We start from the raw sequence: 95,911 nt of genomic DNA on the forward strand, positions 1-95,911 counted from the left end.
CGGCACCGTGTTTTAAGCGAGCCGTCAATTTAATGAAAAGAGAAGGTTAAAAAATATGCGTAAATTAACTGCACTGTTCGTCGCTTCCACCCTGGCTCTGGGCGCCGCTAACCTGGCCCACGCTGCAGATGCGACTCCGGCTGCTGATGCAAAAACCGATGCGCCGATGATGCACCATAAAATGATGCGCGGCCCGATGCATGAGATGATGTTCAAAGACCTGAACCTGACCGATGCGCAGAAACAGCAAATCAAAGACATCATGAAAGAGCAGCGCGGCAAAATGCAGCGCCCGTCTGCTGACGAACGCCGGGCGATGCACGACCTGATTGCCAGCGACAGCTTCGACCAGGCTAAAGCTCAGGCGCAGGTAGATAAAATGGCAGAGCAGAACAAAACGCGCATGCTGGCGCATATGCAAACCCAGAACAAAATCTACAACATCCTGACCCCGGATCAGAAAAAACAGTTTAATGCGAATTTTGAGAAGCGTCTGACAGAACGTCCTACGCATGAAGGTAAAATGCCAGCTGCTCAGTAAGCCTGAGCAACTAAATTAAGACCGCCGGTCTTGTTCACAATAGCGATGTACGCTGTGAACAGGACCGGCGGTTTTCTCGTTTTATCGCCTTATTTCCCCGATGATACACCCTACCTTATCTGTAAGATGCCGCTTCAATGCCGGGCAGACCGGTAACACAAATCATTTTAAATACTCAATTTCAGCAACTTACAAAGATAATTGCAGCTGACTCCGCAGTTTTTGCCGTCCGACGCCTGGGGGAAGAAATTTGCTTTGCTTCCTGACAAAAAAGTCGCTAAATCATTGTCACAAAAATAGAACCAGGGCTACAGCAACCGTCTGCGGCTGCCGATAACACTGGAGCCTGACAAAGATCCGGCGAACAAAACAGAGAACAGATGAGCGGGCCGCTGAGAACGGAAATCACCGTCCGGCGTGCCGCTCAATTTAAAGAGCAATTGCCAGGGCGGGCGGATCTCGCGCGTCCTCAGGAGTGGTGATGGAATTCTTTGATATACGAAAGGTGCCGGTCAACCTTTGGCGTAACGGCGCCGGGGAAACTCGCGAAATATGCTGCTTTCCGCCCGCCACGCGCGACTTCAACTGGCGGGCCAGCATCGCCTCTTTGGCCCACAACGGCGAGTTTCCCGTCTTCCCGCAGGTCGACCGGGTGATGACGCTGCTGGAAGGCAGTGAGGTGGTGCTCGACGGGGGAAAAGCGTTTCGGCACACGCTCAAGCGCTACCAGCCGTTTACCTTTGCCGGCGAGCAGCCGGTAAAAGCGGAGCTGACTCGCGGAATGTCGATGGATTTTAACGTCATGACGCACCGTGACCGCTGCCGGGCGCAGGTGCGCGTGGCGGACAGAACCTTTACCACTTTTGGTACCCGAGGCGGGGTAGTGTATGTCCTGAGCGGCGAGTGGCAGCTGGAAGATAAACTGCTTTCACCCGACCAGGGCGCCTGGTGGCAGGAGGGCAGCCACACGCTGCGGTTGTTAAAAAATGAAGGCCAGCTGCTATTCAGCGAAATCACCTATTTGTAGCCGGATGCCCGGCCTCAGTACCGGGCAATAGTCTATCTTCTTGCTGATTATCACCAGAACGTGCTGCTCAGGCGCGGTTGCGCTATCCAACTCCCTTTCCCGTAAATGCTTCACAGCATCCCGTGCTGGATAAATTTCACAAGCGCGATCCTGCTCACCGTTCGATAAAAAAGTCCTATGACCCGCTGGCGGATTATTTGGTTTATTAGTTAAGTTGTATATACAAATATAGACAAAAATCCGATGCAAACAGGATGCCGACATGTCAACGCAAAAGAAGCTATGCAGTCTCACTCCAGGTTCCGTTTCACTGGCCACCCTGCGCGAAATTTATCACGGCAACGTGTTGCTGAGGCTCGATCCCGGCGCGGTCGCCGCCGTTGAGCGCGCGCTGGGTACCGTAGAGGCTATCGTTGCCCACGGTGACGTGGTCTATGGCATTAACACTGGTTTTGGCAAACTGGCGCAAACGACCATCGCCACCGATCACCTTGCCGAACTCCAGCGTAATCTGGTGCTTTCCCACAGCGTCGGGCTTGGTGAAGCTTTGCCTGATGACGTTGTTCGCCTGGTGATGGCCAGCAAAATTATTAGCCTGTCACGCGGGCATTCGGGCGTTCGCCTGCTGGTGATTGACAGCCTTATTGCGCTGTTCAACGCGGGCGTGATGCCGGTCATCCCGGAGAAAGGTTCCGTGGGCGCCTCCGGTGACCTGGCCCCGCTGGCGCATTTGTCGCTGATGCTGCTGGGCGAGGGGAACGTAAGGGTTAACGGCGAGCAGATCCCTGCCGTCGACGGGCTGAAGCTGGCGGGCGTTGAGCCGCTGGTGCTGGGGCCAAAAGAAGGCCTGGCGCTGCTGAACGGGACGCAGGTTTCTACGGCGCTTGCGCTGCGGGGCCTGTTTGAAGGCGAGAAGGTTTTTGCTGCCGGGCTGGTGGCGGGGGCGCTGTCGCTGGAGGCAATTAAAGGTTCCGTGAAGCCGTTTGATGCACGAATTCATCAGGCTCGCGGTCAGGCTGGACAAATTGATGTGGCGGCGGCGGTGACCGGGCTGCTTGCCGACAGTAAAATTGTAGATTCTCACGTCCACTGCGGGCGCGTTCAGGACCCATATTCTATCCGCTGCGTTCCCCAGGTGATGGGCGCCTGCCTCGACAACCTGCGCCATGCCGCGCGTGTCCTGCAGATAGAAGCCAACGCGGCTTCGGATAACCCGCTGGTATTCAGCGACACCGGAGAGGTGATTTCCGGCGGTAATTTCCACGCGGAGCCGGTCGCCTTTGCGGCCGATATCATCGCGCTGGCGGTGGCAGAAATTGGGGCTATTTCAGAGCGTCGCCTGGCGCTGCTGCTGGATACTGGGCTATCTGGCCTGCCGCCGTTCCTCGTGAAAGAGGGCGGAATTAACTCCGGCTTTATGATTGCCCAGGTCACGGCCGCGGCGCTGGCCTCAGAAAATAAGTCGCTCGCTCATCCGGGCAGCGTCGACAGTCTGCCAACGTCGGCTAATCAGGAAGATCACGTTTCCATGGCAACGTATGCGGCACGTCGGCTGGGCGAAATGTGCTTTAACACCGCTGCGGTGGTGGGTATAGAGGCGATGGCGGCAGCTCAGGGCATTGAATTCCACAGGCCGCTGCGCAGTTCCCCGCTGCTTGAAAAGGTCTTCGGGGATATTCGCGAGCGCGTCGCGTTCCTGGAAAAAGATCGCCTGCTGGCACCGGATATTGAGCAAATGCGCCTTTGGGGCTGCAGCGACGGCTGGCCGCAGGTTATCGTGAAGCTTCTGCCTTCTTCGGCGGCGTAAGCCTTTCTGACTCCTCTCTTCGAGGGGAGTCTATTCCAGCTCAATCACTTCATATTCCCCGCTCAGCATCAGCTTACAGAGAATTTTGTAGCCATCGTTATCAAAGCCGTCCGGCGGCTGGCGGCGCTGCCGGGCGTCCTCCAGCCGCGGCACGGATCCAAGATAAAACCAGTGATCGATCAGATGGTACTGGGTTATCTCCGGGCTGCGCTCCACGATGACAACCGCGTTTTTCCACGGCCAGCAAATCAGGCGTACTTGTTCGAGTGCGGCGACAAGGCGGGCGTGATGCTCGGCCTGCGTTTCTTTGCCGCAGCAGGCCCCGGCGCAGCGTTTTAGCGCCGAGCGAAAACAGGCCCGGCCCCTGCTCAGAGACTCCAGGCCCAGCAGGCCGTAGCAGAGCCGGTGTTCGTCTGCCAGCCCCTGCAGCGTTTGCAGCGCGGCCCGGCGATTGGCATACAGCCCGTAGAGACCGGGCTGGCTTGAGAAATCGACATCTTTGGCGTACACCACCTGCGGCGTTTCACCCTGCAGTAGCAGGGAACAAAGCTGGCGGTTGCGGCGCAGGCGCTTGTTGAACAGCGGCTGCTGCTCCTTGATCATTTGCGCCTCGAGCAGCAATGCACCAAGCTCTCCGGCTGTGCGGATAAACGTAATACGGCGGGACTGCCTTAGGAGCGCGGCTTCATCAGGCGTACGAAAATGGGACATGACGCGCGTGCGAATATTGACGCTTTTGCCGATATACAGCGGCATGACGTCGCTTTCACCGTGAAAAACGTAGACGCCAGACGCTTTGGGCAGCCCTTCGAGCCACGGTCGGAGATGTTCCGGATATTCATAGACTGCCGCAGCTTCAAACTCCAGCCGCGACGCGCCTGCACGCCTTACCACATTTGACTCCTTATTACTGTTTATTTGCACAGTATAGCAGCCGATAATATGGAGAGGAAATCGCCGTTAACCGTAGCGTCGGGTGGCAAGCCAGCAGAGCAGGGAGCCACCTACCACCATTAGCACGCCCTGCCAGAAAGCAAAGCCCGGATGCAGGCCCAGCCACAGCGTGGCGAGCAGGGCCGATAACACCGGCGTGAAGTACGAGGCCGTGGCGAGCAGCGTCATGTTTCCCCGCTGAATGCCAAAGTTCCACGCGGAATAGGCCACGGCGGTGGATATTCCCATAAACAACAGCTGCGCGGTGCCGGACAGGGTGAAGTGCATTTCTGGCTGCTGAACAAAGGCGAACTTTACCCACAGTACCAGCGCGGTGGCGCAGAAAAACAGGCTGACGCCGCTTTTGCCTTCGCTCCAGCGCCGCGTCAGGTTGCAGTAAAGCGCCCAGATAATGGCGGCAGCAAAGGCCAGACCGTAGGCCAGAGGGTTATCGAGAATGTTGTGCCACATTACGAGCGGGGACCAGTCGCCGTCACCTTTCATAACCTGAACAATCCCCGCAAGGGAAAGTGCGAGCCCCGGCCATAGCCACAGGTTGCTGCGCTGGCCGTTAATAAACAGGGCAAAAAAGACGGTCAGGCAGGGCCAGAGGTAGTTGATCATGCCCAGCTCAAGGGACTGGGCGCGGGTGTGTGCGAACCCGATTGAAAGCGCCAGGCTTATCTCGTAGCTGACAAAAAGCAGCCCGCCAGACCATAGATATCGGGGGGGAAGCTCGCGTATTTTTGGCAGGCCACGGGCGATGCAAAGGCATAGCGCGCTGACGGTGTAGAGCAGGGCCGCGCCGCCGATCGCGCCAAAATGCTCGCTGATGCTGCGCAGCAGGCCAACGGAAGTGCTCCAGAGCAGGATTGCGATAAGGCCGATAAGCGTGGCGCGCTGCGAAGAGGTGTCCATGTCAATCCTGTAAAAAGGGCGGCAAGCGCCGCCCTGAAGCATTGTTTATCTGAAGCTATTGACGACTATTTTTTCCAGAAATCATCAAACACGGTAATTGGCGGCCGGCGTTTGTGTTCCGTTTTCAGATACCAGCCTTCGATGATTTTCGCAGTGTCGGCCGGTAGCATTTTGCCTTCCAGATAGTCGTCGATTTGCGTATAGGTCACGCCCAGAGCAGCTTCGTCCGGCAGAGAAGGGCGATCGTCCTCGAGGTCGGCGGTCGGGGCCTTCAGGTACAAATGCTCCGGGCAACCCAGGGTTTTCAACAGCAGTTTCCCCTGGCGCTTATTGAGACGAAAAATTGGGTTAATGTCGGTGCCGCCATCGCCGTATTTGGTGAAGAAGCCGGTGACGGCTTCCGCCGCATGGTCGGTGCCAACCACCACGCCTTTGGTCATCCCGGCGATGCTGTACTGCGCCTTCATGCGCTCGCGGGCTTTTTCATTGCCGCGAACAAAATCGCTGAGTTCGATACCCGCTTCACGCAGAGCCTGCTCGCTGGCAAGTACGGCCCCCTTGATGTTCACCGTTAATACGCGGTCAGGCTGGATAAACGTGATGGCATCCTGGCAGTCCTGCTCGTCGGCCTGAACGCCAAACGGCAGGCGGACGGCGATGAACTGGTAGCTCTCATCGCCGCTTTCTGCACGCAGTTCGTTGATGGCTAGCTGGCAGAGTTTGCCCGTCAGGGTGGAGTCCTGGCCGCCGCTTATCCCCAGCACCAGAGATTTAATAAACGGGTAAGTTTTAAGGTACGCTTTGAGGAAATCAACGCTGACGCGGATCTCCTGGGCGGCATCAACCTGCGGCTTAACGCCCAGTGCCTGAATAATCTCTTGTTGCAGAGCCATTTAACCCCTCCAATAACCATCTGCCTGCCACGCGCAGGCCGCAAAATTTTACTGCCTTAAAACTTACCCTGTTGCGGTTAAAACGACAAGGCTCAAAGGGTTACCGGGCCGACGGGCGGCGACTTTTCCTGCAAACCAGCGATTAAACTTATGGATACTCATTTATTCCGAATTTTAAGACATTCAGGCTAACGAGTTGAAAAATGTTCTTTTATATTCCAGGCTTATCTAACACGCAGGATCAATACCATCATTGATGAGGACAATTATGAATAATAAATTTGCAGGATTTTTAGGCGCGGCAGCGGTCATGACTATGCTGGCAGGGTGTACGGCTTACGATCGTACCAAAGACCTGGTGACTGAACCGGTAGTGAAAGACGTGAAAAAAGGCATGACCCGTGCCCAGGTTCAGCAGATTGCCGGCAAACCTTCTTCTGAAGTAACCATGATCCACGCGAAGGGCACCTGCCAGACCTACATTCTTGGTCAGCGTAACGGCAAGGCTGAGACCTATTTCGTCGCGCTGGATGATGCGGGCCGCGTGATTAACTCCGGCTATCAAAGCTGTGCTGAATACGACACCGATCCGCAGGCTCCAAAAGCCTAAGGATCTGTACCAGAGCGCCCGGCTGCAGTTTTCTGTCGCCGGGCTTTTTTTTGCCCCGCTAAGGCTGGCCGATAAGGGGGCGACGAAAGCGGGTTAAATCCGTTATCATGGTGAAGTTGTTCACTAATCCAGTTTAAATCCCGTTGCCTATGAAACCACTACGTCAACCGAACACCCGACCTGTCATTACCTATAAGCCTCGCGTGGAGCCTGCGCCACCCGCGCATGCATGGCGCGTGGACGGGTTTAAAGATGTCTACCTGCTGCGCGGGCAGTATGTGGCATTTGTCTTGTTGGGCGATGCCTTCCGTCAGTCTCCGCCGTTTACCCTACCGGAGTCGGCGCAGCGTTGGGCCAGGCAGGTGCGTCAGGAAAACGAAGTATAAAAAAAGCCGCTAGTGATAGCGGCCTCTTTTTATTTCAGTTCGGATTAACGGTGGGCTAATTCCACTTCTTCTTCACTGTTCAGAATCTCTTTGTCGGTCTGCTTCATCAATTGGCTGGTGATGGTCCCGGCGGTCATTGAACCGCTGACGTTCAGCGCGGTACGACCCATATCAATCAGCGGCTCGACGGAAATCAGCAGCGCGACCAGCGTTACCGGCAGCCCCATGGCTGGCAGGACGATCAGCGCTGCGAAGGTTGCACCCCCGCCCACGCCCGCAACGCCTGCGGAGCTAACGGTCACAATACCCACCAGGGTTGCAATCCAGACCGGATCCAGCGGGTTGATACCCACGGTTGGTGCCACCATAACGGCCAGCATTGCCGGGTAAAGGCCCGCGCAGCCGTTCTGGCCGATGGTTGCGCCGAAGGACGCGGAGAAGCTGGCGATAGACTCAGGCACGCCAAGACGGCGGGTTTGCGCTTCGACGTTCAGCGGAATACTTGCTGCGCTGGAGCGGCTGGTAAACGCGAAGGTCAGTACCGGCCAGACTTTGCGGAAGTATTTCACCGGGCTAACGCCGTTGAACGCCAGCAGAATAGCGTGGACGCCAAACATAATCGCCAGGCCAAGGTAAGACGCCACCACGAAGCTGCCCAGCTTGATGATGTCCTGCAGGTTTGAGCCCGCAACCACTTTGGTCATCAGCGCCAGCACGCCGTATGGCGTCAGCTGCATAACCAGGCGAACCAGCTTCATCACCCAGCTTTGCAGGGTGTCAATGGCAACCAGAACACGCTCGCCTTTCGGCGCATCGTCTTTCAGCAGTTTCAGCGCCGCGACGCCCAGGAAGGCGGCGAAGATAACCACGCTGATGATAGACGTTGGGTTTGCCCCGGTCAGATCGGCGAACGGGTTCTTCGGTACGAAGGAGAGGATCAGCTGCGGTACGGTCAGGTCTGCGACTTTACCAATGTAGTTGGATTGAATCGCCGCCAGACGCGCATTTTCCGCATTGCCCTGAACCAGACCTTCTGCGGTCAGACCGAACAGGTTGGTGACCAGTACCCCGACCAGCGCGGCAATCAGCGTGGTGAACAGCAGCGTACCGATGGACAGAATGCTGATTTTCCCCAGCGAAGAGGCGTTGTGCAGTTTAGCCACGGCGCTCAGAATAGAGGCGAAGACCAGCGGCATAACGATCATTTGCAGCAGCTGTACATAGCCGTTGCCGACCACGTTAAACCACTGAATGGAATCTTTCAGCACCACGCTGTCGGAGCCATAAATTGTGTGCAGTACCAGACCGAAAATGACGCCCAGTACCAGACCTGCCAATACTTTTTTGGCGAGGCTCCATTGTTTATGGCGGGTTTGCGCCAGCAGCAATAGCAATACGACGAACACCACGATGTTCGCTACCAGTGGAAAATTCATCCCCATATCTCCTGATTTATTGTCATGCGGCAGCGCATGGGCCGCCGTTATGTTGCAAAGCGTAACAGATGGCGGGGATTCTTCTTATATACAAAAGGAATTGATTATTACTAAATAGGATTTTTCGGTGAATTAATGTCCGGATTGATGGGTAATAAAGCTATTAAAGGTGGTTTGCAGCGAATTTATCATCTGCGAAGACCAGCGCACTGCACCGTTTTCGGGCAGGCTTTGTGGCATCCAGACTGCCAGGCCGAACAGCGCCATGCATAAGGCTCGCTCAAGCTGATTGCCTTTTTGCGGCCGGACTACGGGGAAACGAAAGCGCCAGCGGCAGGGCCACAGCAGCGGAACGCCAGCGGGCGTCAGCATGTCGGCGAGAATGTGGCTCAGGTAGCCTAAAACCATGCCCTGCAGCGCATCGGCTGGGATAACCCAGCTTTCCGGCACTTTGAGATAAAACAGCGCCAGCCCGGCAAACACCGCAAACAGGCTGTGGGTGAACCCCCGGTGGCCGCACATTCGTGCCACGGGCTTTGAGATCCAGCTTAACCGCTGGCCCAGGAAGGATTTCGGGTGGTCAATGTCCGGCAGCAGGCAGGTCAGAATGGCAGACGGCACGATGTGCCACCAGTCACCCTGGGCAAGGACGGGCGTCAGCTCGGCGTTTTTGGCAAAAACTGCGCAGGCAATAGAAAAGAGCAGGTGGCCTTCCGCCGTCATGATACAACCCGAATGAAGAAACTGTCGATTCATCCAGTATAGGGTTTTTGTACAGTATTCGGAAGTGGTGACGGTGTAACATTTTGTCAGGGAGATGGGCGACATTAGCCGCCCGAGAGATTTAGCCTTTCAGGCCTGTCGCGGTGAGCTCAACCAAAGAAGGGAGCTTGACGTCCGCCAGGCACCAACGCGGGTCGGCAAAGTTTTCGTCGGCAGGCACGACGATAGAGCGCATGCGCGCGGCTTTGCTCGCGATCATGCCGTTGACCGAGTCTTCAAGCGTGACGCAACAAAGCGGATCGACACCCAGTTTTGCGGCAGCGTCCAGGTAAACTTGCGGATGGGGTTTGCTGTAGGGCAGATGTTCAGCGGAGGCGATAGCGTCGAAATACTGGCGTAAATCGAACATCTCAAGCACTTTTTCCAGCATGTGCAGCGGGGAGGCGGAGGCGAGGCCAACCTTAAGGCCCTGTTCTTTGCACAGTTTTACCGCTTCGACCACGCCCGGCAGCAGAGGGCGTTCTTCTTCAACCAGCGAAATTGCACGCTCGATAACGCGCGCGGTGACTTCCTCACGTGAGGGCCCGTTCCAGGGCTGACGTGAATACCACAGTTCGACCACCAGGTCGATGCGCAATCCCAGCGTGTCGGGCAGTTCGTTACGACGAGTAATGTCGACGCCGATGCTTTTCAGCACGTCCAGCTCCGCACGATCCCAAAGCGGCTCGGAATCAATCAGTAGTCCATCCATATCAAAAATTGCCGCAAGAATCTGGCGCGTTTCGGCCATAAAGTGACTCCTTTCTGTTCGTCTAAAAGAAATGTTTGTGTATCTTTAGCCGGAAACGGAGCCCGAAGCTACCGCTTTTGCAAAATTAGCCCGCAAAGCTCAGGCGAAATAGCGCCATACGGGGTAGACTTTGAGCGTATAACGTTACGTCCTAATAAAGGGGAGTGCATGACGTATCAACAAGCTGGACGCATTGCGATTTTAAAGCGCGTGGCGGGCTGGGTGATTTTTATCCCGGCGCTGCTGTCGACCGTGATTTCGGTCCTGAAGTTTATGTATCAGCACAGCGAAAAACAGCCGGGCATTGACGCCGTGATGATGGATTTTGCCCACGTGATGATCGAGATGATGCGGTTTAATACGCCGTTCCTGAATCTTTTCTGGTATAACTCGCCGCAGCCGGACTTTAACGGCCAGATAAACCTCTTCTTTTGGCTGATTTACGCGTTAATTTTCATCGGGCTGGCGCTGCAGGATTCAGGGGCTCGTATGAGTCGCCAGGCAAAATTCCTGCGTGAGGGCGTGCAGGATCAGCTGATCCTCGAACAGGCCAAAGGGCCGGATGGGCTCAGCAAAGCGCAGCTCGACGCGAAGGTGATTGTTCCCCACCACACCATCTTGCTGCAGATTTTCCCGCTCTATATCCTGCCGGTGATTATTATCGTGGTGGGCTACTTCTTCTTTAAGCTGCTCGGCTTTTTATAAGATAACGAGCCACTCCGGGTTGGAGTGGCTCACTCTCAGGCTGCTAACACGCGTTCCAGCGCTTTTTGCGCCGTGACCAGATGCTGCCCGCCAAACAGAATTGCCCGGTTAAGCAGGGTGTAAAGCTGGTAAATGGGCTGACGCTCGAGGAAACCCGAAGGCAGCGGCGAGACCGATTGATATCCGTCGTAGATTTGTGGCGGCTGGTCGCTGTGCAGCGGCAACATGGCCAGGTCACACTCGCGGTCGCCCCAATAACAGGCCGGATCGTAAATAAACGGTCCGTCAGGCCCCAGCGCACAATTACCTGACCACAGGTCACCGTGCAGCAGCGACGGCTGCGGCTGGTGCGAGGCCAGCGCCTGCTGAACGAAATCAACAATCAGATCGATATCGCCGTAGTCGATGCCTTTTTCTGCCGCCATTTCCAGCTGCCAGCCAATGCGCTGTTCGGCGAAGAAAGTTGACCAGCGGCGCTGCCAGGCGTTGGGCTGCGGGGTGGTGGAAAGGTCGTTGTCAAAGTCGAGACCAAACTGTGGCTGGTCGCTCCATTGATGAAGCCGGGCCAGCTGTTGGCCGAGAAGAAAAGCGTTATGGGCGTCCAGCGGCTTAGCCGGCAGGTATTCCAGCAGCAAAAAACTGTAATCCCTGTCGCTGCCCAGCCCCCAAACTTTGGGCACTCTGACCGTTTTACTGCGCGACAGCAGCTCCAGCTGGTCTGCTTCGGCGGTAAAGATGGGCAGCATTTCCCGCTCATCGCATTTGACGAAAATCTCATGACCGGCATAACGAATATGCCAGGCTGCATGAATTTCGCCGCCGGGTAGCTCAGTGCGTTGCTCGATTTCTGCGTCGCCCAACGGCTCGCTTAACAAATGACGGATGGCTTGCCACATGACTTTTCTCCCCAGGTTGGCTGGTAGACACTGCAATCAATAGCTTATCGCCGTTTGCCGGTCAAAAACACGCGCTGACGCACAACCCCGGCCGGTACTCAAAACCTTATGGCTTTTGTTTCTGCCAGACTTCCCAACGGCTGACTATGACGTCAGGTTCTGTTCCCAGCGCCACGTTGCCCAGTCCTTTGGCCAGCGTTTCCACCTCACGTTCATCCAGCGTACTGATTAGCCCAAAACTGCCTGGCCCAAGTTCGTGTATTTTCCCTTCGTCATCGGTGAGGGTAGGTGAGAAGCCGCCCAGGGTTAGCTGGTTGTTCAGCTCGTTGATGTCGGCAAGGCTCCGATCTTCAAATTGTACCGTTATCACATAGCGTTCAACATCGCTCATAGTCACCCCCTTGTTATCCTGAAGGTTTTAGCATAGTCCATGCTGCCGGAATGGCGATGTTTGCGCCCTGCGGCAGCCCGTTTATTGTGCAACGAAACGTTAGCCTTGCAGCCATGTATAGATCTTCTGCGTATTTTCAAGCGAGCAGAGACGGGTGCCTTTATTAAGCGTAGCCGCGCTGCCGGCGGCTACGCCATAGCGGACGATATCCAGCAGCGGTGCGCGTTCAGCCAGCTTCAGCGTCATGGCGCCGACCATGCTGTCTCCGGCACCAACGGTACTTTGGCTTTTTACCGGCGGGGGCACGACGTGCACGCACTCGTGGGCATCCACCGCCAGCGCCCCCTGTGGCCCGAGCGAAACAACAACGCGTTTTGCCTGGCCACTGTCGACAAGATGCTGAGCGGCGGCGCGAACGTCGTCAGGCTGCGTAAGCTCACGCTGGACTAATGCGCTGAGCTCTTTTTGATTGGGCTTCACCAGCTCAATATTGCCTAATTTCAGCGTGGCGGCCAGCGCTTCGCCCGAGCTGTCCACGATGCAGCGAATGCCTTTTTCCTGCGCGGCTTTGACCAGTTGGCAAAGCTTTTTAACGGCAACGCCCGGCGGCAAGCTTCCGCTGATGACCAGGATATCGCCTTTGGGAATGGCAAGGGCTTTTTGTTCGAGTTGCTCGAATTCTTCATCCGACAGCGCTGCGCCTGGCATCACAAACCGATACTGTTCGCCGGTAGATTCCGTGTGGACGTGTAGGTTCTGACGGGTCCAGTCTTTTGTCTCAGCGGTATCGACAGTTACCTGCTCTTCAATCAGCAGCGCGCGTAAATGTTGCCCTGTTGCGCCGCCGACCGGGAATATCGCCGTGGCGTGACCTCCCAGATGGGCTATAGCGCGGGCGACATTGATGCCGCCCCCACCGGGTTCAAATACGGGCGAGCTGCAGCGCAGTTTCCCTTCTGGATAAATTTGCTCCGTGACGGTGGCGCTGTCGAGGGAAGGGGCGAGGGTGAGTGTAAAGATAGCGGTCATGTCTCCTCCTTTTTTAGCTATTGTCCTAAAGCGTAGCACCGAAGCGGTGATTGAAATGTTAATTAAAATCATGATTTATCAAATGATTACCTTAAAACCACAATCTTCGTATCCTTATGAAAATAAAGATGTTTTAAGAGCGCTCTTATACAAAAAATGAAACAAGAATCCATTGCTATGTTATTGCGGAGTTTTTATAATTTGTAACCTTTCCGGGGCGATTTAGATTTGATCCCGAGGAAAGATTCCGGAACCTTGATGGTTTCTTTTTTGTGTTGTACGGATTAATAAATGAAGCTTTTAAAGACAGTGCCGGTTGCGGTTTTACTCACCGGTGGAGCGTTCTTTAGCCACTTCGCAGTGGCAGATGACTCAGTATTTACTGTCATGGATGACCCGACTACCGCGAAGAAACCCTTCGAAGGTAATCTGAATGCAGGCTATCTTGCGCAGGCAGGCAATACCAAAAGTTCCAACTTGACTGCTAACACCAATATGACCTGGTACAACACGGCTACCGCCTGGTCAATTTGGGGTAACGCCAGTAACACCTCTTCCAACGACGTGCGTTCTTCTGAGAAATACTCAGCGGGTGGGCGTGGTCGTTACAACATGACTGACTATGACTATCTCTTTGGTCAGGCAAGCTGGTTGACCGACCGATACAACGGCTATCATGCGCGCGATGTCTTCACCGCGGGTTATGGTCGTCAGTTGCTGAACGGCCCGGTTCACAGTCTGCGTGTGGAATTCGGTCCTGGTGTGCGTTATGACGAATTTGTCGATGGCGGGAATGAGACTCAGGCGCTGGGCTATGCGTCTGCGACTTATAACTGGCAGCTGACCGACAACGCCAAGTTTATTCAGGGCGTGTCCGTGCTGGGCAGTAACGACACCACGGTCAACTCCGAAACGGCGCTGGACGTGGCTATCAGTGAACACTTTGGCCTGAAAGTGGGCTATAACGTGACCTGGAACTCCGATCCGCCGTCTTCTGCACCAAACCATACCGACAGACGTACGCAAATTACGCTCGGGTATAAGATGTAAGACTAAGAAGCCGGATGATGTCCGGCTTTGTTTTTCCTCGCGTTCCCGATCTTCGTTTTTTCCTATCTTTTTGAGAACCAAAACCGCCTGGTAAAATGCATCGAGCCCTGAGAATAATCGTGCATGACTACCTATCGCGTACGAGTGGGGTTTCATAACCCTTCAGCCCTGACCTTCAGGCAGCTTGATGAAATTCTGGAGCCGCAGCGATTCTGGCGTACTGAATCCGGCGGCGGGACTTTTCGCTATTTCATGGAATACGAATATGAGTCGGAATTAAGAGACCTTTGTGCGGTGTGCGAGCTGGCTTACTCTCAGGCGTGTAGGGTGAAGAAATGCCCGCTGGTGCTGGTGGAAGAGAAGGACAAAGCGGCATAGCGCTTATTGAAAAGGGCAGGGATGGCCTTATTTATCAGGCGCAAACCTGGCAACAAGAGATGTATTCCCCTTTTCGTTAGTGTTACCATCATGCCCACAGGTGGAATGGCAGCGATGCCATTTTTCATTTGTGCATCCGACTGCGTACCAATTCGGCGATTGTTGGTCAAATGGTTACGCAACGACTTGTTCTAAAATCAATTTCTCTACTGTATGTGATCTTTCGTGTGGGTCACCACTGCAGATAAGGACTTAACATGCCTGTTATTACTCTTCCTGATGGCAGCCAACGCCATTACGACAAACCCGTTAGCCCGATGGATGTTGCGCTGGATATTGGTCCAGGTCTTGCCAAAGCGTGTATCGCTGGCCGCGTAGACGGTGAACTGGTTGATGCTTCCGATATTATCGAAAACGATGCGAAGCTTGCGATAATCACCGCCAAAGACGAAGCGGGTCTGGAAATTCTTCGCCACTCCTGTGCTCACCTGCTGGGTCATGCTATCAAGCAGCTGTGGCCCCACACCAAAATGGCGATTGGCCCGGTTATTGACAACGGTTTCTACTACGACGTCGACCTGGACCACACCCTGACGCAGGAAGATCTTGAGCTGCTCGAAAAGCGTATGCACGAGCTGGCTGAGAAAGATTACGACGTTATCAAGAAGAAGGTGAGCTGGCAGGAAGCGCGTGAGACTTTCGTCAACCGCGGTGAAAGCTATAAAGTCGCCATTCTTGACGAAAACATCAGCCATGATGACAAACCAGGTTTGTATCATCATGAAGAATACGTGGATATGTGCCGCGGGCCACACGTACCGAATATGCGTTTCTGCCATCACTTCAAGCTGCAGAAAACCTCCGGTGCTTACTGGCGCGGTGACAGCAGCAACAAAATGCTGCAGCGTATCTACGGCACCGCCTGGGCAGACAAAAAGCAGCTGAATGCTTATCTGCAGCGCCTGGAAGAAGCTTCCAAGCGTGACCACCGTAAAATCGGCAAGCAGCTTGACCTGTACCATATGCAGGAAGAAGCGCCGGGTATGGTGTTCTGGCACAACGACGGCTGGACAATCTTCCGCGAGCTGGAAGTGTTCGTGCGCTCCAAGCTGAAAGAGTACCAGTATCAGGAAGTGAAAGGTCCATTCATGATGGACCGCGTGCTGTGGGAAAAAACCGGGCACTGGGACAACTACAAAGATGCGATGTTCACCACTTCTTCCGAGAACCGTGAATACTGCATCAAGCCGATGAACTGCCCGGGTCACGTGCAGATCTTCAACCAGGGTCTGAAATCCTACCGCGACCTGCCGCTGCGCATGGCCGAATTCGGTAGCTGCCACCGTAACGAACCGTCGGGCGCGCTGCATGGCCTGATGCGTGTACGTGGCTTTACTCAGGACGATGCTCACGTCTTCTGTACCGAAGAGCAGGTTCGCGATGAAGTCGATAGCTGCATTCGTATGGTGTACGACATGTACAGCACCTTCGGTTTCGAAAAAATCGTGGTGAAGCTGTCTACCCGTCCGGAAAAGCGCATTGGTAGCGACGAAATGTGGGATCGCGCGGAAGCGGATCTGGCCGTTGCGCTGCAGGAAAACAACATCCCGTTTGACTATCAGCCGGGTGAGGGTGCATTCTACGGCCCTAAAATTGAGTTCACGCTGTATGACTGCCTGGATCGTGCGTGGCAGTGTGGTACCGTTCAGCTTGACTTCTCCCTGCCAACCCGCTTGAACGCCTCCTATATTGGCGAAAATAACGAGCGTTTGGTGCCGGTAATGATTCACCGCGCCATTTTAGGCTCAATGGAACGCTTTATCGGTATTCTGACCGAAGAGTTTGCTGGGTTCTTCCCAACATGGCTTGCTCCGGTACAGGCGGTGGTGATGAATATCACTGACGGCCAGGCAGAATACGTTAACGAATTGACTCGTAAACTTCAAAATGCGGGCATTCGCGTAAAAGCAGACTTGAGAAATGAGAAGATAGGCTTTAAAATCCGTGAACACACGTTACGTCGTGTCCCTTATATGCTGGTTTGTGGCGATAAAGAGGTCGAAGCAGGCAAAGTTGCCGTTCGTACCCGCCGCGGCAAAGACCTGGGGAGCATGGACGTCAACGAATTGATTGAAAAGCTGCAGCAAGAGATTCGCAGCCGCAATCTTCATCAACTGGAGGAATAAAGTATTAAAGGCGGAAAAAGAGTTCAACCGGCGCGTCCTAATCGCATTAACAGAGAGATTCGTGCCACTGAGGTTCGTCTGACCGGTATTGATGGCGAGCAGATTGGTATTGTCAGTCTGAATGAAGCTTTGGAAAAAGCCGAAGAGGCCGGGGTTGATTTAGTAGAAATCAGTCCAAACGCCGAACCGCCTGTTTGCCGCATCATGGACTACGGCAAGTTCCTCTACGAGAAAAGCAAATCTTCTAAGGAACAGAAGAAAAAGCAAAAAGTTATTCAGGTTAAGGAAATTAAATTCCGACCTGGCACCGATGATGGCGACTACCAGGTAAAACTCCGCAGCCTGGTTCGCTTTCTGGAAGAGGGAGATAAAGCTAAGATCACGCTGCGTTTCCGCGGTCGTGAGATGGCTCACCAACAGATTGGTATGGAAGTGCTTAACCGCGTCCGTGACGATCTGAGTGAACTGGCAGTGGTCGAATCCTTCCCTACGAAGATCGAAGGCCGCCAGATGATCATGGTGCTTGCTCCGAAGAAGAAACAGTAAGGCCATCAAGTAACATGCCGCGGGGCTTCGGCCTCGCGGATTTTGTTCGCCTACTGGTTCGTTTTATTAACAATGCGAAGTGGAAATTGAAATGCCAAAGATCAAAACAGTACGCGGCGCCGCTAAGCGCTTCAAAAAGACCGCCGGTGGCGGTTTTAAGCGCAAGCACGCTAACCTGCGTCACATTCTGACTAAAAAGTCTACCAAACGTAAACGTCATCTGCGTCCGAAAGGCATGGTCTCCAAAGGGGATCTGGGCCTGGTTGTCGCTTGTCTGCCGTACGCATAAGTAAACTTTTTTTAATTAATTCAGAATATAGAAACAGGAGAGCTAAATGGCTCGCGTAAAACGTGGTGTAATCGCACGTGCTCGTCACAAAAAAATCCTCAAACAAGCTAAAGGCTACTATGGTGCGCGTTCTCGCGTATACCGCGTTGCCTTCCAGGCTGTTATCAAAGCTGGTCAGTACGCTTACCGCGACCGTCGTCAACGTAAACGTCAGTTCCGCCAGCTGTGGATTGCACGTATCAACGCTGCAGCTCGTCAGAACGGTATCTCTTACAGCAAATTCATCAACGGCCTGAAAAAAGCCTCTGTTGAAATCGACCGTAAGATCCTGGCTGACATCGCCGTATTCGACAAAGTGGCATTCACTGCCCTGGTTGAAAAAGCGAAAGCAGCTCTGGCGTAAGCCAGTTATAAGAGGGAGCTTGCTCCCTCTTTTAATTTATCCCCGTCATACTTCATCTGTAGCTGCGTTAACTGCACTCACTGACCCCAGTCACTTACTTAAGTAAGCTCCCGGGGATAATCGAGCTTGTCGCCTTACTACAAATCGAATTATTGGGGCATAACAGAATCAATTTATTGACTTTTAACGCCGTAGCTCGTTCAATAGCCAATGCAAAACTCGTCAAAACAAGGTAACTGCAAGCATGAATGCTGCTATTTTCCGCTTCTTTTTTTACTTTAGCGCCTGACTCAGGGGGCTTTGCGCGTAAGAAAAGAAACGAAAAAAAGCGCCGAAAGCCTCCTGTCTGGAGGCTTTTTTTTTGCGTTTTGTTTTCGAATCAGACCAACTACCCCGGCAGTTATGCCGGCATAAGAGGAATACCATGCCACATCTCGCAGAGCTGGTTGCCAGTGCCAAAGCAGCCATAAACGATGCCCAGGATGTTGCCGCGTTAGATAATGTACGCGTCGAATATTTAGGGAAGAAGGGGCACCTGACCCTTCAGATGACCACCCTGCGTGAACTGCCTCCGGAAGAACGTCCGGCAGCGGGCGCGGTGATAAACGTTGCCAAAGAGCAGGTTCAGGAAGCCCTGAATGCCCGTAAAGCTGACCTGGAAAGCGCTGCGCTGAACGAGCGTCTGGCCGCGGAAACTATCGACGTTTCTCTGCCTGGTCGCCGTATCGAGAACGGTGGTTTGCACCCGGTGACCCGCACCATCGATCGTATTGAAAGCTTCTTTGGTGAACTGGGCTTTACCGTGGCGACCGGGCCTGAAATCGAAGATGACTATCATAACTTCGATGCACTGAACATTCCTGGTCACCACCCGGCGCGTGCCGATCACGACACCTTCTGGTTCGATGCAACCCGCCTGCTGCGTACCCAGACTTCCGGCGTGCAGATCCGCACCATGAAAGACAAACAGCCGCCAATTCGCATTATCGCCCCGGGCCGCGTCTATCGTAACGACTACGATCAGACCCACACCCCGATGTTCCACCAGATGGAAGGCCTGATCGTTGATACCAATATCAACTTCACCAACCTGAAGGGCACGCTGCACGATTTCCTGAATAACTTCTTCGAAGAAGACCTGCAGATTCGCTTCCGCCCGTCCTACTTCCCGTTCACCGAACCGTCTGCGGAAGTGGACGTGATGGGCAAAAACGGCAAGTGGCTGGAAGTGCTGGGCTGCGGCATGGTGCATCCGAACGTCCTGCGTAACGTCGGCATTGACCCGGAAGTTTATTCCGGCTTCGCCTTCGGCATGGGCATGGAGCGTCTGACCATGCTGCGCTACGGCGTGACCGATCTGCGTGCATTCTTCGAAAATGATTTACGTTTCCTCAAACAGTTCAAATAAAGGCGGGATATCCAATGAAATTCAGTGAACTCTGGTTACGCGAATGGGTAAACCCAGCCAACAGCAGTGACGAACTTTCCAGCCAGATAACTATGGCAGGGCTTGAAGTTGACGGCGTTGAGGCCGTGGCAGGTGCTTTCCACGGCGTCGTGGTCGGTGAAGTCGTCGAGTGCGGCCAGCACCCGAACGCCGACAAGCTGCGCGTAACAAAAGTTAACGTCGGCGGCGATCGTCTGCTGGACATCGTATGTGGCGCGCCAAACTGCCGTCAGGGCCTGAAAGTGGCCGTGGCTACCGTCGGTGCCGTTCTGCCGGGCGATTTCAAAATCAAGGCCGCTAAGCTGCGCGGTGAGCCGTCCGAAGGGATGCTGTGCTCCTTCTCCGAGCTGGGTATTTCCGATGATCATAACGGTATCATCGAGCTGCCAGCGGATGCGCCAGTCGGCACCGATATCCGCGAATACCTGAAGCTTGACGACAACACCATCGAAATCAGCGTCACGCCAAACCGTGCCGACTGCCTGGGTATTATCGGCGTAGCTCGCGACGTTGCGGTGGTAAATAAGCTGCCGCTGGCTGAGCCAGAAATTACCGCCGTTGCCGCAACTATCAATGACACGCTGCCCATTCGCGTAGACGCTCCAGAGGCATGTCCGCGCTACCTGGGCCGCGTTGTGAAAGGCATCAACGTTAAGGCGCCAACGCCGCTGTGGATGAAAGAGAAGCTGCGTCGCTGCGGCATCCGCTCCATCGATGCGGTTGTTGACGTCACCAACTACGTGCTGCTGGAGCTTGGCCAGCCGATGCACGCCTTCGACCTGAACCGTATTGAAGGTGGGATCGTGGTGCGTATGGCGGAAGAGGGCGAAACCCTGGTTCTGCTGGACGGCAACGAAGCTAAGCTGAACGCCGACACCCTGGTGATTGCCGATCACGGCAAAGCGCTGGCAATGGGCGGCATCTTCGGCGGCGAACATTCAGGCGTTAACGACGAAACTCAGAACGTCCTGCTGGAGTGTGCTTTCTTTAGCCCGCTGTCCATCACCGGTCGCGCGCGCCGTCACGGCCTGCATACTGACGCCTCTCATCGCTACGAGCGTGGCGTCGATCCTGCGCTGCAGTATAAAGCGATGGAACGTGCTACTCGCCTGCTGGTGGATATCTGCGGCGGCCAACCTGGCCCGGTTATCGACGTGACCAGCGAAGCGAATCTGCCGAAGCGCGCCACTATTACCCTTCGCCGCAGCAAGCTGGATCGCCTGATTGGTCACCATATCGAAGATGCACAGGTTAGCGACATTCTGCGCCGTCTGGGCTGTGAAGTGACCGAAGGCCAGGATCAATGGACTGCGGTTGCGCCAGGCTGGCGTTTCGATATGGAAATTGAAGAAGACCTGGTGGAAGAAGTGGCTCGCGTTTACGGCTACAACAGCATTCCAAACAGCCCGGTGCAGGCCGGCCTGGTGATGGGCACCCATCGCGAAGCCGACCTCTCCCTCAAGCGTGTGAAAACCATGCTGGTGGACAAAGGCTACCAGGAAGTTATCACCTACAGCTTCGTCGACCCGAAAATTCAGCAGCTTCTGCATCCGGGCGAAGAAAATCTGATTCTTCCTAATCCGATCTCTACCGACATGTCCGCCATGCGTCTGTCGCTGTGGAGTGGTCTGCTGACAACCGTGGTTTATAACCAGAACCGCCAGCAAAGCCGCGTGCGTATTTTCGAGTCTGGCCTGCGCTTTGTGCCTGATACTCAGGCAGACCTTGGCATCCGCCAGGATCTTATGCTGGCAGGTGCTATCTGCGGTAACCGCTACGAAGAGCACTGGGATCTGGCGCGTAACACCGTTGACTTCTATGATCTGAAAGGCGATCTGGAGTCCGTTCTGGCCCTGACCGGCAAACTTTCGGACATCGAATTCAGAGCGCAAGCAAATCCGGCCTTGCATCCAGGCCAAAGTGCTGCCATTTATTTAGCAGGTGAATGCATTGGTTTCATTGGTGTTGTTCACCCGGAGCTGGAGCGTAAACTGGATCTTAACGGCCGCACGGTGGTGTTCGAGGTGCTGTGGAGCAAGCTCGCAGACCGCGTGGTGCCTGAAGCTCAGGAGGTTTCTCGCTTCCCGGCAAACCGCCGAGATATCGCTGTTGTAGTGGCTGAAAACGTCCCGGCAGCAGATATTTTGGTCGAGTGTAAGAAAGTTGGCGCAAATCAGGTAGTTGGCGTAAACTTATTTGACGTGTACCGTGGCAAGGGCGTAGCCGATGGCTATAAGAGCCTGGCCATAAGCCTTATCCTTCAGGATACGGGCCGTACACTCGAAGAAGAGGAGATGGCCGCTACCGTTGCAAAATGTGTAGAGGCATTAAAAGAGCGATTCCAGGCATCATTGAGGGATTGAACGTATGGCGCTTACAAAAGCTGAAATGTCAGAATATCTGTTTGATAAGCTTGGGCTTAGCAAACGAGATGCCAAAGAGCTGGTAGAGCTGTTTTTCGAAGAGATCCGTCGCGCTCTGGAAAACGGTGAGCAGGTTAAACTCTCGGGCTTTGGTAATTTTGACTTACGCGATAAAAACCAACGTCCCGGGCGCAACCCGAAGACCGGTGAAGATATTCCCATCACGGCACGCCGTGTGGTGACCTTCCGACCTGGTCAGAAACTAAAGAGTCGGGTTGAAAGCGCGTCGCCAAAAGACGAGTAACCTGAGTTAACAAAAGGCCGCTAACGCGGCCTTTTTCTTTTTCTGTTCCGCCCCCCCGGACTCGCCGCTTGACAAAGTTTTTATCAAAATGGTTGTATTGTACAACTATGCGTCAACGGTAGCGTCCCATGCCAGACAACAATATCATCGAAGCGATACGAGCCTCTTCGCGGCAGGTTGTGCGCGAGCTTGGTTTCCTGAATTCAACCCTGGCCGCAACGAATTACTCCGCTTCGGCGGTGCATGCTTTACTGGAGATTGATACCCGTAAGGCGGTTACGGCGGCCGATCTGGTTCAGGTCCTTGGGCTAGAAAAATCGAGCGTTAGCCGCATGCTGGGCAAACTGCGCCAGGCAGGGGAGCTGTATGAAACAATTTCTGATGAAGATGCCAGAGCCCGGCAGCTTCAGCTCACGGAGCAGGGCACACAAACCGTCCGGGAGATTCACCGGTACGGGAGAATGCGCGTAGAGAAAGCGCTTGAGCATCTGAATCCCGGGCAGCAAAGGTCTGTGGCCGATGGCTTGCTTAACTATGCCCAGGCACTTAAAGCCTGTCGTGGTGAGCTTTCAGGCGATCGGACAGAAGAAAAGACGTTTGAAATCCTGACGGGCTATCGACCGGGCGTTATCGGCCGGGTAGCGGAAATGCACGCCAACTATTACTCGAAACACTATAACTTTGGCCATTTCTTCGAAGGTAAAGTCGCTTCAGAGCTGGCGGAGTTCAGCGGCCGTCTTGAGCAGCCATGCAATTGCCTCTGGGTTGTCTGTCGCAGGGGGAAAATCGTGGGTTCCGTATCCATTGACGGAGAGGATCTCGGCCACAACGAAGCCCATCTACGCTGGTTTATTCTGGATGACGACTGCCGCGGCAGCGGTATTGGAAGAACGCTGCTGAGCGAGGCTATGCGCTTTTGCGATGAGTATGGTTTCTCTGCCGTGCAGCTGTGGACCGTTAGCGGGCTGAATGCTGCCCGCCATCTTTATGAATCGATGGGGTTTGAGTTAACCCGGGAATGGCAGGGCGAGCAATGGGGAAGCTCAATGCTGGAGCAGCAGTTCACGCGAAAAACCCTCATTGCCAGATAACAGGGGAAAGGTCGCCTGTGCGACCTTTTTCTTTTCTTGTTCTCACCCGCAAACTCCCCGTAAAATCAGGCGCATAAATGTGTCAGGTGGAGCCTTTACGGAATGCTGAGTTTTGTAACCAGACAACGCCGGTTTGAGCGCCGCTGGCTGATAGCGCTGTCGTTTTCGGCGGTGGTTATGCTGGCGTTAAGCCTGTGTGCGGGCGACGTCTGGTTTTCGCCGCTCTCGTGGTGGAGCGATGAGGCGAGACTCTTCATCTGGCAAATCCGACTGCCGCGTACGCTTGCCGTGCTGCTGGTAGGAGCCGCTCTGGCGGTTACCGGCACCATTATGCAATCCCTGTTTGAAAACCCTCTGGCTGAACCCGGCCTGCTTGGCGTCTCCAACGGCGCGGGCGTGGCGCTGGTTATTGCCTTGTTGCTCGGGCAGGGCACGCTACCAGGCTGGGTGCTCGGGCTGTGCGCCATCCTCGGGGCCTTAGCGATCACTCTTATTCTGTTACGTTTTTCCCGTCGTCATCTTTCCACCAGTCGTCTATTACTTGCAGGAGTCGCGCTCGGTATTATCTGTAGCGCGCTGATGACCTGGGCGGTCTACTTCAGCTCAAGCCTGGATTTACGCCAGCTCATGTACTGGATGATGGGCGGGTTTGGCGGCGTGGACTGGCGGCAGGGCTGGCTGATGGTGACGCTGTTGCCGGTGGTGGTCTGGCTATGCCGTCAGCATGCCCCGCTTAACCTGATGGCGCTGGGCGAAAACTCTGCTCGTCAGCTGGGGCTGCCCGTCTGGCTTTGGCGCAACATTCTGGTTGTCGCCACCGGCTGGCTGGTAGGCGTCAGCGTGGCGCTTGCCGGCGCTATCGGATTTGTTGGCCTGGTTATCCCGCACATGCTGCGGCTCACAGGGTTAACCGATCATCGCGTTTTACTGCCGGCCAGTGCGCTGGCCGGGGCGGCAGTATTAACCGGGGCAGATGTTGTGGCGAGGCTCGCATTAAGCTCTGCCGAGCTGCCGATTGGCGTAGTGACCGCTACGCTCGGCGCGCCGGTGTTTATCTGGCTATTATTGAAAGCCGGACGTTAATTCGGCTCACTTAGGAAGGGGATGATATGCAAAGCAATGTTCTGAATACCGAAGTCACCACCATTGACGGGGAAAGCACCACGCTTGAAAACTGGCAGGGTAAAGTCCTGCTGATTGTTAACGTCGCTTCTAAATGCGGCCTCACGCCGCAGTACGAACAGCTCGAAAACCTGCAGAAAGACTTTGAGGCACAGGGCTTCAGCGTGCTGGGCTTCCCGTGCAACCAGTTCCTGGGCCAGGAGCCGGGCAGCAGTGAAGAGATTAAAACTTTCTGCAGCACCACCTACGGCGTCACTTTCCCGCTGTTCAGCAAAATCGACGTCAACGGTGAGCATCGTCATCCGTTTTATCAGAAGCTGATTGACGCTCGTCCAGCCGCCGTGGCGCCGGAAGGCAGCGGTTTTCTGGAGCGTATGAGCAGCAAAGGGCGCGGCCCGCTTTACCCTGACGATATCCTGTGGAACTTCGAGAAATTCCTGATTGGCCGTGATGGCAAAGTGATCCAGCGTTTCTCTCCGGATATGACCCCGGAAGATCCGGTTGTACTGGAAGCGATTAAACAGGCTTTGGCAAAATAACTTGTCCATTTTGCAACTTGCAGGCGTCACCGTCGCCGATCGGCTTGGGCCGATTAGCGCGGCGGTGGAACCGGGTGAGCTAATTCATCTTGTCGGGCCTAACGGCGCGGGTAAGAGCACGTTGCTCACCCGAATGGCAGGGTTAAGCTCAGGGCCGGGACGTCTTCTGCTTAACCAGCGGCCGGTTGAAGAATGGCTTCCCGCTGCGCTTTCCCGCCGCCGTGCGTGGCTCAGCCAGCAGCAGCTGCCTCCTTTCGCTATGCCCGTCTGGCATTATCTGCAGCTTCATCAGCCTTCGCCAGAGGCGGAGGCCGCGATGCTACGCCTGGCCGAATCGCTGTGGTTAACCGACAAGCTGACGCGCGCGGTCAATCAGCTTTCCGGCGGCGAATGGCAGCGGGTAAGGCTGGCCGCAGTACTGTTACAGGTTGATCCTTCGGTCAATACTGAAGGCCAGCTGTTGCTGCTCGACGAGCCGATGAACAGCCTCGACGTTGCCCAGCAGGCGGTGCTGGATCGCCTGCTGCTCTCATTTTGTGAAGCCGGTATAGCGGTGGTGATGAGCAGCCATGATTTGAACCATAGCCTGCGGCATGCGCACAAAGTGTGGCTATTGCGTGAGGGTAAAATGGTGGCTCAGGGGCATCGGGATGACGTGTTGACGCCGAAGAATCTGGCCGCTGCCTACCAGATGCCGTTTCGATTATTACGGATCGAAGGGCACAGTATGCTGATAAGCCCGCTATAACATCGCGGAAAGCTTGCAATAATTCCGGGCGACAGGCTAAATTACTGGAAACAGTAAGACCGGGAGTTGTCTGAAAATGCGTTTGTGGCTTATTGCAGTGGCATGCATAGTGTTGGTGGGGTGTAGTCATAATGCCCCTCATCCGAACGCCCGGCTTTCCGATTCCATCACCGTTATCGCTCAGCTAAACGATCAGCTGCGCAGCTGGCACGGAACGCCGTACACTTACGGCGGCATGAGCCGGCGCGGCGTGGACTGTTCCGGCTTTGTACTGATGACCTTCCGCGACAAATTTGAGCTGATGCTGCCGCGCATGACCAGCGAGCAGGCAGAAATCGGCACCAAAATCGATAAAGATGACCTGCTGCCGGGCGATCTGGTGTTCTTTAAAACCGGCTCGGGGGAAAGCGGCCTGCACGTTGGTATTTATGACACCGACAACACGTTTATTCACGCCTCCACCAGCCGGGGCGTAATGCGTTCCTCTCTGGATAACGTCTACTGGCGCAAAAAATTCTGGCAAGCCCGCCGTATATAGTCTTTTCTGACTTTATCTGAAGTGAAAAATCGTGACCGTTCCCGCAAATCTGCGGGCAACGTCAACGCGGTTTACAATATCAGGTAATATCGGGATGCATTGTGCTTTTCCCGTTAAGGATTGTTTCATGGTCACCCTCGAAGATGTTGCTGCCCACGCCGGCGTCTCCCGCGCCACCGTCTCACGCGTGGTTAACGGCGACACTAAGGTCAAAGCGCAAACCCGCATCAAGGTAGAAGCCGCGATTGCCGAACTGGGCTATTCCCCCAATCCCGCTGCCAGAGCGCTGGCATCCAGCCAGAGCCATTCGATTGGGCTGGTCACGACATCCTATACCGGGGGCTTCTTCGGCTCGCTGATGGATACGGTGCAAACCGAAGCTGAATCTAACGGAAAGCAGCTGCTGGTGACGCAGGGTCGGGGCGTAGAAGAGAACGAGCGCAATGCCATTCAGCGGCTCTATAACCTACGCTGCGACGGTCTGATCCTGCACGTGCGTGCGATAGCCGATGAGGCGCTAATTCAGCTGGCCGAACGCGGCAACAGGTTTATCATCCTCGACAGAGAGGTGCCTGCTTTAAACGCGCGCTGCGTGGTCTTCGATCACCGTCTTGCCAGCCACATGGCCACCCGCTATTTGCTGGATGCCGGCCATCTGGCGATAGCCTGCCTGCATGGTCCAACCCAGCGAACCTCCAGCCTTTTACGTCGTCAGGGTTTTCTTGATGCCATGGAGGAGAGGGATGTTACGCCGGTGGCGGTGGTAGAAGGCGAATACGATATGCCAAGCGGCTACCGGCAAACCGCGATGCTGTTAGAGAAGTACAAAATCAGCGCGCTGTACTGCTGCAATGAAGAAATGGCCGTCGGGGCAATGCTGGCCATTACCGAACGAGGTTTACGCATTCCTCTGGATATATCCCTTATTTGTTATGACAGTGGAGATCGGGCGGCGTTTGTACGCCCGGCGTTAACCAGCGTTTATTTTCCGATAGGGGATATGGCACGCTACGCAACGCGTAAATTACTTAATGAACATTGTGAGGATGAATCTTTTTTACCCTGCATCATTGCCCGGGACTCCGTGCGCAATTTGCGTTAAAAACTGGCTATGTACGGATATCCAGGATAAGCTCAAAGTTATTAAAAGATAAGCTTAAACGTTTCAGGGATGAGTGTGAAATTCACAGCGATAGCAGCTATCCGACTATTTTCGGATTGGCGCTGTATCTCTCTGCCGTCCAACCAGAAATCCGCAGGGCTGGCAAAATGATTGTTTCACTTGATAGTGTTTATTGTTCTCATCTCTATTATCGTCCGGCCGTACGGCCGGATGACAGTATTATGGGTGTCGAAATCGTCGCAAACTTCGTCGGGGCTGACGCGCCAGTACGTATTCCAACCGAGCTGTTAATCCCTCATCTTGCCCCTGAGCAGCACCTTGAGCTGTTCAGAGAAAAATTAACGGTAATAGAAGCACAGCAGGATTTCTTTATCACCCGGCAGCTTGTGGTCTGGATTCATATTAATGAAACTATTATTGATGCGTTAATTAATAACCAGAATTTATATATTCGCTTAAAGGCTTTGCCGTTTATTGAATTAACCCTCAGCGAAAGTTTTTTGGATTTAAATAGCGGTAAAACTAATTTAAGGCTGGCCTGGGCAGTGGAACGTTTTCCGCTGGTGCTGGCAGACTTTGGTGCCGGCCATGCCACGACCAAACCGGTGTTCGACGGCCTGTTCAGGCGCGTTATTATGGATCGTTTTTTTATTCAAAAACTGCTGTCGGGCCGCACCTTTACGCCTTTTATGCTGGCCATCATTGGGCAGGTTTCCCCGTTTTGTGAATCATTGCTGGTGGCCGGAATAGACTCCGCTAACGCGCGGCGTAAAGTACAGGCGCTGGGCTTTGCCGCGATGCAGGGCAAACTGTGGCCGCTTGTTCAGCCGGAATATCTGGCGTCACTTTTCCCACCTCATGAAGGTCTGATTCACTAAAGTCCCTGCTGCGTCACCGTGTTTAAAATCCATTACCGGGGCTACACTGTCGGGCGGAGGAACCATGACCAACACTTTAACTTTTCTGAATACCTGGCACGACGAGCTGCCGGGTTTCTACCGCGAATTAAACCCAACGCCGCTAAAAAATGCGCGGCTGCTTTATCACAGCCAGCCGCTGGCCGATGAGTTGGGTCTCGAACGGTCTCTTTTTGACGCACAGCATCAGGGTGTCTGGTGTGGCGAAACGCTACTGCCCGGCATGCAGCCGCTGGCCCAGGTCTACAGCGGGCACCAGTTCGGCGTCTGGGCCGGGCAACTGGGAGACGGTCGCGGTATTTTACTGGGTGAGCAACAGCTGGCCGACGGGCGCAAAGTTGACTGGCACCTGAAAGGTGCTGGCTTAACGCCTTACTCGCGGATGGGAGACGGCAGGGCGGTACTGCGCTCCACTATTCGAGAGTTTCTTGCCAGTGAAGCTATGCATGCCCTCGGGGTCCCAACTACGCGAGCCTTAACGATTGTCACCAGCGACACGCCCGTGCAGCGCGAAACGGTTGAGCAGGGGGCGATGCTGCTCCGGGTGTCTGAGAGCCACCTGCGTTTTGGTCACTTTGAGCACTTCTATTACCGCCGCGAGCCGGAGAAAGTGCAGCAGCTTGCCGATTACGCCATTCGCCACCACTGGCCGCATTTGCAGGGGCTTGAAGAACGCTATGAGCTGTGGTTCAGCGACGTCGTGACGCGCACCGCCGCGTTAATTGCCAGCTGGCAAACCGTGGGGTTTGCACACGGGGTGATGAACACGGATAACATGTCGATTCTTGGCCTGACCATGGACTACGGCCCGTATGGCTTCCTCGACGATTACCAGCCTGAGTTTATCTGCAACCATTCGGATTATCAGGGGCGATATGCTTTTGATAACCAACCTGCCGTAGGGCTGTGGAACCTGCAGCGGCTGGCGCAAACGCTGTCTCCGTTTATTACTGCCGATAAGCTGAACGCTATTCTGGATGGCTATCAGCCGGCCATTATGCGTGCCTTTGGCCAGCAGATGCGGGCCAAACTTGGGCTATGCACAGAGCAGTCGGCCGACAACCAAATCCTCAGCGAACTGTTTGCTTTGATGAGCAAAGAAGGGAGCGATTACACCCGCACCTTCCGCATGCTTAGCATGACGGAACAGCTCAGCGCCGCCTCGCCGCTGCGCGATGAGTTTATCGACCGGGCAAGTTTTGACGCGTGGTTTGGACGTTATCGCGAAAGGCTTCAGGTCGAGCAGGTGAGTGATGCAGAACGCCAGCAGAAAATGCAGGCGGTGAACCCGGCCCTGGTGTTGAGGAACTGGCTGGCGCAACGGGCAATCGAGGCGGCGGAGCAGGGCGATACTCGTGAACTGGCTAAGCTGCATCAGGCATTGCTCCAGCCGTTTACCGACCGTCAGGACGACATGACGCAGCGCCCGCCTGACTGGGGAAAACGGCTGGAAGTCAGCTGTTCCAGCTGATTACTGGCGCAGACCTACCTGAGGAACCGGGTGTTCCGGATGCCGGAATACCCGCAGGTCCGCCTGATACCAGCGCTGTAAAATTTGCTCGTCCAGCACTTCATCAGGCGTGCCGTCCGCGACCATCCTGCCCTTATGCAGCAGAACAATGCGATCGGCCCACAGCGCGGCCAGGTTTAAATCGTGCAGCACAACGCAAACCGACAGCGTGCCCATTTGGGCCAGACGTCGCAGCAGGCGCAGCACGTGCTGCTGGTGGTAGAGATCCAGCGCGGACGTTGGTTCATCCAGAAACAGCCAGCCGTGGGGCTGTCCGTCGCACCAGAGCTGTGCCAGCGCCCGGGCAAGCTGCACCCGCTGCTGTTCGCCGCCGGACAGGCGACAAAAATCTCTGCCGCTCAGGTCATCACAGCCGGTTAGCGCCATGACTTCCGCCACGACGCTGGCCGTTGACTCCTGCGGCCAGGGCGCCCGGCCCATGGCGATCACGTCTTCTACCGTCCAGCTAAACGCCATATTGCTTTGCTGGCGCATCACCGCCCGTTTGCGGGAAAGGGCGTCGTTGGACCACTGGTTTAAATCATGCCCCGCCAGGGCGACCCGCCCGCTGTCCGGTTGTTGAAACCCGGTTAACAGCCGCAACAGCGTGGATTTCCCCGCGCCGTTTGGGCCAATCAGTGCGACCACTTCGCCCGGCTTCAGGCTGACGTTAACGTCGTCAATGAGATAACGATGACCCATTTTCAGCGAAACATGATGCGTCTGCAGAATTTCGTCCATCACGCTCTCTCCTTGCTGCGGAAAATCATCGCCAGAAACCATGGCCCGCCAATCAGGCTGGTCAGCAGACCCACCGGCATTTCAGCGGGGGCGACAACCGTGCGCGCCAATGTATCGGCCACCAGCAAAAGCATCGCGCCTGCCAGCACCGAGCCAGGCACCAGCCAGCGATGATCGGACCCAAGCCACATGCGCACCAGGTGTGGTACCACCAGCCCGACAAAGCCGATAACGCCGCTGATCGCCACCGAGGCGGCAACCAACAGCGCGCTCAGGATCAGCAGATGGCGCTGGGTTGTTTTGACATCAACGCCAAGATAGTGCGCTTCTTCATCGCCAAGCTGGAGCAGGTTAAGGCGCTTAGACAGCAGCCAGATCCCTGCGGCTGCGGGCAGGATAAGAGAGGCGGTGGCGAGCAGCGTTGACCACTGTGCCTGGCCCAGGCTGCCCATACCCCAAAGCGAAAGCTGGCGGAGCTGGGTGTCGTTGCTGATCCACGACAATACGCCAACCGCCGCGCCGCACAGGGCGTTGATAGCGATACCCACCAGCAGCAGGCGAGACAAACTGTTGGCACCCTTACGGCTAAGCAGGAAAATCGCCAGCGTCACCGCCAGGCTGCCGACAAATGCAGCTAACATGGGAGCATAAAGTGCCAAAACCGCCGGCAGGGCCAGCGGCATCACGATAGACAGACCCACCGCCAGCGCGGCCCCGCTGCTGATCCCCAGTAAACCAGGGTCAGCCAGCGGGTTACGGAACAGCCCCTGCATCACGCAGCCGGACAGCGCCAGGGCGCCGCCAATCAGCGCCGCCAGCAGCACGCGAGGCAGGCGGATGTTGAGCCAGATATCGCGCAGCGTGTCGTCATGCGCCTGCCAAAGCACGGCAACCGACAGCCGCATGGCACCGAGATTCGCGGCAATAAGCGCCATTGCCAGCAGAACCAGCCCCATCAAACACAGGGCGTGGTGAGGCAAAGGGCGGCGTATCACGGTAATTGCTCCGCTTTCTTACGCAGGGCGAGGATCGTCTGCGGGGTATCAATGCCAAAGCCGAGCAGCGCCATGTCATCCACCACCATCAGCCGTTTGTTTTTTCCCGCAGGGGTCTGTGCAAGGCCCGGTAATGCCCAGACCTTGTCCTCGCCGCCGAGGGTTTTCACCCCGTCGGTGGTGACCAGAATCAGGTCAGGCTTGCTGGCGATGACGCCTTCCTGGGACAGCGGCTGATAGCGCTTAAAGCCCTGCATGGCGTTGTCCAGGCCCGCAGCGTGAATCGCGGCATCCGCAGCGGTTTCCTGTCCTGCCGCCATAGCGGTCATGCCGCCGTGGCTCATAATGAACAACACTTTTTTACCAAGCGGCTGGGCTGGGATCGCCGCCAACTGGTCGTGAAGCTCCTTACGCAGCTTGTCGCCTTCGGCGGTTTTACCCAGCGCGTTAGCCACGGCCGCCACTTTGGCGTCAATGCTGTCCAGGCTGTTTTCGGCCGGGACGGTAACAACCTTCACCTTGCTGGACTCAACCTGTTTCAACGCCATTGAGGGCTGTGCCTGCGCGCTGACGAGTACCAGCGTCGGGCGCATAGCCAGAATACCTTCGGCGTTAAGCTGGCGCAGGTAGCCGACATCCGGCAGCTTTTTCACGGCATCGGGATGAAGGCTCGTGCTATCACGAGCCACCACATCCTGACCCGCACCCAGAGCCCAGGCAATCTCGGTGACGTCGCCACCGATGGTTACCACGCGCTCGGCCGCACCTGCCATTAACGGCAGGGCGAGGATGGCGAGCAGCAGGCGTTTCATGCCGCTAACCCTTTGCCGATCAGCGCTTCAATCTGCGTGCGCCACTGCTCTTGCTCCGGCTGGCCTTCGGTACGCTGGCCGTACAGCTGTGCGATTTGCGTGCCGTCGGCGGCAAATAGCTCAAGGCTGGTAACGTGGCCGTCGGCGGTTGGTTTGCGGGTTACCCAGCTTTCGGCAATGGTGTCACCCATCAGGTGCAGGGTGAATTCCGGGTTGAAGACGTTGACCCAGTTCTCCATCGGCACCACCTTGCGAATTTCACCGGTGAAGATCTGCACGCAGCCACGGTTGCCGACGAAAATCATGATTTCGTTGCCGTCTTCTTTCGCCTGATTCAGCAAATGAGAGAGGGCTTCGTTATCCACGCGGCAGGCCAGGTCGTCTTTCACCAGGCGGAAAGCCTGCTGGCGCGTCAACTGGTGGCGTTTCAGCAGCTGGAAGAACTGGTGCACGTCGGTCATCGCGCGCCATTCGGCATCCACTTTGTCGGCTTCGACGGTTGGGGTCATCACCGCTTCTTCAACGGCTTTAATATCCAGAGCCGGGTTGTCGGTATGGATAAAGCGCGTCAGCACCTGGCTCCAGGCTTCAACATCCGTGTTGTCGGTGGTGTACACCTTCAGCAGCGCATCGCCCTGATGGTCGAAGAACTGGATGCTCTGGCGTTCACCGCGAGCCGTCTCTTCACGGACGTGGAACACGCTTGCCCACTGGTTCAGGAACAGGCGTAGATCCAGCGCACGCGGGTTCAGTACCAGCCCGGCGTGGCCGTTCAGGTGTTGGTTCTCGAAGCGGCCAACCTGCTCGTGAACCGCATATTCGTTACGGCAGATGCACTTCGTTTCCCCCACGGCTTCCAGCGCGGCGAAAATCTCTTTCACATCGCCGTTCAGGCGCCATGCGTCGTGCCCGACTCGGGCATGGGTCAGTTCCGCTTCGCTGATGTGCATCAGTTTGGCGATATCCCGGGCGTATTTCTTCGGGTGTTCTTGCTTAAGCTGGATCCAGCTGTCGTAACGCTGACTCATGAATAACTCCTTTACCATTGATAGCTCACGAAAATTTTACCGTTACGGCCATCCTGCGGGAGACCCTGCGGTGACCAGTACTCTTTATCGAAGGCGTTGCCAAACACCAGCGTGGTGGTTAAACCGCGCAGCTGCTGCTGCCCTTTATAGCTGACATAGAAATCGCTGACCGCGTAGCCCGGCTGCTGTGCATAGGAGCTGCTGATGTGGGTGGAACGCTCGGCGAAGGTGCCGACCCAGCCCACGGAGAAGCCGCTGTGCGCAACGGGGATGTCCAGGGTGGTAGTGACGGTGTCCGGGTTCAGGCTGGAAATGTACTCGCCGGTGTCTTCATCTTTACCGCGGGTGCGGTTATAGGCGGTATCCAGGCTGAACAGATCGGCGGTGTACTTCGCGGTCACGTCCCAGCCCCAGATTTTGGCTTTCGGTACGTTATAGGACATGGTGGTCGCTTTGGCGAAGTCCACGGTGGTGGAGATGTAATCTTTCGCTTTGGTGTCGAAGTAGCTGGCTTTGAACTCCAGGCCATCGTTGGCCATCGCCAGGTTGTCGAAGCGCAGACCGAAGCCGTATTCCTGAGTTTCGTTGGTTTCCGGACGCAGGTTCGGGTTTGGTACCCAGTAGTTGGTGTAGCGGGTGCCGATGGAGAAGTGCTTGGCGTCGTTATACATCTCGCCCATGGTCGGGGCACGGAACGCCTGCGCATAGGAACCAAACAGCATCAGCCAGTCGGTTGGGGTTACGGAAACTGCCCCACGGGATGACCATTTATCGGCGTCTACGTCTTTATAGCCCTGGCTGCTGCCGCTGTAGTTGTCGTAGCGCGTGCCGGCCAGAATAGAAATCGGCAGGTCGCGCAGGGTGATCTCATCCTGCAGCCAGCCTGAACCGAAGTTGATTTTCGCCTGCGGGAAACCGGTTGTCAGGCCGCCTGGAGCCTGTTCCTGACGGTAATATTCACCGCCGTAGGTCAGCAGGTTAGCCGCGAAGCTGTCGTTAAACAGGCGGCTGCGGTTTTCGAGCTTGCCGCCCTTCGTGGTCTGTTTGCGGAACTCGCCGCCCTGGTTAGGGGTTTCTGCGTTAATGCGTGCCTCTGACCAGTAGGCCGTCGCGGTGGCGTTCAGCCAGTCGTTATCCTGCGGGCCGAGATGGTACTTCAGCTGTGCATCGCGCTGGATGGTTGAGCGGTTGGTCATCGGGTTGCTGGAGGCGGTGGCATCCGGCGTCTGCGGATTCTTCGGTTCGCGCGCGCTGTTGTTGTAATAACGTAGGGAGCCGGACAGAGACTGAGCGGAATCGATATACCAGGTGCCTTTGGTCAGCAGGTTGCCAATGTTTTCGTCATTAGGTGCCGTTTCGCCATTGCTCTGACGCAGGTTACCGCGGTCGCGGCTGGACCAGGCGACAACGCCGTCCAGGTTGTCGGTGCGGCCAAAGGCGCTGGCGCCCATGCCGATGCTGTGGTCGCCGGTGCCGCCGGTGCCGAATACGCGGTAGCCGCTATTTTGGCCTGCAAATAACAGATCTGCCGCGTCTGCGGTTTCATAGGAGATGACGCCGCCCAGGGCGCCGCTGCCGTACAGCAGGGCTGCAGGGCCACGAACCACTTCAATGCGTTTAATCAGCGCGGGGTCGAGGAACGTGCTGTTCAGGTGGCCGGTGTCGGTGCCCTGGCGAATGCCGTCCACCAGGGTCAGCACGCCGCGGCGGTCGTAGCCGCGCATGTTGATGTCCTGGCCGTTGGTGCGCCCGGTGCCATCGATAGTTATCCCCGGCACTTTACGCAGCATGTCAGCGGCAGAGGTGGACGTCTGGCTCTCCGGCGAATTCGCGTCGATAACGCTGACCATCATCGGGGCTTCGAAGGTACTGCGCTGGTTACCGGTGGCAACCACGGTCATCTGCTCATCTTTAGCAAAGGCGGGCAGGGCAGTAAAAACGGCTAACGTGAGTACAGACAGACGAAAACCTGCTGTGTTGGTGCAAGGCATAGCGCAACTCTCCATAAGAATAACGAAAGCGCTGGCTGCCTGGGGATGACCTGGGTGGCTGGCTAATTTCCCCTTTTGGATTTGGGGAACGGTTTGTTTAATTTATTTGGTCAGGATGAGCTTCCCGGCCTGAGTCTGGCGTAACAGATACTGCTGCCCTTCGTGCACGATAACGACACGGCCATCGGCGCCGAGCAGCGTTTTGCTGTCAACCTGACGCGGTTCTGTCCCTGTCTGCGGGCGGGCGGGGGTGAATGGTTTGTCCATACGCTTCACTCTGTTTACAAATGACAATCAGTGTAACAATGAGAATCATTATCAGAAAAAGCAGGATCGGCGGCAAGCATTATTTGTAATAATTCTGTGAATCAGGGAATTTCTCTGCGGGCACGTTGTCGCGAAGCGTAATGCTATGATATCCGGCGGGTTATTGGGCTCCCCGCCGGAAGGTTGGGTCAGAAGCGTCTGTCGATTGCCTGGGCCAGCATGGCGACCAGAGTTTCCGTATCTTCCCAGTTAAGGCAAGGATCGGTGATCGACTGGCCGTAGGTCAGCGGCTGGCCGGCGACGATTTGCTGCGTCCCTTCTTGCAGGAAGCTTTCCGCCATGATCCCGGCGATCGCCCTGGAGCCGTTGCGAATTTGCGTGCAAACATCTTCGCAGACGTCTAACTGGCGGCGGTGCTGCTTCTGGCAGTTACCGTGGCTGAAATCAATCACCAGATGCTCCGGCAGGTCGAACGCGCTCAGCGTATCGCAGGCCGCGGCAATGTCTTCCGCGTGGTAATTCGGCTGTTTGCCGCCGCGCATAATAATGTGTCCATAAGGGTTGCCGCTGGTCTGGTAAATCGTCATCTGCCCTTTTTTATCCGGGGAGAGGAACATATGGCTGGCACGCGCGGCGCGAATGGCGTCTACCGCAATGCGGGTATTGCCGTCGGTGCCGTTCTTAAAGCCGACCGGGCAGGAGAGCGCGGACGCCATCTCACGGTGGATCTGGCTTTCGGTCGTGCGCGCGCCAATCGCACCCCAGCTAATCAGGTCGGCGATATACTGCCCGGTCACCATATCCAGGAATTCTGTCGCGGTGGGCACACCCAGCTCATTCACCTGCAGCAGCAGGCGACGAGCCTGTTCGATACCGTAATTAATGCGGTAGCTGCCGTTCAGGTCCGGATCGGAAATCAACCCTTTCCAGCCGACGACGGTGCGGGGTTTCTCGAAGTAGGTGCGCATCACGATCTCAAGGCGATCCTGATGTTTTTCTCGCAGCGTTTTGAGACGGCGAGCGTAGTCCATTGCCGCATCAAGGTCATGGATAGAGCATGGCCCGACGATAACCAGCAGGCGCTTATCTTCCCCGGTAAGGATCTTTTCTATCCTGCGGCGGGCGGTGGTTACGTGCTGCGCAACGTCAGCGGAAACCGGGAAACGCTCTGTCAGCTCGGCCGGGGTCACCAGGCTGTCGATGCGCGCGGTTCGCAATTCATCTGTTTTGTTCATTGGGTGTCTCAGAAATTTTGTCTTCTCTGCGGCAGATTTACCGGGAAGTGATGGGGATCACAATAAACCAAAGCTGACCGATTTCAACATTCTGCCCGCTTTGGCAAAGGGATTACCCCACCGCAGTCTGTACACCCTAGCATACACGATTGGTCTTTTGTACTAGTTTCTTAGTACATGCGGCGATTCAGTCCCATAATATCGAGAATTTTGGTCGCCATTTCTTCCACCGAATAGTTGGTACTGTTGAGGTAGCGAATCTGGTTTTTACGGAACAGCGCCTCGACTTCGGCGACCTCCAGACGGCACTGGCGCAGGGAAGCATAGCGGCTGTTTTCACGGCGCTCTTCGCGGATAGCGGCCAGTCGTTCGGGGTTGATAGTCAGGCCAAACAGCTTGTGCTGCAGCGGTTTAAGCACCGCGGGAAGCTGAATGTTGTCCATGTCATCGGCAATAAAAGGGTAGTTGGCGGCGCGAATGCCAAACTGCATGGCGAGATAGAGGCTGGTAGGGGTTTTTCCACAGCGGGACACGCCCAGCAGAATCACCTGAGCCTGATCGAGATTGCGCATCGAAATGCCGTCATCGTGCGCCAGCGTGTAGTCAATGGCGGCAATGCGCGCGTCATACTTCATCAGGTTGCCGGGGTTAAGGCCGTGAGTTCTGTGGGCAACGGGCGTCGGGTCGAGCTTCAGCTCCTGCTGCAGCGGGGCGACCAGGGTCTGCACGATGTCCTGACAGAAGCCTTCGCTCTGCATAATGATGTCGCGGATAGTGGGCATCACGATGGAATAAAACACCAGCGGGCGCACACCTGTCTGCTGGTAAATCGCGTCAATCTGCTCTTTGACCGCTTTTGCCCGACTTTCATTTTCAACAAACGGCAGGGTAATACTGTTGATAGATACCGGGAATTGTGACATCACCGCGTGGCCAAGTACCTCGGCGGTAATTGCCGTGCCATCGGAAATACAAAATACCTGACGATCGACTAAGTTATCCATTTTTATTCCTGAACGGGGAACCGGTTTACCCAAAGCATAAAGTAAAACAAGGCATTCCGAGTAGCGCTAATCTTAATTTAAAAAGTGAAATAGCGTTTTTAAATTTAATAAACCATCGGAAATATATTCAAATCAACACTATAACCATTGGTATTGTAAGGATTATATGATAATCAATGGTTTATGAAGTGAGCGGATCTATCCGAAAATGTCATATTTTATTTTGCTTGAACGATTCACCGGTTTCATTCTCCCCCCGGAATATGCAAAGCTAAATACGAAGTCTGGTGTTTCTTGTACCCATTCATTTAAAAAAGGATTGTTTCGATGTCCAATAACGGCTCGTCATCGCTGGTGCTTTGGTATAACCAACTCGGCATGAATGATGTAGACAGGGTCGGGGGCAAAAATGCCTCCCTGGGTGAAATGATTACCAATCTTTCGGGTATGGGCGTTTCCGTCCCGAACGGTTTTGCCACTACCGCCGAGGCGTTTAACCTTTTTCTCGACCAGAGCGGCGTGAACCAGCGTATTTATGAGCTGCTGGATAAAACCGACATTGACGACGTTAGCGAACTGGCGAAAGCCGGGGCGCAGATTCGCCAGTGGATTATTGACACGCCTTTCCAGCCCGAGCTGGAAGATGCTATCCGCGAAGCCTATCAAACGCTCTCTGCCGACGATGCCGAAGCCTCCTTTGCGGTGCGCTCTTCCGCCACTGCCGAAGACATGCCGGACGCTTCCTTTGCCGGGCAACAAGAAACCTTCCTCAACGTGCAGGGCTATGATGCCGTGCTGGTGGCGGTGAAACACGTTTTCGCCTCGCTGTTTAACGACCGTGCAATCTCCTACCGCGTGCATCAGGGCTATGACCACCGTGGCGTGGCGCTCTCCGCTGGCGTACAGCGCATGGTGCGCTCCGACCTGGCTTCTTCCGGGGTCATGTTCTCCATCGATACCGAATCTGGTTTCGATCAGGTGGTGTTTATCACCGCCGCGTGGGGTCTGGGTGAAATGGTAGTGCAGGGCGCAGTGAACCCGGATGAATTCTACGTGCACAAGCCAACGCTTGCAGCGGGTAATCCGGCTATCGTGCGTCGCACCATGGGCTCGAAAAAAATCCGTATGGTTTACGCCCCGACTCAGGAACACGGCAAGCAGGTGCGGATTGAAGACGTGCCGGAAGCCGACCGCGACCGTTTCTGTATTACCCAGGAAGAAATTCAGGAACTGGCTAAGCAGGCGGTACAAATCGAAAAACATTATGGCCGCCCGATGGACATCGAGTGGGCGAAAGACGGCCACACCGGCAAGCTGTTTATCGTTCAGGCTCGTCCGGAAACCGTGCGTTCTCAGGGCCAGGTCATGGAACGCTATCAGCTGCACGCCCAGGGGCAAATCGTGGCGGAAGGCCGCGCGATTGGTCACCGCATCGGCGCAGGCCCGGTAAAAGTTATTCACGACATCAGCGAAATGAACCGCATTCAGCCGGGGGACGTGCTGGTCACCGACATGACCGACCCTGACTGGGAGCCGATCATGAAAAAAGCGGCGGCAATTGTCACCAACCGCGGCGGGCGTACCTGCCACGCGGCAATCATCGCCCGTGAGCTTGGTATTCCTGCCGTTGTGGGCTGCGGCGACGCAACCGAGCGGATGAAAGACGGCCAGAACGTCACCGTATCCTGCGCCGAAGGCGACACCGGCTACGTTTACGCTGAAATCCTCGACTTCACCGTGAAAAGCTCTACGGTGGATGCGATGCCGGATCTGCCGCTGAAAATCATGATGAACGTCGGTAACCCGGACCGTGCTTTCGACTTCGCCTGCCTGCCGAACGAAGGCGTTGGCCTGGCGCGTCTGGAATTTATCATCAACCGCATGATTGGCGTGCACCCGCGCGCGCTGCTGGAGTTCGACCAGCAGGAGCCCGCTCTGCAGGCTGAAATCCGCACGATGATGAAAGGCTATGACGATCCGGTTGAGTTCTACGTTGGTCGCCTGACCGAGGGGATCGCGACCCTGGGCGCAGCGTTCTGGCCGAAGCGTGTGATCGTGCGTCTGTCCGACTTCAAATCTAACGAATACGCCAACCTCGTGGGCGGCGAGCGTTATGAGCCGGAAGAAGAGAACCCAATGCTGGGCTTCCGTGGTGCAGGTCGCTACGTGGCGGACAGCTTCCGTAACTGTTTCGCGCTGGAATGTGCGGCCATGAAGCGCGTGCGTAACGAAATGGGCCTGACCAACGTCGAAGTGATGGTGCCGTTTGTGCGTACCGTCGCCCAGGCGAAAGCGGTTGTTGAAGAGCTGGAGCGTCAGGGCCTGAAGCGCGGTGAGAACGGGCTGAAAATCATCATGATGTGTGAGATCCCGTCCAACGCCCTGCTGGCGGACGAATTCCTGCAATACTTCGACGGCTTCTCCATCGGCTCTAACGATATGACGCAGCTTGCGCTGGGCCTGGACCGCGACTCTGGCGTGGTTTCCGAGCTGTTTGACGAGCGTAACGATGCGGTGAAAGCGCTGCTGTCGATGGCCATCAAAGCGGCGAAGAAACAGGGTAAATACGTGGGGATCTGCGGTCAGGGGCCTTCCGATCACGAAGACTTCGCGGCCTGGCTGATGGAAGAGGGGATTGACAGCCTGTCCCTGAACCCGGACACCGTGGTGCAGACCTGGCTAAGCCTCGCCGAACTGAACAAGTAACGCTCCCCTCTCATTAAAAAGAAAGGGAACCGCTCCGGTGTCTTCCTGCCGTGCATTGGGAAGCTCACCGGGGCGGCTATTATCCCCGCTTAATCAAATCCTTCATGCCGGTAATAATGGCCTCGCACCACGCCGCATAATCATGCCCGCTCGACCAGGGATTAAAGCTCACCTCATAGCCTTTTTCACGCAGCACGACCTCAAGCTGCTGGGTGTTGCGGTAAATTCCCCCGTCCGCGCCTTTGCTTTCGAAGCGGCCTGCCTGTAGCCAGAAACGAACGGGTAAGCGCGGTGACGCCTGATACTGCCGGGTTAGCCAGCCCGGCATTTCACCCTCGGGCGCCCACCAGTAAGAGCCGGACAAGCTCAGCACGTTACCAAACGTCTCGGGATGACGCAGGGCAACCCAGGCAGAGGCAAGCCCGCCGTAGCTTGAACCCGCCACAATGGTTTTCCGCGCCGTAGTGGTGATGCCCTGGCGGTTAAGCCACGGCGTCAGCTCCTGGGCCATAAAATCGGCAAAGTCCGGATTGGGCGGCAGCTCTTTCTCACGGCGTTCGCCGTCCAGGCTGTCGATAAACACGGCGTTAACCGGCGGCAGGGCATGGCGGGCAATCAGGCCGTCCAGCACGTTGGCGAGATGATAACGATCCTGATACATGCGGCCGTCAAACAGCATCAGCGTCCAGCGTGCGGGCTGGCTGCCTCGCGGCCGGTAAACCGTCACTTCACGGCGGTTATTGAGCTTTTTGCTCTCAACCTGGTAACGAACCAGCGAGCCATGGCGGATGGGTTCCGAGGTAGCCTGCGGCGTAAAATAGCGGCGGGCGGTGAGGTCTAAAAGCGAGAAACGACTCCAGCGATCCCCCTGGCCCGACGGGCTGGATTGCGGATTAAGCGGGTCGGCCTGAGCCGTGACCAGAATTGCGCGGCGCTGCTCGCGAGCGGTGCCTTCGGTAAGCGGGACATCAGGCGCAAGCTTGTACTGCATCAGCGTATCAGCCGGCACTACATAGCTGCGATACCAGACATCGGACTGCCCCAGGCGAAACATCGGGTCGTGATCGCCTGCCGGAGAGCCGAGCACAAAAACGTTGCCCTGCGCGCCACGCCACAGGAAGGTAACGCGCTTGTTGTTGGCGTCTATCGTTTCGACCAGCGGCGTACCTTGCTCGCGTCTTTCCTGCCAGAACGTGTCCGTACCTGCGCCACGGCTCAGCGCCTGCTCAAGCGCCAGCAGCGCAGGGCTTTCCGGGGATTGCATTTCATTGCGTTTGAGCGGAACCGTCTCACGAATCTGCCAGCGGAACTGCCAGCGCTTACCGGGCTCGCCGCGAAGCACCAGCGTTGACGCCTGGCCGACGGGCAGGGCAAAAAGCGGGTTATGTTTACCGTCCACCGGCCCGTTTTCCACCAGCGCGCGCCAGAGCCTGCCTTTGCTGTCAATCAGGCTGGCGTCGGTCACGCCGCTCAGCCGGACGTTAGCGTAATTCTCCCGCAGGGCCGGAAGCCCAAAGCAGATTTCACCGCTGGCATCGAACTTTCCCTCCTGCTCTCCCTGGCTGCCGGTAAAGGTGCAGGTCGCGGCCACCGCCGACGCTGAACAAAGTCCCAACATTAATGCGCTCCACGCGGCTCTCATGGCGTCCATCATTCCTGATAAAAAAGTCCATACACGCTAATGCAAATGAGATTGATTTGCAATAACATTGCGAGTCGTTGCGTTTTACGACAAAACGTAACAGGAGAGAAAGGCGAAGCTATTTCACCTCATCACAGGGGACGTTACGGTAATGCATTTTAAAAACAATAAGGTGACCCACAGCCTTTGGCTGATGGGCTTCAGTACCATGGGGATGGTTGGCGGCGTTCAGGCGCAGGAACGGCAGGGCAGCGAGGAGACTCTCGTTGTGACCGGCTCGGTGAGCGAAGATCCTTCGGCGCCGCTGAAGGGGATGGTGGCGACTAAAACGCTTTCCGCGACGAAAACCGCGGCTGACCTGGTGAAAACGCCGCAGTCGGTGTCGGTTATCACCCGCGACCAGATGAACGCCCAGGATGTGACATCCGTATCGCAGGCCCTGCGCTATTCGGCGGGCGTTTTTACGGAGTATCGGGGAAGTTCGAACCGGAACGACGAGGTTTTTGTGCGTGGCTTCAGCTACGTGCCAAAATATCTCGACGGGCTGAGCTACGGCGCAACGGCTTCATCGCAGACCGGGACGTTTGACCCGTGGCTGCTTGAGCGCGTGGAGCTGGTGCGCGGCCCGGCGTCGGTGCTGTTTGGCCAGGTGAACCCCGGCGGGCTTATCAGTATGACCAGCAAGCGGCCGACAAGGGAAGCGATACATGAAGTGCAGTTTCGCTCAGGCAACCAGCATCTGGCCGAGGGGGCTTTTGATTTTGGCGGATCGCTAAGCGACGACGACCGTGTGCTTTACCGCTTAAACGGGATTGCACGAACGCAGCACAGCCAGGTGGCCGACTACAAAGAGCAGCGGATGGCGATTGCACCCGCGCTGACCTGGTATCCCAATGAGCAGACGCGTTTTACTTTGCTGACCAGCTACCAGAAAGATCCGAAGGCTGGCTATCGTAACTTCCTGCCTGCCGCAGGGCTGGTGACCGAAACGGCCGCAGGGTATATCCCGCGGGACTTTAACGTCAGCGATCCTAATTACGACCAGTCGTGGCGCGAGCAAACGATGGTTGGCTATGAGTTCGAGCATAGCTTCAACGACATCTTTACCTTCCGCCAGAATGCTCGCTACGCCAGCATCAAACAGAAGTATCGTTACCTCGTGTATTCCACCTCGAAGAGCGACACGTTACTTTCGCGCCGTGCGCAGCGAGAAACGCGTGATACCGATGAGTTTGGCGTAGATAACCAGCTCGAGGCGCAGTTCGATACAGGCACGTTAGGGCACACGCTGTTGGGCGGCCTGGATTACAAGTCCAACCACGACCGGCAGCAGCTTAGCCGAGGCATGGGAGCGAAATACGATATCTACTGGCCTCGTCCGGTATACGGCCTCAACGTTGATGAAAGCACTTTTAGCGCGGTCAGCGACGACCAACAAAATCTCGATCAAACCGGCGTTTATCTGCAGGATCAGCTGAGCTGGAACCGCTGGCAGCTGCTGCTGTCCGGGCGCTACGACTGGGCCGAGGTGCGAACGACGGACCGCCTTAAAGGCAAAAGCACGCAGCAGAATGACAGCAAGTTCACCTGGCGCACCGGCCTGCTTTATGCCTTTGATTTTGGCCTGTCGCCCTATATCAGCTACAGCACTTCCTTTGAACCCAACCTGCAGACTAACCGTGCGCCGGGTACCTCGCCGTTCGACCCAAGCCTGGGTAAGCAAACCGAAGTGGGCCTGAAATATCAGCCGCTGAAAGAGACGTTCATGACGCTGGCGCTGTTTGATCTTCGCCAGACAAACGTGGGGACGTACAACGGCGCGCTGGGTTGGTTCGAAAACGCCGGTGAGATCCGCTCCAAAGGGCTTGAAGCGGAGGTTCACTCCACGCTGTTTAACAGCCTCAACCTGATAGGCTCCTATACGTGGACGGATGCGGAAACCGCGAGCACTACCGTAGCCGGAACCGAAGGGAAAGTGCCGGCACGCATTCCAACGCATATGGCGTCTGCATGGGGCAGTTACACCATTCCTGATGGCGTGCTGAAAAACCTGACCGCCGGCGTCGGGGTTCGTTATATCGGTACCAGCTATGGCGATGCGAAAAATACGTTTAAAGTACCCGCCGTGGATTTGTATGACGCGATGCTGCGCTACGAGCTGGGCGAAGTGAGTCCTCAGCTGAAGGGCGCCGCCGTGCAGTTCAACGTCAACAACCTGGCGGACACAAAATATGTGGCTTCCTGCGCGTCTGATTCGGCGTGCTTCTACGGCATTGGCCGCACCCTGACCGCAACCGTCAGCTATCGCTGGTAAGGAGAATTTTTTTGCGCTATCTGCTTTTGGCGCTTATCGCACTCGCTGCCCCTTCGGGGGCGGCAGTCACGCAGGATAAGCCCTACACGCTGGCTAATACTCTGGTACATAGCCTGAATTCGCCGGAGAACGGCGAGTATAAAATCATGGTTTCCTGGCCTGAAGGTAAAGCGCCGCCAGAAGGTTGGCCGGTTATTTATCTGCTGGACGGCGAATCCGTCTTCCCCGGGGCGGTGTCGCTGATGCAGCGCCTGACCTGTGAGCGCTGTCCGCTCACGCCCGGCGTCGTGGTCGCTATTGACTACCCGGGCGACAGCCGCCGGGAGCGAGACTACCGGCCAACGGTAGATAAAGTCGCGCTGGAACCTAACCCGGCAGGCGGCACTTACCCGCCCGGTGCACCAGGCGAGGCGCAAAAGTTCTGGCGGTTTATTGACGCTGAGCTCCGGCCCTGGGTCGCACAGCACTGGAAAATCAACCCGCAGCGGCAGGCGCTTTTTGGTCACTCGTATGGCGGCCTGTTTACCACCTGGCTGTTTATGACCTCGCCGGACGCTTTCCAGCACTTTTACGCGTCAAGCCCTTCGGTATGGTGGAATGATCGTTATCTGCTGCGGATGGCACAAAACTGGCAACCGGATGAGGGGCATACTCAGCTCTCGATTTCGGTTGGGGGATATGAGCAGTCGCTGCAGCCGCGGGAAGCCAGGTTGCCGGAGGCGAAACGCGCCGGACTGTTAAAACATCGCGGGCAGAGGGCAATGGTCGACGGCAACCGAGATATGGCCAACGCGTTAATCGCTAAAGCGCCGCACCGGGTGGATTTTACGCTGGTAGAAGGGCAGAGCCACCTGACCGTTGCCCCGCTGGTTCTGCATGGTGTGCTTATTAATCACTTTGCGAAATCAGAATAAAAAAAAGCCCATCATCAAGATGGGCAAAGACTACACACAGCAATTCGTTGTTTCACTCAGGGGATTTCGATGCTTATAAATCAACGTGTTGATTCATAACCGTGAGTTAAATAGTAGGCATCTGGCTAAGTGGCGTCTCTCAGATTCGTCTCAATCGTTAACGAAAGGTAAAGAACTTACGTCAGAATAGCGGAGTGAAGGCGGTTCAATGGCTGGAATAACGAGGGAAAAACCCGTTAATGATTAGATTTATTAATCATTTGCGTTAAGTCACTGTGGCAGGTGTTAGTTCTCGCCTGGCCATATTATGCTGGCCGGATTAATCTCCGTTCACCTCAAGTACAGATTTATATGCAGCCACCGCACCGGTGAATGTCTCGGGAGAATCACCGTCATTCCCCCGAGACCCCGGACTCCCGGCCAAATAAATCGACCGCTAAAGCGGCAGACCTCCGTTTTATCTCCCAGTCCTGGGTCGGCTGAGATGCGTTCCCGACGCTCTCAGCCTCCGGCCGTTCCCGACGTCCGGACCCTGGCCAGTCGGAGAGAAAACCGAGGCGATTTAAGCCGGAACCGAGCCTCGCCTCTTATTTTTACCCTCTCCCTGGAAGGGAGATGGAATAAACAATGTTCCCCATCGTCTTTTTCCCCCTCTCCCCTTGGGAGAGGGCCGGGGTGAGGGTGGAATTGCTCTCCGGCCCTCATCGCCCCCGGACACGTTCACCGTTTTCTGATCGTGCAGGGAAAACGGCTCGCAAGGTGAACGGAAAATCTGGGGCTTGTAAATATCATTCCCAGAAAGTAGCAAAGGGAGCTTTGGCTAAGGAACACCACAAACTCCCCCACATCCTTTATTTCTTCACGTCCAGCGTTTCCTGCTCTTCTAACAGCTCCACCACCTCGTGCGGATCGTCCTGCGGGGCGGGAGCCTCATGCATCCAGACCGAAATCAGACGGTAAGAGACGGCCAGCAGCACCGGACCGATGAACAGGCCAATCATCCCGAACGCAATCAGCCCGCCGATAACGCCGGAAAGAATCAGGATCATCGGCAAATCTGCGCCCATGCGAATCAGCATCGGGCGAATCACGTTATCCATCGTCCCCACGACGCAGCTCCAGACCAGCAGCACCGTACCCCAGGTGGTATCGCCGCTCCAGTACAGCCAGATAATGGCGGGCACCAGAATCACCAGCGGGCCAAGCTGAATAAGGCAGCTAAGCACCATCAGCACCGTGAGCAGGGCTGCGTAAGGAATACCGGAGACGGCCAGGCCAATGCCGCCCAGCACGCCCTGAACCAGCGCGGTGACGACGACGCCGAGCGCGACGGCGCGGATAGCCTGGCCTGCCAGCAGCACGGCGGCATCACCTCGTTTGTCCGCTAAGCGGAAGGCGAAGTGGCGAATACCGTTCCCCAGCGTTTCACCCTTCGCGTAGAGCAGCACGCTGAACAGCAGCATCAGGCCGAGGTGCATCAGCAGGGTACCGATGTGCACGGCCTGGCCGAGGAACCAGCTGGTGGTCGAGCCGATATACGGCCGAACCTTTTCCATAATCGCGCTGCCGCCGCTGTTTACCAGCGTATTCCAGCCGCTGTAAAGCTTGTCGCCGATGAGGGGAATGCTGTGCAGCCACTCAAAGGTCGGCAGCTCCATATGTCCTTTCGTCGCCCAGTTAATGACCGGGCCGCTGTTGTCCACCAGGCTGTTCACCAGCATGGCAATCGGAATAACGAACAGCATCAGCAGGAGCAGCGTCATGACCAGCACCGCGAGCGAGCGTTTTCCCCACAGCAGGTTTTGCAGTTTGATGAGCAGCGGCCAGGTGGCGATCACGATAGTCCCGGCCCAGGCAAAGCCTAAAACAAAGGGACGTACGATCCACAGACAGGCGATAATCATCACCGAAATAAACAGCACGGACAGCAGGATCTGCAGCAGATCCTTTGGCTGACTGACTTTAACCATAGGAAGAATCACCTCAATAAAATGCACCCGCGCTAAATTCGCATGGCGATAATTTAATGATGATGTATTTCCCTGATTTTTGACAGGCGCAATTCGCTTCGCGTTATCTGAAATAACAGCCGCAAATCGTGGCGGAATATGATAAAAACAAGACAGACACGCAAACGATAACTCTTACACGCAACACAGGGTCTACCCGTCAATGATCCCACAAATTTCTCAGGCACCTGGCGTCGTTCAGCTGGTGCTCAGCTATTTAGCATCACTGGAGCAACAGGGCTTTACCGGCGACACCGCCACCAGCTACGCAGACCGCCTGACCATGGCGACCGACAACAGTATTTATCAGCTGCTGCCGGATGCGGTGGTTTTCCCCCGGTCAACCGCCGACGTGACGCTTATCACCCGAGTGGCATCCGAAGAGCGCTTTAAATCGCTGGTCTTTACCCCTCGCGGCGGCGGTACCGGCACCAACGGCCAGTCGCTGAACGGCGGTATAGTCGTGGACATGTCCCGCTACATGAATCGCATCATCGAAATCAATCCTGAACAGGGTTGGGTGCGGGTAGAAGCTGGCGTCATCAAAGATCGGCTCAACCAGTTCCTGAAGCCGCATGGTTATTTCTTTGCCCCTGAGCTTTCCACCAGTAACCGCGCTACGCTGGGCGGGATGATCAATACCGACGCCTCCGGGCAAGGGTCGCTGGTGTACGGCAAAACCTCAGACCACGTGCTGGGCGTGCGTGCCGTGTTGATGGACGGCGAAATTCTTGACACGCACCAGATGGCCACGCCGCTTGCCGAAGAGCTGGCCCGCGAAGAGACAACGAGCGGAAAAATCTACCGCACCGTGCTTGAGCGATGCCGCGAACGGCGCCAGCTGATAATCGATAAATTTCCCAGGCTGAACCGCTTCCTCACCGGCTACGACCTGCGGCACGTGTTTAATGACGATCTGAGTAAGTTCGATTTAACGCGTATCCTGACCGGCTCCGAGGGGACGCTGGCGTTTATCACCGAGGCGAAGCTGGATATTACCCGCCTGCCGAAAGTGCGCCGCCTGGTGAACGTCAAGTACGACTCTTTTGACTCAGCGCTGCGTAATGCGCCTTTCATGGTCGATGCCCGGGCGCTGTCGGTAGAAACCGTCGATTCCAAAGTGCTGAACCTGGCGCGGGAAGATATCGTCTGGCACTCGGTCAGCGAGTTGATTACCGACGTGCCGGATAAAGAGATGCTAGGCCTGAACATCGTCGAGTTTGCCGGCGATGACCAGCCGCTTATCGACGGCCAGGTGACCGAATTATGCGCTCGCCTTGATGCCCTGATAGCCGCAGGCGAAGGCGGGGTGATTGGCTGGCAGGTTTGCGATGAACTTGCTGGTATCGAAAAAATTTACGGCATGCGTAAAAAAGCCGTTGGTCTTTTGGGGAACGCAAAGGGGCAGGCAAAACCGATTCCGTTTGCCGAAGATACCTGCGTACCGCCGCAGCACCTCGCGGACTACATTGTTGAATTCCGTGCGCTGCTGGATAGCCATAACCTCAGCTATGGGATGTTTGGCCACGTTGATGCGGGCGTGCTTCACGTTCGCCCGGCGCTGGATATGTGTGACCCGCAGCAGGAAATGTTGATGAAAAGCATCTCCGACGACGTGGTGGCGCTGACGGCAAAATACGGCGGCCTGCTTTGGGGTGAACACGGCAAAGGGTTCCGTGCCGAATACAGCCCTGCTTTCTTCGGCGAAACGCTGTATGAAGAGCTGCGCCGCATTAAGGCCGCTTTCGATCCGGAAAACCGCCTCAACCCCGGCAAAATCTGCCCGCCGCTCGGCGTAGATGACCCGATGATGCAGGTTGATGCCGTAAAACGCGGGACGTTCGACCGGCAAATCCCCATCGCGGTTCGTACCTCATGGCGCGGCGCGATGGAGTGTAACGGCAACGGCCTGTGCTTTAACTTCGACGTGAAAAGCCCGATGTGCCCGTCGATGAAGATCTCAAGCAATCGCATTCACTCGCCGAAGGGGCGAGCCACGCTGACCCGCGAATGGCTGCGCCTGCTGGCCGAGCGCGGCGTAGACCCGCTGCAGCTTGAGAAACAGCTGCCGGAGGCACGCGCCAGCCTGCGTGGGCTGATTGAGCGTACCCGCAACTCGTGGCATGCCAGCAAGGGCGAGTACGATTTTTCGCATGAAGTGAAAGAGGCTATGTCCGGCTGCCTGGCCTGTAAAGCCTGCTCCACCCAGTGCCCGATCAAAATCGACGTGCCGGAATTCCGCTCTCGCTTCCTGCAGCTTTACCACACGCGTTATCTGCGCCCGCTGCGGGACCACGTGGTGGCCTCGGTTGAAAGCTATGCGCCGCTGATGGCGCGGGCGCCGAAAACCTTTAACTTCTTTATGAGCCAGCCGTGGGTGCAGAACCTGTCCCGCCGGCATATCGGCATGGTTGACCTGCCGATGCTGTCCACGCCGACGTTGCAGCAGCAAATGGTTGGCCACCGCTCCGCTAACACGACGCTGGAACAGCTGGAGCGCTATTCCGACGAGCAGCGGGCGAAAACGGTGCTGGTAGTGCAGGACCCGTTCACCAGCTATTACGATGCTCAGGTTGTGGCTGACTTTATCAAGCTTGCGGATAAGCTGGGCTATGAGCCCGTGGTGCTGCCTTTCTCGCCGAACGGCAAAGCGCAGCACATTAAAGGCTTCCTGCAGCGTTTTGCACGCACGGCGAGCAAAACCTCTGAATTTCTTAATCGCATTGCGAAGCTCGGCATGCCGATGATCGGCGTCGACCCGGCGCTGGTGCTGTGCTACCGCGATGAATATAAACAGACATTAGGTGAAGAACGCGGTGATTTTCAGGTTCAGCTGGTGCACGAGTGGCTCCAGGCCGTGCTGAAAGAACGGAAAGTACAGGACTCACCGGGCGAAGCCTGGTACCTGTTCGGCCACTGTACCGAAGTGACTGCTTTACCGACGGCCCCGAACCAGTGGGCCGGCATTTTTGCTCGTTTTGGCGCGAAACTCGAGAACGTCAGCGTTGGCTGTTGCGGCATGGCTGGCACTTACGGTCACGAGGTGAAGAATCTCGCCAATTCATTGGGCATCTATGAACTATCCTGGCACCAGGCGATGCAGCGCCTGCCGCGCAACCGCTGTCTGGCAACCGGCTACTCCTGCCGCAGCCAGGTCAAGCGCGTTGAGGGCAACGGCGTACGGCATCCATTACAGGCTCTTCTGGAGATTATCGGATGATTTGGCGACGTGAAGCCACGCTTGCCGCGCTCAATAAAATGGGCGTGAACAATATGGTCGGCCATGTAGGTATCGAATTTACGCGTTTTGATGACAACGAAATAGAGGCCACCATGCCGGTGGACGAGCGCACCCGGCAGCCGTTTGGCCTGCTGCACGGCGGTGCGTCGGTGGTGCTGGCGGAAACGCTGGGTTCGGTGGCAGGTTACCTGTGCACCGAAGGCGAACAGAAGGTGGTGGGCCTTGAGGTAAATGCCAACCACATCCGTTCAGCACGCGACGGCATTGTGCGCGGCGTTTGCCGGGCGGTACACGCCGGCCGTCGTCATCAGGTGTGGCAAATTGATATTTACGATCAGCAAGACCAGCTGTGTTGCACTTCTCGCCTGACGACGGCGGTGGTGTAAATCCATAGCTGAAATAAGCCCACGCCCGGCCATCAAGGGCGTGGGTTGTCCATTTGTAATTTCTTCATGTGATAATTTTCTTAAAAAACTATATATCCGCAGCTAATTTTGCTACAAAGCCCGCCGCAGGATGTTTATAAATTTAAGGACAAACTATGTGGATATTACTGGCTGCGGCCTTATTGGTTTTGCAATTTAATAAAAAGATTTCTCTCGGCTTATTATTGGCGACGGTGGTGTGGGGGGCCTTTGAGGGCGTACTCGACTGGCGGGCGCTTGTTTCACTCACGGCAATTGCGCTTCTTGCGCTGGCTTATCTGAAAGTAGAAAACAGAAAGCCGGTCAGATATATGCTTGAGTTTTTGCTGGTAGCCGCTGCCGTGGGGATGACAATCCATGCTGTTCCCGGTTTCCATAATCCAAAGGTGCTGGACTCGGTTATTGCCGGGCCGCAAAGCGCACCGTTCTCCATGTATTACAACTTCGATAAGGCACTGGTGCCCTTTATTCTGCTGGTGGTGATGAAATCGCTGTTTGTTAGCGAGCCCAAATATCGGCCTGCGAGGCCCGGTTGGATCCTGCTGGTTGCATTGATCCCCGGCTTGCTGTTGCTGGCGGTGGCGCTGGGTGGATTGAAGATTGAACCGCATTTCCCGCAGTGGCTATTGCCGTTCCTGTTCGCCAATATCTTCTTTGTTTCCCTGGCGGAAGAGGTATTATTCCGGGGTTATCTCCAGCAGCGTTTATCCGGTTTTATGCCTCCGGTTGCCGCACTGATTATTTCAGCCGCAATATTCGGCGGGCTCCATTTCGCCGGTGGGCCGCTGCTGATTATTTTTGCCGCGCTGGCGGGGCTTATTTACGGCCTGGCATGGATGTGGAGTGGGCGACTGTGGGTTGCCGTCGCGTTTCACGTCGGGTTAAATATTACCCATTTATTGCTGTTTACCTATCCGGTGCTGCGGCATACTGTGCATTAATTCGTCGCGGCAATGGCTGGCAAGTCTTCTTGCTTAATCATTGCCGCTATAACACTTATTTTATTGATATACATTTAAGTTAAACATCAACAACGTTGCTACTATCGCCAGCTTTTAAACGATAAGGAATTATAATGAAACGGTTGTTGTTTGTTTTTGCTGTTGTATTACTTGCTGGTTGCTCCGCTAAATACAGTACCAATAATGTTCAAAAGAGCACTGAGCTGTTAGTCAAGGATTTACCCGTCGCGGTAGCAAAACCTACTGATGGGATCTATGAAACCCACAGCTATGCAGGGTCTGGCGAAACCACCGCCACAGTCGTTAAAGCAGCAATTTTGCGCCACTCCGATAGCGTTAGCGTATATTCTGATTGTGAAGATCTGATGTGTTTAAAAGACAAGCATACGCTTAGCCGTGGTTACTATGTGGTTCCACAGATCCTTCATTGGGAAGACAGGGCTACCCAGTGGTCCGGTATTCCAGACAGAATCGAAATCAAAATTTCTGTTTATAATGCTGAGACCAATGCCAGAGTTGCCTCGACCATTATTAGTGGGAAAAGCAAGTGGGCCACATTTGGTGGCGATCACCCTCAGGATCTTTTACCTGTCCCAATTAATGCCTGGATTACAAGCCTGTATTAAATAACCATTGGAAAAATAATGAAGCTCCGTCTTGCGGAGCTATAACTGTTATTCGGTGCTATTCTGCTGGGGCTAAGCTCACCGCCTCAACAATCTGAATATCAACCACACGCTTCCTGCGACGGCGCACAATAAAGCGAGAGCAGGGAACAGTGGAATGCCCAATAGCGTTACCTTCAGGCCAAACAGCCACGGCGTCACCACTATCATCAGGGCGGCTAAAACAAGGGCGAGAGCCAGCGTGGATGCCGCACGTTCAAGCGACTTTCCCAGCTGATTGATATTCTCTACGTTGATATCCGCGTGTAATTTGCCGTGGCGCAGCCTCTGCATGACCAGACGCAAAGTTTGCGGGAGTGCATCTCCACCGTCGAGCAGGCGGTTGCCGAGCCTGAGCAGATGCCTGCGGCTTCCTGCGCGGGCATAGCGTTTCAATATCTCCTTTTTAATCACCGGACGAAGAATGCTGATGATATCGAACTGCGGATCCATTCTCAGCAGCACGCCGTCGGCGGTAATCAGCGCCTTAAAGAGCAAAACCAGATCGGGCGGTAAGGTCAGGCGGAATTCGCGGGCGGTGGAAAGCATATCCGTCAGCGCTTTCCCCAGCTGTAGCCTGAGATTGCCCTGTTTTTGCAGGAAATAACCGGCGGCAAGCTCCAGATCGGTGAGATTGAATGAGTCCTGGTCGCTCCAGACGATAAGCGCGTCGACAATACCGCCGGTGTCTCGCTCGCTAATGGCGTAAATCAGCGACAGCAGCTCATCGCGGCGCTCCTCGCTCAGGTTGCCGACCATCCCGAAGTCAATAAAACCAACCCGGTTACCCTTCAGCGCCATCACGTTACCCGGATGGGGGTCTGCATGGTAAATCCGTAGCTTAAAGAGCATATCGATAAATGCCTTCGCGCCAGTCTGTGCCAGAAGCTGGCCGTCAAACCCTGCAGCGGCAAGCTGGGCGCCGTCGACCGGAGCAATGCCCGGCAAAAATGCCTGCACCATTAACGTGGGGCTGCACCACTCCGGGTAGATCTTCGGAATCACGATATCGTCGGAACCGGCGAAGAATTGATAGAATTTTTCACCGTTGGCCGCTTCATGGCAAAAATCCAGCTCCTGATACAGCGCATTCTCCAGATAACGCACCAGCATCACAGGCTGAAAGCGGGCCAATGCCGGGCTCTGCTGCTCGAGGCTTTCGGCAAGATAACGCAGCAGCCGCAGGTCTGCTTTGAGGGTGGTTTCAATGCCGGGGCGTTGAATTTTAACAATCACCTCATCGCCCGTTCGCAGACGCGCTCTGTGGATTTGCGCCACTGAACCGCTGGCGAGCGGAGTTTCATCGAATGAGGCAAAAACGTCGGCAGGCGCAGCGCCAAGCGTCGCGATGACCTGAGGTTCAAGCTGTGACCACGGAAGTGGATTGGCGCTGGAATTCAGCTGGCTCAACGCTTCAGTCCATGCCGGATCCAGCAGATCGCTGCGTGTAGAAAGAATTTGCCCGAGCTTCACGAACGTCGGACCCAATTCTTCGAGCGCGGCGCAAAGGCGTTGCGGCATTGGCAATGCATCATGGGCATTGCTGCCGCGGATTTTGTTATGCAGCGAGGATAACCCCAGCAGTTTTACGATGTCCTGCAAGCCATAGCGGATAAGAACGCCGGTGATTTCCTGCAGCCTCACGCGATCGCGGGCGGTGACCATTATCATTTTCAGCATCTGGCTAAACTCCCTTTTTCCTTATCAGGAGGATAGCTGATAAATCGAGGTCGGGGATTTTGCCGCTGGCAGTCTGAAAATTACTGGTACTTTGTTGGTGCGATTCTCATTCAGTGCGTTTCCAATCACATAAATAGTTATTTTCGATACATCTTTTCCCTTGTCGGCTTCAGGCGCTTTTCTTCTTTGATATTTCCTTTTACACCAGTGGTTTAAACAGCTCTTTTCGCCATCTGCAAGAGTTTGCCGACGGTCTATCCTTAGTAAAGACGCGCAAAAAACCAGCGTTTCGCGAATACCCCTGTTTTCATAACGTTGTATTGATAATTGTTATCATTAACATAAGGGTATCGGCCTTCGGGCGCAGAGAATGATGAGGTGAAGAATGGATGTGCAAACCGGTTCCTTTGATCCCAACGATTTTGCCTGGCAGGGGCTGACCCTGACTCCGGCCGCCAGCGCGCATATTCGCGACCTGGCTGCAAAACAACCCGAGCTACAGGGCATACGCCTGAGCATCAAACAGACGGGCTGCGCAGGTTTTGGCTACGTACTGGACACGGTCACCGAGCCAAAGCCGGACGACCTGGTTTATGAGTTCGACGGCGCGCGCCTGTGGGTGCCGCTCTCCGCCATGCCTTTTATTGACGGCACCGAAGTGGATTACGTGCGCGAAGGCCTGAATCAGATCTTTAAATTTAATAACCCGAAAGCGCAGCACGAGTGCGGCTGCGGCGAAAGCTTTGGGGTATAGGCGGTACTATGTCTCGTAATACTGAAGCAACTGACGATGTCAAAACCTGGACCGGAAACCTCAATTATAAAGAGGGCTTTTTCACCCAGCTGCAAACCGAGCAGCTGGCGAAGGGCATAAACGAAGAGGTGGTTCGGGCAATTTCTGCCCGTCGTAACGAGCCGGACTGGATGCTGGAGTTTCGCCTGAACGCGTTCCATGCGTGGCTGAAAATGGAAGAGCCGCACTGGCTGAAGGCCAATTACGACAAGCTTAACTATCAGGATTACAGCTACTACTCCGCGCCGTCCTGCGGCAGCTGTGACGATACCTGTGCCTCGCAGCCTGGCGCGGTTCAGCAGCCGCCTAATGCCTTCCTGACTAACGAAGTGGAAGAGGCGTTTAAACAACTGGGCGTCCCGGTGCGGGAAGGCAGTGAAGTGGCCGTCGACGCCATTTTTGACTCCGTTTCCGTGGCGACGACCTACCGCGAAAAACTCTCCGGGCAGGGGATTATCTTCTGCTCCTTCGGCGAGGCCATTCACGATTACCCGGAGCTGGTGAAAAAATATCTGGGTACCGTGGTGCCGTCAAACGACAACTTCTTCGCCGCGCTTAACGCCGCAGTCGCTTCCGACGGCACCTTTATCTACATCCCGAAAGGCGTGCGCTGCCCGATGGAACTGTCCACCTACTTCCGCATTAACGCGGAAAAAACCGGCCAGTTCGAACGCACGATTTTAGTGGCAGATGAAGGCAGCTACGTGAGCTACATCGAAGGCTGTTCCGCGCCGGTTCGTGACAGCTATCAGCTGCACGCCGCGGTGGTGGAAGTCATTATTCACCGCGATGCCGAAGTGAAGTACTCCACGGTGCAAAACTGGTTCCCGGGCGATAACAACACCGGCGGCATCCTGAACTTCGTCACCAAGCGCGCCCTGTGCGAAGGTGAGAATAGCAAGATGTCCTGGACGCAGTCGGAAACCGGCTCCGCCATCACCTGGAAATACCCGAGCGTGATCCTGCGTGGCGACAACTCCATCGGCGAGTTCTTCTCCGTGGCGCTGACCTCCGGCCATCAGCAGGCGGATACCGGCACCAAAATGATCCACATCGGCAAGAACACCAAATCGACGATCATTTCGAAAGGGATCTCCGCCGGTCGTAGCCAGAACAGCTACCGTGGCCTGGTGAAAATTATGCCGACGGCCACCAACGCCCGTAACTTCACCCAGTGCGACTCAATGTTGATCGGGCCGGACAGCGGGGCGCATACCTTCCCGTACGTGGAGTGTCGGAACAACACGGCGCAGCTGGAGCACGAAGCTACCACGTCACGCATTGGTGAAGATCAGCTGTTCTACTGCCTGCAGCGCGGGATCAGCGAAGATGACGCCATCTCAATGATCGTCAACGGGTTCTGCAAAGACGTGTTCTCAGAGTTACCGCTCGAATTCGCGGTGGAAGCACAAAAATTATTAGCCATCAGCCTCGAACACAGCGTCGGTTAAGGATTAAGGGAAAACTATGTTAAGCATTAAAGATTTACAGGTCAGCGTTGAGGACAAAGAGATCCTGCGCGGCTTAAACCTCGAAGTGAAGCCGGGCGAAGTCCACGCCATCATGGGGCCGAACGGCTCCGGCAAAAGTACCCTGTCCGCCACGCTTGCCGGGCGTGAAGACTACGAGGTGACCGGCGGCTCGGTTCAGTTCAAGGGCAAAGATTTGCTGGAGCTGTCGCCGGAAGACCGTTCCGGTGAAGGCATCTTTATGGCCTTCCAGTATCCGGTGGAAATTCCCGGCGTCAGCAACCAGTTCTTCCTGCAAACCGCTCTGAATGCGGTGCGTGAATACCGTGGCCTGGAGTCGCTGGACCGCTTCGACTTCCAGGATTTGATGGAAGAGAAAATCAAGCTGCTGCAAATGCCGGAAGATTTGCTCACCCGCTCGGTGAACGTCGGCTTCTCCGGCGGGGAGAAGAAGCGTAACGATATTCTGCAGATGGCGGTGCTGGAGCCGGAGCTGTGCATTCTCGATGAAACCGACTCCGGGCTGGACATCGATGCCCTGAAGATTGTCGCCGAGGGCGTTAACTCGCTGCGCGACGGCAAACGCTCATTTATCGTGGTCACCCACTACCAGCGCATTCTGGACTACATCAAGCCTGACTTTGTTCACGTGCTGTATCAGGGGCGCATCGTTAAATCTGGCGATTTCAGCCTGGTGAAACAACTGGAGGAGCAGGGTTATGGCTGGCTTACCGAACAGCAGTAACGGCAACGCCCTCCAGCAGTGGCATCATCTGTTTGAGGCACAGGGGACCGGGCGCTCGCAGGTAGCCCAGCAGCATATGCAGCAGCTGCTGCGTCTGGGGCTGCCGACGCGCAAGCATGAAAACTGGAAATACACGCCGCTCGACGGCCTGCTGAACAACCAGTTTGTGCTCGCGCCACAGTCGCCATTGAGCGCGCAGCAGCGTGATGACCTGGCTTTGCCTGTAGATGCGCTGCGGCTGGTGTTTGTTGACGGGCATTTCAGCGCTGAGCTGAGCGATAACGCGGCAGACAGCGGCTTTGCGATTAGCATCGACGATGACAGGCAAACGCTGCCGGCGCCGGTACAGGGTGAAGTTTTCCTGCATCTTACGGAAAGCCTGGCGGAGACGGTGACGCATATCCGCGTGGCGCGTAACACCCAACCTGCTAAAACGCTGCTGCTGATGCACGTTACTCGCGGTAGCGCAGGGCAGGAGATGGCGACGGCGCATTATCGTCACCATCTGGTGCTTGAGCAGGGGGCTCAGGCCACGGTGATAGAGCACTTTGTCAGCCTTGACGATGCGGCACATTTTACCGGCTCGCGATTTACCGTCGAAGTGGCCGCCAACGCGCAGCTCAACCACTATAAGCTGGCGTTTGAAAATGCGGCCAGCTACCACTTTGCCCACAACGATCTGCTGATTGAGCAGGACTCGACGGTTCACAGTAACAGCTTCTTGTTGGGGGCGGCGGTACTGCGGCACAACACCAGCACGCAGCTTAACGGCGAGAACAACCAGCTGCACATCAACAGCCTTGCGCTGCCGGTGAATAACGAAGTGTGCGATACCCGAACCTGGCTTGAGCACAACAAGGGTTATTGCAACAGCCGTCAGCTGCATAAAACTATCGTGCGTGATAAAGGCCGCGCGGTGTTTAACGGCATGATCAAAGTGGCCCAGCACGCGATTAAAACCGACGGACAGATGACCAACAACAACCTGCTGCTTGGCCGTCTTGCGGAAGTGGACACCAAGCCGCAGCTGGAAATCTACGCCGATGACGTGAAGTGCAGCCACGGTGCGACCATTGGGCGTATTGACGACGAGCAGATGTTCTACCTGCGCTCGCGCGGTATTAGCGAACGGGCCGCGCAGCAGATGATTATCTTCGCCTTTGCCGCAGAGCTTACCGAAAGTATTCGCGACGAGGCCTTAAAACAGCAGGTGCTGGCGCGTATCGCCCGGCGCTTTGCAGGGGGCAAGGCATGAGTTTTTCAATTGAGCAGGTCAGGGCGGATTTCCCTATCCTGAGCCGCGAGGTCAACGGGCAGCCGCTGGCCTACCTCGACAGCGCTGCCAGCGCGCAGAAACCACAGGCGGTGATTGACGCCGAGCTTGAGTTTTACCGCAACGGCTACGCTGCGGTGCATCGCGGCATTCACACGCTGAGTGCAGAAGCTACCACGCTGATGGAAAACGTGCGTAGCCAGACGGCACGGTTCATCAACGCCGCTAAACCGGAAGAAATTGTCTTTGTCCGTGGCACCACAGAGGGGATAAACCTCGTGGCCAACAGCTGGGGCAACGCCAACGTGCAGGCCGGGGATAACATCATCATTAGCGCCATGGAGCATCACGCTAACATCGTGCCGTGGCAGATGCTGTGTGAACGTACCGGCGCGGATCTGCGTATTATCCCGCTGAACCAGGACGGTACGCTGCAGCTTGAGGTTTTCCCGACGCTTATCGACGAGCGCACAAAGTTATTGGCCATTACGCACGTTTCTAACGTGCTTGGCACCGAGAATCCGGTCAAAGAGATGATAGCCACGGCTCATCAGGCTGGCGTCAAAGTGCTGGTGGACGGCGCGCAGGCCGTAATGCACCACGTGACCGACGTGGCGGCGCTGGACTGTGATTTTTATCTCTTCTCCGGGCACAAAATTTATGGGCCGACCGGCATCGGCGTGCTCTATGTCAGGGAGAGCATTCTGCAGGATATGCCGCCGTGGGAAGGCGGGGGTTCGATGATTGCCACGGTCAGCCTGACCGAAGGCACAACCTACGCCGCAGCGCCGTGGCGCTTTGAAGCGGGTACGCCAAACACGGCCGGTATCATCGGGCTGGGTGCCGCGCTGAGCTACGTTGAGGGGCTCGGTATGGAGGCGATTGGCGAGTATGAGCGCTCGTTAATGCGCTACGCTCAAAACGCGCTCAAGGCCGTTCCTGACCTGGTCGTTTATGGCCCTGACGAACGCCGTGGCGTGCTCGCATTCAATCTCGGTAAACACCATGCCTATGACGTCGGCAGCTTTCTCGACAACTACGGCATTGCGGTGCGTACCGGTCACCATTGCGCGATGCCGCTGATGGCGTTTTACAACGTGCCTGCCATGTGCCGTGCCGCTTTTGCCATGTACAATACCGAGCAAGAAGTGGATCGCCTGGTCGCTGGCCTGCAGCGTATCCACAGCCTGTTAGGATAACGGAGACGGTCATGGCCACGCTGCCGGATAAAGAAAAACTGCTAAAAAACTTCAGCCGCTGTGCGAACTGGGAAGAGAAGTATCTCTACATTATTGAACTGGGTAGCCGCCTGCCGGAACTGGCGGTGGACCAGCACAAGCCGGAGAACATTATTCAGGGCTGCCAGAGTCAGGTGTGGATAGTCATGCACCAGCAGCCTGACGGGGTAATTACGCTGGAAGGTGACAGCGATGCCGCTATTGTTAAGGGGCTTATCGCTATCGTGTTTATTCTCTATCAGCAGATGACGCCGCAGGATATCGTGGCCTTTGACGTGCGACCGTGGTTTGAAAAAATGGCGCTCGCTCAGCACCTGACGCCGTCCCGCTCCCAGGGGCTGGAAGCGATGATTCGCTCAATTCGCAACAAAGCCTCCACTCTCAGCTAAGTTTAGCTAAACTTAATCATACCTATGGTCCTGTTTTGCGAGGTGGTTTTCCGCCTCGCTTGTTTTCAGCCTGCTGGCGCCCGCCAGCGCGACTACAGGAATAAAAAGTATGAAATACGCGTCTTTACTCACACTGGCCATCATCGGCGCGCTTAGCGCCATTCAACCCGCTTTAGCCCTTGATTATCCCTTACCGCCAGAAGGCAGCCGCCTGATTGGTCAAAACCAGACTTATACCGTCCAGGAAGGCGATCGTAACCTGCAGGCCATTGCCCGGCGTTTTGACACCGGCGCGATGCTGCTGCTTGAGGCGAATAACACCATCGCGCCGGTGCCCAGGTCCGGCACGGTGCTGACCATTCCCAGTCAGCTTCTGTTGCCCGATGTCCCGCGTGAAGGCATCGTGGTGAATCTGGCCGAACTGCGACTCTATTACTTCCCGCCGGGCCAGAATATCGTGCAGGTTTACCCGATTGGCATCGGCCTGCAGGGGCTGGAAACGCCGCTGATGACCACGAAAATCGGGCAAAAAATCCCTAATCCAACCTGGACCCCGACGGCGGGTATTCGCCAACGTTCGCTGGAGAGAGGGATCAAGCTGCCGCCTGTCGTGCCCGCGGGGCCAAATAACCCGCTGGGGCGTTTTGCCATGCGTCTGGCATATGGTAACGGGGAATATCTGATCCACGGCACCAGTGCCCCGGACAGCGTTGGGCTGCGCGTGAGTTCAGGGTGCATCAGGATGAACGCGCCTGATATTAAGGCGCTGTTCGAGCAGGCAAGAACGGGGACGCCGGTACGGGTGATTAACGATCCGGTTAAATTCTCCGTTGAGCCAAACGGCGTGCGCTATGTCGAAGTGCATCGGCCGCTTTCCCATGATGAGCAGCAGAATACCCAAACCATGCCTTACGTGCTGCCGGCTGGCTTTAGCGAATTCCGTGGCGGTGACGGCGTGGATAAACCTTTAGTGGAGAAGGCGCTGTACAGGCGTGCAGGCTATCCGGTGGTTGTGTCAGCCGGGCAAACGCCTGCGGCGGCGACAGCCGTGCAGTCGGCTAAGAATGGGGTGGTGAATGCGGAAGAGGCGACGAGCGCCACGCAGTAGCGATAAGCGGTAAAACGACAGGCAAAAAAAATGGCGCACATTGTGCGCCATTTTATACCAGTGACTCTTACTTACGGTAAGAGTGAGCCTGGTTGTCCAGACGCTGGTTAGCGCGAGCTGCGTCGTCTTTAGCAGCCTGAACGTCAGAACGCACTGCGTTCACGTCGTTGCTCAGCTGATCAACTTTAGCGTTCAGAGTCTGAACGTCAGAAGACAGTTGATCGATTTTAGCGTTAGAAGAACAACCTGCCAGCATAGTAGAAGCCAGGATTACCGCGCCCAGTACCAGTTTAGTACGATTCATTATTAATACCCTCTAGATTGAGTTAATCTCCATGTAGCGTTACAAGTATTACACAAACTTTTTTGTGATGAGAATAAATTTTTGTTGGGAATACCCTTAAATTTGATCGTTCGCTCAAAGAAGCACCGAACCGAGCCGGAAAGTTAAAAAAAACAGAGAAAACAGGGGAGTTTCATCGGATTCATCTTAATAAAAAGCAGGCTTAAATAGTAAAATTCGATTTGCTTTTTTATTAAGATCTGTTTGCTGCGGATATAAAAAAAGCGCCCGAAGGCGCTTTTTGGCAATTAAACTTGTTAACAAGTCAATTACAGAACATGTACCGACGCGGTGTTGGTGGTGCCGCTTGGGACCAGTGCGCCAGAAACCATCACCACGATGTCGCCTTTGCGAGCCAGGCCGCTTTCCAGCGCCACTTCTTTACCCATACGATAGAAGTCGTCGGTAGAGGCAATTTCTTTCACCATCTGCGTCACAACGCCTTTGCTCAGCACCAGCTGACGCGCGGTCACTTCGTTGGTGGTCAGCGCCAGGATGGTCGCGTTAGGGAAGTATTTACGCACGGCCTTCGCGGATTTACCGCCCTGGGTGGCAACCACGATCAGCGGCGCTTCCAGCTTCTCTGCGGTTTCAACAGCGCCACGGCAAACGGCTTCGGTGATGCGCAGTTTACGGCTGTCGTTGTTGTTGTCCAGACGGCTGCTCATCACGCGGTCGGTACGTTCGCAGATGGTTGCCATGATGGTCACAGCTTCCAGCGGGTATTTACCTTTTGCAGACTCACCGGACAGCATAACTGCGTCGGTGCCGTCGATGATGGCGTTAGCAACGTCACCGGCTTCCGCACGGGTAGGGCGTGGGTTTTTGATCATAGAGTCGAGCATCTGGGTCGCGGTGATAACCACTTTACGTGCACGAACACATTTCTCGATCATCATCTTCTGCGCGAAGATAACTTCTTCAACCGGGATTTCAACGCCCAAGTCGCCACGAGCAACCATGATGCCGTCAGACGCTTCGAGGATTTCGTCGAAGTTGTTCAGGCCTTCCTGGTTTTCAATTTTGGAGATGATCTGGATCTTCTCGCCGCCGTGAGCCTTCAGGTGCTCACGAATTTCAACCACGTCAGAACGCTTACGGATGAAGGAAGCAGCCACGAAGTCAACGCCCTGCTCGCAGCCGAAGATCAGGTCTTGTTTGTCTTTTTCAGCCAGCGCTGGCAGCGCGATGGACACGCCCGGCAGGTTAACGCCTTTGTTCTCGCCCAGGTCGCCGTTGTTCAGCACTTTACAGATAACTTTGTTACCTTCGATGGCGGTAACTTCCATGCCAATCAGGCCATCATCGACCAGTACGGTGTTGCCAACGGACAGATCGTTGGTGAAACCTTCGTAGGTTACCGCAACGATTTCGCTGTTACCGACTACGGATTTGTCGGTGGTGAAAGTAAAGGTTTGACCGGCTTTCAGCGCAACGTCGTTACCGCCTTCCAGCTTGATGGTACGGATTTCTGGGCCTTTGGTATCCAGCAGGATAGCGGCTTTTTTACCGGTTTTAGCGACTACATTGCGCAGGTTTTTGATGCGCTGACCGTGTTCTTCATAGTCACCGTGGGAGAAGTTCAGACGCATTACGTTCATGCCCGCGTCGAGCATTTTGGTCAGCATCTCTTCAGATTCGGTTTTTGGACCGATGGTGCAAACGATTTTAGTCTTTTTCATGACAGTCTTATCTATAAGTTGAGGAGGATTGTTAAAACTCGGTTCCGGAAGACAGGGCTGCCGGAGCTTAAAAGAATACTGTGGTGTTGAACGTGGCACCTGGTAAGGATAGGTGACAGAAATAAAGCGTGCAGAGGAAAGTGTGCTTGTGGTTCAGCCGGGGAAAGCGTCAGACAATGTTGTTGTATAAAAAAGGAGTCCAATGAGCTGAAACCATTCAAGTTAAGAACGCGCGTAGTATAGATAAAGTTGAGTGGAAAAGGAACCAAAACCGCTGATTCAGCGACGGAGTGCACAGTTTTACAGCGAGTTGTTATCGGGGCGTTGCAAGATGTTTGTGGGGTTTCGGAAGTAATGAAAAGAAAAAGAAATGGTGCGTTCAATTGGACTCGAACCAACGACCCCCACCATGTCAAGGTGGTGCTCTAACCAACTGAGCTATGAACGCACTGGGTATGACTGATAAAAAAGTAAGTCATTGAGTTTGTTACTTTTTTAACTTCCACAGCGGGAAGTGACATTATTATGACTGGCGATTTGGGCGTTGACAAGCCCTGTTTTTGCCGTCTGATGAATGTTTGAGCTTTTTAGTTATTGTTCTGGCTGGCTTTATTCGCGCCGCGGCCGCCAAAACGTGTATCAGGCAAACGCGGGGGACAATCTCATGAGGACCATTATGGGCGCCGCATTTTCTGTCTGTCAGCGTGTGGCTAAATTGACAGATGCTCCACCAGGCTGTCGATAAACAGCCTGACTTTGGCCGGCAGATGTTTTCGATTAGGGTACACCACGTTCATGCTCAGAGGCGCGCCGCCTGATTCAGGCAGCACAGGCACCAGCGTGCCCTCTGCGACATACCGGGCCACCAGAAAAGCAGGCAGAAAAGCGATGCCTAAGCCTGCAACAGCGGCGGCGCAAATAGCTTCTCCACTGTCGAAGCGGATCCTGCTGTGCCCTTCAACCACCACGTTTTCATTGCCGGCCGTGAACAGCGTCCAGTCTGCCGTTTGCGGGCTCAGGCCGTAAATCAGGCGCTGGTGCAGGCGAAGATCTTCCGGCACGCCCGGCACGCCAGAGTTGGCCAGATAGTCCGGAGAGGCAAAAAGATGAGGGCGAATGCGCTGCACGGTTCGTGCAATAAGCTGCGAATCTTTCGGCAAATTGCCCAGTCGTAGGCTGAGATCGAACCCCTCTGCGACGAGGTCCACCACGCGGTCGGTGAAGTTGACTTCAATATCCAGCCGGGGCCACGTCGCCAGGATGTGTTTCAGAAAGGGCAGTAGCACAACTTTGCCCCACGTTTCCGGGACGCTGAGCCGAAGCACTCCGCTGGGGCTGGAAAAATTCTGCCGGATGCTGGCTTCTGCTTCTTCAATATCCTGCAAAATCTGCGCACAGCGCTCATAAAAACCGTAGCCATCGCGGGTCAGAGCGACGCTTCGCGTTGTGCGGTTAAATAGTCGTGTTTCCAGCTGTGCTTCGAGGCGTGCAATCGCTTTACCCGCCGCGGAACGGGTTAATCCCAGCGCTTTTCCTCCGGCGACAAAGCTCCCGCTTTCCGCGATGGCCACGAAAACACGCAGGCTGCCGAGATCGAGTTCTGAATGGTTTTTAGCGCCTGAGCGGATCGGCATTGGTGAACCCTTTTCGTCAAATCATTGAGCATAATCTTTTTTGTTTAATCACAGTAGACAATGGAGAAATAAATGCTTCCTGATAACGCCCAGGCAACCCTTAAGGGCTGGATAAAAGCCGCCGGGCCGGTTGTGAAGAAGGTGTATGGCCAGTCTGATGCCGACTGGAAAGAGGTTCGGGCTGAGTATGTGAAACAGCTTGATAAATTGTTCCCTGCCGTGGAGGGTGCAACCTTTGCTCACGTCAGCCTGGGCGGCGTTGGGACAATGTTGGTCACGCCTGCGGAGGTCATTGATGGCCGGGTGATGCTTTACATTCATGGCGGTGGCTACGTTCACGGTGGGGTAGAAGCCTATCGGGGATTAACCGGACGTTATGCTTGCGGCCTGAAGGCTAAAGTGTTTGCGGTTGATTATCGTCAGGCGCCTGAGTTTCCTTTCCCGACGCCAATTGATGACGTATTTCAGGCCTACCGAACCTTGCTTGAGCAGGGTATAAATCCGCGCTCGCTGACTATCTCGGGGGATTCTGCCGGTGGCGCGATGGTTGTCACGCTGATGCGTAAAGTGCGCGATGCGGGCCTTGCATTACCCGCCGCCGCCGTGGCGATTTCGCCGTGGGCTAACTTAACGCATAGCGGCGCATCTGCAACGGTTCGGGATGGGCTGGATCCTTTATGCAGCGTAGCTTTCCTGAACCAACTGGCCCGAAGTTTTCTTGCCGGAGAGCTGCCCACACATCCGGACGCCTCTCCGGTTTTTGCCGATGTACAAGGACTTTCTCCCACGCTGATACAGGTTGGTGAAAACGAGGTGATGCTGAGCGACGCCATTCGCCTTGCGTCCCACATGAGCGAAAGCCGGGTTCGCACCACGCTGGAAGTTTGGCCGGAAATGTTTCACGTCTGGCATTTGTTTGCCGGGATATTGCCGGAGGCAGACCAGGCGCTGAGAAACGCGATAAGATTCCTGGAAGATGCGCTAAACCCGGGCAATATCGGGTGAGATAAAAATGATTCATCTGCGGGCGTGCGGATTGCGCGCCTTTGAATAAAGGGGAGAGAAAGTCGTGTCAGACAGAGAAATTATTATGCCACCGTCCATGCAAGTGCTTGCTGAGCGGGCGGGTTATGCGCCCGCGGTGGTGGTAGGCAACACGGTTTATTGCGCGGGTCAGGTGGGGCGCTCGCCTGATTTACAGGTAATCGCTGACCCAAGGGCGCAATTTATGGCCTGTTGGGAAAACCTGCGTCTGGTCCTGCAGGCAGCGGGCTGCAGCTTTGAGGATGTCGTGGAGATGACGACTTACCACGTAGACATGAAGGAACATATGGATGTTTTCCGGGAGGTGAAAGATGCCCTATTCCCGAGAGGGCACTGTGCCTGGACTTGCGTCGGGGTGTCCGAACTGGCTCGCCCGGGGCTGCTGGTAGAAGTGAAATGTATTGCTGTGAGAAGATTGGCGTAACATAAAAAAACCGGCTGAGTAAGCCGGTCTTTTTATCAGATTTTGCAGGCGTCGCCGCAGTCGTCATCGGCCACTACGGCCTGAGCTTTTTTGTCTGCGTCTTCCTGGCGCTCGGCGTTGCGCGCTTCGGCTTCATCTAATCCGGAAAAAACCAGATTATCGAGATCGATTTCCATAGGTCACCTGTCATGGTTTAGTGAATAACTCGCTTTATGATATGCAACCTTTCGGGCTTTCGCATCCCAAAACACCGCCGGACGCTCAAAACGCTAAAATTGAGGTTTTCATGCGCTACGGCTTGCGTGTAAAAATGAAATTTGGAGTTTATCAGGTTGAAGAAAAGCGAATACAGAAGGGAACTGCTTTAGCAAATATGGTGCGTCCGAGTGGACTCGAACCACCGACCCCCACCATGTCAAGGTGGTGCTCTAACCAACTGAGCTACGGACGCACTGAATATCTGAAAATGGTGCGTTCAATTGGACTCGAACCAACGACCCCCACCATGTCAAGGTGGTGCTCTAACCAACTGAGCTATGAACGCATTGTTGTCTTGGCGACAGCGGGGACGAATATTAGCGATACACCTCGGGGCTTGCAAGGGGAAACTCGCAATTTTATTCCAGATTTCACGCAATTGCCGAGCATCTGCGCAGAGTGTTGAGAAAGTAGCCGCTGACGCGGCTACATCTGTTTAATTAACGTGCAGCACGCTGCAGGATAGTGACGGAAGGCTGACGTTGCAGCCAGCGCATGCGCAGCATCATCAGAATAGCGGCGGAGGTCAGGCCGACAATAAAGCCAATCCAGAACCCTGCTGGCCCCATCGGTTCAACCACCCAGTCGGTAAGCGCCAGCACATAGCCGCTCGGCAGGCCGAGCACCCAATAGGCGATAAAGGTGATAAAGAAGATCGAACGCGTATCTTTATAGCCGCGCAGCACGCCGCTGCCGATAACCTGAATCGAGTCGGAGATTTGGTAAATCGCCGCCAGCAGCATCAGGTGCGCAGCCAGCGCCACAACCGCCGGGTTGTCGTTATAAAGCAGTGCGATGTGCTCGCGGAAGGTGACGGTAAACAGCGCCGTACACATCGCCAGGCAAATCGCCACGCCAACGCCGGTGCGTGCGGCGACCTGCGCGTCCAGGGTTGAGCCCTGGCCAAGGCGGAAGCCAACCCGGATGGTCACCGCTGCGCCTAATGAAAGCGGTAACACAAACATCAGCGAGCTAAAGTTAAGCGCAATCTGGTGGCCGGCAACGTCGGTAATGCCTAGCGGAGAAACAAGCAGGGCGACGACGGCGAACAGCGTCACTTCGAAGAATAACGCCAGTGCAATCGGCAGCCCAAGCTGGCTTAAACGTTTAAGCACCGCCCAGTCCGGTTTACTGAAATCGTCCGGGTTTTTAATGTCGCGCATCGAGCGGGCTTTCTTGATATAGGAAAGCATGCTGAAGAACATCACCCAGTAAACCGCCGCCGTTGCCACACCGCAGCCCACGCCGCCCAATTCCGGCATGCCGAAATGGCCGTAAATAAAGATATAGTTAACCGGAATGTTCACCAGCAGGCCAATAAAGCCCATCACCATGCCAGGCTTGGTTTTTGCCAGGCCTTCGCACTGGTTACGTCCTACCTGGAAGAACAGATAACCCGGTGCCCCCCAAAGCAGCGCGCGCAGGTAACGTACGGCTTTATCCGCCAGTTCCGGATCGATGTTGTGCATGGCATGAATGATATAGCCCGCGTTCCAGAGCACCACCATCACCAGTACGGAGACCATGCCGGCCAGCCAGAATCCCTGGCGAACCTGGTGCGCAATGCGCTCGCGTCGGCCCGAGCCGTTAAGTTGCGCCACGGTTGGCGTTAAGGCCAATAGCAGCCCGTGGCCAAAGAGAATTGCGGGCAGCCAGATAGAGGTGCCGATGGCAACGGCCGCCATGTCGGTAGCGCTGTAGCCACCGGCCATGACGGTATCGACGAATCCCATTGCGGTTTGAGCGACCTGCGCGATGATGACAGGTATCGCCAGGGCAAGGAGCTGGCGAGCTTCGGTGAGGTACTTCTGCATGTTTACACCTGATTATTTTTATATGTATTAGAGACTAAAAAAGCCGCCAAAACAGGCAGCAAGAAGATGAACAGGGGAGATAGCCAGTCTATTGTAGCGAGAGTTTATTTATACGCCAGTCAAAAATATAGCGTGAGCACGAGGAGCGCTGGCAAGCTTATTTTCCAACTGCTAAAGTGCGAAAATGTCTGTTAAAGGCGGTAGCGTTACCGCATGTGATTTACCAGGAGTTTTTAGATGTTTACAGGTATTGTGCAGGGCACGGCTACCCTGGTTTCCATCGATGAGAAACCGAATTTCCGCACCCACGTTATTGATATGCCAACTGAAATGCTGCCAGACCTTGAAACCGGTGCTTCGGTAGCGCACAACGGCTGCTGCCTGACGGTGACCGAAATTAACGGGAATCACGTCAGCTTTGACCTGATGAAAGAGACGCTGCGTATTACCAACCTCGGTGAGTTAAACGTGGGCGACAGCGTTAACGTAGAGCGTGCGGCCAAATTTAACGATGAAATCGGCGGCCATTTAATGTCGGGCCATATTATGACCACGGCAGAAATTTCTAAAATTCTGACCTCAGAAAATAACCGCCAAATCTGGTTTAAGATTCAGGATAAAGCCCTGATGAAATACATCCTTTATAAAGGATACGTGGGCATCGACGGTATTAGCCTGACGGTGGGCGAGGTGACCGCAACGCGTTTTTGTGTACACCTGATCCCAGAAACGCTGGAGCGTACTACTCTCGGCGCTAAAAAGCTGGGGCAACGCGTGAACATTGAAATCGACCCGCAGACCCAGGCGATTGTCGACACCGTTGAGCGCGTGTTGGCCAGCCGCGAGGCGGCGCTGGTGGCGGCAATTCCTGCCGGCGAATAAACGTTTCAAGCCATAACAAAACGGGGCCATTTGGCCCCGTTTTTGTTTGTTAGTCCTGCTCGTTAAACCCGTTTTCTGCGGCGGTTTTCATAAACCATTCGCCGCTTTTCTTGATGGTACGCTGCTGGGTATTGAGATCCAGCGAGACAAATCCATAGCGGTTTTTGTAGGCGTTGCACCAGGACCAGTTATCAATAAAGGTCCACATATGGTAGCCAAGACAGTTGCTGCCCTCGCTGATGCCTTTATGCAGCCACTTCAGATGGTCGCGGACGAAATCGATGCGGTAATCATCGTCTATCTGCCCGGCCTTGATAAAGCGCTGCTCGTTTTCCACGCCCATGCCATTTTCTGAAATATAGCAGGCCGGGTTGCCGTAGTTTTCGCGCAGATTGGTCAGGATATCGTAGATCCCACGCTCGTAAATCTCCCAGCCGCGATAAGGGTTCATTTTGCGCCCAGGCATCTCATAGGACTCAAAGAACCACTCCGGCATAAACGGACTCTCCGGGTTAACCAGCGTGTCGCGGCATTTAATGCGGCGCGGCTGGTAGTAGTTAATGCCGAGCAGGTCTACGACGCCTGCGGCAAGCAGGGCATTATCTTCCGGCTGGCAGGCCGGCAGCTTATTGTGCTCTTTCAGGAAGGCAATAAGCTCTGCTGGGTATTCGCCACGCAGCGCCGGGTCGAGGAAGCTGCGGTTGAACATCAGGTCAGCCAGGTTTGCCGCCTTCACGTCTGCAGGGTTCTGCGAGCGCGGGTAAGAAGGCGTTAAGTTAAGAATGATGCCAATCTGACCGTCGTCATTACGCGCGTGGTAAGCCTTAACCGCTTTCGCATGGGCAATCATGGTGTGGTAGGCCACGGTTACCGCGCGGTTGAAATCCACCACGTTAGGATAGTGGTAGTCATAGAGGTAGCCGCATTCAACCGGCACAACCGGCTCATTAAAGGTAAACCAGTGCTTCACTCGGTCGCCGAACAGTTCAAAGCAGGTATTGGCGTAGGCGGCATAAGCGTCAACCACTTCACGGCTTTCCCAGCCACCTTTTTCCTGCATCACCATTGGCATATCAAAATGGTACAGGTTAATAAACGGCTTAATGCCCTGGGCTAGCAGCTCGTCTATCACCTTATTGTAGAACTCCACCGCCAGCGGGTTGACTTCGCCGGTGCCGTCCGGGATCAGGCGAGCCCAGGAAATCGAGGTGCGGAAGGTATTATGGTTGAGCTTTTTCAGCAGGGCGATGTCCTGCTTCCAGCGCTGATAGAACGTGGAGGTATTTTGCGGCCCGACGCCGTGGTGGAAACGGTTCGGCTGCTCGGCGAACCATCGATCCCAGATGGTTTCAGACTTGCCAAAATTCAGCGCTTCACCTTCGGTTTGTGGGCCGGAAGCGGCGCTGCCCCACCAGAAATGCTCAGGAAATGCGTATTTCATCGTTATCCTCACGGTCAGGCCTGTCATCTCCGACAGGCAATCATTTATTCGGTCAATGTCGTGATTGTCTGTGATTGATGAAACCGGTTTCTATGGCAGGAAACGATATCTGTTAAGCAGATCAAGCCGCCACGCTCAGACAGGCCTAAACCTGTGAGGCTAATCACATTGGTGCGCAAGGAGAGACAATTGAAAATGAAAAAACCCGGCAAACGCCGGGCTGGTTTTAGCGAGGAACGCGCAGACCGTGCTCGATGCCGCGGCTGAAGACTACCTGCCAAAGTTGGATATCGCGTGCCCGGAAAGCACCGGCGCAGGCGTTCAGGTAGTAGCTAAACATCCTTTTAAAGCGTTCAGAGTAGTTATCGGCGATTTCCGGCCAGCTGGCGAGAAAACGTTCGTGCCAGGCCATCAGCGTTTTGTCATAGTCGGCGCCGAAGTTGTGCCAGTCTTCCATCACAAAATGCGGCTCGCTGGCGTCGGCAATCTGACGCACAGAAGGCAGGCAACCGTTAGGGAAAATGTACTTATTAATCCACGGATCGACGTTGTTGTCGGTCTTTTTAGAACCTATCGTGTGCAGCAGGAAAATACCGTCTGGTTTGAGATTGCGGTCGGCAACCTCAAAGTAGGTGGCATAATTTTTTGGCCCAACGTGCTCAAACATCCCGACGGAGACAATGCGGTCAAATTGCTCATTCAGGTCGCGGTAATCCTGCAGAAGGATGGTCACATCCAGGCCTTTGCAGCGCGCCTGCGCCATTTTTTGTTGTTCCGCAGAGATGGTGACGCCGAAGACTGAAACGTCGTAGTTTCGTGCGGCATACTCGGCAAGACCGCCCCAACCGCAGCCGATGTCCAGCAGCTTCATGCCGGGTTTAAGCTGAAGTTTTTCGCAGATCATTTTGAGCTTGGCGTCCTGCGCTTCGCTGAGATTGGTAGCTTCTTTCCAGTAGCCGCAGGAATACTGCATGTGCTTGTCGAGCATTCGGTTGAACAGGTCGTTGCCGAGATCGTAATGTTCTTTGCCGACTATCCAGGCGCGTTTCTTCGACTGCAGGTTAACCAGCCTTGCCGCCGCGATACGCAGGGTATCTTTGAAATGATGGGGCAGTTGATTTTCCAGCCCGGCGCGCAGGACTTTGGTGAAAAAGATATCCAGCCGTTCGCATTCCCACCAGCCGTCCATATAGCTTTCGCCAAGGCCGAGGGAACCTTCCTGCAGAACGCGTTTAAAAAAATCCGGGTTTTTAACCTGAATATCGAAAGGGTTTGAGCCGTTGAGCGTAATACCTGCCCGACTCAGCATTTCATTTGCGATACGATACCATTCGTTATCTCGTACGCTCACTTCTTCTATACACGATGAACTCATAGCTTCTCCATCACCTTGTTGTGATCAGAACCTTAAAACAGCGTAGACGCTATTCACGGCTTGTGAGAACTCTCACGGAAAAATCCGCGTGCCTGATATCCGACGTAGAACAGAGAAAGGAAGGATTCTCCCTTACTGAAAGGCCATCCATGGAAAAACGGAAGCGCTCCGGCTTCCGCAAAAATAAAATTGATAAGGCTTATAGCAGAACCGCCATTACTATAAGCCCGTTTTATTGAGGGTTCAACGGAATATTGTTAGCAAGCTAATCACACAATATTCACATTATCGCTGCTGTTACTGTGCGTTAGAAAACTCACGGCGAGTCTCGCTTTCAGCCTCACGACCGGCCGTTTTCTGCAGGGCATACCCCAGCGCGGCAAGCAGGATAGTCGCCAGCATCACGCTGGTGGTGGTGATAAGCGGGGTCGTCACCAGCCAGGAAACCATCAGGCTTGCGAGGAAGCAAAGCCCAAGCTGAAGGGTGTTTTGCAGCGCTGCTGCTTTCCCGGTTGCCTGCGGGAACGGCAGCAGCGCAGAGGCGACAACGATCGGGTAGATGGCACCGTTTGCCGCAGCCATGATGCAGAACGGGATCAGCAACAGCGTCAGGTCAGCATAGCCGCTGACCGCCACGCCCCACGTCGCCACAACGCTCAGGGCATAAAGCGCTAGCAGCCACGGCAGCAGTTGCTTGCCGTTCCATTTTTGCAGCGCGCTGCGGCAGCCATAGCCGCCCACCAGGAAAGCGACCGTCTGCGGCATATAGCTCAGGCCAATCGCTGCCGGGCCGTAGCCCATCTCATTCAGGATAAACGGCGAGCCGGTCAGCCAGGCGAAGAAGCTGGCGGAGCAGGCGGCGTAAATCAGCACGTTACCGCCGTAAATACGAGAGCGTAATAAAGAGAAGAAGCTGACCTTGTTGTCTGCGGTTTGCTCGTGGTGCTGAGTACGAGGCTTGAGGCGTAGCGTAGGGATCATCAGCAGCAAAGCGATGGCAAACAGTACGGCAAAAATGGCCTGCCATTCAAAATGGTTCAGCAGCCAGCTTCCCAGCAGCGGTGCCAGCGCCGGAGAAAGCCCTACCAGCGGCATAATCGTGGCAAAGATACGGCCTGCACGGTTGGCCGGGTAATAGTCGGTTACCAGCGCCTGCCAGCTGACCGCGGCGGAACAAACGCCCACGGCCTGGATAAAACGCAGGACCAGAAGCGACGTTGCATCCCGCACCCAAAGCATCCCGATGCAGCCGACGGCAAACATCGCCAGGCCAATCAGCAGCACGGGTTTACGCCCGAAACGATCGGAAAGCGGCCCCCAGACAAGCTGGGCAAAGGCAAAGCCCGCCAGGAACAGGCTCAGGCTGGCGCTCACCGCCGAGGCGTTAGTCCCCAGGTCTTGCTGAATGGCCGCAAAGGCGGGCAGGTACATGTCTGTGGCGAGAAAGCCGAGTACGCTCAGGCCAGCCAGCCAGATAAGAAATCCCTTTGATGGTTGCATATTTCACTCTTGATTTTGATAGCAGGTTAACGGGGCAGGAGTCTACGGAGTGCAAAACCGCTTGTGAAACGCTAATATTTGCGCGTTGCATTCAAATTTTTTGCAGGCAAAAAACATGTGGTCTGAATATTCTCTCGAAGTCGTGGATGCCGTAGCGCGCAACGGCAGTTTCAGCGGGGCAGCGCAGGAGTTGCATCGTGTGCCTTCTGCCATCAGCTATACCGTGCGCCAACTTGAAGAGTGGCTGGCCGTACCGCTGTTTGAACGACGTCATCGGGACGTTGAGCTGACCGCCGCTGGGGCTTTCTTTCTTAAAGAAGGGCGTTCTGTTATCAAAAAAATGATGGCAACGCGCCAGCAGTGCCAGCAGATAGCCAACGGCTGGCGCGGGCATCTCTCCATCGCGGTAGATAATATCGTGAAGCCGGAGCGTACTCGCCAACTGGTGCTCGATTTTTATCGCCATTTCCCGGACATCGAGCTGAGGGTGTTTCAGGAGGTTTTCAACGGCGTGTGGGATGCGCTGGCGGACGGGCGCGTTGAGGCGGCGATAGGCGCAACGCAGGCGATCCCCGTCGGAGGGCGCTACGCGTTTCGGGACATGGGCGCACTGAGCTGGCGCTGCGTGGTGGCGGCAGACCATCCGCTTGCGCAACACGAGGAGATCATCCTTGATGATGAAATTCGGCCCTGGCCGTCGCTGGTGCTGGAGGACACGTCCCGCTCGTTGCCCAAGCGCATTACCTGGCTTCTGGACAACCAGCGCCGCGTGGTGGTGCCGGACTGGGCGTCGGGCGCCGATTGCCTGACGGCAGGATTATGCATTGGCATGGTGCCCACGCACATTGCGAAACCGTGGCTCGAACGTGGCGACTGGAAAGAGTTGAGGCTGGAGAACCCGTTCCCGGATGCGGCCTGTTGCCTGACGTGGCGGCAGGATGACGCCTCGCCTGCGTTGAGCTGGCTGCTGGACTATTTAGGGGACAGTGAGACGATGAATCAGGAATGGCTCCAGGAGCCGGGGAACGAATCCCGGGCTCCTGAAGAGGCTTAGCGGCGGTAATCGCGGAACGGGCCGTCGGCCACCGAGCGGCGTTCGATGAGGCGCGGATGGACTTCTATGGTCTGCGACTCTTCCCGTTTGTTGATAATGCGGTCGAGCAGCATGTTAAAGGCCGTTTCACCGAGGCGTTCTTTTGGCTGATGGATTGTGGTCAGCGCCGGAGAGAAATAGCGGGCGTTGCGCACGTTATCGTAGCCGATAATCGAGATATCCTGCGGCACGCGCAGCCCCATCTCATCCGCTGCGCAAATCGCACCCATTGCCATAATATCGCCGCCGCAGAAGACCGCAGTAGGACGATGCGGTTGATTAAGCAGCTGCTGCATGGCGCGATAGCCAGATTCCGGCTCGAAGTCGCCCTGAACCACCCAATTTTCCGGCACTTTGATATTGGCTTCTTCAAGCGCTTTCAGGAAGCCAGCGTGACGACCACCGCCGGTGTTACGCTCCAGCTGGCCCGGGATCGCACCGATGTCGCGGTGTCCGCGCTCAATCAGGTAACGGCCTGCGAGATAACCGCCGTGGAAGGCGTTATCGACCACGGAGTCGGTAAAATCGGCGCGGGCTTCGCCCCAGTCCATCACCACCATAGGAATATGACGGTACTCTTCCAGCGTAGAGAGCAGGGTCTGTGGATATTCGGAGCACATGACCAGCAGGCCATCGACGCGTTTTTGCGCCATCATCGACAGGTAGGCTTGCTGCTTCTCAAAGTTGTTGTGCGCGTTGCCGAGGATCAGGGTGTAGCCTTTGGCGAAGCAGCTGTTCTCAACCGACTCGATAATTTCAGCAAAATAGGGCGCTTCGCTGGAGGTAGCGAGCAGGCCAATCGATTTGGTGTGGTTGACCTTCAGGCTGCGCGCCACGGCGCTCGGCGAATAGTGCAGCTCTTTGATAGCTGCCCAGACGGCGTTGCGCGTCTCTTCCGCCACAAAACGGGTCTTGTTAATGACATGTGACACAGTGGTAGTGGAAACGTTTGCGCGCTTCGCTACGTCCTTAATGGTTGCCATTAGATGTCACTCCAGACCATATCGTAAACTCCTGATAACTCATGTGTTAAACGTTTGCCTTCGCTAACTCCTGGGGCAACACGTTGGTTGCAGGCCTGTCGGGGATGCGACATACAGCGGGAGGAGGGCGTTGCCGGGCGATACGCGGTAAATTAGCGAAGGATTTTGGCTTATCCCGGGGCAAAGTGGAAGAGGGAAAACCGATATCTGTGCAAAACCAGCAGGATTTTTATCGTTAATTGTGGGAAAATCATCCCACTTACGCTTTGTAGGGAAATAAAAGGAGCTTACGATGAGTACCGATCTGAAGTTTTCCGTAGTGACTACGGTTATCGTACTGAGTCTGATTGTTGCCGGGGCGTTAACCGCCGTACTGCACTGATTTAATAAGGGCCGCAAAAAGCGGCCCTTAATACAGGTCAAACATCACTGAAAATCAGCCTGCCAGGTTTTGCGCAACAAAGTTCCAGTTAACCAGCGCCCAGAAGTGGTCCAGATAAACCGGGCGCGCGTTGCGGTAGTCGATGTAGTAAGCGTGTTCCCAGACGTCCACTGTCAACAGCGGTTTTGCCCCGGTTGTGAGCGGAGTTCCTGCGTTAGAAGTCGAGACGATAGCCAGGCTGCCGTCGCTGTTCTTCACAAGCCAGGTCCAGCCGGAGCCGAAGTTTTTGATGGCCGCTTCGGTGAACTGTTTTTTAAATGCTTCCACGCTGCCAAACGCGTTATTGATGGCGGCCAACACTTCTCCGCCAGGTTCTCCCCCGGCGTTTGGTGCCAGGCAGTGCCAGTAGAACGTATGGTTCCAGACCTGAGCGGCATTATTGAAAATACCGCCGTCAGACTCTTGCACGATCTCTTCCAGCGATTTCCCTTCAAACGGGCTGCCTTTGACGAGGTTGTTCAGGTTAGTGACGTAGGTCTGATGATGCTTGCCGTAATGGTACTCGAGGGTTTCGGCTGAGATATGCGGGGCCAGCGCATCTTTGGCATAGGGCAGGGCGGGTAGTTCGAACGACATTGCTTCACTCCTTGTTATTTTGCTTCACAATATAACTACATTTTGTGTGGATATAAGGTTAACAAATTACGGGAGTGCGAAAAAGCGAAATGAAACAGCCCGTTGTCGGGCTGTTAACGTTTTAATCAGTCTGATTGCCCCGAAAGGGAGCGGATAAGATTAACGAATGGTTTTTGGCGTCATGACCCGGCGGGCACCCACATAATGGCGCTGCCAGTAATCTTCGCTCAAAGAAGTAATTTGGATATCGCGGCCGCTGCGAGGAGACTGAATAAATTTACCGTTGCCGACGTAAACGCCAACGTGGTCAGCCGTGCCGCGGCCCTGAGTACGGAAGAAGACCAGGTCGCCGCTTTCCAGTTCGCCGCGGTCAACGGAAGAGGCATCACGCAGGTGATACATTTCGTTGGCGGTGCGTGGAATACGGATGTTCACCAAATCTTTATAAGCGTAATAAATTAGCCCGCTGCAGTCGAAGCCCGTGCGGGGAGAAGTGCCACCCCAGCGGTATGGTTTGCCAATTTGCCCCATCAGCTTGTTCATGGCCGTTTTTTGCGCTTTCTGCACTCTGACCTTATGCGCCTGAGCGATGGTCAGATTCTTTTCAGACTTCACCTTCACGCACTGCTTTTTATGCCCTTTACGATGGGTGCATTTTTCAGTGTAGGCAAGGGTGGCTGCGGCTGGCTGTACGGCTATTTTCTTAGAGGTTTTTTTGCTGCTGGTTTTAGCGAGGGTGGTGCTTTTGCCTGAGGCGCTGCGTTTTGCAACTTTGGCTTTTACCGGTGATGCGTCTTTTTTACCGGACTTCTTTGTGGAGGCTGTGCTGCTTTTTTGTTTTGCCTTTGTTTTCTCTTTGCCCTTGTTGCTTTTACCGGAAGTTGTTTTCGCCGTGTGGCTTTTCTGTGCAACAGGGTGGCGGACGTGCTCGGACGCCTGCGTCAAAGGTGTATAGGGCAAAGCAAATAGCAGAGCACATAGCGTGATAGAGATTTTATTTATCCGCGCCACTCGTCAATCCCCTGATAAATGAAGGCAAGATGCTAACCATCATGCCTGCGTATGATTTTTGCGAAACCCGACGATTCTAATGCATAAAAGCCGATAATGTTAATAGGCAAATACTATTTAACGGTCAAAAGTGGAAGCTATAGCTAGAAAATTAATCATTACCGGGCGTTATCGGCTGTTTTATTGATCGCGGATGAGGCAAATTGCTCATTTTCGAGCACCGTAAAAGTGTTATTCTTAAAGCATGTTTGCATGCCCCGGCAGTTCAGAAAAACCCTGCTAAAAATGGTGTTTTCTGGCCGGGGTGCAACTGGCTACAATGACAGGCTATTGCCGTATCAAGGTTTGAGGAAGCAAGACAATGAGCACTATTGAAAAAATTCAACGCCAGATCGCTGAGAACCCAATTCTTCTGTATATGAAAGGCTCCCCGAAGCTGCCGAGCTGCGGCTTCTCCGCTCAGGCCGTTCAGGCACTGTCTGCCTGCGGCGAGCGCTTCGCCTACGTGGATATTCTGCAGAACCCGGACATCCGCGCCGAGCTGCCTAAATACGCTAACTGGCCAACGTTCCCACAGCTGTGGGTGGACGGTGAGCTGGTCGGCGGCTGCGACATCATCATCGAGATGTACCAGCGCGGCGAATTGCAGGCGCTGATCAAAGAAACCGCAGAAAAACATAAATCTGAAGAGCCAGGCGCAGAGTAATCTCGTCAGGCACTAAAAAGCGGCCCGGAGGCTAAGGCCGATCGTTTAAGGATTGGTTGACCGATCCGGTGGCTGGTGTAAAAAGGGTTCATGTTCATCATGGACCCTTTTTAAATGGAACTTTTACACGCTCTCGGCATTATCAATCTTACTGCACCCGACGAGGTTCAGAGCCTCGCTGACCTGCCTTCCCCCGACCTCATCCAGCAGGCTTTTACCTTCACTGATACCGTCACCCTGCGCTAGCGGAAACTCCCTCTTGAGTCCATGGTCTGGCTGGTTATCGATATGGCCATCTTCAACAATAAACCCATGAGTCATATCGTTAATCTGCTGGATATTGTTGACCGTACCGGACGTTCCTTCACCGCACCCGCAGAAAAAAATTGGGTGAGGATGCTATCCGGGCGCTGTTTGATATCACTCAGTGACACTGGCATAAAGAAGCAATACATCCTCTCTGGCACGGGCTGACACTCAATGCCGTCGACGGCGTGGTCTGGCATACGCAGGACACGCCTGAAAATGCAGAGGCTTTCGGCAAGGCCTCCAACCAGCATGGTGATCGCGGATATCCGCAGGTTCGCATGGTCTGTCTGATGGAGCTCAGCAGTCACCTGCTGCGCGCGAGTGTGTCAGGCCGCTATGACATAAACGAAATGCGCCTGGCGGCGCAACTGGCAGAAAGCGCTCCGGATAACAGTATTACGCTGTTCGATAAGGGGTTTTACTCTTTGGGGCTGTTGCAGCCCTGGCATAGTGCGGGCGAAAATCGCCACTGGTTAACGCCGCTGAAAAAAAACACGCAGTACGAAGTCGGCCGTAAACTCGGCAAACAGGACGAGCTGATACGACTGAAAACCACGCCACAGGCCAGAAAACAGTGGGAAGGTCTGCCGGAAGAACTGACCGGGCGGCTAATCCGTCGCAGGGTCAATGGCGTGGAGCGGCAGGTGCTGACGTCAATGACCGATGCGATGCGTTATCCCGGCCGCCAGCGTGGCGGAGCTTTATAAGCATCGCTGGGAAATCGAGTTGGGGTATCGCGAAGTTATTACGTTTATTAATCGGACTGCCGTGGTCATCTCCGGGAGCGATCCCGGGTCATCTGAAACACTTTTACAGCAATGCAGTGATGCTGAAACTGCCCTCGAGACAGGAGCGGGAGTATGTGAGAGAAGTGAGGGAGAAAAGGTCAAAACATCCCTTAAAAAACAATGCCGGTCATATTAAGTGACCGGCATTAACCCTCCACCCTCCCTTTTTTGCCATGCCCGGAATGCCCCCTGGCGACGCATATTTATCCCGGGTAACGCTTTACCCTGCGTGCCCGCCCGGGCTCAGGGAGAATAATATTCCCGTAGCTCTTAAAGGAGTTCCCGATGATGTCTGTTTTCAGCCACACCCCTACGGTCACGGTCCTCGACAACCGCGGCCTGAGCGTGCGCGATATCGCGTACCACCGCCATCCGGATACCCCGGAAGTCACCCGGGAGCGCATCGCCTGCCACCGGTACAACGCCCGCGGCTTCCTGGCCCAGAGCGCCGACCCGCGTCTGCACGCCGCCGGCCGGGCGTTTATTGCCGTCAGCAACATCTGTACCGCCGGGGCAAGGGTGCTTCAGGACCTGCGCTACGGGTACGACCCGGTGGGCAACGTGCTCCGCGTGCGCAACGACGCCGAAGAGACCCGCTTCTGGCGCAACCAGAAAGTGGTGCCGGAAAACACTTACGCCAACACAACTGACCAGCTGCAACGCATCGCTGGTCAGTTGTGCCGTCATCCGTAATGTCACCGGACCGCTTCTGATTAGGGCCGCTGGCGTGAAAATCCTGAGTAGTGGAGGGGCCACCATCACCGCTACCGGCATCCCGCTCATAATTAGCAACTAAAACATTGCTCGATTATGTACCCCATGACTTTTTCCAGAGAATTTTAATTTTACTTGTGTTAGCTCATATTTATGTATATCACTCTTTATTTTTTTCACCTGAACCACCTCAAATAATGTGCCTGGCAATGAAATTACCTCCTTGACTGTGGAACCAATGCCTTTAAGTTTTTTAGCATCGACACCTATTTTTAGCAGGCGATTTTTGAGGTCATCATAAGCCAACGGTGATAAGAGGCCTTCTTTGAAAGCATCGGCCGGGACGTCTTTAACTTTAAAAAGAACTGGATGCAACCTCCTTTCCTCTGAAGAGTCAATAAATGACCTCGATACCAGATCGCTTTCGCTGAAAAAAGAAAACTGATGGGATTGCAGCATAGCCCCGGCTTTCAGATCCCCGAAATGCTCATCAGGGACCAAAGCACCACGATATATCACCTTACCTCCGGCATAGGATGTTAGTTTATCTACTGCCTGCAGAAAATTACCTGTCATGGTTTCTCTATTCATACCTGCTTTATTAAATTCCTGCGGAATGTTAACTGGCTCGGGTAAATGTTTTTTTCCGTGCAAAAAATTATGCCTGATAATATTTTGTGGATATTGCCCCTCAGAAATCGCTTTTTTATGCTGTCTGATTTCTGACGGACTGAGGGAGACATCATCGGCGTTTACTCTTTCACTTTCAGGCAGAGGATAGTCAGGAAGAGTAGCTAACGACGCGGTAGATCTCTGCGGCCTGATGCTGGTCATTCTTTTGAACATTTTTCCGTTACTATCAATACCTGAACCGGGGTTATTCCGGCACATGCGGAACAGGTTCATCCCGTCCACCGTCCCCGCCGGGTCCGCGCTGAGCCAGCGGCCTGCCCACGGCTGATAGTACCGGTAGCCGTAATAGTACAGCCCCGTCGCGTCACGCTCCTTGCCCGAGTAGCGGATGGTTTTGTAGTCCGCTTCGGTCTGGCTGCGCGCCGTCAGAATGGCCGTGCCCCCGTACGGGTAGTACTCCTCCCGGCTGATGATTTGTGCGTCGCCGTCCAGCTCCAGCCCACCGCTCCCCGTCAGGTTCTCGTGGCTGTAACGCAGCTGGTCGTGGTCGATGCCCGCCGGCCGGCCGCTCTCCCAGTGCAGCACCCGCACCTGCGCGCTTCCGGCTGCCCCCACGCTAATCACCTGCAGGCACTCCGTGTCCGTGTCGCCCGCCCTTGTGCGGCGCAGTTCCAGCCCCGGCAGGTACGTCACCCGCTGTGCCTGCCGGCTGCCGCCGGTTTGCTGCACGCTCACCTTCAGCACGCGCTGGCTCTGGCTGTCATAGCGGTAGCTCTCCTGGTCATCCGTCCCGCCCTCACGCCCCACCGGCGTCACCTGCCGCAGCTCGTTGCGCGGCGTCCAGGCCAGGCGCTGCCCCGGCTGCAGCCGCGTCTGCTGCCCGCCCGCCGTGAACAGGGCCTCCACCTCTGCCGGGCTGGCCGTCAGGGTGCTCAGCACGCCCCGGTTGCTGCGGTTACTTATGGTGATATTCGTGGTGTAAGTGTTGTTCGTGGCCGGGGCGCGGTGGCGTATCTGCGTCAGGTTACCGGCGCTGTCGTAGGTGTAGGTGCGGGTGTAGTTCGTGTATGCGGCGCCGTCGGTGGGCAGGGGCACAGCGGCCGGAAGATGGCTGCCCTGCTGTCCGGCGTTTGCCATTTCGCGCCCGGTGGCGCTGACCAGCTGGTACAGGCTGTCGTAGACGTAGGTGTTTTCCGGCACCACTTTCTGGTTGCGCCAGAAGCGGGTCTCTTCGGCGTCGTTGCGCACGCGGAGCACGTTGCCCACCGGGTCGTACCCGTAGCGCAGGTCCTGCAGGACCCTCGCCCCGGCGGCGTGCCCGGCCGGGCGTTCGGTTTTAATCCCGGTCAGGCGCTGCGTCTCTGCTTCATAGGTGTAGGTGGTCACCACCCCGTTGCCGTGCTCTTCACGTAGCTTCTGCCCCGCAGCTGAATACGTCAGGGAAGCAACGATAACCTGCTCTGTTCCGCCTTTCACCGTCAGCCAGCTGCCCGAAAGCATCCCAGCCACGTCGTACGCCACGCGCTGCACGTGGCCCTTCGCGTCGGTGGTGGTCAGCGCCGCCCCGGCGGCGTCGGCGGTGGTCAGGGTGGTGTATGTCTCATCGTCCAGCAGGGCGTGCCAGGCGGAGATATCCTCCCCCTGCCAGTCGGCCACGACGTCAGGGCTGGCCGCATCCTTCAGCAGACGGCGGGTGACGGAGAGCGGGACGCCGGTCAGGGCCGCGCTGTCGGTCTGCGCCAGGCCGGCGGGGTCGTAGTGGCTGACGCACAGTCCGGCGAGGTTGAGGGCTTTGTCCGCCGGCGAGTGGCCGGCATACACGAAGCGCTCCGTGATGCGGGCGGCTTCACCGGGGACCTGTTCCGTGATGCTGACCGGGCGGCCCGGCAGCGCGGCGGCCTCATACCGCCAGGTACGGGTGAGGGCCTGGCGGAGGTCCGGGGTGCCGTCTCCGGCGGGACAGATGTTGCTGACGGCAATAAACGGCCGGCCGGCGGCATCGCTGAGCGCCACGGTGGTGCCGTTGTCGGCACCCCGGGTGCGCAGGACGCTGCCGGTCAGGCCGGTGAGATAGCTGAAGTTCGCCCGGCCGGCGGCGTGCAGACGCGGGTCGGCGCTCAGGGCCAGGAAGCCGCGGGCGTCGTACCGGTGGCGGGCGATGCGCTCCCGGGTGACGTCCGGGGTATCCGGATGGCGGTGGTACGCGATGTCGCGCACGCTCAGGCCGCGGTTGTCGAGGACCGTGACCGTCGGGGTATTATAAAAATCTTTTAGTGAATTGATTATCATATATTTTACATGCCAGTTGTTAGTTAAGGGATCTGTTCAGATTGCCTTAAAGGCGGCGAGCGCCAGCGTATAGCGACTCTGGCGCCCGGCCAGACCGTGGCTGCCGCCGTTAATAATACGGGTCACCTTAAGTAGGTTGCCCGTATGCTTCAGGCAACCGCGAGAGGCGAAAAACCATGCGGCAGAGCGGGCTGCCCCGGTGTCACTCTCCAGGCGTTCCGGAAAGCGAACCAGGTCCTCACCCAGCGCAAAGCCACAGTCCCGGTAGTTGCTGCGTCCGGTTATCTGAATAAGTCCGCGGCCGCGGTAGTTCCAGCCGTCATCGGGGCCTTCATTACCCATCCTGCCACCGTAGACCCGACCGGCAATCGCCCGCTGTCTTACCTCAGGGAGAACCTTTTCGTCCGGATGCCGCCCCAGCCGCAGGGCCTCCTCCGCCGTCAGTCGTCCGGCCTGGACAAAAATATCAAGCCCCCGGGCGCTGTAGTTAAAACTTTCCCGCAGAGTCCTGAACCCGCCGCTCTCATGTCCGATCTGAGCGATGAACATCGCCTGGTCCTCTGGCTGCGCGATATGCCATTCCTGCATAGCCTGAAGGACAGGGGCGTGCCAGCGTAACGCCGGGGCGTCTGTCAGCCCGGCGGCCGCTTCATAGCCCAGCAGCTGCACCTGACCGTCAGGGGGGTACACCACCCAGAAGTCGGTCGCGTTAGCCCCTTCAGCCTCCGGGGCAGGCTGCCAGTATTCGCAGCGGCTGAAGTCCTGCTCCACGCGGGGGCGCCAGGTACTGACGTCGTAGGTGGCCGCAAGTGTTGTATCCAGCAAGGTGTTGCGGGAAAGGGTGTACGCCCCGTCAGGACCGGCCGCACCGGCCTGGCCGCTGAGGCCGGTCAGGGCACCGCCGCCTTTGGACAGGGAGGGGGCATTCAGGGCCAGGGTGTCTGAATGTGGCATAAAGGGTTCCTTAGCGGGCCACCCACAGGTGGCCCGGTCAGTTAGTTATATGGGAAAGGAATCACGCTTTGTGAGCCGCTCCCCGGCGTACCGGAGAGCGGGATGACCTATGCTTTTACAAGCAGAGGCTTTACTTCGCTGGCAAACGAGGTTCCACCGTCGCAGGCGGTGTAGTGTACCCGGACGATAACGTCGTCCAGCGCCGCCAGCAGGGCAGTCTGCCCATCATCAGCTGCAAGCTTTTTGCCTCCGTTCAGCGTTTCCTCTGTCGCCCGTGGGAAACTCAGCGTCCATCGGGAGACCGCCCCAGTGCCTTCAAACGGCAGATAGCGCTCGTCGCTGAACTGCAGCTCAAAGACGCCGGCGTCGTTCATCCCGCCCGACAGCGCCACCTGCTGGCTGGCGCGCAGGTTCTGCACCAGCGTGCCGGCAGGTGCGTCGCTGACCCTGCCGTTAATCAGCGCCGCCACGGCGCCGGCATTTGCACGAAGCACGGTGGTGCTGCCGGTCTGGGTCAGCGTTGCCTTCACGTCCTGATAAGGCCCCAGCAGGGTCGGCAGGGTGACTGTGACCGTTTTCAGGGTGCGCAGGTAGTGGCCGGCATAGTCGTCGTCAAACAGTTTCTCCGTCAGGCTGAAGTCCAGGGAGCCGGACGCCTTAAACTTATTCCAGTCCTTTTCATCCACCCGGTTTTTCAGCGAGACGGTGCGCACAATATCCAGCCGGCGTTCGTTGCGCGTCAGCCAGGCTGACTCCATCTGCTGCAGGTTGAGCTGCAGCGTTTCCCCGACCAGCAGGCCGCGGTAGTGGTCGTTCCAGGCGCCGGTCTGGATGAAGGTGGTGGTGAAGTCCCCGAGCTCATACTGCCAGCAGGCCTGCGCGGACAGGCACAGGGACACTACGGCGTCGTAGGCCTGATAGTACAGGGCAGACAGCTGACCGCTGAGCCACTGATAGAGAGTGGCCTGGGTGAAGCGGCTTTTGAGCCAGGTCAGCATGGCCTGCGTCTGTGCCTGGCGGGTTTTCTCCTGTTCCAGGGCGGTCTGCGCCGAGCGGAGGCGCACATCAAGTGCCTCCAGCTGCCTGTTCAGCGCCTGAATCTCGCCCCCGGCCTGGTCGCGTATATGACCCCATTCCTGGCGGCGGCGACGGTAGTTCTCCGTCTGCTCCAGGCGCATGGCGTCGTGACCGGTGGCCGTAGCCTTCAGGGACAGTAGCGTGCCGATGGCGTTGGCCGGAGCGCCCGGGTCGAGGTTCCCGCATGCCATACCAAAGACGGTCGGTGCCAGCTGCAGGGCACCGCCCAGCGTATGGAACGCCTGGGCGGCCAGGCTGGCGTCGCGGGACTCAATGTTCAGGTCCATGGCACGCTGTTCGCCCGCCGAGATATTTTCGTCATAGCGCTCGCCGTAGTAGTCCCGGCGCTGCGTCGCCGTAGCCTGGCTGGCCAGCAGCGCGGTGCGGTCGGCCTTAAGACCGTCAATGGACTGCTGCTGCAGGGTCAGCACGTAGCTGGACATGTCCAGCATCTGCTGTTGCGCCAGCTCTTCCTGACCGGCGCGCTCGCCGCGCTCCAGCAGGCTGAGCAGGGACTCGCCGAAGCGGCTGAGGGTGGACACGGCGTTAAATGCGCGCGGCAGTACGGCGCTGAAGCGATACGGTGGCACCACCAGTTGTGCCCCGTTCCCGCCGCCGCTCAGGGTGCCGCCCGGGGCGCGCTGGGTCAGCAGGGTTGTCGGGTCGGCCGGCGGGGCGTACAGCGGCAGGCTCATAGGCTTGCCGTCCACGGTCAGGTTGTGGCGCAGGTTGTACAGACGGGCGTCCAGCGCGTCCCAGTATCCCAGCAGGACGTCGTTCAGCGGCGCGGTGAAGGCCGCGTTATCCGCATCGCGCAGGGAGCCATGGTTGGCGGCACGCAGCGCCGGTAGCGCGGCGGTGTTGCGCAATGACATCCGGCGCTCAAAGGCACGCAGTGACGATGGGGATGAGACCAGCTCGCTCAGCGTCCGGGGAGTCCAGCTGCGGCTGATGGCGGTGTCCGGACGCGGACCCAGCAGGGTGGCGGCCTGGTTGTACATGATGCGGGCCTGGGCCAGAGCGTCCCGGGTCAGCTGGCGGTACCAGGCATCGCCCTGCGCCACCAGGTTGTTGACGTACGCCGTGAATACGGCTTTCTGGTAGAGCTCAGGGTCCGCATAGGCCTGGGTATCCGGGTTAATCGGGTCCGCGCTCAGACGGGACAGGGCCAGGCTATTGACCGGACGTCGCGTTAGCGGGTAGCAGTTCCAGTAATCCGGCGCGCCATTATCTTTGCCCTTCACCGACGGGTCAAAGATATAGTGCAGCCAGGCCTGGGCCTCGTCCAGCTGCTGTTCGCTGTTGAAGCGCCAGGCGACCATGAACGGCAGGTGGAAGAACAGCTCCCAGAAGTAGAGACCGTTGGCGCCGTCGAAGTCGATATGAACGCTCTCTCCGTCGTGGTCCAGGTCCGCTTCCAGCTTCTGTGCCTGCAGGGTGTAGTTCAGCAGGCTGCCCAGCCCGTTGTTCGCCTGCGCAATCAGCTCGCGCACGAAGGTGGTGTTCAGGCGGGTGTCCGCCGGCAGCACGCCGGCGTTAAACGCCAGTTTCTGCACCATGCCTTTTTTCGAGTCATAGCGTTTGACCAGCGACGGTGGCGTGAAGTCCCCGGCGTGTTCAATGGTTTCCAGAGTGACTAAAGAGTATCTTCCGACCCATCCACTAGGTATGTCACCCTGCTTATTCCAGAGATAGTAATTGACTACCAGGTACTGAAGCTCTTTTGCCCCGACGCTAAAGTCATCGGAAACAATGGCCCGGGAGGCGCTGAAGGTGTGGTTCGCCTCAACGATATTCTGAGGTGAATCCTGCCAGCTCTGTATAGCCGTTTTATCAGGCTTGCAAAGTTCAATCGCCATCTGTCCCCGCCAGTCAGGTTCAGTGCGTTGCGCGTCGGCCGCGGCTTTACCCAGGCCATGTATAGTTAAGATTGGATAGTAAAAATTATTGCTGTACATATAGAGATATACGTCATCAACATTTGGCACTGCTTTTATGATGTCAGGAATGAACTCAATACCGCTCAAATTCAGTTCTGAGTCAAAGGTTTCTCCAGATGGCCATTTCATCCCCTCGGAAAAGTTAACTTCAATTGTACCAGGTGAAGTTAACGGAAACAGATCACCCCCGGGAACAGCAGGCTGTAAAAGAAATTCGTAAACCCCATCAAATAAGGAGGTCTTGGTGACAAGTTTTGTATTATGGAAGTACCACTTATCCGCGTCGGAATCATATCTGAAGGTTAGCTGTGACTTGCCGGTCTCTGTATTTTGAATATCATACTTTTCAGCGGTGATATTGCATGAACCAAGACCAGCAACGCGCGTGATCTTATTCTGAGTGGATGCGCTGATTTTCAGCGTACGCCCGTCACCGGCGACGGTCAGGTTGCGGTCATCCAGCGGTTTCAGCGCGTTCAGCCACAAATCCCCCGCGTCGTTCTTGTCCTTGTGGTCCAGTGTCGATTGATAGCTCACCGACTTAATCCGATAGATGAGTGTGTTCATGGCGTACTGCAACGGATTGTCGTATCTACCGCTTTCCCATGCTTGTGGCTTGAATTTGTTGAACAGCAGGTCGCGGACCAGGGATTTTAGGGGGCGGCGATTGAAGGCCGAATCGCTGTAGCGGTAGGCATAAGTGGCCGGTTTTATTTTACCGTCACTATCTTTGCCGGAATATACCATCAGCGCCATAAACAGGCGGCCGTATTCGCTGTCTTCTCTTACGCCAGCATTGCGCGAGGGGCTATCTATCACGGAGCTGTCCCGTGCAAAAAGTGAGGCCACGCACTCTTGGTTTTTGCCCTCATCTTTCCCCTGAACCAGCAACTGGCCGCTCAGGGCAATATTGTCATTGTCTTCTATCTCAATTTTGTTTTTGTTGTCATCGGTTAGTGCGCCGTTAGTCACCATATCGGCGGTATTCGGAGCCGTCCACTTCCCGTCAAAGCGCAGATAGGCGTAGGACAGGCCGTAGGCATAGTACTCCGAGCCATCCATCTTAAGGTTGCCGTTGCCGCTAGCCAGAAACTCCGTACCATCACCCACGCGCGGGGTGGCATCACGGGTTGCCCAGCAGATATACAGGCGGTTGTTGTAGAAGGCCGGGCGGATGGTGTGCTCCAGGATGCCGTCGCCGGAGAGCGGCAGCTCAATCGCCGCCCAGTCGTTCCAGCAGTTCGGGGTCACCGCTTTTCCGCCGGGATTGCCCTGGTTTTTACTCAGGTCCATCATGCGCCAGTAATACTGGTAAGGCTTGGTGGTGGTGCGGCCAATAAAGTAGAACTGTGCGTCATTGATAAGGTTTTCACCACCCGCCATGCCGGTCTGGGTGATATAGCCGTTAATGACCTCCAGGTTGCTGACACCCTCAAACTCGTTGAGATAGGTGAGGGCGGCGTCCATCACGCGGTCGCTGTCCAGCCGGTTCTGGTTGAGGGTGTTTTTCAGGTTATCAAAATACCGGCTGCTGTCCTGACGGGTCACCGGCAGGAGATAGTTGTTCGGGTAGTTCACCACGGCGGTGCCGGCCGACCAGACGTCGTAACGGCAGTAAAAGTCGCGCCAGTCGTCCACCACGGACGGCACCGGCGGCGCGTGCCCCGGCTCCGTGTTGTTAATGATGCGCGAATTATAGGTCTGCAGGCTGTCAATGGCCGAGGCCAGGCGGCTGGTCATGCTGGCCGCCGACATGTTCATATCCAGCAGCAGGTATTCATACATGTCCTCGTCGCTGAGCGCGGTGATCCCGCCCTTCAGCGTCGGGGCCACGAAGGTTTTATATCCCGTGACGAGCGCATCGCGCTGCGCCTGTGCCAGAAAATTATCAAGAGTGGTCGTCATATCTGTTCACCTTAATGAGTGTATGAGTGGCAGGCGCACCTGCCACAAAACGTCAACGCCGTGGCGGCGTATCTGCCGCCACGGGAGCACGCCGTTACCGGCTGGCGAGATGCCCGACCCCGGCTACCATGGCCTGCCCCGTGCGGGACCAGGCGGCGTAGCCCTCGTCGCGACTCAGGGCAAAGCCCTGGGCCAGGGCCTCAACCGTCATCCCTGATGCCTGTGTGCTCTGCCGCAGGTTCATCACCACGTCAAGGTCGTCCAGCGTAGCCGCCGCATGACCCAGCGCGCCGTCCGCAAAGGCTGCGGACGCTTCACTGGCTTCCCAGCCCAGCAGCGTGGCCAGCGTGGCAGCGGCGACGTCGTCGGCCAGCGGCGGGGTGGCGTGCATGTCGCGCAGATAGGCCAGCAGGTCATCCTCGGCGTAGCCTGCATCACCGGGCAGGGTCAGCAGGGCAACGTAGCGACTCAGGCGGTACAGGGTCTGCAGGGTGATATTCTTCGCGGTTTCTGGCAGGTTCATGCTGAACCACTGAGGGTTATCCAGCATGGCCTGCAGGCCGGCCGGGCTGAGCTGCAGCTGGCTGCACGCCATACCGCGGCGGGCAATGTCGCGCAGCGTGGCCAGCCAGACGAGCGGGAGGGTGCCGGCAGTGGTGACGGTGGTTTTAAGCGTCAGGGGAGTGCTAAGGCTATCGAAAGAACCCTCAAAACGGTGCATGCCGAATTTCAGGTCCATCGATGTTAACTCCGCCAGCGCGCTGGCATCGCTGAAGGTGCCCTTCAGGGGGACTTCCAGCACGTAGGTGGTGTTGACTTCGAAGTTTTTATACGCAGCGTCATTCCCGGTGGGCTGCCACACCACGCCCGTACCTTTATAATCCGCATTACCCTTTGAGCCATCAGGCCAGTTACCGGAGGCCAGGGTCGGGGCCCCGTCGACAGACAGACCCGCCGGCAGTTTAAGCCAGTTATCGGAAATCGATTTCCACCCTCTTTTATCCCTCAAACTGAACGACAACCGCAGGGTGAGGGTCAGGTTTCCGGTGACAGGGTTCCACGCCGCATCACGCCAGTCGGCGGCCAGCAGGTTATAGTCTTTCTCGGTCGTGGTGGCGCCGATGTGCCCTTCAGGGGGCAGGTATTCGCCCACGGGGGCGTCGGGCGACATTCCCCAGGTTTCCTTAAGCCACTGATAAGGCGTGACGCCTGCCCAGCGCAGCAGCAGCGCCGGCAGGGACTGCGACACGTTCAGGGCCTGCGCCAGCCCGGTCATGGCAATACCGTGCTGGGTGCCCTGTGCCTGCTTCAGGGCCGCCGACAGGGCGGTGATGGCGGCCGCTTTGCCGTCCCCGGCCAGGTGTTGCTGATTCACAACGTCAGTGACGGCGTCCGGCGTAAAGGCATCGGTCACCAGCCCGGCGATATCAATCAGCCCGGCCGCGCCGAGCAGCGCAAACCAGTCAATACCGGCGTGATGTTCATCATCAATATCTTCCTTCAGCGGGGCCCCGCTGCGGGCCAGCATCCCCGCGTTCACGAAGGTGGCCGGCAGTCGCTGCCAGATTTGCTGAATGAAGCTCAACTGGGCTTCGGTACCGGGGGTCGGAGGCAGCGGCGCGCACAGCAGCGCCGTCGTGGCCACAGGCAGTTTCGCCTGCTTCTGCCAGCCCGTCAGCCAGGACAGCGCCTGCAGCAGGCAGAGGATATCGTCCGCCGGGGCGTCCCCGTCGGCCAGTTGAGAGATTTTCGGGCTGCCGGCCAGCTGTTTCCAGACGGCGCCGCTTTCCGCATCCAGCATATCGGCCAGCGCGCAGAATTCGTCGACGCCGAGATCCAGCGTTTTCGCCAGTGAGGTGATGCGGTAGAAGGCGGTGACGGTGCCCAGATGACACGTCAGGGTGCCCTTCGCCGCATCGCCGTCGCTCTGATGTGCAGCAACCTTACCGGCCATCAGCAGGAACTGACGCTGGTTAAGCCCCAGCGCCGCCATGATTTGTTTCCCGCGCAGCCCGTCCGCGCCGTCGGTGGCACGGTAGCTGAACACGGTATTGTCCGCCTGGAAGGGGGCATCAAACGTGCTGTCGGCGTTAAATATCTGGTCAAAGAACGGGGTGGCCGGCGTAATGGCGTACGGGGTGACCTGATGCAGCCAGGCGGCAAACTGCTTAACCGTGGTGCCGTAGCGGCGCTGGTAGTGCCTGAACAGGCCTAGCGTGCGCAGGGTGTCGTCAGATAGCGGTTTGTCAGAGCTGTTGCTACGGGTCAGCATCAGTAGCGCATCAACATCCTCATAGGGTAAATTCAGCCACTTTTGCAGACGAACCATGGTGTTAATGGACGTGAGCCGCCACCCGGTTGGCAGGTTGCTGACAGTCAGCGCACCGTCTGCATTCCGTCTGATGCTGAGTGGGGGCGTATTATCATCAGTTTTATTGATAAAGCGGGCACCGTAGAGAAAAGGCAGCGCTTTTGCGGAGGCGGCCGGGTTGATCCAGTTGGCGGACTGAATGACGGTATGCTGCTCCGGAACTCCGGCGCTGCTGGCGGTGGTGCACAGCAGGGCCTCAACGCGAGGGACGGTCACATTATGCATGGCGGTAAAGTACGACATATCCAGGAAGCGTTGATAAGTCGAAGCGTCACCGTCGGTGATGTCATAATTTTTTCGATAAAAATCGGCCCAGGATTCTGAAAAATCCTCCAGAAGAATATGCTGCTGTTCCGGCCCCAGACCCGAGGCCATCACCTGCAGGCGCGTCAGGTCGGTAAAGATACCGTTTGCCGGCGACGCGGGTGACAGCCATGCGGCGGGCAGATCTGGCGTCAGCGTCTCCACGAGCGCCTGCAGGGAGGTATTGATTTCATCCTGAGAGGCCTGAATCTGCACATGACCGAAATCAAAAGGGAAAGCATTGGGGAAGCGGGAGGTTGAGAGTTTTTTGTTCACTTCGGACAGGCTGCCCGCAAACTTCAGCATGGCCTTTAGCCCGGTACCTGCCGTTTTTGCGGCGAATATACCGGTATAAGTGCCGTCTTTATTATCGGTCCAGCTACCTTTTAGCTCCGCGTTTTCCACCACGACTTTTTTTGTCACTTCGCTAAGCTGGCCGGCTAGCGCATCTCCCAGTGCATCTTTCAGCCTCACCGTCACCCGCATGTCCGTCCCGGCCACGTAGCTTGCTTCGTCTGTCGCAATGGACGAAGTTGTGATATCCACCAGGGGTGCCACTCCGCTGGCCGGCCTGTCGTCTCCGTTATGGTCCGGGCTGAAGGCTTCTTTCTCTGTAATATTCTGACTCATAGACAGTCCTTTCGGTTATATATGGCACTGGTATTCCCCGCGGCGCCGGGGGACATAATCGGCAGAAATGAAAATATCGGTAACAGCATTCAGGGTGATAACCATACGATTGTCGGGAAAGGTGGAGGCTGATAAATATTCATGGGTGGATGAGTTTTATTCTTTTTTGTCGTGACAAAATAATGTTTACAGACGGGGATAATATTTTTTCTGGAAATTTATGTCTCCTGGCACTGAGGGTATGTAGTTATCTTGCTGTGAGTGTTTAATTATTGCCTTTGCTTTCCCGTTTAATGAATTCAGCCTGATGATGGCGTCATAAAATACAAGTGTCTTATATATCAATCAATTATCTTTTTCTCGATCGTTCTTAACGATGGGTTTTTTGTTGACGATAGCTTCTGACGATCAATTGGCTGTTTGCAGGCGCATGCAGGCGCATTAATACCGTGGTCAAATCCTGTATGATGTGAAATATATATTAAATCTCAATCAATGCGTGTCCGGATGTTCTGAGCCCGACGGGGGTGCCAGCGAAATTTCTATTATGATTATTCGGATATGACGAAATATTGAGTTCGCTTTAGTATGCCTGCTTTTAATTCAGTCAGGGACGGTTTATCGGATGAAAATTGGAATTGAACGTGATGTGTAAAAAAAAGATTATGGTGATGATCACCTGGGTTAATATATTTATCCAGAGCATGTTGCCTTTGTTAATTACGTTCACACCCTCGATAGCTGCCGCTAATAATTCCCGCCTTCTGACTGAACCTGCCGCGATAAGTTCCCTGAAAACAGAGGTGTACACCCTCCGGGAAGGGGAGTCCGTCGCCATGCTGGCAAAAAAATACAACATGAGCCCGAACGACCTCCGCAGGCTTAACCAGTTCCGGACCTTTGCCCGGGGGTTTGACCACCTGCAGCCGGGGGATGAACTGGATGTACCCGTTTCCCCTTTACCCCCGGTGCTGTGGGATGAGGGCCGGAGCACGCCGGTCCCGCAACAGGATGACAGCGCAGGGAGGGAGAACAAGGTGGCCGGCTTCTCTTCTCAGATGGGCAGCTTTCTGGCGGGAAGGCCAGACGGTAACGCCGCTGCATCGATGGCCAGAGGGGTGGCTACAGGGGAGGTCAACAGCCAGATCCAGCGATGGATGAGTCAGTTCGGTACGGCCCGGGTCCAGCTGGATATGGATAATAAATTCTCCCTGAAAAATTCTCAGTTTGATTTACTTGTGCCCTTATCTGAGCAGGGGAATCGACTGGTCTTCACCCAGGGCAGCGTGCACCGGACGGACGGTCGTACTCAGTCTAACCTGGGGCTGGGGGCGCGGTGGTTTAATGCCGGATGGATGCTCGGCGGAAACACGTTTCTGGACTACGACCTGTCGCGCGATCATGCCCGTCTGGGGGGCGGCGCAGAGTACTGGCGTGATTTTCTGAAGCTGGGGGTCAACGGCTATTTGCGCCTGACAAACTGGAAGGATTCCCCGGATCTGACCGATTACGAAGAGCGTCCCGCCAGTGGCTGGGACGTCCGCGCGCAGGCCTGGCTACCGTCGCTGCCACAGCTGGGCGGTAAGCTGGCGTATGAGCAGTACTACGGCAGGGAAGTGGCGCTGTTCGGGAAGGATACACGGCAGCGCAATCCTCATGCGATCACCGCGGGGCTGAGCTATACCCCCATTCCGTTGCTGACATTCAGTGCCGAACAGCGGAACGGGGGATCGGGGAAAAATGACACCCGGTTTGGTATTGAATTCAACTATCAGCTGGGGGTGCCATGGCGGCAGCAGATCGACCCGTCGACGGTAAAATCCCTGCGGAGCCTGGCGGGCAGCCGCTACGATCTCGTGGAGCGTAATAACAATATCATTCTGGAATACCGTAAGAAGCAGGTGATTAGCCTGCACACCGCGGCGCGGGTTGACGGCTATCCGGGGGAGCGAAAGTCACTGGCGGTGTCAGTGACGGGGAAATACGGGCTGGCACAGGTTAACTGGGCGGCTTCATCCCTTCTGGCCGCCGGGGGACGGGTCGAACAGGACGGCGCCGGGGCATACAGCGTGGTCCTGCCGGCATGGCAGGCACAGGGCACGAATACCTACGTTATCAGCGGCGTGGCGGTAGACACGAAGGGTAACCGCTCGAACAGGAGTGAGACGACGATAACGGTTCAGCCTCCGGGTATTGATGCCAACAGCCCCTTTGAGCCCGGTTTCAGCACGCTGTCGGCCAACGGAAAAGACCGGCAGGCGCTGACGTTGCAGATAAATGACGTGCAGCAGGGGATCGTGGATGTGGACGCCAGGGACATCACCATCGGGGTCACGCGCGATGTCGTCGCGGACAAAGGCAGGGCGGGTAAGGCAGGAAAGATTAGCGTGGTATCGGAGGTCGTCAGAAAAGAGGCCGGCGTGTATGAAGTGATTGTCACCTCCGGCACGAGGGAAGCCGTTGTGACACTGACTCCCGAGGTAAGGGGGGTGGGACTGACACCGGCGGTGGTGAAAATCAGTTCCACCGCGCCGGTGAGGGCGAACTCCACCCTTGTGCTGGACAAGGTCAGCTATGTGGCCGGCGACGACATGCAGGTGACGGCGACGCTGCAGGATGCGCAGCATAACCCGGTGCCCGGGCAGGACGCCGTGGTGAAAACCACCGTGGTCGCCGGGGCAGTCATCAAAGGTAACTGGACCGACAACAAGGACGGCACTTACAGCGCTACCTTCACCGCCACCACCGCCGGCACAGGCCTGAAGGCCACGATGACGATGTCTGACGGGGAGGTGACCTCTGCAGCCTACGACATCACGGCCTCGGCATCGGTGAAGGCGAACTCGGGCCTCACCCTGGACAAAGCCAGCTACGTGGCCGGCGAAGACATGCAGGTGGTAGCGACGCTGCAGGACGCGCAGCATAATCCGGTGGCCGGGCAGGCCGCCGTGGTGCAGACCACCGCGATGCCCGGGGCGACGCTGAAGGGGAGCTGGACTGACAATCAGGACGGCACTTACAGTGCTACCTTTACCGCCACCACCGCCGGCCCGGGCCTGAAGGCCTCGATGACGGTATCTGACGGTACGGTGGAGTCTGCGCCGTTTGACATCACGGCCTCGGTGCCGGTGAAGGCAAACTCGGGTATCACTCTGGATAAGGCCAGCTACGTGGCCGGCGACGACATGCAGGTGGTAGCGACGCTGCAGGACGCGCAGCATAACCCGGTGGCCGGGCAGGATGCCGTGGTGCACACCACCGCGGTCGCCGGGGCGACGCTGAAGGGGAGCTGGACTGACAATCAGGACGGCACTTACAGTGCTACTTTTACCGCCACCACTGCTGGCACTGGCCTGAAGGCCACAATGACGGTGTCTGACGGGGAGGTGACCTCCACCGCCTACGCCATCACGTCCTCGGTGCCGGTGAAGGCGAACTCGGGTATCACTCTGGATAAGGCCAGCTACGTGGCCGGCGACGACATGCAGGTGACGGCGACGCTGCG

Annotated in this window: 80 protein-coding genes, 3 tRNA genes, 1 other RNA gene, 2 pseudogenes and 1 other annotated feature; of the genes and pseudogenes, 47 read left to right on the top strand and 39 right to left on the bottom strand. The window is 56.0% G+C overall.

Translation table 11 applies throughout. The features are described from left to right. Positions 1-55 precede the first annotated feature (55 nt). The 3 genes from spy (at position 56) to hutH (ending at position 3,375) form a co-directional block, all read left to right on the top strand. Entirely contained in the window at positions 56-541 is a 486-nt protein-coding gene (gene spy / locus ACE38U_RS17225; RefSeq protein WP_375530215.1) for an ATP-independent periplasmic protein-refolding chaperone Spy, read from the top strand. A 481-nt stretch (positions 542-1,022) separates the two neighbouring features. After that, positions 1,023-1,568 carry an environmental stress-induced protein Ves gene (ves, locus tag ACE38U_RS17230; RefSeq protein WP_038473377.1) on the top strand — a complete coding sequence of 182 codons (546 nt, stop codon included), beginning with the start codon at positions 1,023-1,025 and terminating at the stop codon, positions 1,566-1,568. A 262-nt stretch (positions 1,569-1,830) separates the two neighbouring features. Then, positions 1,831-3,375 carry a histidine ammonia-lyase gene (gene hutH / locus ACE38U_RS17235; protein ID WP_038473374.1) on the top strand — a complete coding sequence of 515 codons (1,545 nt, stop codon included), beginning with the start codon at positions 1,831-1,833 and terminating at the stop codon, positions 3,373-3,375. A gap of 30 nt (positions 3,376-3,405) precedes the next feature. Here the strand turns inward: hutH and cho are convergent, their stop codons facing one another. The 3 genes from cho to nadE all read right to left on the bottom strand — a co-directional run bounded on the left by cho (position 3,406) and on the right by nadE (position 6,119). Further along, the gene (cho, locus tag ACE38U_RS17240; RefSeq protein WP_375530216.1) at positions 3,406-4,269 is read right to left on the bottom strand and encodes an excinuclease Cho; all 864 of its coding nucleotides are present in this window, start codon (positions 4,267-4,269) and stop codon (positions 3,406-3,408) included. Between the two features lie 66 nt (positions 4,270-4,335). After that, entirely contained in the window at positions 4,336-5,226 is an 891-nt protein-coding gene (yddG, locus tag ACE38U_RS17245) for an aromatic amino acid DMT transporter YddG (RefSeq protein ID WP_176982407.1), read from the bottom strand. Between the two features lie 65 nt (positions 5,227-5,291). Next, on the bottom strand, positions 5,292-6,119 hold the full coding sequence (gene nadE, locus ACE38U_RS17250) for an NAD(+) synthase (protein ID WP_375530217.1): 828 nt from the start codon (positions 6,117-6,119) through the stop codon (positions 5,292-5,294). A 268-nt stretch (positions 6,120-6,387) separates the two neighbouring features. Between nadE and osmE the strand changes: the two genes are divergently transcribed. Together osmE and cedA are read left to right on the top strand one after the other, a co-directional pair. Further along, on the top strand, positions 6,388-6,729 hold the full coding sequence (gene osmE, locus ACE38U_RS17255) for an osmotically-inducible lipoprotein OsmE (RefSeq protein WP_038473367.1): 342 nt from the start codon (positions 6,388-6,390) through the stop codon (positions 6,727-6,729). Positions 6,730-6,878: 149 nt separating this feature from the next. After that, positions 6,879-7,115 (top strand): cell division activator CedA, encoded by a 237-nt coding sequence (gene cedA, locus ACE38U_RS17260; protein ID WP_038473364.1) that lies wholly within the window; start codon positions 6,879-6,881, stop codon positions 7,113-7,115. Positions 7,116-7,159: 44 nt separating this feature from the next. On the opposite strand, the gene ACE38U_RS17265 is transcribed toward cedA, so the two are convergent. The 3 genes from ACE38U_RS17265 to hxpB all read right to left on the bottom strand — a co-directional run bounded on the left by ACE38U_RS17265 (position 7,160) and on the right by hxpB (position 10,064). Then, positions 7,160-8,551 carry an L-cystine transporter gene (locus tag ACE38U_RS17265; RefSeq protein ID WP_038473363.1) on the bottom strand — a complete coding sequence of 464 codons (1,392 nt, stop codon included), beginning with the start codon at positions 8,549-8,551 and terminating at the stop codon, positions 7,160-7,162. 132 nt (positions 8,552-8,683) lie between these two features. After that, the gene (locus tag ACE38U_RS17270; RefSeq protein WP_038473361.1) at positions 8,684-9,274 is read right to left on the bottom strand and encodes a metal-dependent hydrolase; all 591 of its coding nucleotides are present in this window, start codon (positions 9,272-9,274) and stop codon (positions 8,684-8,686) included. 121 nt (positions 9,275-9,395) lie between these two features. Continuing rightward, positions 9,396-10,064 carry a hexitol phosphatase HxpB gene (gene hxpB / locus ACE38U_RS17275; RefSeq protein WP_038473358.1) on the bottom strand — a complete coding sequence of 223 codons (669 nt, stop codon included), beginning with the start codon at positions 10,062-10,064 and terminating at the stop codon, positions 9,396-9,398. A 168-nt stretch (positions 10,065-10,232) separates the two neighbouring features. Here hxpB and ACE38U_RS17280 point away from each other — a divergent pair, with 168 nt between their 5' ends. Continuing rightward, positions 10,233-10,769 (top strand): YniB family protein, encoded by a 537-nt coding sequence (locus ACE38U_RS17280; RefSeq protein ID WP_038473355.1) that lies wholly within the window; start codon positions 10,233-10,235, stop codon positions 10,767-10,769. Between the two features lie 35 nt (positions 10,770-10,804). On the opposite strand, the gene ACE38U_RS17285 is transcribed toward ACE38U_RS17280, so the two are convergent. The 3 genes from ACE38U_RS17285 to pfkB form a co-directional block, all read right to left on the bottom strand. Continuing rightward, a complete protein-coding gene (locus ACE38U_RS17285; protein ID WP_176982408.1) occupies positions 10,805-11,665 on the bottom strand; it encodes a fructosamine kinase family protein in 861 nt (286 codons plus the stop codon). Positions 11,666-11,771: 106 nt separating this feature from the next. Then, positions 11,772-12,056: a type V toxin-antitoxin system endoribonuclease antitoxin GhoS gene (gene ghoS / locus ACE38U_RS17290; protein WP_038473351.1), complete on the bottom strand. Its 285-nt coding sequence runs from the start codon at positions 12,054-12,056 to the stop codon at positions 11,772-11,774. Positions 12,057-12,155: 99 nt separating this feature from the next. Next, complete coding sequence (gene pfkB / locus ACE38U_RS17295) at positions 12,156-13,085, bottom strand: 6-phosphofructokinase II (RefSeq protein WP_375530218.1); 930 nt, start codon at positions 13,083-13,085, stop codon at positions 12,156-12,158. 291 nt (positions 13,086-13,376) lie between these two features. On the opposite strand from pfkB, the gene ACE38U_RS17300 reads away from it, so the two are divergent. The 18 genes from ACE38U_RS17300 to selO all read left to right on the top strand — a co-directional run bounded on the left by ACE38U_RS17300 (position 13,377) and on the right by selO (position 29,600). Then, positions 13,377-14,135 (top strand): DUF481 domain-containing protein, encoded by a 759-nt coding sequence (locus ACE38U_RS17300; protein ID WP_038473346.1) that lies wholly within the window; start codon positions 13,377-13,379, stop codon positions 14,133-14,135. Between the two features lie 123 nt (positions 14,136-14,258). Continuing rightward, on the top strand, positions 14,259-14,513 hold the full coding sequence (locus ACE38U_RS17305) for a hypothetical protein (RefSeq protein WP_038473343.1): 255 nt from the start codon (positions 14,259-14,261) through the stop codon (positions 14,511-14,513). A 257-nt stretch (positions 14,514-14,770) separates the two neighbouring features. After that, a complete protein-coding gene (gene thrS / locus ACE38U_RS17310; RefSeq protein WP_038473340.1) occupies positions 14,771-16,699 on the top strand; it encodes a threonine--tRNA ligase in 1,929 nt (642 codons plus the stop codon). Positions 16,700-16,702: 3 nt separating this feature from the next. Further along, the gene (infC, locus tag ACE38U_RS17315) at positions 16,703-17,245 is read left to right on the top strand and encodes a translation initiation factor IF-3 (RefSeq protein WP_071704088.1); all 543 of its coding nucleotides are present in this window, start codon (positions 16,703-16,705) and stop codon (positions 17,243-17,245) included. A 91-nt stretch (positions 17,246-17,336) separates the two neighbouring features. Then, positions 17,337-17,534 carry a 50S ribosomal protein L35 gene (rpmI, locus tag ACE38U_RS17320; RefSeq protein ID WP_004263702.1) on the top strand — a complete coding sequence of 66 codons (198 nt, stop codon included), beginning with the start codon at positions 17,337-17,339 and terminating at the stop codon, positions 17,532-17,534. Positions 17,535-17,580: 46 nt separating this feature from the next. Beyond that, positions 17,581-17,937: a 50S ribosomal protein L20 gene (gene rplT, locus ACE38U_RS17325; RefSeq protein WP_000124850.1), complete on the top strand. Its 357-nt coding sequence runs from the start codon at positions 17,581-17,583 to the stop codon at positions 17,935-17,937. Positions 17,938-18,176: 239 nt separating this feature from the next. Then, positions 18,177-18,300: a sequence feature (Phe leader region), on the top strand. Continuing rightward, positions 18,182-18,226, top strand: a complete 45-nt coding sequence (gene pheM / locus ACE38U_RS17330; protein ID WP_106120997.1) for a pheST operon leader peptide PheM — start codon at positions 18,182-18,184, stop codon at positions 18,224-18,226. Its footprint overlaps the feature before it by 45 nt. 61 nt (positions 18,301-18,361) lie before the next feature. Beyond that, positions 18,362-19,345, top strand: a complete 984-nt coding sequence (pheS, locus tag ACE38U_RS17335) for a phenylalanine--tRNA ligase subunit alpha (RefSeq protein WP_038473331.1) — start codon at positions 18,362-18,364, stop codon at positions 19,343-19,345. Between the two features lie 14 nt (positions 19,346-19,359). After that, complete coding sequence (pheT, locus tag ACE38U_RS17340) at positions 19,360-21,747, top strand: phenylalanine--tRNA ligase subunit beta (protein WP_375530219.1); 2,388 nt, start codon at positions 19,360-19,362, stop codon at positions 21,745-21,747. Positions 21,748-21,751: 4 nt separating this feature from the next. Beyond that, positions 21,752-22,051 carry an integration host factor subunit alpha gene (gene ihfA, locus ACE38U_RS17345; RefSeq protein ID WP_038473326.1) on the top strand — a complete coding sequence of 100 codons (300 nt, stop codon included), beginning with the start codon at positions 21,752-21,754 and terminating at the stop codon, positions 22,049-22,051. A 128-nt stretch (positions 22,052-22,179) separates the two neighbouring features. After that, positions 22,180-23,142, top strand: a complete 963-nt coding sequence (locus ACE38U_RS17350) for a helix-turn-helix domain-containing GNAT family N-acetyltransferase (protein WP_375530220.1) — start codon at positions 22,180-22,182, stop codon at positions 23,140-23,142. A 102-nt stretch (positions 23,143-23,244) separates the two neighbouring features. Next, on the top strand, positions 23,245-24,225 hold the full coding sequence (gene btuC, locus ACE38U_RS17355) for a vitamin B12 ABC transporter permease BtuC (protein ID WP_375530221.1): 981 nt from the start codon (positions 23,245-23,247) through the stop codon (positions 24,223-24,225). Positions 24,226-24,251: 26 nt separating this feature from the next. Further along, positions 24,252-24,803 carry a glutathione peroxidase gene (locus tag ACE38U_RS17360; RefSeq protein WP_038473318.1) on the top strand — a complete coding sequence of 184 codons (552 nt, stop codon included), beginning with the start codon at positions 24,252-24,254 and terminating at the stop codon, positions 24,801-24,803. A gap of 1 nt (position 24,804) precedes the next feature. Further along, positions 24,805-25,551 carry a vitamin B12 ABC transporter ATP-binding protein BtuD gene (gene btuD / locus ACE38U_RS17365; protein WP_375530222.1) on the top strand — a complete coding sequence of 249 codons (747 nt, stop codon included), beginning with the start codon at positions 24,805-24,807 and terminating at the stop codon, positions 25,549-25,551. 76 nt (positions 25,552-25,627) lie between these two features. Further along, on the top strand, positions 25,628-26,089 hold the full coding sequence (locus ACE38U_RS17370; protein ID WP_038473313.1) for a C40 family peptidase: 462 nt from the start codon (positions 25,628-25,630) through the stop codon (positions 26,087-26,089). A gap of 127 nt (positions 26,090-26,216) precedes the next feature. Beyond that, positions 26,217-27,191 carry a LacI family DNA-binding transcriptional regulator gene (locus ACE38U_RS17375; RefSeq protein ID WP_038473311.1) on the top strand — a complete coding sequence of 325 codons (975 nt, stop codon included), beginning with the start codon at positions 26,217-26,219 and terminating at the stop codon, positions 27,189-27,191. 167 nt (positions 27,192-27,358) lie between these two features. Next, positions 27,359-28,090, top strand: a complete 732-nt coding sequence (locus ACE38U_RS17380) for an EAL domain-containing protein (RefSeq protein ID WP_038473309.1) — start codon at positions 27,359-27,361, stop codon at positions 28,088-28,090. Positions 28,091-28,154: 64 nt separating this feature from the next. Continuing rightward, positions 28,155-29,600: a protein adenylyltransferase SelO gene (selO, locus tag ACE38U_RS17385; RefSeq protein ID WP_375530223.1), complete on the top strand. Its 1,446-nt coding sequence runs from the start codon at positions 28,155-28,157 to the stop codon at positions 29,598-29,600. Here the strand turns inward: selO and ACE38U_RS17390 are convergent, their stop codons facing one another. The 8 genes from ACE38U_RS17390 to ppsR form a co-directional block, all read right to left on the bottom strand. Continuing rightward, positions 29,601-30,380 (bottom strand): heme ABC transporter ATP-binding protein, encoded by a 780-nt coding sequence (locus ACE38U_RS17390; RefSeq protein WP_375530224.1) that lies wholly within the window; start codon positions 30,378-30,380, stop codon positions 29,601-29,603. Next, positions 30,380-31,336, bottom strand: a complete 957-nt coding sequence (locus ACE38U_RS17395) for a FecCD family ABC transporter permease (RefSeq protein ID WP_052048961.1) — start codon at positions 31,334-31,336, stop codon at positions 30,380-30,382. Before ACE38U_RS17395 ends, ACE38U_RS17390 begins: the two co-directional genes overlap by 1 nt. Before the next feature lie 35 nt (positions 31,337-31,371). Beyond that, positions 31,372-32,187, bottom strand: a complete 816-nt coding sequence (locus ACE38U_RS17400) for a heme/hemin ABC transporter substrate-binding protein (RefSeq protein WP_038473298.1) — start codon at positions 32,185-32,187, stop codon at positions 31,372-31,374. Next, positions 32,184-33,215: a hemin-degrading factor gene (locus tag ACE38U_RS17405; RefSeq protein WP_038473295.1), complete on the bottom strand. Its 1,032-nt coding sequence runs from the start codon at positions 33,213-33,215 to the stop codon at positions 32,184-32,186. The genes ACE38U_RS17400 and ACE38U_RS17405 overlap by 4 nt, the downstream gene beginning before the upstream one ends. Before the next feature lie 11 nt (positions 33,216-33,226). Then, complete coding sequence (locus ACE38U_RS17410) at positions 33,227-35,206, bottom strand: TonB-dependent hemoglobin/transferrin/lactoferrin family receptor (RefSeq protein WP_038473293.1); 1,980 nt, start codon at positions 35,204-35,206, stop codon at positions 33,227-33,229. Positions 35,207-35,308: 102 nt separating this feature from the next. Beyond that, positions 35,309-35,473: a hemin uptake protein HemP gene (hemP, locus tag ACE38U_RS17415; RefSeq protein ID WP_038473290.1), complete on the bottom strand. Its 165-nt coding sequence runs from the start codon at positions 35,471-35,473 to the stop codon at positions 35,309-35,311. A 188-nt stretch (positions 35,474-35,661) separates the two neighbouring features. Continuing rightward, complete coding sequence (gene aroH / locus ACE38U_RS17420; RefSeq protein WP_038473288.1) at positions 35,662-36,708, bottom strand: 3-deoxy-7-phosphoheptulonate synthase AroH; 1,047 nt, start codon at positions 36,706-36,708, stop codon at positions 35,662-35,664. Between the two features lie 170 nt (positions 36,709-36,878). Further along, on the bottom strand, positions 36,879-37,712 hold the full coding sequence (gene ppsR / locus ACE38U_RS17425) for a posphoenolpyruvate synthetase regulatory kinase/phosphorylase PpsR (protein ID WP_038473286.1): 834 nt from the start codon (positions 37,710-37,712) through the stop codon (positions 36,879-36,881). A 327-nt stretch (positions 37,713-38,039) separates the two neighbouring features. On the opposite strand from ppsR, the gene ppsA reads away from it, so the two are divergent. Further along, positions 38,040-40,418 carry a phosphoenolpyruvate synthase gene (gene ppsA, locus ACE38U_RS17430; RefSeq protein WP_176982414.1) on the top strand — a complete coding sequence of 793 codons (2,379 nt, stop codon included), beginning with the start codon at positions 38,040-38,042 and terminating at the stop codon, positions 40,416-40,418. A 79-nt stretch (positions 40,419-40,497) separates the two neighbouring features. Here the strand turns inward: ppsA and ACE38U_RS17435 are convergent, their stop codons facing one another. Continuing rightward, positions 40,498-42,060, bottom strand: a complete 1,563-nt coding sequence (locus tag ACE38U_RS17435; RefSeq protein ID WP_375530225.1) for an alpha/beta hydrolase-fold protein — start codon at positions 42,058-42,060, stop codon at positions 40,498-40,500. Positions 42,061-42,211: 151 nt separating this feature from the next. Here ACE38U_RS17435 and ACE38U_RS17440 point away from each other — a divergent pair, with 151 nt between their 5' ends. Together ACE38U_RS17440 and ACE38U_RS17445 are read left to right on the top strand one after the other, a co-directional pair. Beyond that, complete coding sequence (locus ACE38U_RS17440; RefSeq protein ID WP_375530226.1) at positions 42,212-44,374, top strand: TonB-dependent siderophore receptor; 2,163 nt, start codon at positions 42,212-42,214, stop codon at positions 44,372-44,374. Between the two features lie 11 nt (positions 44,375-44,385). Further along, positions 44,386-45,288: an alpha/beta hydrolase gene (locus ACE38U_RS17445; RefSeq protein ID WP_375530227.1), complete on the top strand. Its 903-nt coding sequence runs from the start codon at positions 44,386-44,388 to the stop codon at positions 45,286-45,288. Here ACE38U_RS17445 and rprA read toward each other — a convergent pair. Continuing rightward, positions 45,285-45,391: antisense sRNA RprA (gene rprA / locus ACE38U_RS17450), an RNA gene on the bottom strand. The genes ACE38U_RS17445 and rprA overlap by 4 nt on opposite strands. A gap of 748 nt (positions 45,392-46,139) precedes the next feature. Then, positions 46,140-47,258, bottom strand: coding sequence for an AI-2E family transporter YdiK (gene ydiK / locus ACE38U_RS17455; protein ID WP_038473277.1), 1,119 nt, complete (start codon positions 47,256-47,258; stop codon positions 46,140-46,142). Positions 47,259-47,460: 202 nt separating this feature from the next. On the opposite strand from ydiK, the gene ydiJ reads away from it, so the two are divergent. The 4 genes from ydiJ to ACE38U_RS17475 all read left to right on the top strand — a co-directional run bounded on the left by ydiJ (position 47,461) and on the right by ACE38U_RS17475 (position 52,551). Beyond that, positions 47,461-50,517, top strand: coding sequence for a D-2-hydroxyglutarate dehydrogenase YdiJ (gene ydiJ, locus ACE38U_RS17460; protein WP_375530228.1), 3,057 nt, complete (start codon positions 47,461-47,463; stop codon positions 50,515-50,517). Continuing rightward, a complete protein-coding gene (gene menI, locus ACE38U_RS17465; RefSeq protein ID WP_176981138.1) occupies positions 50,514-50,924 on the top strand; it encodes a 1,4-dihydroxy-2-naphthoyl-CoA hydrolase in 411 nt (136 codons plus the stop codon). Before ydiJ ends, menI begins: the two co-directional genes overlap by 4 nt. Before the next feature lie 155 nt (positions 50,925-51,079). Continuing rightward, positions 51,080-51,904 carry a CPBP family intramembrane glutamic endopeptidase gene (locus ACE38U_RS17470; RefSeq protein ID WP_375530229.1) on the top strand — a complete coding sequence of 275 codons (825 nt, stop codon included), beginning with the start codon at positions 51,080-51,082 and terminating at the stop codon, positions 51,902-51,904. A 134-nt stretch (positions 51,905-52,038) separates the two neighbouring features. Next, positions 52,039-52,551 (top strand): DUF4823 domain-containing protein, encoded by a 513-nt coding sequence (locus ACE38U_RS17475; RefSeq protein ID WP_375530230.1) that lies wholly within the window; start codon positions 52,039-52,041, stop codon positions 52,549-52,551. A 78-nt stretch (positions 52,552-52,629) separates the two neighbouring features. Here the strand turns inward: ACE38U_RS17475 and ACE38U_RS17480 are convergent, their stop codons facing one another. After that, a complete protein-coding gene (locus tag ACE38U_RS17480; protein WP_375530231.1) occupies positions 52,630-54,270 on the bottom strand; it encodes an ABC1 kinase family protein in 1,641 nt (546 codons plus the stop codon). 385 nt (positions 54,271-54,655) lie between these two features. Between ACE38U_RS17480 and sufA the strand changes: the two genes are divergently transcribed. The 7 genes from sufA (at position 54,656) to ldtE (ending at position 61,285) form a co-directional block, all read left to right on the top strand. Next, a complete protein-coding gene (gene sufA / locus ACE38U_RS17485) occupies positions 54,656-55,024 on the top strand; it encodes a Fe-S cluster assembly scaffold SufA (RefSeq protein WP_038473265.1) in 369 nt (122 codons plus the stop codon). 8 nt (positions 55,025-55,032) lie between these two features. Further along, positions 55,033-56,514 carry a Fe-S cluster assembly protein SufB gene (sufB, locus tag ACE38U_RS17490; protein WP_154186131.1) on the top strand — a complete coding sequence of 494 codons (1,482 nt, stop codon included), beginning with the start codon at positions 55,033-55,035 and terminating at the stop codon, positions 56,512-56,514. A gap of 16 nt (positions 56,515-56,530) precedes the next feature. Then, positions 56,531-57,277 (top strand): Fe-S cluster assembly ATPase SufC, encoded by a 747-nt coding sequence (sufC, locus tag ACE38U_RS17495; RefSeq protein ID WP_038473260.1) that lies wholly within the window; start codon positions 56,531-56,533, stop codon positions 57,275-57,277. After that, positions 57,252-58,532 carry a Fe-S cluster assembly protein SufD gene (sufD, locus tag ACE38U_RS17500; protein WP_038473257.1) on the top strand — a complete coding sequence of 427 codons (1,281 nt, stop codon included), beginning with the start codon at positions 57,252-57,254 and terminating at the stop codon, positions 58,530-58,532. The genes sufC and sufD overlap by 26 nt, the downstream gene beginning before the upstream one ends. Further along, complete coding sequence (gene sufS, locus ACE38U_RS17505; RefSeq protein WP_375530232.1) at positions 58,529-59,749, top strand: cysteine desulfurase SufS; 1,221 nt, start codon at positions 58,529-58,531, stop codon at positions 59,747-59,749. Before sufD ends, sufS begins: the two co-directional genes overlap by 4 nt. Before the next feature lie 11 nt (positions 59,750-59,760). Further along, a complete protein-coding gene (gene sufE / locus ACE38U_RS17510) occupies positions 59,761-60,177 on the top strand; it encodes a cysteine desulfuration protein SufE (protein WP_375530233.1) in 417 nt (138 codons plus the stop codon). Between the two features lie 109 nt (positions 60,178-60,286). Beyond that, positions 60,287-61,285, top strand: a complete 999-nt coding sequence (gene ldtE / locus ACE38U_RS17515; RefSeq protein WP_038473249.1) for a L,D-transpeptidase LdtE — start codon at positions 60,287-60,289, stop codon at positions 61,283-61,285. A 67-nt stretch (positions 61,286-61,352) separates the two neighbouring features. On the opposite strand, the gene ACE38U_RS17520 is transcribed toward ldtE, so the two are convergent. The 4 genes from ACE38U_RS17520 to ACE38U_RS17535 form a co-directional block, all read right to left on the bottom strand. Further along, positions 61,353-61,589, bottom strand: a complete 237-nt coding sequence (locus tag ACE38U_RS17520) for a major outer membrane lipoprotein (protein WP_008456504.1) — start codon at positions 61,587-61,589, stop codon at positions 61,353-61,355. A gap of 308 nt (positions 61,590-61,897) precedes the next feature. Continuing rightward, entirely contained in the window at positions 61,898-63,310 is a 1,413-nt protein-coding gene (pykF, locus tag ACE38U_RS17525) for a pyruvate kinase PykF (protein ID WP_038473246.1), read from the bottom strand. Positions 63,311-63,681: 371 nt separating this feature from the next. Beyond that, positions 63,682-63,758, bottom strand: a tRNA-Val gene (locus ACE38U_RS17530). Positions 63,759-64,020: 262 nt separating this feature from the next. Next, complete coding sequence (locus tag ACE38U_RS17535) at positions 64,021-64,944, bottom strand: LysR family transcriptional regulator (RefSeq protein ID WP_375530234.1); 924 nt, start codon at positions 64,942-64,944, stop codon at positions 64,021-64,023. A gap of 72 nt (positions 64,945-65,016) precedes the next feature. On the opposite strand from ACE38U_RS17535, the gene ACE38U_RS17540 reads away from it, so the two are divergent. Both ACE38U_RS17540 and ACE38U_RS17545 read left to right on the top strand, forming a co-directional pair. After that, positions 65,017-65,949, top strand: a complete 933-nt coding sequence (locus tag ACE38U_RS17540; RefSeq protein ID WP_375530235.1) for an alpha/beta hydrolase — start codon at positions 65,017-65,019, stop codon at positions 65,947-65,949. Positions 65,950-66,013: 64 nt separating this feature from the next. Beyond that, on the top strand, positions 66,014-66,412 hold the full coding sequence (locus tag ACE38U_RS17545) for a RidA family protein (protein ID WP_375530236.1): 399 nt from the start codon (positions 66,014-66,016) through the stop codon (positions 66,410-66,412). A gap of 35 nt (positions 66,413-66,447) precedes the next feature. Here the strand turns inward: ACE38U_RS17545 and ACE38U_RS17550 are convergent, their stop codons facing one another. From ACE38U_RS17550 to mdtK, 4 genes are all read right to left on the bottom strand, one after another. Then, positions 66,448-66,588: a hypothetical protein gene (locus ACE38U_RS17550; RefSeq protein ID WP_096754119.1), complete on the bottom strand. Its 141-nt coding sequence runs from the start codon at positions 66,586-66,588 to the stop codon at positions 66,448-66,450. A 198-nt stretch (positions 66,589-66,786) separates the two neighbouring features. Further along, positions 66,787-66,863 (bottom strand) — tRNA-Val (locus ACE38U_RS17555). Between the two features lie 16 nt (positions 66,864-66,879). Next, positions 66,880-66,956 (bottom strand) — tRNA-Val (locus tag ACE38U_RS17560). Between the two features lie 154 nt (positions 66,957-67,110). Further along, positions 67,111-68,484, bottom strand: coding sequence for an MdtK family multidrug efflux MATE transporter (mdtK, locus tag ACE38U_RS17565; RefSeq protein WP_038473238.1), 1,374 nt, complete (start codon positions 68,482-68,484; stop codon positions 67,111-67,113). A gap of 237 nt (positions 68,485-68,721) precedes the next feature. On the opposite strand from mdtK, the gene ACE38U_RS17570 reads away from it, so the two are divergent. Then, positions 68,722-69,366, top strand: a complete 645-nt coding sequence (locus tag ACE38U_RS17570; RefSeq protein WP_038473236.1) for a riboflavin synthase — start codon at positions 68,722-68,724, stop codon at positions 69,364-69,366. Positions 69,367-69,415: 49 nt separating this feature from the next. Here ACE38U_RS17570 and gmuD read toward each other — a convergent pair whose 3' ends face one another. From gmuD to punC, 3 genes are all read right to left on the bottom strand, one after another. Continuing rightward, a complete protein-coding gene (gene gmuD / locus ACE38U_RS17575; RefSeq protein ID WP_375530237.1) occupies positions 69,416-70,807 on the bottom strand; it encodes a 6-phospho-beta-glucosidase GmuD in 1,392 nt (463 codons plus the stop codon). A 226-nt stretch (positions 70,808-71,033) separates the two neighbouring features. Then, positions 71,034-72,182 carry a cyclopropane fatty acyl phospholipid synthase gene (cfa, locus tag ACE38U_RS17580; RefSeq protein ID WP_038473231.1) on the bottom strand — a complete coding sequence of 383 codons (1,149 nt, stop codon included), beginning with the start codon at positions 72,180-72,182 and terminating at the stop codon, positions 71,034-71,036. 297 nt (positions 72,183-72,479) lie between these two features. Continuing rightward, positions 72,480-73,682: a purine nucleoside transporter PunC gene (gene punC / locus ACE38U_RS17585; RefSeq protein ID WP_038473228.1), complete on the bottom strand. Its 1,203-nt coding sequence runs from the start codon at positions 73,680-73,682 to the stop codon at positions 72,480-72,482. A gap of 115 nt (positions 73,683-73,797) precedes the next feature. On the opposite strand from punC, the gene punR reads away from it, so the two are divergent. Beyond that, complete coding sequence (punR, locus tag ACE38U_RS17590; RefSeq protein ID WP_176981131.1) at positions 73,798-74,736, top strand: DNA-binding transcriptional activator PunR; 939 nt, start codon at positions 73,798-73,800, stop codon at positions 74,734-74,736. On the opposite strand, the gene purR is transcribed toward punR, so the two are convergent. After that, positions 74,733-75,758: an HTH-type transcriptional repressor PurR gene (gene purR, locus ACE38U_RS17595; RefSeq protein WP_038473223.1), complete on the bottom strand. Its 1,026-nt coding sequence runs from the start codon at positions 75,756-75,758 to the stop codon at positions 74,733-74,735. The genes punR and purR overlap by 4 nt on opposite strands. Positions 75,759-76,050: 292 nt before the next feature. Here purR and cydH point away from each other — a divergent pair, with 292 nt between their 5' ends. After that, positions 76,051-76,140: a cytochrome bd-I oxidase subunit CydH gene (gene cydH / locus ACE38U_RS17600; RefSeq protein WP_008456477.1), complete on the top strand. Its 90-nt coding sequence runs from the start codon at positions 76,051-76,053 to the stop codon at positions 76,138-76,140. 54 nt (positions 76,141-76,194) lie between these two features. Here the strand turns inward: cydH and sodB are convergent, their stop codons facing one another. Together sodB and ACE38U_RS17610 are read right to left on the bottom strand one after the other, a co-directional pair. Continuing rightward, positions 76,195-76,776 (bottom strand): superoxide dismutase [Fe], encoded by a 582-nt coding sequence (sodB, locus tag ACE38U_RS17605; protein WP_375530238.1) that lies wholly within the window; start codon positions 76,774-76,776, stop codon positions 76,195-76,197. Between the two features lie 159 nt (positions 76,777-76,935). Continuing rightward, entirely contained in the window at positions 76,936-77,787 is an 852-nt protein-coding gene (locus ACE38U_RS17610) for a C40 family peptidase (RefSeq protein WP_375530239.1), read from the bottom strand. Between the two features lie 361 nt (positions 77,788-78,148). Here ACE38U_RS17610 and ACE38U_RS17615 point away from each other — a divergent pair, with 361 nt between their 5' ends. From ACE38U_RS17615 to ACE38U_RS17625, 3 genes and pseudogenes are all read left to right on the top strand, one after another. After that, complete coding sequence (locus ACE38U_RS17615; RefSeq protein WP_008456474.1) at positions 78,149-78,493, top strand: Grx4 family monothiol glutaredoxin; 345 nt, start codon at positions 78,149-78,151, stop codon at positions 78,491-78,493. Positions 78,494-78,607: 114 nt separating this feature from the next. Next, positions 78,608-79,730 (top strand): annotated as a pseudogene (locus ACE38U_RS17620) (IS4 family transposase). A gap of 145 nt (positions 79,731-79,875) precedes the next feature. Further along, positions 79,876-80,226: pseudogene (locus ACE38U_RS17625) on the top strand (RHS repeat protein); the annotation flags it as partial. 156 nt (positions 80,227-80,382) lie between these two features. On the opposite strand, the gene ACE38U_RS17630 reads toward ACE38U_RS17625, so the two are convergent. From ACE38U_RS17630 to ACE38U_RS17645, 4 genes are all read right to left on the bottom strand, one after another. Then, positions 80,383-83,226 carry an RHS repeat-associated core domain-containing protein gene (locus ACE38U_RS17630; RefSeq protein WP_375530240.1) on the bottom strand — a complete coding sequence of 948 codons (2,844 nt, stop codon included), beginning with the start codon at positions 83,224-83,226 and terminating at the stop codon, positions 80,383-80,385. A gap of 36 nt (positions 83,227-83,262) precedes the next feature. Continuing rightward, positions 83,263-84,180 carry a SpvB/TcaC N-terminal domain-containing protein gene (locus ACE38U_RS17635; RefSeq protein WP_375530241.1) on the bottom strand — a complete coding sequence of 306 codons (918 nt, stop codon included), beginning with the start codon at positions 84,178-84,180 and terminating at the stop codon, positions 83,263-83,265. A 107-nt stretch (positions 84,181-84,287) separates the two neighbouring features. Beyond that, on the bottom strand, positions 84,288-89,102 hold the full coding sequence (locus tag ACE38U_RS17640; protein WP_375530242.1) for a Tc toxin subunit A-related protein: 4,815 nt from the start codon (positions 89,100-89,102) through the stop codon (positions 84,288-84,290). A 94-nt stretch (positions 89,103-89,196) separates the two neighbouring features. Next, complete coding sequence (locus tag ACE38U_RS17645) at positions 89,197-92,406, bottom strand: Tc toxin subunit A (RefSeq protein WP_375530243.1); 3,210 nt, start codon at positions 92,404-92,406, stop codon at positions 89,197-89,199. Between the two features lie 803 nt (positions 92,407-93,209). Here ACE38U_RS17645 and ACE38U_RS17650 point away from each other — a divergent pair. Beyond that, on the top strand, positions 93,210-95,911 hold a 2,702-nt coding region (locus ACE38U_RS17650), incomplete at its 3' end, for an inverse autotransporter beta domain-containing protein (RefSeq protein WP_375530244.1).

It is taken from the genome of Cedecea selenatireducens, assembly GCF_042138895.1.
Classification (GTDB): Bacteria; Pseudomonadota; Gammaproteobacteria; order Enterobacterales; family Enterobacteriaceae; genus Cedecea; species Cedecea selenatireducens.

What these genes read in the sequence shown, in the direction of transcription:
- ACE38U_RS17395 (WP_052048961.1), bottom strand. Translation starts at nt 31,336, where the DNA reads ATGGGGCTGGTTCTGCTGGCAATGGCGCTTATTGCCGCGAATCTCGGT.
- ACE38U_RS17480 (WP_375530231.1), bottom strand. Translation starts at nt 54,270, where the DNA reads ATGCTGAAAATGATAATGGTCACCGCCCGCGATCGCGTGAGGCTGCAG.
- cfa (WP_038473231.1), bottom strand. Translation starts at nt 72,182, where the DNA reads ATGAGTTCATCGTGTATAGAAGAAGTGAGCGTACGAGATAACGAATGG.
- sufS (WP_375530232.1), top strand. Translation starts at nt 58,529, where the DNA reads ATGAGTTTTTCAATTGAGCAGGTCAGGGCGGATTTCCCTATCCTGAGC.
- ACE38U_RS17520 (WP_008456504.1), bottom strand. Translation starts at nt 61,589, where the DNA reads ATGAATCGTACTAAACTGGTACTGGGCGCGGTAATCCTGGCTTCTACT.
- ACE38U_RS17305 (WP_038473343.1), top strand. Translation starts at nt 14,259, where the DNA reads ATGACTACCTATCGCGTACGAGTGGGGTTTCATAACCCTTCAGCCCTG.
- menI (WP_176981138.1), top strand. Translation starts at nt 50,514, where the DNA reads ATGATTTGGCGACGTGAAGCCACGCTTGCCGCGCTCAATAAAATGGGC.
- cedA (WP_038473364.1), top strand. Translation starts at nt 6,879, where the DNA reads ATGAAACCACTACGTCAACCGAACACCCGACCTGTCATTACCTATAAG.
- ACE38U_RS17475 (WP_375530230.1), top strand. Translation starts at nt 52,039, where the DNA reads ATGAAACGGTTGTTGTTTGTTTTTGCTGTTGTATTACTTGCTGGTTGC.
- mdtK (WP_038473238.1), bottom strand. Translation starts at nt 68,484, where the DNA reads ATGCAGAAGTACCTCACCGAAGCTCGCCAGCTCCTTGCCCTGGCGATA.
- ACE38U_RS17540 (WP_375530235.1), top strand. Translation starts at nt 65,017, where the DNA reads ATGCTTCCTGATAACGCCCAGGCAACCCTTAAGGGCTGGATAAAAGCC.
- ghoS (WP_038473351.1), bottom strand. Translation starts at nt 12,056, where the DNA reads ATGAGCGATGTTGAACGCTATGTGATAACGGTACAATTTGAAGATCGG.
- ACE38U_RS17470 (WP_375530229.1), top strand. Translation starts at nt 51,080, where the DNA reads ATGTGGATATTACTGGCTGCGGCCTTATTGGTTTTGCAATTTAATAAA.
- sufE (WP_375530233.1), top strand. Translation starts at nt 59,761, where the DNA reads ATGGCCACGCTGCCGGATAAAGAAAAACTGCTAAAAAACTTCAGCCGC.
- punR (WP_176981131.1), top strand. Translation starts at nt 73,798, where the DNA reads ATGTGGTCTGAATATTCTCTCGAAGTCGTGGATGCCGTAGCGCGCAAC.
- ACE38U_RS17410 (WP_038473293.1), bottom strand. Translation starts at nt 35,206, where the DNA reads ATGCCTTGCACCAACACAGCAGGTTTTCGTCTGTCTGTACTCACGTTA.
- rplT (WP_000124850.1), top strand. Translation starts at nt 17,581, where the DNA reads ATGGCTCGCGTAAAACGTGGTGTAATCGCACGTGCTCGTCACAAAAAA.
- purR (WP_038473223.1), bottom strand. Translation starts at nt 75,758, where the DNA reads ATGGCAACCATTAAGGACGTAGCGAAGCGCGCAAACGTTTCCACTACC.
- ACE38U_RS17380 (WP_038473309.1), top strand. Translation starts at nt 27,359, where the DNA reads ATGATTGTTTCACTTGATAGTGTTTATTGTTCTCATCTCTATTATCGT.
- pykF (WP_038473246.1), bottom strand. Translation starts at nt 63,310, where the DNA reads ATGAAAAAGACTAAAATCGTTTGCACCATCGGTCCAAAAACCGAATCT.
- pheT (WP_375530219.1), top strand. Translation starts at nt 19,360, where the DNA reads ATGAAATTCAGTGAACTCTGGTTACGCGAATGGGTAAACCCAGCCAAC.
- thrS (WP_038473340.1), top strand. Translation starts at nt 14,771, where the DNA reads ATGCCTGTTATTACTCTTCCTGATGGCAGCCAACGCCATTACGACAAA.
- ACE38U_RS17360 (WP_038473318.1), top strand. Translation starts at nt 24,252, where the DNA reads ATGCAAAGCAATGTTCTGAATACCGAAGTCACCACCATTGACGGGGAA.
- cydH (WP_008456477.1), top strand. Translation starts at nt 76,051, where the DNA reads ATGAGTACCGATCTGAAGTTTTCCGTAGTGACTACGGTTATCGTACTG.
- hemP (WP_038473290.1), bottom strand. Translation starts at nt 35,473, where the DNA reads ATGGACAAACCATTCACCCCCGCCCGCCCGCAGACAGGGACAGAACCG.
- ldtE (WP_038473249.1), top strand. Translation starts at nt 60,287, where the DNA reads ATGAAATACGCGTCTTTACTCACACTGGCCATCATCGGCGCGCTTAGC.
- ACE38U_RS17630 (WP_375530240.1), bottom strand. Translation starts at nt 83,226, where the DNA reads ATGATAATCAATTCACTAAAAGATTTTTATAATACCCCGACGGTCACG.
- ACE38U_RS17550 (WP_096754119.1), bottom strand. Translation starts at nt 66,588, where the DNA reads ATGGAAATCGATCTCGATAATCTGGTTTTTTCCGGATTAGATGAAGCC.
- ACE38U_RS17615 (WP_008456474.1), top strand. Translation starts at nt 78,149, where the DNA reads ATGAGCACTATTGAAAAAATTCAACGCCAGATCGCTGAGAACCCAATT.
- aroH (WP_038473288.1), bottom strand. Translation starts at nt 36,708, where the DNA reads ATGAACAAAACAGATGAATTGCGAACCGCGCGCATCGACAGCCTGGTG.
- ACE38U_RS17285 (WP_176982408.1), bottom strand. Translation starts at nt 11,665, where the DNA reads ATGTGGCAAGCCATCCGTCATTTGTTAAGCGAGCCGTTGGGCGACGCA.
- gmuD (WP_375530237.1), bottom strand. Translation starts at nt 70,807, where the DNA reads ATGAAATACGCATTTCCTGAGCATTTCTGGTGGGGCAGCGCCGCTTCC.
- punC (WP_038473228.1), bottom strand. Translation starts at nt 73,682, where the DNA reads ATGCAACCATCAAAGGGATTTCTTATCTGGCTGGCTGGCCTGAGCGTA.
- ACE38U_RS17375 (WP_038473311.1), top strand. Translation starts at nt 26,217, where the DNA reads ATGGTCACCCTCGAAGATGTTGCTGCCCACGCCGGCGTCTCCCGCGCC.
- sodB (WP_375530238.1), bottom strand. Translation starts at nt 76,776, where the DNA reads ATGTCGTTCGAACTACCCGCCCTGCCCTATGCCAAAGATGCGCTGGCC.
- ACE38U_RS17405 (WP_038473295.1), bottom strand. Translation starts at nt 33,215, where the DNA reads ATGAGTCAGCGTTACGACAGCTGGATCCAGCTTAAGCAAGAACACCCG.
- nadE (WP_375530217.1), bottom strand. Translation starts at nt 6,119, where the DNA reads ATGGCTCTGCAACAAGAGATTATTCAGGCACTGGGCGTTAAGCCGCAG.
- ACE38U_RS17570 (WP_038473236.1), top strand. Translation starts at nt 68,722, where the DNA reads ATGTTTACAGGTATTGTGCAGGGCACGGCTACCCTGGTTTCCATCGAT.
- ACE38U_RS17640 (WP_375530242.1), bottom strand. Translation starts at nt 89,102, where the DNA reads ATGACGACCACTCTTGATAATTTTCTGGCACAGGCGCAGCGCGATGCG.
- pheS (WP_038473331.1), top strand. Translation starts at nt 18,362, where the DNA reads ATGCCACATCTCGCAGAGCTGGTTGCCAGTGCCAAAGCAGCCATAAAC.
- ACE38U_RS17270 (WP_038473361.1), bottom strand. Translation starts at nt 9,274, where the DNA reads ATGACGGCGGAAGGCCACCTGCTCTTTTCTATTGCCTGCGCAGTTTTT.
- hxpB (WP_038473358.1), bottom strand. Translation starts at nt 10,064, where the DNA reads ATGGCCGAAACGCGCCAGATTCTTGCGGCAATTTTTGATATGGATGGA.
- ACE38U_RS17280 (WP_038473355.1), top strand. Translation starts at nt 10,233, where the DNA reads ATGACGTATCAACAAGCTGGACGCATTGCGATTTTAAAGCGCGTGGCG.
- pfkB (WP_375530218.1), bottom strand. Translation starts at nt 13,085, where the DNA reads ATGACCGCTATCTTTACACTCACCCTCGCCCCTTCCCTCGACAGCGCC.
- rpmI (WP_004263702.1), top strand. Translation starts at nt 17,337, where the DNA reads ATGCCAAAGATCAAAACAGTACGCGGCGCCGCTAAGCGCTTCAAAAAG.
- ppsR (WP_038473286.1), bottom strand. Translation starts at nt 37,712, where the DNA reads ATGGATAACTTAGTCGATCGTCAGGTATTTTGTATTTCCGATGGCACG.
- ACE38U_RS17635 (WP_375530241.1), bottom strand. Translation starts at nt 84,180, where the DNA reads ATGCCACATTCAGACACCCTGGCCCTGAATGCCCCCTCCCTGTCCAAA.
- ydiK (WP_038473277.1), bottom strand. Translation starts at nt 47,258, where the DNA reads ATGGTTAAAGTCAGTCAGCCAAAGGATCTGCTGCAGATCCTGCTGTCC.
- sufA (WP_038473265.1), top strand. Translation starts at nt 54,656, where the DNA reads ATGGATGTGCAAACCGGTTCCTTTGATCCCAACGATTTTGCCTGGCAG.
- ACE38U_RS17300 (WP_038473346.1), top strand. Translation starts at nt 13,377, where the DNA reads ATGAAGCTTTTAAAGACAGTGCCGGTTGCGGTTTTACTCACCGGTGGA.
- btuC (WP_375530221.1), top strand. Translation starts at nt 23,245, where the DNA reads ATGCTGAGTTTTGTAACCAGACAACGCCGGTTTGAGCGCCGCTGGCTG.
- ihfA (WP_038473326.1), top strand. Translation starts at nt 21,752, where the DNA reads ATGGCGCTTACAAAAGCTGAAATGTCAGAATATCTGTTTGATAAGCTT.
- ACE38U_RS17645 (WP_375530243.1), bottom strand. Translation starts at nt 92,406, where the DNA reads ATGAGTCAGAATATTACAGAGAAAGAAGCCTTCAGCCCGGACCATAAC.
- ACE38U_RS17265 (WP_038473363.1), bottom strand. Translation starts at nt 8,551, where the DNA reads ATGAATTTTCCACTGGTAGCGAACATCGTGGTGTTCGTCGTATTGCTA.
- sufB (WP_154186131.1), top strand. Translation starts at nt 55,033, where the DNA reads ATGTCTCGTAATACTGAAGCAACTGACGATGTCAAAACCTGGACCGGA.
- sufC (WP_038473260.1), top strand. Translation starts at nt 56,531, where the DNA reads ATGTTAAGCATTAAAGATTTACAGGTCAGCGTTGAGGACAAAGAGATC.
- ACE38U_RS17390 (WP_375530224.1), bottom strand. Translation starts at nt 30,380, where the DNA reads ATGGACGAAATTCTGCAGACGCATCATGTTTCGCTGAAAATGGGTCAT.
- ACE38U_RS17435 (WP_375530225.1), bottom strand. Translation starts at nt 42,060, where the DNA reads ATGAGAGCCGCGTGGAGCGCATTAATGTTGGGACTTTGTTCAGCGTCG.
- ACE38U_RS17400 (WP_038473298.1), bottom strand. Translation starts at nt 32,187, where the DNA reads ATGAAACGCCTGCTGCTCGCCATCCTCGCCCTGCCGTTAATGGCAGGT.
- ACE38U_RS17370 (WP_038473313.1), top strand. Translation starts at nt 25,628, where the DNA reads ATGCGTTTGTGGCTTATTGCAGTGGCATGCATAGTGTTGGTGGGGTGT.
- spy (WP_375530215.1), top strand. Translation starts at nt 56, where the DNA reads ATGCGTAAATTAACTGCACTGTTCGTCGCTTCCACCCTGGCTCTGGGC.
- ydiJ (WP_375530228.1), top strand. Translation starts at nt 47,461, where the DNA reads ATGATCCCACAAATTTCTCAGGCACCTGGCGTCGTTCAGCTGGTGCTC.
- ACE38U_RS17350 (WP_375530220.1), top strand. Translation starts at nt 22,180, where the DNA reads ATGCCAGACAACAATATCATCGAAGCGATACGAGCCTCTTCGCGGCAG.
- yddG (WP_176982407.1), bottom strand. Translation starts at nt 5,226, where the DNA reads ATGGACACCTCTTCGCAGCGCGCCACGCTTATCGGCCTTATCGCAATC.
- osmE (WP_038473367.1), top strand. Translation starts at nt 6,388, where the DNA reads ATGAATAATAAATTTGCAGGATTTTTAGGCGCGGCAGCGGTCATGACT.
- hutH (WP_038473374.1), top strand. Translation starts at nt 1,831, where the DNA reads ATGTCAACGCAAAAGAAGCTATGCAGTCTCACTCCAGGTTCCGTTTCA.
- ACE38U_RS17440 (WP_375530226.1), top strand. Translation starts at nt 42,212, where the DNA reads ATGCATTTTAAAAACAATAAGGTGACCCACAGCCTTTGGCTGATGGGC.
- selO (WP_375530223.1), top strand. Translation starts at nt 28,155, where the DNA reads ATGACCAACACTTTAACTTTTCTGAATACCTGGCACGACGAGCTGCCG.
- sufD (WP_038473257.1), top strand. Translation starts at nt 57,252, where the DNA reads ATGGCTGGCTTACCGAACAGCAGTAACGGCAACGCCCTCCAGCAGTGG.
- ACE38U_RS17535 (WP_375530234.1), bottom strand. Translation starts at nt 64,944, where the DNA reads ATGCCGATCCGCTCAGGCGCTAAAAACCATTCAGAACTCGATCTCGGC.
- ves (WP_038473377.1), top strand. Translation starts at nt 1,023, where the DNA reads ATGGAATTCTTTGATATACGAAAGGTGCCGGTCAACCTTTGGCGTAAC.
- ppsA (WP_176982414.1), top strand. Translation starts at nt 38,040, where the DNA reads ATGTCCAATAACGGCTCGTCATCGCTGGTGCTTTGGTATAACCAACTC.